Source organism: Bradyrhizobium sp. WBOS07 (genome assembly GCF_024585165.1).
Classification (GTDB): Bacteria; Pseudomonadota; Alphaproteobacteria; order Rhizobiales; family Xanthobacteraceae; genus Bradyrhizobium; species Bradyrhizobium japonicum_B.
Genome location: NZ_CP029008.1, coordinates 2,931,014 through 3,042,344, shown reverse-complemented (window position 1 = coordinate 3,042,344; position 111,331 = coordinate 2,931,014). Strand labels below are relative to the sequence as shown.

Below are 111,331 nucleotides of genomic sequence, written 5' to 3'. Positions count from 1 at the left end.
CGGTCGAGCTCCGCCATGCCTGAGGACAGGCGCGGCGCATCCGGGCTCTTGCCGGAAAGGCTCTCCAGCGCGAACGTTCGCCCCTTGCGCCTGGAGCGGATCGAGACCGGCACGCTGCCGCTGGTGTCTTCCTCCGCGAGCGTATTCCATTCGCCGCAGGACTCGCACTTGCCCTGCCAGCGGTTATAGGCCGCGCCGCAGTTCTGGCAGACGAAGGAAAGCGTGTTCTTGGCCATGGCACCGGTTGAGTCGAGGTTTCGGCTTGCTGATAGCACGGAATGGCGGGGTGATCGCCGGCGCTTCGATGATCTCGGCCCGGCACGCCAGTTATACTTTCATTAGCCCTGTACCGCTGTGACTGGGTGGATTTTGCGAAGTGTTAGCGGACGCGGGTCCAATTTCGGAACCATCGGGGGGCGGCGACGAGACAATGACGAGATTTCTGCGAATATTGCTCGCTGCGGGCATGGCCTGTGGCGTTTTCGCCTCCGCCAGCCCCAGCCTTGCCAAGCCGCTCGAGATCGTCTTCGTCAATCCCGGCAAGTCCGGCGAGGTGTTCTGGGACATGGTCGGGCAGAGCATGCAGGCTGCCGGGCGCAAGCTCGACGCCCATGTCGAGGTGCTGACCAGCGAACGCAATTATCGCACCATGCAGGAGCTCGGACTCGGCGTGCTGGCACGTCGCGACAAGCCCGATTTCCTCATCCTGTCAAACGAGGAATCCGCCGCCGTTCCAATCCTGGAGGCGGCCGAAGCTGCGGGCGTCAAGACGCTGCTGCTCTCGAACACGCTGATCGGCGAGGATGCGGCGCGCCTTGGGCCGCCGCGGCAGAAGCTCAAGACTTGGCTCGGCGACATCACGACCGATCTCCAGACCGCGGGCGCGCGGATGGCGGGCGCCCTGATCGCGGCGGCGCGTGCCGAGAAATGGCAGAGCGCGGACGGCAAGATCCATATTCTCGGCATCGGCGGCGACGAGATCACGCCCGCCTCGATCGCGCGCAACACAGGTCTCAAGCTGGCGGTGGATGCCGCTCCCGACGTCGTGGTGGACCGGCTGCTGTTCGCCAACTGGACGCAGTCGGAGGCCGAGCGGGTCACCGCGAATTATCTGGGCTGGGCCGCGCGCAAGGAGATCCGCCCCGCCGGCATCTGGGCCGGAAACGATCCGATGGCGCTCGGCGCGCTGCGCGCGGTGGTCGCCGCCGGCCTCGTGCCCGGCCGCGACATCCAGCTGGTTGGCCTCAACTGGTCGGAGGATGCGCTGCGCGAGATCAGGGCGGGCCGCCTGCTGCTGAGCGACGGCGGGCATTTCCTGCTCGGCGGCTGGTCGATCGTCCTGCTGCGCGACTATGCCGACGACTGCGATTTCGCAGGCGTCTCGCCCCGGGTCGAGGTCAAGACGTCGGCGATCACCCGGCAGAATCTCGGCTCGGTCGGCGACCTCATCAAGACACGTGCGTTCGACCGGATCGACTTCGCGCGCTTCCGGGCGAAGCCGGGACGATGCGGTCATTACGACTTCTCCCTCGATGCGCTGATTTCGTCCCTGCCGCTTCCCGAAGGCGCCGCCGACTGATGCGCAAGGATGAGGCGATGACCGGTCCCGAACGCAGCGACCAGGCCGCACCGCGCTTGCGCTCGGTCGTTCGCGCCATGATCTGGGCCACCGTGCCCGTGCTGCTGCTGGTGCAATTGCTCGCCTCCGCCGGCGTCGAGGCTTCGAGCTTCTGGTCGCAGGTCAGGCAACTCGACGCCCGCATGGCCCGCCTCGCCGAGAGCCGGGCCGAGCTGATCGCCGAGCCGCTCTGGAAGATGCGCTACGATCAGGTCACGGCCGTGCTGAACGAGATCATGCTCGACGAGACCATCGCGGCGGCGGCCGTCTATGACGATACGGGCGCGGCGATTGCCCGCGTGGCGGCGCGCCCCGAACGCCAGGCGGTCGCGGAGGTCTCGCGTCCGATCCATTACAGCAACGGCAACATGGCCGCCGAAGCCGGCCGCATCGCGATCGCCTATTCCAATGCGGCGCTTTACGCGGACGCCGGCAGCCGGCTGGTGCTGCTGCTTATCGTGGGCTTGCTCGCGACCTTTGCGACGCTGATCGCCATGCGGATCTCCGCCAACATCTTCATCGGCAGGCCGCTCGTCGCCATGATGTCGGCGATCCAGCGCAGCAAGCAGGATGGCCGGGCCTATCCGGCGGACGTCACATCCTCGAACGAATTCGGCCAGCTCGCGCGTGCCTTCAACGCCATGCAACATACGACGTCAGGCGCGCTCGACCGGCTCGGACACATGGCCGCGCACGATCCGCTCACCGGGCTGCCCAACCGGCGCTCCCTGACCGAGCGCCTGGCCGTCGCGAGCCGCCATCGCGGCAGGGCGGACGCGCTGGTCGCGTTCTGCTTCATCGATCTCGACGACTTCAAGGGCATCAACGACACTTTCGGCCATGAGGCCGGCGACAGGCTCCTGGTTCAGATTTCCGAGCGTCTTCGGAGCGCGGTCGAAGCGGAGGATTGGGTCGCCCGGCTCGGCGGCGACGAATTCGTCGTCATCCGCCCCGAGGTGAGCGACGAGGCATCGGCGCACGCATTCGCACAGCAGGTGCTGGCCGCCATCTCCGAGCCGATCCGGCTCCACGACAAGCAGGTGGTGCCGCGCGCCAGCATCGGCCTCGCCGTGCGCCGCGCCGACGATCCGGAGCTGTCGCATCTGCCGACGCTGGCCGACATCGCGCTCTATCATGCCAAGAGCAAGGCGCCGGGTACGGTCGCCGTGCTGGACGAAGCGCTTCAGCGCGACTACCGCCGCCGCAGGGATCTCGAGCTCGCCATTCCCGCCGGCTTTGCCGAGGGACAGTTCGAGGTCTGGTACCAGAGCCAGGTCGACCTCGAAACCCACGAGGTCGTCGGCCTGGAAGCCCTGATCCGCTGGCGTCATCCCGACCATGGCGTGATCGGTCCGGCCGAATTCCTGCCGCTGATCGAGCGCAGCGGCAACAATGGGCGGCTGACCCGCTACGTGCTGACGGATGCCTGCTGGGCACTGCAACGGCTGGCCGCCGCCGGCAGGCCCCAGATCCGGATCGCGATCAATCTGCCGCCGTCCGAGCTCGCCGACCATTCGCTCGCCGCCGCGCTGCGCGCGACCTGCGCACGCTTCGATGTTGCGCCCTCGCTGCTGGAGCTCGAGATCACCGAGGGCTCGCTGATCAACAACATCGCCAGCGCGGCCGAGACGCTGCATCGGCTGCGCCGCTTGGGTGCCGCCATCGCGCTCGACGATTTCGGCACCGGCTACAGCTCGCTCGCGCATCTCAGGCGCTTCCCGCTCGACAGGGTCAAGATCGACAAGGCCTTCATCAGCGAGATTCCCGATAGCGCCGAAGACAAGGCCATCGTCGGCGTGATCGCATCGCTTGCCGGCACCCTGGGGCTCACGCTGGTCGCCGAGGGCATCGAGCGCGCCGAGCAGGCCGCGGCCATGCGCGAGATGGGGGTGAGGTTCGGGCAGGGCTATTTCTATCAGCGGCCGCAGCCGCTCGACGCCGTGCTGCGATGGCTCCAGACGCAGCCGGCGGTCGAGAGCCGCGTCCTCGCCCACAGCCCCTCGATCGCGCCCGAATTCGCCGCCTGAGCGCAGCTGGCTAGGTCTGCGTCGCGTTCCACAGCATGGAGAGCCCGGCCGCGATCATGATCGCGTCCATCAGCAGGCGGAACATGTCCGGCTTTAGGTGCAGCACGAAGCGCTTGGCGAGAAAGGCGCCCGACATCAGCGAGGCGCCCGCGATCAGGCCCTTCATGAAGACCTCGCCGGTCAGCGCGCCGAAACGTTCGAAGGTCACCGACTTCGCGAAATAGAGGCCGAGCGAGGCAGCGGCTTCGGTGGCGAGGAAGGCGCCTTTGGACAGGCCATAGAACAGGAACAGCGGCACGCTGAGCGGGCCGGTCGAGACCACGATGCCGGTGAGATAGCCGATGATCGCGCCGCCGAGCGCCAGATGCCAGAGATTGGCCTTGAGGTCGTGCCGCGCCAGAAAGTGCCGCACCGGCACCATCGCGATCAGGAACACGCCGATGGCGAGATCGACGGCGTGCGAGGGCAGCGCCAGCAGCGTCCGCGCGCCGAGCGCCGCGGCCGGAATGCCCGTGACCGAATAGGCCGCGCAGGCCCGCCAATCGACCTCGCGCCACCAGGCCAGGATGCGCGAGAAGTTCGCCATCACGGACGCCACCGCCATGATCGGCACGGCCTCCTTCGGCCCATAGGCATAGACCAGCACCGGCATCAGCATGATCGACGAGCCGGTGCCGACGATGCCCGAGATGGTGCCGGCGACGAGCCCGACGGCGAGGACGAAGAGAAAGGCCAAGGGGAGCGCTCCGGGAATCGGAGCAGTCTAGCCGGACGGGCCGGCGGGCGCGATGCCGGGCGCGGCTTGGTGTGCTCCGGCAGGCGGAACCCTAAAGCGCGATGCGATCAGGATGGATCGTCAGCGCGCTTCAGGTTGTTGTTTAAGCATGATCTTTTCGGAAGACCGCTGCGCACTTTTCCGGATCATGCTTTAGCCGGGCAGCGGCGCTTCCACGACGTCGAGCAGGGCCCCGAGACCTTGCCGCAGGCGCCGCGTTGCCGCGCTCTCGGTGGCGAGGCCGAAGACGACGAGCGACCGTCCCGTCACGGCGTAAGCGTGGCCGAACTCGAACGCAGGCATCTGGGCCTCGGGCTGGTTGGTGTCGATCAACCCCAGCCAGCGGCTTCCGTCGGTGACCGGCGGAAGTGTGAAGTTCACGACGTCGTAGTGAGCGTTGTAGACCAGAAGCATGGTCGCGTCCGAGCCGCGGCGCTTGACGCCCGTCTCCTGGGCGCGTCCATCGAGCAGCATGCCGAAGCACTTGGCGTTGCCGTCCTCCCATTGCTCGCTGGTCATCTCGTCGCCGGAGGGCGACAGCCAGGTCACGTCCTTGACGTCGAGCTCTTCATTGTGGGAGCCGACCAGGAACCGGCTGCGATAGAGGATCGGGAAGGCCTTACGCGTCGCGATCAGCTTGCGGGCGAATTCACGCAGGCTGCGGCCGTTTGCCGTGATGCCCATCCAGTCGAGCCAGGAGGTCTCGTTGTCCTGGGCATAGGCATTGTTGTTGCCGTTCTGAGTGTGCCCGAATTCGTCACCCGCCAGCAGCATCGGCGTGCCGTGGGACAGCAGCATGGTCGCAAGCAGATTCCGCTTCTGGCGTTCGCGCAACGCGATGATCTCGGCATCGTCGGTCGGCCCCTCGGCGCCGCAATTCCAGGAATGATTGTTGCTGTGACCGTCGCGATTGTCCTCGCCATTCGCCTCGTTGTGCTTGTCGTTGTACGAGACGAGATCGTTGAGGTTGAAGCCGTCATGGGCCGTGACGAAGTTGACGCTGGCCCAGGGCCGGCGGCCGCGCTTGTTGAAGAGATCGCCGGATCCCGACACGCGCTTGGCGAAGTCCGCGATCGATCCCTCGTCGCCCTTCCAGAAGGCGCGCACGGTGTCCCTGAACTTGTCGTTCCACTCGGCCCATCCCGGCGGGAATTGGCCGACCTGATAACCGCCCGGGCCGATGTCCCATGGCTCCGCGATCAGCTTGACGCTGGAGAGCACCGGATCCTGGCGGCAGGCGTCGAGGAAGCCGCCGCCTTCGTCGAAGCCATAGGGCTCGCGCGCCAGAATGGTGGCGAGGTCGAAGCGGAAGCCGTCGACCCGCATCTCATTTGCCCAATAGCGCAAGGAATCCGCAACCAGCTGAAGCACGCGCGGATGCGACAGATTCACCGTGTTGCCGGTCCCGGTATCGTTGATGTAGTAGCGCTTCTGGTCCGGCAGCAGGCGGTAATAGCTGGCGTTGTCGATGCCCTTGAACGACAGCGTCGGACCGAGTTCGTTGCCTTCCGCGGTGTGATTGTAGACGACGTCCAGGATGATCTCGATGCCATGGGCGTGGAACTGGTTGACCATTTCCTTGAACTCGTTGGCGAACGGCGTCTTCAGGTACCGCGGCTCCGGCGCGAAGAAGGCGATGGAATTGTAGCCCCAGTAATTGCGCAGGCCCTTGTCGACCAGGTAGCTGTCGTCGACGAAGGCGTGGATCGGCAGCAGCTCCGCGCTGGTGATCCCGAGCGAGCGCAGATAAGCGGGGATTTCCCCATGCGCGAGCCCTGAGAACGTGCCGCGGTCTGCTTCTGGCACCAGCGGATGCCGCTGCGTGAAGCCCTTGACGTGCATCTCGTAGACGATCGTCCGCTCCCAGGGCACTTCGGGCTTGCGCGCCGCGCCCCAGGTGAAGGCGGGGTCGATGACGCGGCACTTCTGCATCAAGGGCGCGCTGTCGCGCTCGTCGAACGAGAGGTCCTTGTCGGCGTGGTCGAGCTGGTAGCCGAACAGTTCGGGTCCCCAGCGCAATTGTCCGATCAGTTGCTTGGCGTAGGGATCGAGCAGGAGCTTGTTGGGATTGAAGCGGTGGCCGGCATCAGGCTCGTACGGCCCGTGGACGCGATAGCCGTACACGGTACCGGGACGGGCCGAGGGCAAATAGCCGTGCCAGACTTCGTCGGTGTATTCGGGAAGCTCGACCCGCTCCAGCTCGGTTTCACCGTCGTCGTCGAACAGGCAGAGCTCGACCTTGGTGGCATGGGCCGAGAACAGCGCGAAGTTGACGCCGAGGCCGTCCCAGGTGGCGCCGAGCGGAAACGGTTTGCCCTCGGTGACCCGCGATCGGCGCAGGCTCGACGCCGCCCGCGTCAGGGCGTCGTCTGATTGCGTTTTTTGGTCCATGTCTGCCCCCCGATGACGATCCGGTCAGGACGTCGGCGTTGTTGCTGGTAGTTCAGTCGCCGCCTGTTCGGCAGCCGTTGCCGAGGCGATCACGGCCGCCGGCGGCACGTCGGCAGGCTTGGGCAGGACGCTGGCGCGCTGCTGGGCGGCCTCCTTGCTGATCGCTGTGATTGAATTGCCGATCCGCCCGACGATCGCGGTCAACTCGGCATCGGACAGGCCCAACCGTTTTCGCACGAGGCGCATCTGTGCGCGGTCGGTCAGATCAAGCTTGTTGCGGATCGGCTTTGATGTCGGGCGGCGCATGGCGGGCAACTCCTGTGTGTGATCGTAACCGTTACCCGATGATTCCGTTCCAGTTGCCCGGCGAGCGGCGCGCTGACCGAGGGATCGAGAGGCAAGGCCGCCTCATGGCGGGCTCACGTCCATGGCGAGGAACGAAAGAGTGCACGCCTGCTTTTCATTCGCGGGCATCCTTGAAGCGACCGGAACGTCTCGCTCGAACCGCATTTCGCCAATGCATGCCTGCGATCATGTGAGCGCGAAAGGCGGACAGATTGGTTCAGACATTGGGAATAGCCGGACAGGCCCGGCGCCACGGCGCTCAAATCGTCGATGATGGGGTCAGCTTCAACCTCTGGGCGCCGACCGCCCGATCGGTGGAGTTGCTGGAGACCGGCCGGCCGCCGCGGCGGATGTCGCGCGATGACGACGGCTGGTATCAGATGCTCAGCCCGACCGCCCATGCCGGCACGCGCTACCAGTTCAGGATCAACGAGGATCTGATCGTCCCGGACCCTGCCTCGTTATTCCAGCCGGATGACGTCGGCGCGGCAAGCAAGGTGGTCGATACGGCGGCGCTGCGGGATCCCATCCCTTATCCGGGCCGCCCATGGGCGGAGGCCGTCATCTACGAGCTGCATGTCGGCACCTTCAGCGAAGAGGGGACCTATGCGGGGGTCGAGAAGCGACTGCCTTATCTGCGCGATCTCGGCATTACTGCCGTCGAGCTGATGCCGATCAACGATGTCCCCGGGCGGCACAATTGGGGCTATGACGGCGTGCTGCTGAACGCGCCCAATGCCCGCTACGGCAGTCCGCACGATCTCAAGCGGCTGTTGCGGGCCGCCCACGCGCTCGACATCATGGTCTATCTCGATGTGGTCTATAACCACTTTGGCCCGCAGTTGAACTACCTGCACAGCTACGCCGAGAATTTCTTCAACAAGCGTCACACCACCGGTTGGGGACCTGCGGTCAACCTGGAGGGCCGCGACGGCGCGTTCGTGCGGGAGTTCCTGGTCGAGAATGCCTTGATGTGGTTGCGAGACTACGGCTTCGACGGGCTGCGTTTCGATGCCGTCCACGCCCTGAAGGACGATTCCGAGCGGCATTTCCTCATTGAGCTTGCCGAGAGCGTCAGGCACGAATTGCCGGGCCGGCGCGTGCATCTGATGCTGGAGAATGAAGCCAATCAGGCGCACCTGCTCGATCGCGTGGCAGGACGCCCGAAATATTACGACGCCCAATGGGGCGACGATTTCCACAATGCGCTTCATGTCCTGCTGACGGGAGAAGACGAGGGATATTACCGCGCGTTTGCGGACAAGCCGCTCGAGCACCTGGCGCGATCGCTCACCGAGGGTTTTGCCTATCAGGGTGAAGTCTTCGCCCTTCACAACGAGCGACGCGGCGAGCCAAGTGCGCATCTGCCGCCGGAAGCCACGATCTTCTTCGCGCAGAACCATGACCAGATTGGCAACCGGGCTCTGGGTGAGCGACTGTCACGATTGGTCGACCCGGACAAGCTCGGCCAGGCGATGGCGCTGGTCCTGCTCAATCCGCACATTCCCATGCTGTTCATGGGTGAGGAAGCCGCCGTCGAAACGCCGTTCCTGTTCTTCGCAGACTGGACCGGAGAAGCTGCCGAGTTGACGCGGGAAGGGCGGCGCAAGGAGTTTTCGCACTTCAAGGCATTTTCGACCCCCGAGATGCGCGCCAGGATTCCGGACCCGTGCGACGAGGGGACCTTTCAGGCCTCGAAGCTCGACTGGAGCAGCATCGATCATTCTCCCGGCTGCGCGGGCTTTCGGGCCTTGACGACGCGATTGCTGACGATCCGACGCGAGAGGATCGTGCCGCTCATCGCGCAAGGTTTCGTTTCGGCGCAGCGCGAGCTGATCGGCGGCGATCCTCGTCAGGGCGCGATTGATGTGCGCTGGCTGACGAGGAGGGGAGAGACCTTGCAGATCGTCGCCAACTTCGCCGACCATCCGCTTCCGATGCCGGCTTTGGTCGCAGGCGAATGCCTGTGGCGCGGCGGGCCGGCGGACGAACGATCGCTGCGGCCTGGCGACATCATCGTACGACTTGGTCAGGCATGACCGGCGCAATCCCGGCCTGATGGCGGTACGATCTTGCGGCGCCCGCTGCCGGTTGCAATCATCCGTGCAAACCGCGATCATGATGCAGTGACCGTCTCGTCTCTCAGAAGCAAAGTCCGCCGCCTGTACGAGGGCGCAACGCCGAGCGGCGTGCGCTTCCGCTATGCGCTGCTCGTGTTCGATATCGTGACGGTGTTGTTCATCATTGCCACCTCGTTCCTGCATCCCAGCGAGATCATCGAAACGCTCGACGTTGTGTTCGGCATGCTGCTGCTGGCCGACTTCTCGGCGCGGCTCCTCGTCGGCCGGCATCCGTTTCGGAGGTTCCGTCAGCTCGCGACCTGGGCCGACATGGTTGCGATCGTATCCTTCCTGGCACCGCTTGCCGGCGAGGCGGGCGGGTTTCTCCGGATCCTGCGAACGCTGGGGATGCTGCGCGACTACCAGATGCTGGTGCGGCTGCGCATCGATTCTCCGTTCTTTCGTCGCAACGAAGAGGTCATCTTCGCCGTCACCAACCTCGCCGTTTTCATCTTCGTCATGACCGGGATCGTTTACGAGACCCAGAAGTTTCGCAACGATCAGATCCACAATTATGCCGATGCGCTGTATTTCACGGTCACGGCGCTTACGACGACCGGCTTCGGAGACATCACCCTGCCGGGTACGGTCGGTCGTCTCATCACCGTCGTGATCATGATCTTCGGGGTGACCCTGTTCTTCAATCTTGCCCGCGCGCTGCTCAGTCCTAACAAGGTGCGGTTTTCGTGTCCGGCCTGCGGGCTCCAGCGGCACGATGCCGACGCCGTGCATTGCAAGGCTTGCGGCAAGCTTCTCAATATTCCGGACGAAGGCGCGGTGTGAGGCGCGTCTCGGGGCATGATGCCGTTGGACCCCATGATGAGCCGAAATCGGGGGCGCTAACCCATTGAATCGACTGGGGCCGGCTACTGTGCATGGGGTTGTTTTTCATCTTTTGGGCATGGGCCGTTACCGCAGCACCACCCATGCCGGCGCGTGGTCGCTGGCGCCTTCCTCGCCGCGCACCTTCTTGTCCACGCCAGCCTTCGCCAGCCGTGAGGCCAGGGCGGGGCTGAGCAGGAGATGATCGAGCCGCAGGCCCGCATCGCGCGGCCACCGGTTCCGCTTGTAGTCCCAGAATGTGTAGATGCGTTTTTCCGGATGCAATTCGCGGATCGCATCGCACCAGCCCTGCGACACCAGCGAGGCATAGGCCGCGCGGCTCTTGGGCTGGACCAGCGCATCCTTGTCCCATGAGCGCGTGGGATAGATGTCGATCTCGGTGGGCGCGACGTTGTAGTCGCCGGCGAGCACGACGGGCAGATCCTGCTGGATGAAAGTGTTGGCGTGACGCTTGAGGCGCGCGAACCAGTCGAGCTTGTAGTCGAATTTCGGTCCCGGTTGCGGATTGCCGTTGGGCAGATAGATGCTGGTGACGATGATGCCGCGCACGGCGGCCTCGATGTAGCGGGCTTCGTGATCCCCGGGTCTTCCGGGCAAGCGGTCGCGGGTCAGGATTGGCGCGGTCTTGCGGGCGAGGATGGCGACGCCATTCCAGGTCTTCTGTCCGCGCCACACCGCGCCATAACCGGCTTTTTCGATCGCGGCCGCCGGAAATTCGCCATCACTTGCCTTCAATTCCTGAAGCGCAACGACATCGGGCTTTGCCGCGCGCAGCCATGCCAACAGATTGGGCAGGCGGCGGTTGATGTTGTTGATGTTGAATGTCGCGATCTTCATGTAGAGCTGCCGGCTCCTGCCTTTCGTACCCGGAGACACAATGTCCAAGTTGAACTTTGCCGCTATCGTCGCAGCTGTCGCGCTCTCCGGGCTCGCGTCGGCACAATCGTCCGACCCGCGCGGCGCGTGCAAGGCAGATTACGACAAATTCTGCGCCGGCATCGCGCCCGGTGGCGGCCGCGTCGTCGCCTGCCTCACCGACAAGCGCGATCAGCTCAGCGCAACCTGCAAAGAGGCGCTGGACAACAGGAAGAAGAAGTAAGCGTTCCGTGTCCCGGACGCGCGCAGCGCGAGCCGGGATCCAGAAGGCCACACGGTTAGAATGTAGAGAGATGGGCCCCGGCTCTGCAGCGCACCGCTGAAGGAGCGCTGCGCTGCGTCCGGGGCACGAGAACTTAGCCCGGCGGGGCCGCGGGCTGCTCGATTGGCGGCGGCTCGGCTCCGCTCACGGCAGCCGGCTTCACCAGCGGCTCCTCCGCATTGCCGCCCTTGTAGATGCGGGCATAGCGGTGGCCGAGGCTGGTCAGCACCTCATAGCCGATCGTGCCGAAATGATGCGCGAGCTCGTCGACGGTGATGCCCTCGCCGAGCAGCGTCACCATATGGCCGCGCCGCGCCGCGTTCGGCGGCAGATCGGTGATGTCGATCGCGATGAGGTCCATGGAGATGCGCCCCGCCACCGGGCAGCGTTTGCCGGCGACGATGACCTCGGCGCCGCGGGTGCCGTCATTGGAGCTGGCCGCGCGGAAATAGCCGTCGGCATAGCCGACTGCGATGATCGCAAGCTTGGTCGGCCGCCGCGCGGTCCAGGTGCCGCCATAGCCGACGGTCTCGCCGCGCTCGATGCTGCGGGTCTGCACGATGCGCGCCTTGAGGTCGACCACCTGCTGCATCGGATTGTCGGCCTCCGGCGTCGGGTTGACGCCGTAGAGCGCAGCGCCCGGCCGCACCAGGTCGAACTGGAACGGCGCGCCCAGGAAGATGCCGGAGGAATTGGCGAGCGCGGCCGGCACGCCGGCGAACTCGCTGGCGATGCTGCGGAAGGCGGCGAGCTGCCGGGCGTTCACCGGGCTGTTGAGCTGCTCGGCCGAAACCAGATGGCTCATCACCAGCGTGATGCCGTGATCGCCGGCGTTGATGCGGGGAATGATGGCCTGCGCTTCGGTCAACGTCAGGCCGAGCCGGTTCATGCCGGTGTCGATGTGGATCGCAGCCCCTCCGTTCCAGCCGGTGCGGCGGCAGAACACGTCCCATTCGGCGAGCTCGTTGAGGTCGCCGATCACCGGGCGGCAATTGATCTTGGCGTAGTGCTCGCCGGTGTTCTGGAAATAGCCGCCAAGCACGTAGATGGTGGGCTCGGGAACGGCGGCGCGCACCTTGCGCGCTTCCTCGATGGTGGCGACGAAGAAGGTCTTGCAGCCGGCCTTGCTCAGCGCACGCGCGACCTCGGCGGCGCCGCAGCCATAGGCATCGGCCTTGATCACCGCCGAGCATTCGGCCGGCACCGCCGTCTTCTCGAGCTTGCGCCAATTGGCGATGATGGCGTCGAGATCGACGGTCAGGACGCCGCCATAGGCGGCGAGCGCGGCGGCCTGGTTGGCCTCGGCAGAGAGAAGGCCGGATTGCGAGAGGGTTTTCGGGTCGGACGCCATTGTCATGGCGCCGTTTTACGCAAGAGACCCGCGCGGTTCAACCCAAGGAGCCTAGTAGTCGCTACTGCGGTCCGGCAGCTGGCCGTCATGCGCGAGGTCGCCGAAGCGGGTGACCGAGGCGTCGAAGTGCAGCTCGACCGTGCCGGTCGGACCGTGACGCTGCTTGCCGATGATGACTTCGGCGCGGCCCACCGTGCGCTCCATGTCGGCCTGCCATTTGGCGTGCTCCTCGGTGCCGGGGCGGGGCTCCTTCATGGCGAGGTAATATTCCTCGCGGAACACGAACAGCACGACGTCGGCGTCCTGCTCGATCGAGCCGGATTCACGCAGGTCCGACAGCTGCGGCCGCTTGTCGTCGCGCGATTCGACCTGACGCGAGAGCTGCGACAGCGCGATGACGGGGACGTTGAGCTCCTTGGCCAGCGCCTTCAGGCTGGTCGTGATCTCCGTGATCTCCTGCACGCGATTGTCGCTCCGCTTGCCTGAACCCGAGAGCAGCTGGATGTAGTCGATCACGAGCAGATCGAGGCCCTTCTGGCGCTTCAGCCGGCGCGCGCGCGCCATCAGCTGTGCGATCGACAGGCCGCCGGTGGCGTCGACGTAGAAGGGCAGCGATTGCAGCTCGATCGAGACTTGGCGGATCTTCTCGAAATCGGCTTCCGTGATGCCGCCGCGGCGGATGTGGGACGAGGGGATGCCGGTGCGCTCGGCGACGATACGCGTCGCGAGCTGGTCGGCCGACATTTCGCACGAGAAGAACCCGATCACGCCGCCGTTGGCGGCCTTCATGGTGCCGTCGGCCTGAAGCTCCGGCACATAGGCCTTGGCGACGTTGTAGGCGATGTTGGTGGCCAGCGACGTCTTGCCCATGCCGGGACGCCCCGCCACGATGATGAGGTCGGAGTGCTGCAGGCCGCCCATCTTGGTGTCGAGGTCGCGCAGGCCCGTGGAGATGCCCGACAGCTTGCCGTCGCGCTGGAACGCCTTGGCGGCGAGATCGACCGCGACCGTCAAGGCCTGCGAGAATTTCTGGAAGCCGCCGTCATAGCGGCCGGATTCGGCAAGTTCGTAAAGCTTGCGCTCGGCGTCCTCGATCTGCGCCCGCGGTTGGAAATCGACCGGCGCGTCATAGGCGACATTGACCATGTCCTCGCCGATGCCGATCAGGTCGCGCCGGAGCGACAGGTCGTAGACGGTGCGGCCGTAATCCTGGGCGTTGATGATGGTGGTGGCTTCGGCGGCAAGCCGCGCAAGATATTGCCCGATGGTCATGCCGCCGACATCGGTGTCCGCGGGCAGGAAGGTCTTCAGCGTGACCGGGGTTGCGATCTTGCCCATCCGGATCAGGCTGCCGGCGGTCTCGAAGATGGTCTGGTGCAGCGGCTCGAAGAAATGCTTCGCCTCCAGGAAGTCGGAGACGCGGTAGAAGGCATCGTTGTTGACCAGGATCGCGCCCAGAAGGCTCTGTTCCGCCTCGATATTGTGCGGTGCGCTCCGATAGGCGGGAGTTCCGGCATCGGGCGCGAGTTTGAGAACGTTCGAATCAGTCAGGGCCATGGTCGGACGTGCTTAGCAATTTTCTTGGGCGGATGCGGGGCCGGGATAAAGCGCCGCCGGAGGTCAAAGCGGAAGCGAAAGCTGGCCGCTATCAACCGCTCAGTGAAAGTGGTGGATGACTGGCAGCCCCAGCGCGCGCCGCGCTTGACGGAATTCTGCGGAACCGGCCCCCCGGCCTGAAGTGGCCGCGACCGCGCCATGGAAAAATCCTGAAACCGTGAACTTTATGGATTGGCGCGCAGACGTAACCAAGAGGCGTGCGACCTGCGCACGCTGGCCGCTTTCGGCTCGGCTTCAGACCAGCAGGAGGTAGACCAGCGCGACCAGAGCCGCCCCGACGCCGGTGGCGATCAGGGCGTAATCGGTGCGGAGGTCGTCCTGCACGTCGAGCGAGGTTTGGGTCTCTTTGCTCATGGCGACGATCTAGGCCAAGCCCGACCAGACTTATGTGAAGTGGATCACATCTGCCCGGATATTTTCGGGGGTAGGACCGGAACAGGCGGACGGGACCGGAATTGTCTCCCACGGTCCGTCACAGGGAACGAGGCAAGCGATGCGGCCAGAACGGCAGCTCCAGACTTGGCAGCAGACTCGGCAGCCCCAGACCTGGCGGAGCGAGGCGGGTAGCCGGCTTTGGCTGTCGGGGCTGATTGCGGCTATGGAGCACGCTGAACGGCCCGACGTGCGTCGCCAGCCGGTCGCACCCGAAATCCTCTTGGAACTGCGGGCGCAACTGGCGTTAACGGCCCTTGTCCGGTTTCCCCGGATTTCGACCCTGCGTCACTAGGATCTATTCACCGGCGAGTTTGAGCTTCGGTCCAGCCACGCCTTCGCGGGCGCGCAGCCGGGCTTCTTCGCGCGGCAAGTAGTCACGGGTCATCGGCACCACGCCCTGGCGGCGCGTGAGCTGGATCTGGAAATTCATCATGGCTTGCTTGCGGAACGTCATCTCGCAAGCCGCCAGATAGAATTCCCACATCAGCGCGAAGCGCTCGTCGTAGAGCTGCACGGCCTCCTCACGCCGCGCCATGAAACGTTCCCGCCAGGCTTTCAGCGTTTCCGCGTAGTGCAGGCGCAGGATCTCGATATCGCAGACCAAGAGGCCGGCGCGCTCGATCGCCGGCAGCACTTCCGACAAGGCCGGGATGTAGCCGCCGGGGAAGATGTATTTGGCGATCCAGGGGTTGGTCGAATCCGGGCCCTGCGAGCGGCCGATCGAATGCAGCAGCATGATGCCGTTCTCGCTGAGCAGCTCGGCGCAGCGCTGAAAATAGGTATCGTAGAAGCCGGCGCCGACATGCTCGAACATGCCGACCGAGACGATGCGGTCGAACGGGCCTTCGGCGTCGCGATAGTCCTGGAGCAGGAATCGGGCCGAGCCGGACAGGCCCTTTTCCGCGGCGCGCGCATTGGCGATCTGCAATTGCTCGGTCGACAGCGTTACGCCGGTGACATCGGCGCCGGTGGTCTCGGCGAGATAAAGCCCGAGCCCGCCCCAGCCGGAGCCTATGTCGAGCACGCGCTGTCCGGGCCTGACGAGCAGCTTGGCGGCGATGTGGCGCTTCTTGGCGAGCTGCGCGTCGTCGAGCGTCGTCTCCGGCGTCTCGAAATAGGCGCAGCTGTATTGCTTGTCGGCGTCAAGGAAGAGCGAATACAGCCGGGCGTCGAGATCGTAATGATGCGCGACGTTGCGGCGGGACCGCGAGCGCGGATTGAACTGCTTCAGGTGCCGCGCCAGGTAGCGCAGGTGCCACCACGGTTTTGCCCACTGCGGCAATAGGTCGGGTTGATCGAGCAGGATCGCGAGGGCATCAGCTATGGTGCCGCGTTCGACGACGAACTCGCTGTCCATATAGGCCTCGCCGAGCCCGAGCTCGGGATTGACGAGGATCTTCCGCTCCGCTTCCGCAGTGACGAAGCGCACCGCCACCGGCTCGCCGCTGCCGTCGCCGACGGTGAATGTCGACCCACTGGAGCCGGTCACCGTCATCGACCCGCGGCGGATGAATTGAGACAGGAATTTACGCAACAATCGGTCCATCGCCACCTTCCTCTCGAGCGAACCCCAAGAGAACTGCAAGAGATGCGACTAACCCGGCCTTCACATCGGACGCTCAGGTCCCGCTCTGGTTCCTATGCGTTTGCATCCAAATCTAGGGAGGGCGGCCCGGCTGCGCTATTGCGCTGTGTTCACAGCCGATATTCCAAAACGGCTTAATCACATCCTTGCGCGTGGAGGCTGCTTCCATTCGCGGCTCAATCGGATAAAAGGTGACCCGCCGCCGCCCCGGAGGCCGGCTGCACCTCTCGGAATCAATGGAGATGTTGGGAATGTCGAGCCGAGCGCTCAGCCTCGCGACGGTGCTGCTTCTGATCGGCTTTGGCGCGACCGATACCGTCTTTGCGCAGCCGACGAATCTCGAGGCCGGCAAAACTCCGTCCCAGCTTTTCGCCCAGACCTGCAACGCCTGCCACAAGAGCCCACGCGGGCTTCTGAAGACCGTCGCGCCGGGTTCGCTGCCGGGCTTCCTGCGTCAGCATTACACCACGAGCTCGGACATGGCGGGCGTTCTTGCCTCCTATCTCGTCTCCAACGGTGCCACCGACACCCGCTACCAGGCCAAGGACGGCAAGAAGGACGGCGCCAAGGACAAGGACGCGAGCAGCAATCCCGAGCCTCAGGGCCGTCGCCCGCGCGCCCAGGATGCCAGGCCGGACGGCGAGGCTGCTGCGCCCGCGGCCGAGGGCGCCCGCCAGAAGCGTGCGACACGGCCGGCCGAGGATGGCTCGAAGCCCGAGTCACAGGTTGCGCCCGAGGGGCGCAAAGGCAAGCGCCGCGACAAGCCCGGCACCGAGGAGGCGCCGAAGGCCGACGCCACCGCGCCAGCCCCTGAAGAGAAGAAGAGCGCACCGGAGCCGAAGCCGGCGGCCAAGCCGGACGCGGCCAAGGTCGAGCCCGGCCGCGACGAGGCCAAGCCCGACAGCGCCAAGGTCGAACCCCGCGGCAGCGAGACGCCGGCGGTACGGCCCGATCCTGTCCCGCCGGTAACCCCCGCTGCACCGGCGGCCGCGAAGCCTGCCGAGCCGCCGTCCAAGTCGGCGGAAGAGTCGGCTCCCAGGCCTGCCGCGCCGGCCGCCAGCTCTGAACCGGCGGCCAAGCCGCAGGAACCGGCATCGCCCGCGCCCGCGGCGACCCCGCCTGCCGCGCCCGCCGGGTCCTCCGGCCCGCCAGCGCCGCCGATCTCGCGCTAAGCCAGCTCGTTTTCGCTCGACATGCGGAGGCCGCGTTCGTCGCGGCCTTGGCATCGTATTGACCGCATTAGAGTGCTACTCTAGAGTGATGCTCTAGGAGGGCCGATGACGGCGAGCGTGCGAGACGATTTGTTGGCAGCCGGGCTGGCCGTGTTCGACCGCGTCGGCTTCGAAGCTGCGACGGTGGCCGCGATCCGTGCCCGGGCGCGGGCCTCCAATGGCAGCTTCTTTCACGCCTTCGGCTCGAAGAAGGAGCTTGCCGGTGCGCTGTTCCTGGAGGTCTTGCGGCACTATCACGCCGCGGTGCTGGCCGCGCTCGATCCTGTGCCCGCGGCGGAGCAGGGCATCGATCGGCTGATCCGGGCACATCTTGACTGGGTCGTGACCAGCCGGCGCGAGGCGCGCTACCTGTTCGAGATTTCGCGCAGCGAATGGGGCGAGGACGTCCGCGACGCCCAGCGCGCGCAGAATGCACGCCTTGCCGACGGCATCGAGCGCTGGCGCGCGCCGCTGGTTGCAGGCGGCGAGCTCTTGCCGATGACGCCAGCGATGTTCGTCAGCCAGCTCATCGGTCCGGCGCAGATTTTCTGCCGCGCCTTCCTGTCGGGACGCGACCGCGCCGATCCGCGCGCCGAGGCCGACACGCTGATCGCCTGCGCCATCCGTGCGCTGCGGCCACACGATCGCATCGACAAGCACTAAGGAGAGACCGCATGCGCGCCGAAGCAGATCCGGAATTCGCGGCCGTTGCCGCGCACATTCATGCCAATGTCGGCCGGCAGGGCTTCATGAATTTGGTCGGCGCCGAGCTGTCGGAATTGACGCGCGGCACCTGCACGATTGCCGTGGATCGCCGGCCGGAGCTGCTGCAGCAGCACGGCTTCTTCCACGGCGGCGTCACCGCCTTCCTGGTCGACAACGCCACGACGATCGCAGCCGCCACCTCGCGCGGCCAGCCGGCGCTGACGGCAGAATACAAGCTCAATCTGCTCTCGCCCGCGGTCGGCGAGAAGCTGATCTGCCGGGCCCGCGTGATCAAGCCGGGCCGTCAGGTCTCGGTGGTCGCCGCCGACGTGTTCTGCGTCAGCGAGGGTGTCGAGAAGCACACGGCAACGGCGCTGGCCTCGATCGCGATGCTGAGCGAGGACGTCGCTGCGAAAACGAAAATCCCGGCCGCCTGAGGCAGCCGGGCTTCGCGGTCTCGCGCGAATGCGAGGCTTACTTCTCTTCCGCGGCCGGCGCCGGCGCGACCTCGTCGTGCTCGGCTTCCGGATCGAAGAACTCGCCGGCGGCTGCGATCGCCTCGGCGGCCGCGTCGCGGTCCTCGTTGCGGGTCGAGATGTCCTCGCCGCGGTTGATGCGCTCGGCCTCGTCCTGGCTGCGCGCAACCGTGACGGTGATCTCGACCTCGACCTCGGGGTGCACGGCAACGATGACCGTGTGCTTGCCGATGGTCTTGATCGGCGCGTCGAGCTGCACCTGCGGACGGTCGAGGTGGACGCCGTCGGCCTCGAACGCCATGACGATGTCGCGCACCGTGACCGAGCCGAACAGCTGGCCGGCTTCGGAAGCCTGGCGGATCACGATGATGTTCTTGTCCTTGATCTTCTCGGCGACCTTGGAGGCTTCGCCCTTGGCCTGGAGGTTGCGGGCCTCGAGCTCGGCCTTCATGCCGTCATACTTGGCACGGTTGTCGGCGGTAGCGCGCAGCGCCTTGCCGCGCTTGAGCAGGAAATTGCGGGCGTAGCCGTCGCGAACCTTCACGACTTCGCCCATCTGGCCGAGCTTGTTGACGCGTTCCAGCAAAATGACTTCCATATTCGTTCTCCTATTGAAGTGCTCTGTGGGTTTTCGGTTTTCGGGGTTGAACTCAGGGGGTCGGCAGCGGCGGCGGCTGCTGCCGGCTGCGCAGGAACCGTTCGCGGAAGCCGAACATGGCGTCCGCAAGGCCGAGGATCACCATTGCGATCACGGGCCATCCGAACACGACCACGACGGCATAGGTCGAGCCGAGCCAGAACGTGCGGCTCTTCAGCGCCAGCGTGAGGGTGTGCAGCACGGCGAAGCCGGTCAGCGCGTAGCCAATCATCAGCGCCGCCGCGGTGATCTGAGCGACGATCGCGACGAGCCCGCCGGTGAAGCAGAAGGCGAGCGCGATGCAGAGCGCCACCAGCGTCATCGGCGGCAGCTCCGCCGTCTTCAAGTCCGGCCACGGGCGCCGCAGCCGGCCCGACGTGGCGGTGATCTTGGCGCTGAGCCAGAGGTTCAGGGTCAGCGTCATCATCGCGATGACGGTGGCCCCGGCCGGCGCCATGCGCACCAGCGCGTCGACGAACTGACCGGCTTCGCCGGAGGTTTGCGGGTCGGTGGCGCGGAGGAGGCGCATCAGGCCGCGCCGCAGCGTGCCGAGGATGGTCTCGGCGTCGGTCCCGAGCGTGAGCAGGGCAGCCAACGTGGTCAGCGTGGCAAAGCCGGCGAGCCACAGCAGGATGCGGCCGACCGGATACCATTCGAGTTCAGGTGCGGCGGCGGGTTCCGCGGCAGCCTCCGGCGCGACAGCTCCCACCGGACGGCTGAGCAGGGCGAGATGGCCGAGCCACCAGGCTGGCAGCGCGACGGTGAGTGCGAATGCGATGCCATAGGGCAGGCCGAACAGGGCGCCGAGGCTGATTGCAGCAGCGATGCCGCCGAGGCTGGCGCAAAGCGGTCCCCAGCCGATCGCGGCGACCATCAGCGGCAGTGGAGCGAGATAGAACAGGACGAGCGAGATCAGCGCGCCCGAAATGATCGAGGCGAACATCAGGGCCGACGCAGCGCCGGCGATCAGGCCAATCAGTGCAAAAACCATCATCAGCTGTCCCGCTCCCTTCGAGCGGTTAGAGGCTCGTCTGCCCCAACCATCGGCGACCGGACGACCCGGAAGCCTTATGAGATCGAAAAAGTTGCGGCCGGCGGCTCAAGGCCGCCGGCCGGATTGGTCGTGTTAGCGAATGACGTAGGGCAAGAGGCCCAGGAACCGCGCGCGCTTGATGGCGCGGGCGAGCTCACGTTGCTTCTTCGCGGACACCGCCGTGATGCGGCTCGGCACGATCTTGCCGCGCTCGGAGACGTAACGCATCAGGAGCTTGGAGTCCTTGTAGTCGATCTTCGGGGCATTGGCGCCCGTGAACGGGCAGCTCTTGCGACGACGGAAAAACGGGCGGCGTGCACCAGCTTCAGCCATTGTTCTTACTCCCCATCCGTCGTGGTTTCAGCTTCTTCGCGCGGACGGCGCGGGCCGCGGTCGCCGCGGAAGCCACCGCCGTCGCGATCGCCACCACGGAAACCGCCCTCGCGGTCGCCACGGAAGCCGCCTTCACGCTCGCCGCGGAAGCCGCCACCACGGTCGTCACGCTCGCGGTCACGGTCGGCCTTGCGCATCATCGCAGACGGGCCTTCCTCGAGCTCATCGACGCGGACGCTGAGATAGCGGATCACGTCTTCGCTGATGCGCTCCTGGCGCTCGATCTCGGCGATCGCCGCGGACGGCGCGTCGATGTTGAGCAGCACGAAGTGCGCCTTGCGGTTCTTGTTCATGCGGTAGGTGAGGGAGCGCACGCCCCAATTCTCGGTCTTGGTGACCTTGCCGCCGAGACCCTCGACGATCCCGGTCATCTGCGCAGTCAGCTCTTCGACCTGCTGCGTGCTCGCGTCCTGACGCGCGAGAAAAACATGCTCATAAAGAGCCATGGTGGTCCTTTCCTCATGTTGGCGCATCGCCCGGCGTCAAGCCCTTAAGAGGCCTTCGGAAAGGACTCTGGGATTAAGCTCAGAAGGCGGAAACACGGGACGACGGGCCGACTGGCCCTGCCACACCAAAATCACGAAGGATTTGCTGAGACCGTCCGTTCAGCTCCCGGCCGGGGTCTGCGGATGCGCGCCTTATACGGATTTTGGCTGACTTGGCAAGGTTCGAGCGTCGAGCTTTCGCCAATCCACCCTCCCATACCAGCTTGACCTATTTGTTTGTATGTCATACAAAGAATGGATCGGGAGGACTTGATGGCGGGAGAATCGATCGAGGCTCCGTTCGAGGCGTCGGCGGGCGATCCGAAGCACGCTGCGCGCGCGACACGGTCGGCCGGCCGCAAGATGCGCTCGCTGCTGCTGGATGCGGCCAGTCCGCTGTTTCGGGAGCGGGGACTGTCGGGCACGGCGATCACCGACATCGCGGCCGCGGCAAACGCATTTCCCAGCCAGATCACCTATTACTTCCGCACCAAGGAGGCGCTGTTCGTCGAATGCGCCTGCCGCGAGCTCTTGTATCTGGCGCGTGCGACCGAGCAGGCGGCGCTGACGGCGCGGACGCCGCGGGACTACACCCACGCCCTGGCGCAGACCGTGACGGCGAGCGATTCCGTCGCCTTCTTCGCCGAAGCGCTGACATTGACGCGGCGCCGCCAGGATCTCGCCCCGCTCGTCGAGCGCACCATCGAGCGCCTGCACGGCGAAGGCGCGCGCGCCTATGCGAGCCAGGTGGCACGGCACGGCTGGCGTTCGCTGCGTGCGCCCGACGAAAGCTCGCGGCGGTTCTGGGCCGTCGCCATCGGCGTCATTCTCGAAGGCTATGCGATGGGCCGCTCGCCCGAGGAGCTCTGCGCCGAGATGCTGCGGGTGCTCGGCGAGCAGGCGAAATCCACCGACGCGGCGCGCCTGCGCCTTGTCGAGGCGCGTGACGCAACGACCACGCCGGACGAGGAGAGCTAGGCCATGACCGCGCTTCGCATGCGTGCCCGTGATTTCCTGACCGACGACCAACTTGCCGACGTGCGCCGGCGCGTGACCTGGAAAGGCGTTGCGCTGATCGCGCACGCCTGGGCGCTGATCGTTGGCGCGATTGCCTTGGTCGCGTGGTGGCCCAATCCGGTCACCTATGTCCTCGCCGTCGCGATCATCGGCTCGCGCCAGCTGGGCCTCGCGATCCTGATGCATGACGGCGCCCATGGCTGCCTGTCCGCCGACGAGAAGACCAATCTGGCCCTGAGCCAATGGTTGTGTGCCTATCCGCTGTTTGCGGAGACGCGCAGTTACCGGCGTTACCACCTGCAGCACCATGCGCGCACGCAGCAGGAGGACGATCCCGATCTCGTGCTGTCGGCGCCGTTTCCGATCACGAAGCTGAGCTATCGCCGCAAGTTCATTCGCGACATCACCGGACGGACCGGCTACCAGCAGCGCAAGGCGCAGCTGCTCAACGCGCTCGGCGCGAGGGACTGGCCGTGGCGCCAACGCCTCACTCATTTCTGGGACAAGCTCGGTCCGCAATGCATCGTCAATGCGCTGATGTTCGCCGCGTGCGCGGCGGCCGGCGTGTGGTGGGCCTACCCGCTGTTATGGCTGGTGCCGCTCCTGACCTGGATGATGGTCATCACCCGCATCCGCAACATCGCCGAGCACGCCGTCGTCCCCGACAGCAGCGATCCCTTGCGCAACACCCGCACCACGCATGCCGGTTTTCTCGAGCGGCTGTTCATCGCGCCGTACTACGTGAACTATCACCTCGAGCATCACCTGCTGTTCTACGTGCCCTGCTACAATCTGCCGAAGGTGCATCGGCTGCTGAGCGCGAGCCGCTATGCCGGCCGCATGGAGGTGCAGCCGGGCTATGCCGCGGTGCTGCGGCTGGCGACGGCGAGGCCCGATCGGGATGACCGGCGAGGTGAGTTGGTGAACAGCGCGCGCCGTGCGCAGGCGGGGGCGAAGGTCGACGCCAACCAGACTGCCGGCGGGTTTTGAGCCTGCGTGTCCCCAGTTGAATGCCGGCCGGGGTTCCCATCGCGGCTTGACAGTCCGGCCCCTGACAGTGTCTACGGCCCCCTTTGGAGCGTGATCCGGAACCATGGCCCAAGGAACCACCACCCAAGGCCGCGCGTAATCGGCTGCCGGTTCTCGAGGGATCGTGCCCGACAAGCAGGGAGCGCCGATGACGGCAGCATTCACATTTCCGGGGCAGGGGTCCCAGGCGGTCGGCATGGGCAAGGCCCTGGCCGACGCCTTTCCGGTGGCGCGCGCCGTGTTCGACGAGGTCGATGCCGCGCTGTCCGAGAAGCTGACGGCCATCATCTGGGATGGTCCGGCCGAAACGCTCCAGCTCACCGAAAACGCCCAGCCGGCGCTAATGGCGGTGTCCATCGCCACCCTGCGCGTGCTGGAGGCCGAGGCCGGATTTTCCGTGGGACGAGACGCGGCCTTCGTCGCCGGACATTCGCTCGGTGAATATTCGGCGCTCGCTGCGGCCGGCAGCCTGACGGTGTCGGATACCGCCCGTCTGCTTCGCACTCGCGGTCTCGCAATGCAAAAGGCCGTCCCGGTCGGCGCCGGCGCAATGGCCGCGCTGCTCGGCCTCGACTACGAGGCCGCCATGGAGGTGGCCAACGAGGCGGCGCAGGGGCAGGTCTGCCAGGCCGCCAACGACAATGGCGGCGGGCAGGTGGTGGTCTCGGGCGACAAGGCTGCGGTCGATCGCGCCGTCGAGATCGCAAAGGCCAAGGGCGCCAAGCGTGCGATGCTGCTGCCGGTGTCCGCCCCGTTCCATTGCAGGCTGATGCAGCCCGCCGCCGACGCCATGGCGGAGGCGCTGTCGAAGGTCACGATCAAGGCGCCGGCCGCGCCGCTGGTGTCGAACGTGCTGGCGAGCGCCATCACCGATCCCGACGAGATCCGCCGTCGCCTGGTCGAGCAGGTCACCGGAACGGTGCGCTGGCGCGAGTCGGTGGCCTATATGGCAGGGCAGGGCGTCACCCGATTCTTCGAGATCGGCGCCGGCAAGGTGCTGACCGGTCTCGTCAAGCGCATCGCGGACGGTGCCGTCGGCGTTGCGGTCGGCGGTCCCAATGACATCGCCGCCGCCAAGGATGCACTGGCCGCTGCGAAGCAGGCCTAGAGGAGTTGTCTTCGATGTTCGATCTGACTGGCAAGAAGGCGCTCGTCACCGGCGCCACCGGGGGCATCGGCGGCGCGATCGCGCAGGCGCTGCACGCGCAGGGCGCGACCGTCGCGATCTCGGGAACGCGCAAGGAAGTGCTGGACGAGCTTGCCGGCAAGCTCGGCGAGCGCGTCTTTGTGTTGCCCTGCAATCTCTCCAAGGCCGACGAGGTCGAGGCGCTGGTGCCCGCCGCGGAAGCCGCGATGGGCCAGGTCGACATCCTCATCGCCAATGCCGGCATCACCCGCGACAATCTCTTCGTGCAGCTGCGTGACGAGGATTGGGAGGAGGTCATCAACGTCAATCTGACCGCGACCTTCCGCCTCGCGCGTGCCGCCACCAAGCTGATGATGCGCAAGCGCTTCGGCCGCATCATCGCCATCACCTCGGTGGTCGGCGTCACCGGCAATCCCGGGCAGGGCAACTACACCGCCTCGAAGGCGGGCCTGATCGGCATGATCAAGACGCTGGGCGCCGAATACGCCAGGCGCGGCGTGACCGCGAACTGCATCGCGCCGGGCTTCATCAAGACGCCGATGACCGACGCGCTCAACGACAAGCAGCGCGAAATGATTCTGACCAAGGTTCCGGCTGCCCGTCTGGGGACGCCCGAGGACATCGCCGCGGCGGCCGTGTACCTGAGCTCGAACGAAGCAGCCTACGTCACCGGCCAGACCATCCACGTCAACGGCGGCATGGCCATGATCTGAGGTCTTCGTTCCGCGCTGCCCACATGGTCGGCGTGGAATGCGGCAAACGGCCGTTTCCGGAGTGAAATGAGGCTTGTAGTCAAGGCAATTGAAGTGTGATAACCGGACCTTCAACGGATGGGCAAAGAACGCCATTGCAGGTTTTTGAAACCCTGTATATTGGCGATGCGGAGCCTTGGCCGTCGTTCGCCGGGCCCTGTATCGGTTAGGATGGGGCCAAATCAAAGTTCGTAAGCGAAGGCAAGTAACACGACCACGACGGCTCGTATCGTCCCGGGGGGTCGGGTCTACAGGGAACAACACGAGGTTAAGCAATGAGTGACATTGGCGAGCGGGTTAAGAAGATCGTGGTCGAACACCTTGGTGTTGAACCCGAGAAGGTTGTCGACAACGCGAGCTTCATCGACGACCTCGGCGCCGACAGTCTGGACACCGTCGAGCTGGTGATGGCGTTCGAAGAGGAATTCGGTTGCGAGATTCCGGACGACGCCGCGGAGACGATTCTCACCGTCGGCGATGCCACGAAGTTTCTCGAGAAGAACGCGAAGAGCTGACGCTCTTCATTTCGCGGGGACAACATTGAAACCGGACGGGCCGCTTCGCAGCGGTCAGCCGGTTTCTTGTTATTGGCCGTGAATCTTTCGATGCGGAGTTTTCGGACATGAGGCGGGTTGTCGTCACTGGTCTCGGCATGGTGTCGCCGCTCGGCTGCGGCGTCGAACCGACCTGGAAACGCATCCTCAACGGCGAAAGCGGCGCGCGCGCGATCGAGAGCTTCGATGTCTCCGATCTTCAGACGAAATACGCCTGCACCGTCGTGCGCGGCGACGGCAGCAACGGCACTTTCAATCCCGACAAGTGGATGGAGCCGAAGGACCAGCGCAAGGTCGACGACTTCATCATCTTCGGCATGGCCGCGGCCGGCCAGGCGCTCGACGACGCCAACTGGCACCCCGAATCCGAAGAGGACAAGTGCGCGACCGGAAGCATGATCGGATCCGGCATCGGCGGCCTCAGCGGCATCGCCGAAACCGCGATCCTGTTGAAGGAGCGCGGACCACGCCGGGTGTCGCCGTTCTTCATTCCGGGCCGGCTGATCAATCTCGCCTCCGGCTACGTCTCGATCGCGCACGGGCTGAAAGGGCCGAACCATGCCGTCGTCACGGCCTGCTCGACCGGCGCGCACGCGGTCGGCGATGCCGCCCGTCTGATCGCGCTGGGTGATGCCGACGTGATGGTCGCAGGCGGCGCCGAGTCGCCGATCAGCCGCATCGGTATCGCCGGCTTCAATGCCGCGCGCGCGCTTTCGACCGGCTTCAATGAGACCCCCGAGAAGGCCTCGCGTCCCTACGACAAGGACCGCGACGGCTTCGTGATGGGCGAGGGCGCCGGCGTCCTGGTGCTGGAGGAGCTCGAGCACGCCAGGCGCCGCGGCGCGAGGATCTATGCCGAGGTGATCGGCTACGGTCTGTCGGGTGATGCCTATCACATTACCTCGCCGTCGCCCGACGGCGATGGCGGCTTCCGCAGCATGTCGGCCGCGCTCAAGCGCGCCGGCCTGACCGCGTCCGATCTCGACTACATCAACGCCCACGGCACCTCGACACCGCTCGGCGACGAGATCGAGCTCGGTGCCGTCGAGCGTTTGCTCGGCAATGCCGCCTCCAAGGTCGCGATGTCCTCGACGAAATCGTCGACCGGTCATCTGCTCGGCGCGGCCGGTGCGATCGAGGCGATCTTCGCCATCCTCGCGATTCGCGATAATGTCGTGCCGCCGACGATCAACCTCGACAATCCGTCGGTGGAGACCGCGATCGACCTCGTGCCGCACGTTGCGAAGAAGCGTGAGGTCAATGTTGCCTTGTCGAACTCGTTTGGTTTTGGCGGTACCAATGCGTCGGTGATCGTCCGACGTTTGGCCGATTAGTTTGCGTTTGAGACGAATCCACCGTTTTGCCGTATTCGGCGATAGTCATGGAAGTGGGCGTGCATTTGGCTCGGCAAGCGATGGTCGGGCCGCTATTGAACCGGCAGGATTCAGGTTGCTTCTATGAGTGAAAGGCCGCCCATCTCGCCCCGGAGTCCGCGGGCAGCGCTCGAGCCCGAGCAGCTCCCGCCGCCGCCGAAGCGTTCGGACCGCGCGCGCAATCCTTTCGTGGTCGTCGGCAATGCCATCATCACCCTTCTGCTGATCGCCATGCTCGGCGCCGGCGGCGTCTATTATTACGGCCGCCAGGTGCTCGAGGCGCCCGGGCCGCTGAAAGACGACAAGATCGTCAACATCCCGCAGCGCGCCGGCAAGCGCGACATCGCCGAGACGCTGAACCGGGAAGGCGTCACCGACATCAATCCCTGGGTGTTCATCGCCAGCGTTGCCGCGTTGAAGGCGAGCTCGGACCTCAAGCCGGGTGAATATTCGTTCCAGAAGAACGCCTCGCTCCGCGACGTCATCGCCACCATCGTCGAGGGCAAGGTGGTGCAGCATGCCGTCACGATTCCGGAGGGGCTGACCTCCGAGCAGATCGTGGCGCGCCTGTCCGACAACGACATCTTCACCGGCAGCGTGCGCGAGCTGCCGCGCGAGGGCACGTTGTTGCCGGAGACCTACAAGTTCCCGCGCGGCACGCCGCGCGAGCAGGTGGTCCAGCGCATGCAGCAGGCGCACAAGCGCGTGCTCGCCGAGATCTGGGAGCGTCGCAATCAGGACATTCCGGTCAAGACGCCGGAGCAACTGGTGACGCTGGCCTCGATCGTGGAGAAGGAGACCGGCAGGGCCGACGAGCGCAGCCGCGTCGCCGCGGTGTTCGTCAATCGCCTGAAGCAGCGGATCAAGCTGCAGTCCGATCCGACCATCATCTACGGGCTGGTCGGCGGCAAGGGCACGCTGGGGCGCCCGATCAAGCGCAGCGAGATCACGCAGCCTTCGCCCTACAACACCTATGTGATCGAAGGCCTGCCGCCGGGCCCGATCTCCAATCCCGGCCGCGCCTCGCTGGAGGCCGCCGCCAATCCGGCCCGCACCCGCGACCTCTATTTCGTCGCCGACGGCAGCGGCGGGCATGCCTTTACCGAAACCTACGACGCGCACCAGAAGAACGTGGCCAAGCTGCGCGCGATGGAGAAGCAGATCCAGAACGACACGGTCGAGCCGCCCGAGGAAGCGCCGCCGCCCGCCGCCGCTGCCCCCGGAGCCGCCGATACGCCGACGGCGACCACGCCGGCGCGGCCCAATCAGCAGAAGAAGCCGCCGGCGGCACGCCCGCCGGCTCCGGCACCGGCGCGGCAGGGCGCGGTGCAGCCGTCGCCGCCGGTGGTCCAGCGCTAGATCCGTCGCAATCGCTGCTGCGGACTTTGCGGATTCCACTTTCCTGCAAAATAGTCTTAAGATTCGCGTGGCTTGATGCCTCGCGAATCCCGTGTTTCTGGAGAATTTGACCTGATGGCGTTGTCGTCCATGACCGGCTTTGCGAGATGCCACGGCGCAAGCGGGCCGTACACGTTCGAGTGGGAATTGAAGTCCGTCAACGCCAAGGGCTTCGACCTCAGGGTGCGGCTGCCGCAGGGCTTCGACGAGCTCGAGGCCTACGCCAAGAAGCGCGCCGGCGAGCTTCTGTCGCGCGGCACCGTCTACGCCAATCTCAACGTCAAGCGCGCCAACTCCGCCGCGACGGTTCGCGTCAACGAGGACGTGCTCAACGCGGTCCTGAAGGCGGCCGCCATGATCGCCGGCAAGGTCGACGCGGTGGCGCCGAGCATCGACGGCCTGCTCGCCATCAAGGGCGTCGTCGAGGTCGCCGAGCCCGAGGGGGACGAGGAGGAGGACAAGGCCGCGCGTGCCGCTGCCGCCGAGGCCTTCGACAAGGCGCTCGCCGAGCTCGTCGCGATGCGTAAGCGCGAGGGCACTTCGCTCGGCCAGATCCTGACCCAGCGCGTGGACGAGATCGAGCAATTGGCGAAGAAGGCGGAAGCTTCGCCCGGTCGCAGGCCGGAGGCGATCAAGGCAAGGCTCACCGAGCAGATCGCTGCGCTGCTCGACACCTCCGACCGGTTCGATTCCGACCGTCTGATGCAGGAGGCAATCCTGATCGCCACCAAGGCCGACATCCGCGAGGAGCTCGACCGCATCGCATCCCACATCGCGCAGGCGCGCGAGCTGATCGGCAAGGGCGGCCCGATCGGCCGCAAGCTCGACTTCCTGGCGCAGGAGTTTCACCGCGAGGTCAACACCTGCTGCTCGAAGTCGAACGACATCGAGCTGACCAATACGGGGCTGGCCATGAAGAACGTGGTCGAGCAGTTCCGTGAGCAGGTCCAGAATCTGGAGTGATCGATGACGACGGGCGATCACGGAACTGACGGTGTGGAGCGGCGCGGCTTGATGTTCGTGCTGTCCTCGCCCTCGGGCGCGGGCAAGACCACGCTGTCGCGGATGTTGCTCGACCGAGAGCCCGGCCTGAAGATGTCAGTGTCGGCGACCACGCGTGCGAAGCGACCCGGGGAGGTCGAGGGTCGTGACTACTTTTTCGTCGACAAGCCGCGCTTCGAAGCGATGGTGAAGGGCGACGAGTTGCTCGAATGGGCCACTGTGTTCGACAATCTCTACGGCACGCCGCGTGCTCCGGTGGAGGCGGCACTGTCTGCCGGAAAGGACGTGCTGTTCGACATCGACTGGCAGGGCACGCAGCAACTGCATCAGAAAGCCAGCGTCGACGTCGTCCGCGTCTTCATCCTGCCACCCTCGGCGGCCGACCTCGAAAAGCGCCTGCATTCGCGCGCGCAGGATTCCGACGAGGTGATCCGCAAGCGCATGAGCCGCGCCAGCCACGAGATGAGCCACTGGGCCGAGTACGACTACATCGTCATCAACCACGACGTCGATGAGGCCTTCGCCGAGGTGCAGTCGATCCTGAAGGCCGAGCGCCTCAAGCGCGAGCGGCGGATTGGCCTCGTTGGTTTCGTGCGAGGTTTGCAAGGCCAGCTGCAGGGCTAGGCTCTGGCAGCCGCGGCCCCTGCTTCGCCAGCCGTTCCAGCATCGCGGTGATCACGTCGACGTCGACGCTATCCTCGCTCTTCACATCGTCATTGCGATCGGCCTCGTCGCGGGCAGCGGGCTCCCTGTCGTCGGTCGCCTTGGCCGCGAGCCGGGGCGCGGCTTCGATCGCGAACGCGCCGTTGAAGATGTCGGCCTTGTCGAGCTCGCCAGCCTTGCTGCGGACGGAGGCGGATTGGGCCGCGATCACGGAGATCTCCCTGGTGAATGCTGCGAGCTGCGCGGTCTGCGGTCGTACTTCATCGAAGTCGACCGGGCCGCCTTGCGCGTGCGGCTGGGCCGCTGAATTCGCACCTAGCCATGGCGCGCGGCTTCCGTCGTGATCCTGCGGCGCCCAATCGTCCCAATGCCCGCGGCGGTCGGAAGCAGCTTGAACGCGCACGCGCCTGCGGGCGAAACGGTAGATCACGCTGGCGAGGATGCCCGCGAGTGCCAGCGCGCCGCCGATCACCAGCAGCAGCATCTGCACCGAGCCGCCGGGTTTGTCGGTCATGCCGTCTGCTGCGGCAGGCGGGGGCGGGGCAGGAGATTTTGACGGCTTTGTCTTCGGCTGCGCAGTTGCTGTGACCACGGTCGTTGCCGGCTGCGGCTCTGGAGCGGTGGACGCTGCCGGGACATCAGGCCATGGCGAGGCGGGCGCTTGCTGCGCGTTGCTCTCAGCCGTTTGGTTCGCCGGTTGTTGAGCCGGTGGCGGGCTGGCCGGTGCGACCTGCGTCACCGCGTTCGGCGCCTTGGGAGTCGCGCCGTTCCGCGGAGTCACATATTCGGCGCGCGCGTCCTGCACCGCCTGCTGCGGCGCTGCTGATGATTCCGATGGTGTGTCGGCCGCGGCCTGCGCGGTCTGCACAGCTTTCGCACCGTCCTTGTCGCCGGCCGCGCGCAGATACCAGCATTTCTGCTTGGTCGTGCGATCGAGGCGGTAGTACCAGTGCTGGCCCTGCGATGCTGCGCCCTTGGGCGAAGCGAGGCAGTCGGCAGCCGGGTTGGCCGTGCTCGGTGGGGTCGGCGCGTTCTGCGACACGGCGGCCAGTGGCAAGCCGGCAATCATGCTGCCGACCAGCGCGGATACGAATTTTGCGGTGCGGTTGCCCATCCTGGTCTCCCGGTTACGCATGACGCAACTCTTGACCTGCCCTTTGTCATCAAAGACTTGGGTGGCAATGAGCCGCAAATCCGGAGAGGATGTGGCTTGAATCGGGCCTGCGGGGCGTTCGTTCCGCAGGAACTAGCGTCTTCCCAGGCGCTACTGTTTCGCAGAGCTCCAGGTTCCGCCGCAGCCGTCGGAGCGGCGCCAGCTTCCGGAACCGCTGCGCGCGCCGAGGCGCCCCGAGCCGGTGAAGGTCACGCCATCGCCTTGACCGAACGTCCTGACTGCGCCGCTCGGGCTGACCGTGCCGCTGACGCCCTGGCCGATGACCTTGCCTGAGGAGACGACGACCGCGCCGGACGTGGAGCCGCCGCAGCCGACGCTGGTCACCACCCAGGCGCCGTCAAAGCCGCCGCTGCCACCTCCGCCACCTCCGCCTCCGCCGCCGCTGCGCCGCGACGACGAGCGCGGCTCCTCGGCCGCCGGCTTGCTTCGCCGCGCCGAGGGCGCGGGCTCGGCGGAGCGGTCCGAACGCGAACCCGACAGCGACTTCTCGTCATTGCCGATCGATCCCCCGGCGCTGCCGGATTGCGCGAAGGCGGAAGGCGAGGCGAGGGCGGCGGCGAGGAGGACGACGAGGGCTGTCGGACCTGAAATGGAATTGAGCATGAGCAAAAAATCCAAAATGAAAGAGTATCAGCGGCCGGAGCCGTCGGCACAGACGGATCCGATAATGCGGCAAGCTTTGCCAGCCTTGCCGCATTCGTCAAGCGCAGCGTCCCGGGCGCGCTGCACGCCCTCGCGCTGGACCAGCGACCAGGACTTGTCGGAGATCGCAAAGGCGCCGCAGCTTCTGCCGAAGAACGAAAGCTCGATCGGGCATTTGGCGCCGGCGCAATTGCCGCGGGCATCCGCCACCGCTGCGCGCCGCGAGGCGTGATTCCACGAGATGCCCCATTTGCTGCTGTCGGGCCCGTAGACGATCGAGCCCCACGGCTTGAGATCCTCCATCTTCCGCAATCGCAGCAGCAGGCCCTCGGTGGCTTCGCCTGTCGGGGCCATGGCGATGCGCTGTTGCAGCTTCGTGATGGCGCGCGTCAGGCCGTCAGGCGTGTCAGGATCGAAATTGAGCTCGTAGAGTCGTTCGCTGAGCTCACTGAGCAGCGCCGCATCGCGCAAGGGGACGCGGTCGGGATCGGCGCGCAAACGTTCGGCAGGCGAATGATCGGGTTGCATCGCCGCGACCGGTGGCGGTGCAGCTTGCGTGGGCGGCACGAAGTAGAACGTGCCGTCGATCGGCGAGGACGACACCCAGGGCTGCTGCGCCCCCGCGGTGGCGCGCTTCACGGCGAGGCCGACCTGGTTGAAGGTCTGGAATACGTCGAGGCCCGCGACGCGGATCGTGGTCGCCAGCGCTTTCGTATAGGGGCTGTGACCGTCGCTGCCGTCCTGCGCGACGTTGCCGGGCTGGGTCGCATAGGAGATCAGCGTGCCCTCGGGCGCGCGCATCTGCGCCAGCCCGCCATCCGATGATCGCAGGCCGCGCGAGCCGAACGGGTTGTTGCGGCAGGCGTCCAGGATCACGAGGTTGAGGCGGGTGCCGGAGCCCTGCATCTGGCGCAGCACGAGGTTGACGTCGGTCATCTGGAAATCGACGTCGGCCTCGCGGGTCGGATTGGCGCCGACCGGCACGAGATAGTTGGAGCCGGCCACCTGCACGCCGTGGCCGGCATAGTAGAACAGCGCGACGTCGGCGCCCTGGACCTGCCGGCCGAAATTCTGCACCGCGATGTCCATCGCGCCCTTGTCGAGATCGAGCTGGGCGCGGCCGCCGACCAGCGTGAAGCCGAGCGTACCGAGCGTCTCCGCCATCAGGCTCGCATCCTTGGACGGGTTGTCGAGCGGCGTGATGTTCCTGTAGGCGGAGTTGCCGACCACCAGCGCGATGCGCTTCTCGGCCGACGCGGGCCCCGCGACGACGACGAGCAGCGCCAGCGCGGCCAGCCCCGGGACGCGATTGAAAATCCTCGCGCGCATCAAAATTCCTCAAAGTAATGGCGCCAGTCTAGCAGCCCGGTGCGCGGGCGAAAAGCGGGGTGAGGCGGAGACGCAACCTTCCCTCGTGTCCCGGACAAGCCGCAACGCGCATGCGTTGCGGCGCAGAGCCGGGACCCAGCACGCGCCGGACTCCGCTGCGGCATGGGCCCCGGCTCTGCAGCGCGCCGTTCCCGACGATGCTCCGCATCGCGGGGGACGCTGCGCTGCGTCCGGGGCACGAGAGGAGATAGGACCATTCTCTCTCCGCCGTCATTGCGAGCGCAGCGAAGCAATGACGGAGTATGAGGTGACAGTTCGCTTCTCCGAGTGACGCTGTCATTCCCCGCGGAAGCGGGGAATCCAGTACGCCGCGGCTTCTCGGTTCGATCTCGAGTTTTTCTGGAATACTGGATCGCCCGCCTTCGCGGGCGATGTCAGCGAGTGGGTGGTTGCAGACGCGCCTTCGCATTCCCGCGGCTTCTTTCGCCCGAGCTTTGCTGTTCGTTCGCCCCTCGAAAGACCAGAGGGCGCAGGGAAGGCCGGGCGCCGGCGGCACCCGCAGATCCGTGCACAACGAAAAATGCACACGGGGTGGATCACAGGTGTGCCGGTCGCCCGGCCTTCCCTGCGCGGATGGTTTTAACGGTGTCCTTCGTGCTCTCCTCGGGGAGCGTTGCACTATTGCCCCCGTCGCCTCGCCGCCGATCGATGCGCGTGCCGGTCGGCCGCCACATCACCGCGAGGTTTGACGCCAGAACCCCGGGCGTCGGGACCACACGACTTCTCCGTCCGCGGACGTCCCTGCCTCAGCATCCGGGGCCCGATGTGCGCGCCCCCGACCATCAACAAGACCGCTGTGACCGCGCCGTGTCGTAGCGCGCCGCGCATGACTCAACGGTCACCCGTCCCTGTCACCGCCTCTCGCGCCGGCGCTACCGCGTCCACCGCACCCCGACCCGCATCTCGTGACGATCGCGAAGCGCCCCTCTGGGAGGGCCGGGATGAGTGTTCTATGCCACAAATCCGAAATTCTGGAAAGTAGAATATTTTCGGGCCGAGGGCTTGACCAGGGTGTTTTGCCCGACGCCTCGCGAGCGGTTGCCTCAGCCTCCGCTCGTCATTTCGCGGCGCCCTGAAAGGCCGAGCCCGGAATTCATCGTGCGGTGGAGCCTGCGGCCCGATGGATTCCGGGCCTGCGTGCTCGCGCACGCATCCCCGGAATGACGGTGGATAAGGTGAGAGCAGTTCATTGAAGCTCAGCCGCCGGCGTTTTGCCACGGAGCGCAGAACGCCGCCAAGCTGTTTTCACCTTGGGAAACTTCTCGCCTCCGCCGCGGTTGAATCGAGGCTGAGGAGACGCCATGCCGATCAAGGATCAGGTCAAGAATTTCGCCAGGAAGCTGGTGGAGGATCGTCCCGATGCCGCGGCGCTGCGGGCGCTGGTGCGGGCGCGAAAGCCGGCCGCGCTGCATTTTCGCGACGACGGCATCGTGCCGAACAATCCGAAATTTCCGGCGTTGCTCTATCGCGGGGCGGTGAAGCTGACGAGCCGGCGCTTTCCCCCTGACGTCATCATCGACACGATGTTCGATGCGAATGGCTGGGGCCGGTCATGGCGCGATACGGTGTATGACTTCGTCCATTATCATTCGCAGATCCACGAGGTGATGGGCGTGGCACGCGGCACGGCCAGGATCGAGTGCGGCGGCATCAAGGGCCGGATCTTGCGCGTCAAGGCCGGAGACGTTCTGGTGCTTCCCGCGGGCACCGGACACCGGCTCATCGAATCCAGTCGGGACTTTCTGGTGGTCGGCGCCTATCCGCAGGACGGGACCTACGACGAGTGCACCGACACGCGCGAGCGTCCCGACGCCATCAAGCGCATCGCCAAGGTCCGCAAGCCGAAGGCCGATCCGGTCCTCGGACCCGGCGGCCCACTGCTGCGCTCGTGGCGGAAAGAGCGGTCGCGATCGCGATCCGGCGGGTAGCTGTCACGTCCGCCGCTCAGGTCAGATAGTCGGGCGTGAAATCCGCAAGCTTGCGCAGCTCCCCGGGTTGCAGCAGCTCGATCTCGCTGCCCTCCCAGGCGATCAACCTGCGCTGCCTCAGCTCCTGGATGGTGCGATTAACGTGGACGATCGAGAGGCCGCAGGCATCTGCAACGTGGCGCTGCGTCATCGGCATCTGGAAGCAGCCGTCCGTGACGAGGCCGACCATCTCCAGCCGTGCGGCGAGCTCGCAGATGAGGTGCGCGACCCTGGCCAGGGCCGCCTGCGCTCCGAGGCGGGCGATCCATTGCCGCGAGATCGCCGCATCGATCAACGTCTCGCGCCAGAACGCGCGAGTCAAATGCATCGAGCCGTCGAGAAGCTGCTTGAGCTGGCTGTGCGCGACGGTGCCGACGATGGTCGGTCCGAGGCCGACGAGGTCGGCATCCATCGGCGCGACCAGCAGCGTGTGCAGGCAGGGCATGTCGCCGGGAACGTGAAAGGCGAGGATCTGGCTGCGGTCGCCGACGATGCGGGCCTGGTAGAGGAAGCCGTGCACGACGAAGACGCAGCGAGAGACGGGCTCGCCCTGGCGCAGCACGATCTCTCCGTCGGCGACCTGGCGCAGCGTGGAGGGAAGGGCGGCGATCTGTCGGCGTTCGTCCTCGGACAGGTCTTCGATGGCCTGCAGACGCGCGATGAACTTCGGATGCGGCATGAGCCTCGCGTGCCGGTTCAATCGTCGTGCGGGCAGGATGCCTCGACGAATCGCCGCGACAGCTTTGCGAGGGTCCAGTCGGAGACGGGCGCAGAGCGGAACTCGCGAATGGCGCGGGCAAGCTCCTGATCGGACATCGGCCGGACCGGCTGCTTCAGCGCGCCCTGGACGAAGGCATTCTTGATGCTGTCGAGGGGCTCGCTGGTATCCGCCGTGAACAGGCTGCGGATACGTTCCAGGATCGGCGTAGGGCTCATGAAGGGACGGCTCGGCTCGTCGTCGAGGTGACGGGGTGGATACGACCTGTACGGCCGCAGATCGATTAGCAACCTCTGCTTCCGAAACGCGTTCTAGTCCGCTGAACCCGAGCCGGACGTATCATTTGATAGAACCGGTGCGATTTTTGGCGGCGCCATGGAAAAAGCCCACGACGTGATGATCCGGAACCTGTCCGAGCACACCGCGCTCGCAGAGGAGGATCTAAAGGAGATTCGCGCGCTCACCTTCACGCTGCGCGATCTCGAGTCGAACGAGGATTTCATCCGCCAGGGCGACCAACCCGAACATTCGGTGCTGGTCGTCTCGGGCATGGTCGCGCGCTACCATCTGCTCGGCAGCGGCGGGCGACAATATCTCGCCTTCCACCTCACCGGCGACCTGCCGGACGCGCAAGGCCTGTTCATCGACCAGATGGACCACGGATTGAGCGCGCTCGGGCCGGCCACGGTTGCCTTCATCCCGCACCGCGAATTGTTCACCGCGTTCCGGCGGCGGCCGACCTTTGCGCTGGCCGTCTGGCGCGAGACGCTGCTCGATGCCGCGATCTTTCGCGAGGCCATCACCAACAACAGCGCCCGGCCGATGCAGGCGCGCATGGCTCACCTGTTCTGCGAGCTGTTCTACCGCGCCCGCGCCGCGCAGCTCGTCCGCGGCAATCGCTGCCCCTTTCCGATCAGCCTGGCGCAACTCGGCGAGACGCTGGGCATGGCGATCGCGACCGTGAACCGGACGCTGGCCGAGCTCCGGCGCAGCGGCGCCATGGATCTGCGTGAGGGCGAGCTGATCGTGCTGAAATGGCGCGACTTGCAGCGGCTCGGCGATTTCAGCCCGATCTATCTGCACCAGAAGCGGCAGTCGCCGCGGCATGGCTGAGACCGCGGCTAGCCATCGGCCGATGCCGCGCCGAGCACCTCGTCACAATGCTTGTTCACCCAATCGTTGCAGCAGCAGGCCCTGGCGTCGAGCGCCGCGGCGTCAAGGATCAGGATGGCGCCGCGCCGGGTGGCGAGGATGCGCCGGGCCTTGAACATCTGGATGACGCGGCTGGCATAGCTGCGGGAGACGCCGAGCATGCCGGCGAGCTGCTCATGGGTGAGGGGGATCTCGGCCCGGCCGATCCGCGTTTGCGTGGAGATGATCCACTTGGCGGCGCGCTGCTCGATCGGATGCGCGGCGTTGCAGGCCGCGTTCTGCAGCAATTGCGCGAACTGGCAATCGGCATAGCGCGAGAACGCCTCTTGCAGCGCGGCCGACCGTTGCTGCGCCTGCTCGAGCGCGCGCAGCGGCAGCCGAACGAGCGTGCCGCCGAGCTTCACGACGATGCGGGAATAGGCGAGCGAAGCATTGCGGCCGGCGGCAACGCCCACCGCTCCCTCGCGTCCCACCAGCAGGCTTTCGACCTCGCGGTCATCCTCGACCGGAACGGCGAACGACACCAGCGTGGGACCACAGGGGAAATGAACCGCCGCCACGGCGTCGCCGGCATGATGCAGGATGTGGCCCGCCTCGAGGTCGACCGGCTGGAGATGAGGTGCAAGAAGCTCGAAATCTCGGGGGGCGAGCTGCCGGAGCAGATCGTTCGGGGGCCGACCGGTCACAGTTTCTTCTCTTGGCTGGCCGGGAATCGGCGCCGGTCGCAACCCTACGTTTCCGTAGCGGAACCAACGGTTCCAAAGTGCACACAAGGGGCGGCTCAGGGGCCGAAAAGTTGGCGCGCCGGCCTTAGCCGCGGAGACCGCAGGGGGCGATGAAGATCACCCCACCCGTGCTTCGCGGTCTGCCGTAGATCGGCGCTCGGCCGCGTGCGCGCGATAGGCGTCGATCGCCCTGTTGGCGAGCATCAGCTGCCGGCGTTCGCCGGTCCTGAGCTGGGCTTCGATGGCGTCGAGGAGGAAGTTCGCGCTCTCGTCCGGCGGGCCGAGCTCGCCGCTCTGCTCGAGGCAGCTCCAGGCGATGAAGAATGCGCTTTCGACGGTGCAGCGAATGGACATGCGCTGCCAACGCGGCGAGACCGAAGGCGTTCCGTGCTGCGGGCCCGACTTGCGTCGGGCCCGCAGCCAGCGATCGGTCAGTTCTTCAGCACGATGCGGCCGACGACCTTGCCGGCACGAAGCTCGTCGATCCATTTCTGGACGTCGCCCATCGGCTCCTCGCGCATCGGCGTCGGCTTGATCTTGCCGGCGCGCGCCAGCGCCATCAGCTCATGGGCCTCGGCGAGCGTGCCGACCATGAAGCCCTCGATGGTCATGCGCTTGTAGACCCATTGCACCATCGGCAACGTGAACTGGCCGCCCATCAGGCCGGAGACCACGATCTTGCCGCCGCGCGCGGCGACCGCGACCGCAAAGGCCATCGACTTCTCGTTGCCGGCGAAATCGACGATCTCGTCGAAGCCGCCTTCGGTCTCCTTCAGGATGCGCTTGATCACGTCGGGCTCGGACGGGTCGTAGGCGACCGCGGCGCCGTTCTTCAGCGCGGTGTCGCGCGCGGCCGGCGAGAGGTCGGCGACCGTGATCGGCTGCTTGAACATGGCTTGCGCAAACGACAATCCCATCATGCCGACGCCGCCGAGGCCGATCAGCAACAGGTTGCGCTGGCGCGGACGGTCGACCAGGCGCTTGAGCGCGCCATAGGCGGTGACGCCGGAGCACATCAAGGTCGCGGCCTGGTTGACGGGCAGGGGATCGTAGTCGAGCAGATATTTCGCGTCGGGCACCAGCACGTGGGTGGCAAAGCCGCCGTCGATGGAGACGCCGAGGAAGCGCTGCTTCACGCAGAGATTCTCGTCGCCATTGGCGCAATCGCGGCACTGGCCGCAGCCGATCCAGGGGAAGACGGCCTTCCTCGCGCCGACGAGACTGGCCGGCACGTCCGGGCCGACCTCGTCGACGACGCCGGCGATCTCATGGCCGAGGGTGAACGGCAGCGTCATGCCGCGCGTGGTGTCGAGCTTCTTGCCGCCGCCGAGATCGGCATAGCCGTCCTGGATATGCAGGTCGGAATGGCAGAGGCCGCAGCGCTCGATGCGCACCAGAACCTCGGCGCCTTTCGGCTTCGGCGTGTCGACGATGGTCTCGCACAAGGGCGCGTCGAACTTGACCAGGGACTGCCTGCGCATCAGCGCCATTTTCTTTCCTCCGGAATTCTTGGTTACTCGGTTTCGCTGCGTATATCCGCCAATTCGCGCGCCATGGCAACAAAGCCGGAGATGGGAATGGTCTCTGCGCGCCGGGTCGCATCGACGCCGGCGGCCTGCGCGAGCCGCGCCGGATCCGCTTGAAGCGACTTCAGGCTCTGCCGCAGCATCTTGCGGCGCTGGCCGAAAGCGGCGGCGGCGACCTGTTCGAGCAGCTTGCGATCGCAGGCAAGCGGCTCTGCGCGCGGCTTGAGGCGCACCACGGAGGAGGTGACCTTGGGCGGCGGCACGAAGGCGGACGGCGCGATGTCGAACAGGATCTTGGTCTCGCAGCGCCAGTTGGCGAGCACGCCGAGCCGGCCATAGGCCTCCTCGTCCTCGTGCGCCACGATGCGCTCGGCGACCTCGCGCTGGAACATCAGCACCATCATGTCGTACCAGGGCGGCCAGGGCTCGCTCGTCAGCCAGTTGATCAGGAGCTGGGTCGCGATGTTGTAGGGCAGGTTGGCGACGATCCTGGCTCGCTCGCCGTCGAGCAACGGGCGGGGATCGAATGTCATGGCGTCGCCATGCACGATCTCGAGCCTGCCGGGATAGCGCGCGGAAATATCCTGCAAGGCCGGGATCGCGCGCTCGTCGTGCTCGATGGCGATGACCCGCCGCGCGCCGAGCGCCAGCAGTGCGCGCGTCAGCCCACCCGGGCCGGGGCCGATCTCGACGATGGTGGATTCTTCGAGCGGCGCCGCGGCGCGCGCGATGCGCGCGGTGAGATTGAGATCGAGCAGAAAGTTCTGGCCGAGCGATTTGCGCGCCGACAGCGCGTGCCGGCGAATGACCTCGCGCAGCGGCGGGAGGTCGTCGATCGCGCTCATCAGCTTGGTGAGCTTGCTGAAGCCGCCATGCGGCTGGCGAGCCTCAAGGCTGCGATCAGACTCGCCGGATTGGCCTTGGCCGTGCCGGCGATGTCGAAGGCGGTGCCGTGATCGGGCGAGGTGCGGACGAAGGGCAGGCCGAGCGTGACATTGACCGCGTTGTCGAACGCGACCGTCTTGATCGGGATCAGCGCCTGGTCGTGATACATGCAGATGGCGCAGTCATAGGTGCTGCGGGCGGCCTCGTGGAACATGGTGTCGGCGGGCAGTGGGCCCCTGGTCTCGATGCCGTCATTGCGCAGGACCTTTAGCGCCGGGGCGATGATGGTCTGCTCCTCGTGCCCGAGCGAGCCGTCCTCGCCGGCATGCGGATTGAGGCCGGAGACCGCGATGCGCGGCCGCGCGATGCCAAAGCGGGATTTCAGCTCGGTTGCGACGATGCGCACGGTCGCGACGATCAGCTCGCTGGTGAGCTGGGCCAGGGCATCGCGGATCGAGAGGTGAATGGTCACCGGCACCACGGCGAGCTGCGGCGACCATAGCATCATCACCGGCTGCGGCACGCGGCCGCTCTCTGCGGCGAGCTCGGCGAGGAATTCGGTGTGGCCGGGATGACGGAAGCCGGCGCGGTAGAGCACGCTCTTGGCGATCGGATTGGTGACGACGGCGCTGGCGCGGCCCTCGCGCACATCGCTGACCGCCTGCCGGATCGAGGCGAGCGCGGCCGGCGCGCTCGATGCGTCGGGCTTGCCGGGCTCGGCGGTCGCGCGCTCGCCGGTGGCGACCACGGGCAGGGCATCGGTGAAGGCGGAAGCCGCCTCACCGGGGCTCACCGCCGCGGTCCTGACGCCGGCCCCCAGCGACGGGGCGAGCGCCTTGGCGCGGCGCGCGATCAGCGCCTCGTCACCGAGCAGATAGAAGGCGGGCAGGTTCAGCTCGCGGCGCCGCAGCCAGGCTGCGATCGTGATGTCGGGGCCGATGCCGGCCGGCTCTCCCAGGGTCAGGGCAAGAGGAAGGGCAGGCGGCTTTGCTGCGCGATCGGCCATCAGCGGTTGCGATATTCGATCATCGCCGCCTTGCGGAGCTCGTCGAGATAGGCCTTCTGGGTCTTCTCGTATTTCTCCTGATACATCTTCTCGCGGACCTCGCGCTTCTTCGGCGTGTCGATCATGGTCGGCTTGCGCGAGCACAGCACCACCATCTCGATGCCGTTCTTGGTCAGCTCGGGCGCGGTCAGATGGCCGATCGGGGTATCGTCGAGCACCTTGCGCAGCGCCTCCGGCAGTTCGGCGCTGGTCTTGGTGACGGTGTCGCGAATGGTGGCGTTCGGCGTCGAGCGGAACAGCGAATTGGCTTCCTCGCAGCTGCCGACCCGCGCGCGATAGCTCTCGGCTTCCTTCTTCCGGGTCTCCATGAACGCCGGGGACGAGCCGCGCGGCACGATCAGCACGATCGGCTGCATCTTGTACTCGGTGCCTTCGACCTGCAGCTTGTCGCCGGTCTGGGCCTGCACGGCCTGCGCGACGTCGCGCTCGCCGACGAGCAGCTTCTCCTTGAAGCGGCCGCGCACGAGGCTGCCCCAGACCATCTCGGCCCTCATGCGGCTCTTCAGCGTTTCGGGGCGGAGGCCTTTGGATTCGAGCGACTTGGCGAGCTGGTCCGACGTGATGCGCATGCGCTGCGCCATACCCTCGAAGGACTGGTTGATGTCGGAGGCGCTGGGATCGACCCCGTACTTCTTGCCCTCCTTGATCTTCACCTTGTCGTCGATCAGCTGGTTGATGACGTCCTGCCGGCTCGGGGTCTTCTGCGTCGTCAGCTGGTCGAGCTTGGAGCGCTGCTCGATGTCGAAATCGGTGATCGGATCGCCGTTGACCATGACGACGATGTTCTGCGCGCGCGACGGCGAGGGCAATCCGGTCAGGATCAGCCCGGCACCGATGGCAAGCAGGAGGCGGAAGACGGGCAATGGGGTCGTCATGATTGTCGCTCGCATGTCAGCCGCGTCGAGCCTGTGAGGGGGGGCAAGCGCGGCCGGCACTTCAAACCGTTCACTGGAGGCCGGCGGAACTGCTGCTCGCCGACGAGGTCGCCAGCGTGCGCAGACCGATCTGGAACATGAACGCGTGGCTCAGCGTGGGCGGCGCGGTTCCCGCGGCATAACTATACGAAGTTACATAGTTCGCCGCCAGCACGAAGCAATCGTCGACATAGCCGGCACCGAGCACATATTGGTTGATCTTGTTGGCCTCGAGATCCCAGCGCGCCGAGCCCGACACCACCCAGTTGGTCGCCACCTTCAGCGAGCCCGTGGTCAGGATGCCCTCACGGCGGGCGAGATAGCCGAGCTCCGGCTGGGCTGCGTAATTGCCGTAGATCACGCTGACCGCCCAGCGATTGAAGTTGGCGCGGCCTTCCGCCTCGAAGCGTTGCACGTTCCAGGTCTGCTCGTCCATGCGGGAGCGGACGCTGAACGTGTAAGTGCTGTTGGGCGAGTAGCTCGTGCTTGCGACGTAATCGGAACGCGGCTTGTCCAGGCCGGAATTGAGGCCGGTGTTCATGGCGTCGTTGACCGCGAAGGAGTTCAAGCCGAACAGCTGGTAGGACTGGCCGAACAGCACCTTGACCGCGCCGCCCCGGTCGAACTGCGTGGTGGACTGCACGCCGACATTGGCGCGGCCGCCGCCCTCGACGCGGTCGTAGCCGGAGAACTTGTCGACGCTGAACAGGTTCGAGGCGTCGAACACCAGGCTCTGGGCGTCCTCGTTCGGGAGCCTGCCGGCATAGGTCTCGTTCGGCCGGATGATGATCTGCGCGATCGGCTCGACCGTGGTCGATCCCCAGGGCTGAATGTTGATGAAGGGGTAGCGGTATTCGAGGCCCACGGTCGGCATCAGGCGGAACGCCTGGGTGTCGCCGACCGGAAGATAGTTCGACACGCCCGGCTGGTTGGAGACCGAGGAGTTGATCGCGTCGGCGCGCAGGCTCGCGAACGGCGTCCAGATCTGGCCGAACGGGTCGGTGAAGGACTTGCGCCACTGCGCTTCCGCCGTGAGGCGGGTGTAGGTGCCGGCGAAGCCGCGCAGCAGGCACTGCGAGGGCATGCGGGCGAGCGGATCGGCCGACGCCGTCGTGCACAGGCTGCTGGTATTGGCGGTCGTCGTGATCGGATCGAACACCGCCTGGTCACGCGACAGGTTGACGAAATTGGTCTTGTAGCTGACCTCGCCGCCGAAGACCGGATAGTTGAGCACGTTGGAATAGTCGATCACCGGATAGACGATCGGCACCTGGCTCTGGTTGCCCGAATAGCTCAGCCAGTACATCGTCCGCGCATCGAAGAAGCTGCGGTTGCCGACGCCGGTCAGATAGAGCTGCGACAGCGCCTCCGTCGGCAGCAGCAGGAACGAGCCGAGCGGATCGCGGTACTGATAGAGGCGGTAGTCCGAGAAGAAATAATAGTCGGACATCAGGACGCCGTCCCAGCCCCAGACCCATTTGTCGTTCAGCGCGAACTGACCCTTGGTGTCGACGGCGCCGCGGAAGTCGCGGTCGCCGGGCTGGCCGGAGAACGCGCCGGGATCGAGCTGGTTGATGCCGTAAGCGCGGATCTGGTAGGCGCCGTCGATCAAGCGCTGACGGAATTCGCCCTGCAGCATCACGCCCTGCCGCGTCATGAAGCGGGGGGTGAAAGTCGCGTCCATGTCGGGCGCGATCGCCCAGTAATACGGAACCTCCGCGCCGAATCCCGTGTTCGCCGTGCCCGGGAAATAGCCCGGCATCAGGAAGCCGCTCTTGCGCTTCACGGTCGGGTCGGGCGTCGAGAAATAGGGCATATAGGCGAGCGGCACGCCGAAGAACTCGATCTGTGCCGTCTCGAAATACAGCATCTTCTCCTGCTGGTCGTGGATGATGCGCGCACCCTTGACCTGCCACAGCGGCGGCTTCTTCGGATCGTCCCGACACGGCGCGCAGGCCGTGTAGACGCCGTTCTCGAACACCGTGTAATTGCCGCTGGAGCGGTCGGCGCGGCTGGCGGCCATGCGGGTCTGGTCGGCGGTGTCCGCGCGCAGCGAATCGACGAAGCCGTCGCGGTAATCGTCGGAGAGATCCATGATCTCGGCATAGGTGATCTTGCCGTCGGCATCCGTCATGCGGATGTTGCCTTCGGCATGCAGCCGCTTGGTCTTCTGGTCGTAGATGACCCTGTCGGCCTCGACGCTGGTGCCGTTGTAGAACAGCTGGACGTTGCCGACCGCGGAGACGCGCGAGTTATTGTAGTCGTAGTCGACCTCGGTCGCCTGAACCAGCATCTGGTTGTCGTTGGGGGCCTTGGGCGGCTTCGGACGCGGCGGCAGCGGATTGTAGGTATATTGGGCGGAGGCCGGCGTCACGGCGGCAACGTCGATCAGCCCGCCGAGCGAGGCCGCGGTCACGACGGCGAGCAGCAGCCTGGACAAGCCGCGCCCGTCCGCGCGCACCAAGATGCGCCGCGTCAACCGAGACACGAGCCCTCGTTGGACGGCACTCACTAACCGTCCTCCTGGTAGAGCAAGGCCAAAAAGCCGGTGAGGCCGCCCACTACAACGGGCAACCACGCCGCAGCGATCGGATGCATCAACTCAGCCTTGCTCAGATCCTCAGTTACTTTCGACAGAACGTAGAGCAGAAAGCCTGCGCCCACGCCACTCAAAACCATCTTCTGCACGCCGCCCATCCGGAAGAAGCGCAACGACACGGAGGCCGCGAGCATCACCATGGCGGCAAGCAAAAACGGCTGTGCCAGAAGCTTCTGATACTGGAGTCGGTATCCGGCTGTCGCGAAGCCCGAGCTTTCGGACGAGCGGATGTAGCTCGGTAGTTGCCAAAAGGACACAGTCTCGGGGGTGGAAAAGCTGTTGCGGACCTGCGCCTCGGTCAGCGTCGTCGGAATCTCCAGGCTGGCCTGGTCGATCGGCGGGGCGTCCAGCGAGAAGCGGCGGACCCCCTTGAACAGCCAGCGGCCGGCCTCGAGCGTCGCCTCGCGCGCCTCGACCCGTTCCTTGAAGTGCTGGTCCGGGTCGAACCGGAACAGCGTCAGCCCCGTGAGCCGGACGCCCTGCTGCTCGCTACGCGCCGCGTTGATGATGGTCTGGCCGTCGCTGGTCACCTGATTGAGCCAGAAGCCGGAAGCGTCCTGGATCCCGCCGCCGGGCGCCGAGCCGAACAGCTCGGCCTCCATGCGCTTGGAGGCCTCGCGCAGATTCGCCGACATCGGATTGTAGGCGACGGTGGCGATCACGCCGATCAGGAGCGCACTGCCGAGTGCCGGCGCGATGAACTGCCATGCGGAGATGCCGGCGGCGCGCGCGACCACGAGCTCGAGCCGGCGGGAGAGGGCGAGATAGCACGTCATGGCGCCGATCAGCATGCAGAACGGCGTCAGCTTCTCCAGGAGCTGCGGCACCCGGAACAGCGAGGTCTCGGCCACCATGAGCGCCGAGGCGGAGGCAAGGCCAGAGGTCTTGCGCACCATCTCGATGTAGTCGACCAGCACCAGCAGCAGGAAGATGCTCGCGAACACGCCGAGCGCCGCGACCACGAAGCGGCCGGCGAAATAGCGCCCGAGTGTGTTGGTCAGCATGCTCATGCGGTGGCCGGACGTCCGAACAGCCGCGCGATGCGCGCGTTCGACCTGTTGATGGCCTCCATCAGGCCGGGGGGCGGCTCGACCACGACGCCGCTGATGATCATCCACAACCCGACGCCGATGGCGCTGAACACCATCGCGTATTGCACCAGCACCGGGCCCGACGACTTCACCGCCATCACCGAGCACGCAAAGCCCGCCATGCGCAGCCCGAACACCGCGATGATCGACGAGCCGATCGAGAAGTTGCGGCTCTGGCGGGTGGTGCGCGGCGCGCCGAGGAAGGCGAAGGTCAGCACGGCAAAGGCGAAGGGATAGATCGGCGCGAGCAGGCTGTCATGCAGGGCCGAGCGGAATTGCCCGGGAATCTGCTTGTAGACGGGGTCGTCCTCGGACGGCGAGAACAGCTCCCAGAGATAGCGCTCGCGGATGCCGAGGGTGACGTCGCGGCCCTGGTTGGAGAATTTCGACATGTCGAAGCCGTAGCGGCCGAAAGCCACCAGCGCCGGATCGCGCTTGCCCGCCTCGAAGCGCTGCAGATTGCCCGTCTCCAGCACCAGGAACGAGCCGGTGTCGTTCTTCACGATCTCGCCGCGTTCGGCGACGATCGAGACGCGCTCGTTCGGATCGCGGCGGTCGTCGATGAAGATGCCGGCAAGAACGCCGCCGGGCAGGCGTTCGCGAATCCGGATCGTGAGGTTCTTGTCGAGCTGGGCGAAGCGGCCGGGCTGCAGGATGTTGGTGAGCACGTCGGCGGTGATCTCGGCGTCCCACTGCTTGATTCGCCGCATGCCGTCGGGGGCGAGATAGGCCGCGATGAAGGCGACCAGCAGCGCCACCACGCAGGTGGCGTAGAAGAACGGATAGAACAGCCGGAACGGCGAGAAGCCGGCGGCATTCATCACGATGATCTCGGAATCGGTCGCGAGCTTGTTCAGCGTGTGCGAGATCGCGATCATCAGCGCGATCGGCGAGATGATCAGCACCAGGGCCGGGACGACGAGGCTGGTGATGCCGAGGAAGGTGAGGATGGTCTGACCCTGGCTCGTCATCAGGTCGATGCCGCGCAACGCCTGCGTAATCCAGATCACGCCGGTGAGGCTGACCAGGACCAGCGCAAACGACGCCAGCGTCGTGCGGAAGATATACCTATCGATCGACCCCATGCGCTACCGCACGAACCCCACCACGTCCCCAATGTCGGCCGAAATTCCGCTTGCCCAACCAATCCCCGATCAGGGGATCCCCAAGGTTGGCCACAGGGCTCTTCCGCCAGCTCACTCTCTCACTACCATCCCTTTGATCCGTCAACAAAATGGCTGGCCCGTGGCACCCTCAATATATGGTTAATATTTCGCTCGTTGTGGCCTTGAGGCCACGGGGGCGCTTGGCATTGGCCCGGCCGCTGGCCCATAGTGCGCAAGGCTCAGTGAATCGTCGTTCAGGGCTCGCCCCGGCGGATTGCCGCGAATGACAAAAGATCAAGGCTTTTAAAGGAGTTACCCATGTCCGATGCCATCAAGGTCGGCTTCGTCCCGTTGTCATCAGCCGCCCGTGGCATCCTGGTCGTGTTCTGCGACGACAGCCTCAAGGTCGGTCCCGCGACGGCCAAGGCGCTGGGCGGCGCTGTCGATCTCGTGAAGCGCGCGGCGGCTGCCGCCGCCTTCAAAGGGAATAGCGGGGCCGCGCTGGACATCCTGGCGCCGGAAGGGGTGAAGGCCACCCGCCTGCTTGTGATCGGCGCCGGCAAGGCGACCGACCTGAAGACGAACGATTTCCTCAAATTCGGCGGTGTGGCGGCGAGCAAGCTTCCCAGCGGGACTGCCGCCATGACCGTCATGGCGGAACTGCCGGCGGGAGCAATGACGAGCGAGCAGGCGGTTGCGGTCGCCTCCGGCCTGCGCCTACGCGCCTACAAGTTCGACCGTTACAAGACCAAGAAGAAGGACGGCGAGGAGGGCGGCTCGCGCGCCGACATCTCGCTGGCGGTCGGCGATGCCGCTGCCGCGAAGAAGGCGTTCGTCGCGGCCGGCCATGTCATCGACGGCGTGATGATCGCGCGCGACCTCGTCAACGAGCCGCCGAACGTGCTCTTCCCCGAGGAGTTCGCGCGCCGCGCCAGTCAGCTCCGCAAGCTCGGCGTCAAGGTCGAGGTGCTCGACGTCAAGGCGATGCAGAAGCTCGGCATGGGCGCGCTGCTCGGTGTCGGCCAGGGCTCGGCGCGGCCGAGCCGGACCGTGATCATGCGCTGGGACGGTGGCAGGAAGGGCGAGGCGCCGGTCGCCTTCGTCGGCAAGGGCGTCTGCTTCGACACCGGCGGCATCTCGATCAAGCCGGCTGGCAGCATGGAGGACATGAAGGGCGACATGGGCGGCGCGGCCTGCGTGGTCGGCCTGATGCACGCGCTGGCGGCGCGCAAGGCCAAGGCCAACGTGGTCGGCGCCATCGGCCTCGTCGAGAACATGCCCGACGGCAATGCGCAGCGGCCGGGCGACATCGTCACCTCGATGTCGGGCCAGACCATCGAGATCATCAACACCGACGCCGAGGGCCGTCTCGTGCTGGCCGACGTGCTCTGGTACGTCGCCAAGAAGGTGAAGCCGAAATTCATGGTCGATCTGGCGACCCTGACCGGCGCGATCGTGGTCGCGCTCGGCACCCACCATGCCGGCATGTTCTCCAACAACGACGAGCTTGCCGAACGCCTGCTGACGGCCGGCATCGAAACTGGGGACAAGGTCTGGCGCATGCCGCTCGGTCCCGAATACGACAAGCTGATCGACTCCCAGTTCGCCGACATGAAGAACACCGGCGGCCGTCATGGCGGCTCGATCACCGCGGCGCAGTTCCTGCAGCGCTTCGTCGACGGCACGCCCTGGGCCCATCTCGACATCGCCGGCACCGCCATGGGCGCGCCCAAGACCGACATCAACCAGAGCTGGGGCAGCGGCTATGGCGTCCGTCTGCTCGACCGCCTGGTCGCCGACCATTACGAACGCAAATGACCCGAGATGACTGAAGTCCTGTTCTATCATCTGCAAAACATGACGGTGGAGAACGTGTTGCCGCCGCTTCTCGAGAAATCGCTCGAGCGCGGCTGGCGCGTCGTGGTGCAGTCGACCTCGGAGGAACGCGCCGATGCGCTCGACGCGCATTTATGGACCTATCGCGACGATTCGTTCCTGCCGCACGCGACATGGCGCGTGAGCGACGCCGCCGACCAGCCGATCGTGCTGGCGATCGAGGAGGGCAATCCGAACGGCGCCCATGTCCGCTTCCTGGTCGACAATGCCGCCCTCCCGGAGGATGCGCAGGGCTATGCGCGCATGGTGCTGCTGTTCAACGGCGACGACCCGGATGCGCTGGCGCTCGCCCGCAGCGCCTGGACGGATTGCAAGGCGCGGGGATTTGATGTCACCTATTGGCAGGCCGACGAGCGGGGCCGGTGGCAGAAGCGGAATTAGGGCCTTCCGCAATTAATGATAATTTGCACTTTTCGGGCGATGCTGGCTTTGGTCACCTTCGTGCCGCAAAGTGATGTTGGGACAATCGCTTAGGGCTGGTCCTTCACGCGGGGAATTTGGTTTATCGTGCGACATCAAAAGCTTCCCAAGTCGCTCCTGTTTGCGTTGGCTGCAATAGCACCGCTGGTCGCGGGCTGTTCGGGCGGGAGCGATCTGTTGTCGAAGGATGCGGAATGGTTCCGGAAACCGGGCCGTCTCTTCATCAAGAACATCTCGATCGAATCGCCGCCGCTGACCCCCGACAAACCGGTCGGAGCTGAGGATCTCGTCAGCGCCGACGGTGGCTGTCCCGGCATGGCGCCGCCGCCCGGGCCGGCCGATGCCAACGCATCGACGACGCCGGCGCCGATGGGCGGCACGGTCGCGCTCGGCCACACTGAATGCGACGTGGTGCGCGGCATCGGCGCGCCCTCGAGCGTCAACCTCTCCAACGATGCCGCCGGCCGCCGCGTTGCGGTGGTGACGTGGGCCACCGGACCGCGCGCCGGCATCTACACCTTCACGGCCGGACGGCTGTCCTCGATCGAGGGCAATCCGGAACCGCAGCCGGTGCCAAGGGCGGCCAAGCCGAAGAAGAAGCAGGCGTAGGCGGGATCGGCTCCGCTGCAATGAAACGAAGAGTCTTCGCTCCAAGACATCAGCGGGGCAGACCCGATTGATGGCCGCGTCAGCGGCGCCTTCAGAGGATCGGCTTGGTGCTGAAGCGATCAGGCTGGCGAACGCGGAACCGGCCCTTCATCTTGAAGCCGTCACGCATGTTGAGACCGAGCAAAACGATGTTCGTTGCTCCGGCGACCAGTTCGAGGGCCTGCACGGCGTAGAACGTGGTGTCGAATTCCGCGGCCTTCGCCTTGGAGGCGAGGAACACCGCGGCGGGAATCAGAACCAGGATGCCGTTGCCGGCAATGAACGGCATGCGCTTGATCTTCGCACCGATCAGGCCGGCGCGCCGCTCCTTTGCCAGGACGAATCCCGAGCCTCCCGTCGCCGCAAGCATCGGAATGAGCAGCAGGAAGCCCCACGGTATGGCGGTCTTCACCATGGCGATGGTCTCGTGTGACGCAAATAGCTCGGTGAGAGCCGTGGAAAGCCAGAAGGTCGCAATCGTCGTCAGTGCGACTGCTCCTGCGAGTGGATGGATGATCCTGGTCATCGGGTCTGCCGTTGTCGAAGCGAGCTACACGACGCAAATGCCTGATACCGCGACCTTCTGGAACAGGTGCGGGGAGGCGACCGCGGATGCAGGGTAAGCCGAGATCTTCGACCTGAACTCCGGGTGCGTGAACGCAGCCCGGAAGTCGGCGGTCGACTGCCAAACCGCATAGTTCAAATAAGCGGGATTTTCGCCAATCGCGCGGTGAAGCTGGGTGGAGATGAAGCCCGGCTGCCGTTTCATGAAGACGGCATCGTCCTGCCAGACCTGGAGAAAGCTTTGTTCGTCGGCTTTGTCGAGCGTGAACAGATTCACCAGCATCACGGGGCCGGTGTCGATGCCGAGCTGGCGCTCGATGGGAAAGTCCGGGTCCAGTGGGCGTAAGCGTGCCATGACGAACTCCGTCGAGATGGTTTTATGGTGCCAATATGGCACTATGGGAAATCTAATAATTTGACATCATAGTGTCAATATCAATGTATGGTGACGGATGCGACAATCCCAACGGACGCCGGCCGGCGATGCTCTGACGAACCTCATGCTCGACTTGTTTCGGCTGAACAGCCTGCTCCTGACCGCAGGGGACCGTTTGGTGGCCCCGCTCGGGCTCACCAGCGCCCGCTGGCAGATTCTCGGCGCCATCGTCCAGGCGGAGCGGCCCCAGCCGGTGGCCTGGCTCGCCCGCGATCTGGGCGGCAATCGTCAGAACGTGCAGCGGATCGTCAACGATCTGCACGCGGAAGGCCTGGTTGCCTTCGAGGCCAACCCGCATCACCGCCGAGCCCAGCTCGTGGTCCTGACTGACAAGGGGCGGCGCGCTTTCGATGCCGCCATGGCTTTGCAGATACCATGGGTCAACAGCCTATCCGAAAGGCTTGCGGTCAAGGATCTGCAAACGATTCACCGCGTCGTCGCGGCACTGCGAACCAAGCTCGAGAGCGAGGCCGAGGCGCAGACGTAGCGGTGGGCGAGCGGCAAGGTCGCGCGCAGGTCACACCGAATGCGATGTGGTGCGGGATCGGTGCGCCCTCGAGCGCTGAGATGTTCCTGATCATGTCGCATTCGTGATGGTCTCGCGCCCCAGAATGCGCTTTGATGGCGCAAACAACAATCCGGAGGAAACGATGCGGTTCATTGCCCTGGTGTCGGCGCTGCTCCTGCCGCTCAGTGCGGCTGTCGCGCAGGACTACCCGACCCGGCCGATCACCATGCTGGTGCCGTTCGCCGCCGGCGGGCCGACCGACACCATCGCGCGGCTGACCGCGGCAGGCATGGCCAAATCGCTGGGCCAGCAGGTCATCGTCGAGAACGCGACCGGAGCCGGCGGCACCATCGGCTCGACCCGCGCCGCGCGCGCCCAGCCGGACGGCTACACGCTGCTGATCCATCACGTCGGCATCTCGACCGCGGCGACGCTGTACCGCAACCTCAGCTACGACACCAAGACGGCCTTTGCGCCGATCGGGCTCGTGACCAACGCGCCGATGACCATCATCGCGCGTGCGGATTTCCCGGCCAACACGCTCAAGGAATTGGTCGCCTACGCCCAGCAGCAGGGCGACAAGCTGACCTACGCCAACGCCGGCCTGGGTGCGGCATCGCATCTCTGCGGCATGCTGTTCATGACGGCGATCCAGAAGCAGCTCACCACGGTGCCGTACAAGGGCAACGGCCCTATCATGAACGATCTGCTCGGCAAGCAGATCGATCTCACCTGCGATCAGGCCACCAACACCACCGGTCCGATCACGGCCAAGCAGGTCAAGGCCTACGCGATCACCACCAAGGAGCGGCTGAAGAGCCTTCCCGACCTGCCGACGGCGGACGAGGCCGGCCTCAAGGGGTTCGAGCTCGGCGTCTGGCACGGCATCTATGCGCCCAAGGGCACACCGCCGGCGGTGATTCAGAAGCTGACGGCCGCGCTTCAGGCCGCGCTGAAGGATCCCGCCTTGGTCGCGCGCTTCAACGACATCAACACCGAGCCGGTGTCGCAGGACAAGGCAACGCCGGAGGCGCTGGGCGCGATGCTGACGAGCGAGATCGACCGCTGGGCGCCGATCATCAAGGCCGCCGGGCAGTACGCGGACTGAGCCGGGGTCCAGGAGCCGCGTGCCGCGCTGACGCATGGGTCCCGGCTCTGCGTCGCGTCATTTCATGCCGCGCCGCGTCCGGGACACGAGAGCTCGCTTACCCCGCCGCCTCGTCGAACTGCGTGCTCGCCTCCAGCCATTGCTCCTCCGCCCGCGCCAGCGCGTCGGCCGCGTTGGCACGCGCCTTCGACAGCTGCGCGGCCTGCTTGGGATCGCGCGTGAAGATGTCGGGCAGGGCCAGCGCGGTGTCGATCTTGGCGATGATCTCGCTGACGCGGGCGATCTCGGCTTCGGCCTCCGCGATGCGCTTCTTCAGCGAGCCGCGATTGTCCGACCTTGCGCGCTGCGGCTTTTCGCTTGGCGCGTTGCGCTCGCGCGGGGCGGGCTCGCCGTTGCGGGTCGAGAGCACCAGGCGGCGATATTCGTCGAGGTCGCCGTCGTAATTGGTGACGGTGCGATCGGCGACGATCCAGAGCCGGTCGGCGCAGGCCTCGATCAGATAGCGGTCGTGCGAGACCATGATCACCGCGCCGGGAAACTCGTTGATGGCTTCGGCCAGAGCGCCGCGGCTGTCGATGTCGAGATGGTTGGTCGGCTCGTCCAGGATGATCATGTTGGGGCCGAAGAAGGTGGCAAGGCCCAGCAGCAGCCGCGCCTTCTCGCCGCCCGACAATTTGCCGGCCTTGGTGTCGGCCGCCTTGCCGGAGAAGCCGATCGCGCCGGCGCGCGCCCGTACTTTCGCTTCGGGCGCATCGCCCATCAGCTTGCGGACATGGTCGTAGGCCGAGGCGTCCTCGTTGAGCTCGTCAAGCTGGTGCTGCGCGAAATAGGCGATCGACAGCTTGTCCGCGCGCGTCACCTTGCCGGAGAACGGCGCGAGCCGTCCGGCCAGCAGCTTGACCAGCGTCGACTTGCCATTGCCGTTGGCCCCGAGCAGCGCGATGCGGTCGTCGTTGTCGATGCGCAAGGTGACGCGATTGAGCACGGGCGCGGCCGGATCGTAGCCGACCGAGGCGTTGTCGACCGCGATGATCGGCGGCGAGAGGATCTTCTCCGGCGCGGGAAAGCTGATCTCGCGCACGTCCTCGGTGACCAGCGCGGTGATCGGCTTCAGCCGCTCCAGCATCTTGACGCGCGACTGCGCCTGCCGGGCCTTCGAGGCCTTGGCCTTGAAGCGGTCGACGAAGGCCTGCAGGCGCGCGCGTTCGGCCTCCTGGCGCTTGACAGCCTTGGCATCGAGCAACTCGCGCGCGGCGCGCTGCTCCTCGAACGAGGAATAGCTGCCCTTGTAGAGCGTGAGCTTGCCGCGCTCCAGATGCAGGATCTGGTCGACCGAGCTTTCGAGCAGGTCGCGGTCGTGGCTGATCACGATCACCGTGCGCGGATAATGCGCAAGGTGATCCTCCAGCCACAGCGTGCCTTCGAGATCGAGATAGTTGGTGGGCTCGTCGAGCAGCAACAGATCGGGCGCCGCGAACAGCGTGGCGGCAAGCGCGACGCGCATGCGCCAGCCGCCGGAGAATTCGGCGCAGGGACGGAGCTGATCGGCGGCGGAGAAGCCGAGGCCGGAGAGAATCGCGGCGGCGCGGCTCGGCGCCGAATGCGCATCGATGTCGACGAGGCGGGTCTGGATCTCCGCGATCCGATGCGGATCGGTCGCGCTCTCGGCTTCAGTGAGCAACGCGTCGCGTTCGAGGTCGGCCTTGAGCACCACGGAGATCAGGCTTTCCGGTCCGTTCGGGGCTTCCTGGGCCAGGCTGCCGATCCGCCAGCGCGGCGGCAAGGTTACCGAGCCATGCTCGGCGGCCAGCTCGCCGCGGATCACCTTGAACAGCGTCGACTTGCCGGTGCCGTTGCGTCCGACCAGGCCGACGCGCGAGCCCGGCGTGATCTGCACGGAGCTCTGGTCAATCAGAAGACGTCCGGCGAGGCGGATGGAGAGGTCGGTAATGGACAGCATGCGGCCTTGTCACCGCAGCCGCCGTCAAACGCAACCCGTTTCTGCAAACGGCTTTGACCGCCGCTCAATGCGCGTCGCGGTCGCGGCGCTCCAGCTCGTCGAGGAGCTGCTCCAGATGTGTCGGGAGCCGGGGCTCGGGACGCAGGCTCTGCTGGAGCCGTTCGCCCACGGCATCGCAAATCGATCGGCTGGTGCGCCGGTCGATCTGCTCGCTGTCATTGGGAAAGGGCCCAACCATCACCAGGTTCCGTGTTCTCAAAGTAAAGACACGGTACCAAGTCATTGACCCCCAAAATGGTTTCGCCAATCCTTGGGGATCGCTGCCATTCTCGTCAAAATTGCATGAACCCCGTCACATCCGCCCAAAATGCGGAGCCCCGGCGGGGGGATCGCCGGGGCTCCTCTTGGAAGGTACCTGTGGGGGCGCAGATACCTCAGGGTTTTAGGAAGGTGCTATCGGGCTCAGTAGCAGCGGTTGATCAGCCGCCAGCGGGGTCCCCAGGGGGTCGGGACCAGCCGGCGCACATAGCAGCCGCCATAACCGTAGGAGACGGGGGCATAGAAGCGCGGTCCGCCCCAGCGATGGCCGCCGTGCCAGCCGCCACCGCCATGCCAGCCCGGACCGCCGCCATGCCAGTGCGCGGAGGCCGAGGTCGGCGCCAGCGCGGCTCCGAGCGCAACCGCAGCGACAGCGGCAAGCGAAAGTTTCCTCAACATGGTGATCTCCTCAAAACTGCCGGCGCGGGGGCATCCGCGTCGATGGAAAGGCCGCCGAAACGGTCCGCCTGATGGTCAGGCTTTGGGTTTCGATGGAAGGAGCATAAGCCGGCAGGCCGAACCAAAGCCTGAATGGAGGCTTCAGATTTGGTTCATCTGGGTGAAATCTCGGTAATCCACGTCCGCATCCGGCCGGGCCGCCGGTGGCGCGGTGCCGGCGAGGCCGTCCGGACGCTCGCTTGCCGTCCGGCGAAGGCGCCGATATAAGCCCCCCAATCTGACAACCACCGCTTTTCTTCCCAAGGACAGATCATGGCCCTCGAACGCACTTTCTCGATCATCAAGCCCGACGCGACCGCGCGTAACCTGACCGGCGCCGTCAATGCCGTGATCGAAAAGGCGGGCCTGCGGATCGTCGCGCAGAAGCGCATCCGCATGACCAAGGAGCAGGCCGAGACCTTCTATTCCGTCCACAAGGCGCGCCCGTTCTTCGGCGAGCTCGTCGAGTTCATGACCTCCGGTCCGGTCGTGGTGCAAGTGCTGGAAGGCGAGGGCGCCATCGCCAAGTACCGCGAGGTGATGGGCGCGACCGATCCGGCCAAGGCCGCCGAGGGCACCGTCCGCAAGCTCTACGCCAAGTCGATCGGCGAGAATTCGGTGCACGGCTCGGATGCGCCGGAGACGGCCGCGATCGAGATCGCGCAGTTCTTCTCGGGCAACGAGATCGTCGGCTGATCGATCGGCCGTAAGTCGAATCGGCCGTAAGTTAAAGACTGGGCGAAAGGACTCATTGTGGACTGGCTCTGGCAGATCTTCGATCCCGCGACGATCGGGGCATTCTTCACCCAGTTTCGCAACGAGATGGCTGCGCCGACCTTCTGGCTTGCGGTCGGCAAAATCATCTGGATCAACATCCTGCTCTCCGGCGACAACGCGCTGGTGATTGCGCTGGCGTGCCGCGGCCTCTCGCCGCGCCACCGCCTCTGGGGCATGATCTTCGGTGCCGGCGCGGCGGTGATGCTGCGGATCATCTTCACCGGCATCGTTGCCACGCTGATGGGCCTGCCGTACCTCAAGCTGATCGGCGGTCTTGCGCTGATCGTGATCGCGGCCAAGCTGTTGGTGCCGGAGCACGAGGACGATGATGACGTCGATGCCGCCGCGCATCTGTGGCACGCCATCCAGATCGTCGTGGTCGCCGACATCGTCATGAGTCTCGACAACGTCATCGCGGTGGCCGCCGCTGCCAATGGCAGCGTGCCGCTGCTGATCCTCGGCCTTGCCATCAGCGTGCCGCTGATCGTCGCCGGCGCGGCGCTGATCATGGCGCTGCTCGAAAAGCTGCCGGTGCTGGTCTGGGCCGGCGCGGCGCTGCTCGGCTGGATCGCAGGCGAGGTGATCGCGACCGATCCCGGCGTCGCGCCCGGCCTGCACGCGCTGTTCGATGGTCCGCTCGGTGCCTCGCTCGACGCCATGCTCGGTGCCCTGCGCATCCCGCCGCAATTCGGCCATGGCGGGGCCGGCGGCGAATATTTCTGCGCCGCGCTCGGCGTCCTCGTCGTGCTGGTGGTCGGCACCATCTGGCGCCGGCGCAAGCTGATGGCCGCCGCGCTGGAATCGTCCGAGCGCCACGCCAGGGCGTCGGCCGAGTAGGCCGGCCGCTCAGTCGATGGTGCCGAGCTCCGTCACCGGCGTCGTCCAGTAGACCAGCTTGGTTCCGGCGAACGAAGCCCGCATCCGCTCGACCAGCCGGCCGGCATCTTGCCCTGCCAACACCACCTGCACGACGGTCTGGTCGGCATGGCCCTTCACGCGTTCGGCCGCCGTGTGCAATCGGACCTCAATGCCGTGACCGGCGGCCTCAAGGGCTGTGAATCCTGAAACCAGATCGCCTTGTTCGGCGAGATAGTCGAACACCTCGTCGCGGAGCCGATGCGGCACGATCAGCGTAAGGCAGACGGGCTGGTCGATCATTTCGCCACCTTCGACGTCCCGCCGTAGCGGCGATACAGGATCGGCAGGAGAATCAACGTGAGCAGGGTGGAGGACAGCAATCCTCCAATCACGACGACTGCGAGCGGCCGCTGCACCTCGGATCCCGGCCCGGAAGCGAACAGCAGCGGGATCAGGCCCAGCGCCGTGATGCTCGCGGTCATCAGCACGGGCCGGAGCCTGCGCATGGCGCCTTCGACGACGATGCGGTCCTCGGACAGACCGTGGGCGCGCAGCTGATTGAAGTAGGACACCAAGACGACGCCGTTGAGCACGGCGATGCCGAGCAGCGCGATGAATCCGACCGAGGCTGGCACCGACAGGTATTCGCCCGTCACCACCAGGGCGAAGACGCCGCCGATCAGGGCAAAGGGAATGTTGACGAGCACCAGCAAGGCCTGGCGGATGGCGCCGAACGTGGTGAACAGCAGCACGAAGATCAGGCCGATCGCGACGGGGACCACGATCGACAGGCGCGCGGCGGCGCGCTGCTGGTTCTCGAACTGTCCGCCCCAGGTCAGCCGGTAGCCGCTCGGGAGCGGCAGCTCGGTTGCCACCTTCTGGCGCGCCGCTTCGACGAATCCGACCATGTCGCGGCCGCGCACGTTGGCGCGCACCACGCTCATGCGGGCGCCGTCCTCGCGGTCGATCTTCACCGGGCCGTCGACGCGCTGGATGCGGGCGACCTGCGACAACGCCACATGCTGCCCCGAGGCCAGCGTCAGCGGCAGGCTCGCCAGCAAGGTCGGTGCTTCCCGCGTCGTCTCGCTGCCCCGGATCAGGATCGGCGTGCGGCGTCCCTCCTCGAGCGCGGTCCCGATGGTCCGGCCCTCGATCTGGGTCCGCAGCGAGTTGACGATCGAATCCACGGTCAGGCCGAGGCGGCCCGCCTCCATGCGGTTGACCGCAACCGTGTAATATTGGGCGCCTTCGTTCAGCGTGGTGTAGACGTCCTCGGCCCCGTCGATGCTGGAGAGGATCGCCGACAATCTTGCCGCGGTCTCGTTCAGCCTGGCGATGTCGGGGCCGAAGATCTTGACGGCGACGTCGCCGCGCACGCCGCTGATCATCTCTTGCACGCGCATGTCGATGGGCTGGGTGAAGCTGAGCGAGATGCCGGGAAAGCCGCTCAGCACCTCGCGAAGCTTCTGCAGCAGGTCCTCGCGGTTGTCGCTGGCGCGCTCGGCGGCGGGCTTGAGCACCAGGAACGTGTCGGTCTGGTTCGGTCCCATCGGATCGAGGCCGAGCTCGTCCGACCCGGTGCGGGCGACGATGCCGGCAATATCAGGCACGGCCAGCAGCGCGGTCTGGAGCCTCGCGTTCATCGCAAGCGACTCGTCGAGGTTGACGGAGGGAAGCGTCTCCACGCTGACGATGACGTCGCCTTCGTCCATCGTCGGCATGAAGGTCTTGCCGAGCTTGGTGTAGGCGAAGCCCGCCGCGACCAGGCCGATCAGCGCCGCCGCCATCACCTTGCGCTCGTTGTTCAAGGCCCAGTCCAATGCCGGCGCGTAGACCCGCTGGGCCGCACGCACCAGCAGGGGATCGCGATGCGAGGCAGACTTGAGCACGAAGGAGGTCGCGACCGGGATCAATGTGAGCGCCAGCAGCAGCGAGCCGGCCAGCGCGAAAATGATGGCCAGCGCGACCGGGATGAACAGCTTGCCCTCCAGCCCCTGCAGCGTCAGCAGGGGGACGAACACGATGATGATGATGAGCACGCCCGAGGCGACCGGCTCCAGGACTTCGCAAACCGAGCGGTAGATCAGGTGGATCAAGGGGAGCGTCTTGCCCGGTTCGTGCTTGCCGAGGTTGCCGACGATGTTCTCGACCACGACCACCAGGGCGTCGATCAGCATGCCGATCGCGATCGCGAGTCCGCCGAGGCTCATCAGGTTGGCCGACATTCCCACCACGCGCATGATGATCAACGCGATTACGATGGCGAGCGGCAGGCTGAGCGCGATCACGAGCGAAGCCCGCCAATTGCCGAGGAACAGCAGCAGGAGAACGATGACGAGGGCGGTGGCCTCGCCGAGCGCCCGCACCACGGTGCCGACGGCGCGGTTGACCAGGCGGCTGCGGTCGTAGAACACGTTGATCGAGACGCTCTTGGGCAGCGTGCCTTGCAGCTCCGCGAGCCGGGCGCGCACGTCGCGGATGAGCTGGCCCGCATTGGCGCCGCGCAAGCCGAGGACGAGCCCCTCGACGGTTTCGCCGCGGCCGTCCGCCGTGACGGCGCCATAGCGCGTCAGCGTCCCGACTTTGACGGTCGCGACGTCGTTGACCAGGATCGGCACGCCCTCGCGGGTGTCGACCACGATGGCCTTGATGTCCTCGATCGAACGGATGCTGCCCTCGATCCGGACCAGGGCGCTGTCCTCGCCCTGGTTCACCCGTCCGGCGCCGTCGTTGCGGCTGTTGGCCTCGATGGCGCGGCGAAACAGGTCGTAGGAGATGCCGCGCGCGGCCAGCGCATCGTTGCGCGGCACGATCTCAAAGGCGCGGACATAGCCGCCGAGCGCATTGACGTCGGCAACGCCGGGCACCGTCCGCAGCGCGGGGCGGATCACCCAGTCGAGCAGGGTGCGGCGCTCGGCGAGCGAAAGCTCGGGGCTGTCGATGGTGAACATGAACATCTCGCCGAGCGGGCTCGTGATCGGCGCCAGACCGCCGATCACGCCTTCCGGGAAGTCGCGCGAGATGTTCGACAGGCGCTCCGAGACCTGGTTGCGCGCCCAATAGATGTCGGTGCCGTCCTCGAAATCGACGGTGATGTCGGCCAGCGCGTATTTCGTGGTCGACCGAAGCACCTTCTTGTTCGGCAAGCCGAGCAGCTCCAGCTCGATGGGCACGGTGATGCGCTGCTCGACCTCTTCAGGGGTGAGACCCGGCGCCTTCATGATGATCTTCACCTGAACCGGCGAGACGTCGGGGAAGGCGTCGATCGGCAGGCCGGGCAGGAGGACGGCGCCGGCGCCGATCACCAGCAGCACGCTCAGCATCACGAACAGCCGCTGCGACAATGCGAACGCAACCAGGCGGCGGAGCATCTATTGTCCCAGTCCCGAGAGAATGCCGCGAAGCGCCGAGATGCCGCCGATCGCAATGGCATCGCGGTCCGTGATCGGGCCCGATACGACGACGTGTTCCTGATCCTCCGCGAGCAGCTTGACCGGGACCAGGCGGAAGCCGCCGTCGAAGGCGACGAAGATCGAGGTCTGCTCGCCCCGCCGGATCAGCCCGCTAAAGGGAATCTCAAAGGCGCTTTCGCCGGCGGAGAGAAAGCCGATGCGGGCAACGGTGGTCTGACCGGGATGCAGCTCGCCGTCGTTGGGAACTTCGGCGCGAACCAGAATGGTCTGGGTGGCGTGGTCGATGGTGTCGGAGACCAGCACGACCCTGCCGGGCGTGGAATAGCCCTCGATCTCGACTTTCGCGCCGGTGCGGATCGCCCGAATATTGGCGGCGGGGACTGCGATCTCGGCCCACAGCGGCGACAGCCGCGCCAGCTTGACCAGCGGCGCGGATTGCTCGAGCCGCTGCCCCGGCGACACCGTGATCTCGACCACGGACGCGGTCTGCGGCGCGTTGACCGTGAGCGTGCCGCTGATCGCCGCCTCCTGGGCCAGTCGGGAAATGGCATCGTCCGACATCCCGCTGAGGCGCAGCACCTGGCGCCGCTCGGCGACGACGAGAGCGGCCTGGCGCGCTTCGGCCTGGCTCGCCTCCAGCACGCGTTGCGGCACGGCCTTGCCCTCGAACAGATCGACGTTCCGCTTGAGCTGCTGGCTGGCGAGATGCTCCTGCGCGATCGCGTGCAGATAGTCGCGTTGCTGGGAGACGAAGCTCGGGCTCTCCAGGGTGACCAGCGGCTGGCCGGCAGTGGCGCGATCGCCGCGCCCGACCAGGAGATTGGCGACCATGCCCGCCACCGGTGCGCTGACGACCCACAATTGCGGCGTGGGGATCATGATCTGGACGGGGTAGGGCAGCGTCAGATCGGTCCGGCTGGCAACCGGATGGGTCACGCGGACGCCGAGATTGCGCGCCTGCGCATCGCTCAGCTTCACCTCGTCCTGCGCCATCGATACCGAGCTCGGCAGCCACAATGCAATGGCGAAGAGCGCACGAACGAGCACACCCCCGGAAGAGCTGAGAGGGAGAGTTTTGCGACGTATTCGCATCAGGAATAACCCACGCCCGGAGGCGAACGAAGCGCTGATCGATGGCGGATTTGGATTACTCCGCCGCCGCGTTGATGGGTTGATTTGCCTCAAGCGGGCCAGCCATCGTGGAAGGCTGCTCGCGGTTCGCAGCGCGCTTCGCTTGATCTCGGTTGATTGCTTCATGGCCGTAGAGGTCAAGCTGTCTTCACGCCGTTCGGAAAGGGGGCCATCAGGCCAACCGACCTCGCTCATGACGAACGCTTCCTTCCCGTGATCATCGCCGTCACCAAGCTTTCGCGGTGCTCGAAGCTTGCCAGCAGCACACTAAGCACATGGACGACCACGAGGCCGATCGTGAGGTTGGCGAACGTCTCATGGACCTCCTCCACCCATTTCGCTCCCCAGAAGCTGTCGGTCGTCATCATGTAACCGGTGGTGCAGGTGCCGATCAGCATGACGATCAACGCGACGACCATCATGCCGCCGGCGGGATTGTGGCCGAGATAGCGCGGCGCCCTGAGCAGGGCCACGTCGCGCATATAGGCGAGCACCGCGCGCGGCGAGCGCACGAAGTCGCTGAAGCGCGCATGGCGCGGTCCCACGAACCCCCACACGATCCGGAGCGCGAGCAGCCCGGCAATGGTGTAGCCGGCGGCGATATGGATGTTTTCGATCTCGTCTCCGGTCGCATAAGCGAGCAGAAACAGCCCGGCCAGAGACCAATGGAACACGCGCACGAAAAGGTCCCAGACCTTCACCGTAGCCGGCGGCTTGGCGCCGCCGGCTACGACCGTATCATGCATGGCGGTCATGGTGCGGCCCCTTACAGCCGACCGACGATCTGGCCGCTGGTCGGATCGACGAACAATTCGACCCTGCTGCCGGACTTGTCGATCGTGTAGAGCTCGCCACAGGCATTCTTGAGCTTGGCCTTCTGGACCTTGTAGCCCTGGCCTTCGATCTTGGCCTGCAATTGCTCGATCGACAGCCAGCTGGCCTGCGGCGCCGCGGTGCAGGGGCGTCCGAGGCTGCCGGCGTGAGCGGTCGCAGCGGTTGCGAGCAAGGCGGCGGCGGTGCCGATGATGGTGATCTTGCGCATGGTTCTCTCCGGTTTGTGGCGCCCGGCCGCGTCATGCGGCGAGGCGATGAGCGGACATTGCCCGAACAGCCCTGACGGCCGCCTGTTGATCCACGTCAGCGATTTGTCAGGTTGATTGGGGCATTCTCTGCCAATGCAATCCTCGCGCTTCCTGGAATCTCTCGCGGTGCCGCTGCTGGCAGGATTCCTGCTGGCGCCGTTGCCTGCGGCCGCAGGCGACCACGACAAAGTCGCGCCCGAGGCGGTTCGCCGCGCAGTCGAGGCGGGCGAGATCAAGTCACTCGCCGACATTCTCGCCGCGCTCCGTGGCAAGCTGCCCGGCGAGGTAGCCGGGGTCGAGATAGAGCGTCAGCGCGGCCGCTGGATCTACGAGTTTCGCCTCGTCGACGACAAGGGCCGGCTTTACGAAGCGTACGTCGACGCGCGCAGCGGCGAGATTGAACGCATCAAGGAGAAGTGATGCGCCTACTACTCGTGGAGGACGACCGACGGATCGCGGCCGATGTGGGAAAGGCGCTCCGTGCGGCCGGTTACGTGGTCGAGACTGTCGGCAACGGCGAGGAGGCCTGGTTTCGCGGTGACACCGAGGATTACGGCGCGATCGTGCTCGATCTCGGCCTGCCCGGCATGGACGGTCTGGCGGTGCTCAAGCGCTGGCGCGCGAATGGGCGGTCGATGCCGGTGCTGATCCTGACGGCGCGCGGCAGCTGGGCCGAGCGCGTCGATGGCATCGACGCGGGCGCGGACGACTACCTGCCCAAGCCGTTCCGAATGGAGGAATTGCTGGCGCGGCTGCGCTCGATCGTGCGCCGCTCGGCAGGGCATGCCTCCCCACGGATTACCGCAGGCGAGGTCGAGCTCGACGAGCGTCAGATGAAGGTGACGCTGCGCGGCGCACCCGTCGCGTTGTCGCCGCTGGAATACCGCCTGATCGCCTTTCTCCTGCACCATCGCGGCCGTGTGGTGTCGCAGCAGGAGCTCGAGGAAAACGTCTATGGCCACAACGAAGACCACGAGTCGAATGCGCTCGAAGTGCTGATCGGCCGCGTGCGCAAGAAGCTCGGAGCCGACCTGATCGAGACCCGGCGCGGCTTCGGCTACCTGGTACCGGAGACGACGCCATGAGCTGGGGTTCGCTGCGGCTGCGACTGGTCGCGGGCGGACTCGTCGCCATCCTGATCGCGCTGACGATTGCCGGCGCCGGGCTGACGTTGCTGTTCGAACGCCATGTCGCGCGCACCATCGGTGACGACCTCGACGTCTATCTGAAGCAACTCGTCGCCGGTATCGACGCCGACGCGCAGGGCAGGCTGGTGGTGGGCCGGCCGCCCGCCGATCCTCGTTTTGACGACCCTCTTTCCGGCTTGTACTGGCAGGTATCGGACGATGGCGGACAGGTGCTGCGTTCACGTTCGCTGTGGGACACGGCGTTGGACCTGCCGCGGGACGAGCCGTCGCCTGGCGAATTGCACCGTCACGTCATCCCTGGACCTGCAAACGCACGGCTCCTGGTCAGTGAACGCCGCGTGCTGCTCACGTTGGGCGACCGCCGCGCGCCAGTGCGCGTCGCGGTGGCGGCCGATCTCGCCCGCGTCTCGGCCGCCGCCTCGCATTTCGCCCGGGACCTGACGCTGGCGCTTGGCGTGCTGGGGCTGGTGCTGGCCGTGGCCACCTCGATCCAGGTCGGCCTCGGCCTTCGTCCGCTCGACGCACTTCGCCGCGGCGTCGCAGACGTCCGCTCCGGGCAGCGCAAGCATCTTCCCGTCGAGGTCCCAACGGAGGTGACGCCCTTGGTGGAGGAGGTCAACAGCCTGATCGACGCCCAGGAACGCGAAATCGAACGGTCGCGCCGCCGCGCCGCCGACCTGGCGCACGGACTGAAGACGCCGCTTGCCGCGCTCGCCGCCGATGTCGCGCTGCTGCGTCAGCGCGGTGAGCAGGAGGTCGCACAGGCGATCGAAGCCGTCGGCGACACAATGAGCCGTCACGTCGACCGCGAGCTGGCGCGTGCGCGGGCGAGGGGGACGGCCCGCCTGCGCTGCGGTATTTCCACGCCGCTCAGACCGCTGGTGCAGTCCCTGATCCTGACCTTGGCGCGGACGCCTGCGGCACAACGGCTCGACTTCAAGATCTGCATGACGGGCGAGCCGAGCGTGCCACTCGATCGCACTGATCTGGCGGAAGTGCTGGGCAATCTCTTGGAGAACGCCGCGCGCCACGCCAAGAGCGAGGTGCGCATCGGCGCGGATGCGGCGAAACCGGCGATCACGGTCGAGGATGATGGCCCGGGCATCGCGCCCGCCGAGCGTTCACGCGTGCTCGAACGCGGGGTCAGGCTCGACGAGCGTGGCGAAGGGGCCGGCCTCGGCCTCGCGATCGTTCAGGACGTGCTCAGTGCCTACGGATGGCAGCTTATTCTCGCCGAGTCCGAGCTCGGTGGACTGAAAGCCGTCGTCGCGCCGGAGGATGGCGGCGACCGGATCGCTGTTGCCGATCGAAGAACCCAGCCGCTCGCTTGACGCATTGTTGCGGTTCGTCAGCGCCGCACGATCGAGCCGGTGCGGGCAATGAGGCGGGCGAGCTGGCGGAAGCGGCTGCCGACGCGGTCGGCGACGAGGTCGCCGAGGCGGTGCTCGAACACCAGCATCAATTTACGTCCCTGGCTGCGGAAATGCGTGGCGGGCAAGACACCCGGGCGCGCCGCCGAGATCAGATGCGCGACACGGAACGCAGCGCCCAACAGACGCGCGCGTTCGAGCTGCGCCGGCGTCAGCAGCTCCTGCGTGGTGACCGGCGGCTGATTTTCTTCGCTGAGCCCCGCATAGCGATAGAATACCGACAGGCCGACGAAGGCGCGCTCGGTGTGGGTGATTGCGCCGAAATTGCCGTTGACGACGAGGCTCAGCGTTTGCTCGCCGCGGTGATCCGGATGCACGCGCCAGCCGATGTCGGACAACAGGCAGGCGGTGTGGCGCAGCCGCCGGTCCTCCTCGGTCTCACGGAGCTTGACCACGCGCACGAGGCGATCGGTCCAGGCGATCAGCTCGTGGGCGTGCTTGGCCGAGCGCGACAGCAGCTGGTTCAGCTCCTCCGCGGCGCAGATGAGGCCGTCCTTGTTGCGTTCCGCCTCCGCCAGCTTCTCGTGCAGCAGGCCCTCGCGCACGCCGAAGGTCGAGAACACGATGGTCTTGGGCTTCGCCACCCGGATGATGTGCTCGAGCACCAGTGCCGCATAGGTGAGGAGCGGGCGGCGTGCGTCGGCGACGCTCTCGATGTCGGCGAGCATGTCCGCGGCCGCGAGGCGCCGCAGCCTGCGGGAGAAGTCGAGCGCTTCCGCCGCGGACAGCGAATAGCCATGCATCACCTGGAGCGGATAGCCGCTCTGGATGATGTGAATGCGCGCGAGCGCGCGCCAGGTGCCGCCGACCGCGTAGAAGGTGCGGCCGCGGCCCGCGGTGAGCTGCGGCACCTCGTCGAGCTCCTCGCGCACGATGCGGTCGGCGCGCTTGAGCGATTTGTGCGCGAGATCCTGCAGCGCGAGTCCGCCGAGCGGCAGCGTCACGCCGCTGCGCACGCTGTTCTTGCGCACGTCGATCAATTCGAGCGAGCCGCCGCCGAGGTCGCCCACGATGCCGTCGGGATGATGGATGCCGGAGATCACGCCGAGCGCCGACAGCCGCGCCTCGCGCGGGCCCGACAGGATCTCGATGTCCACGGCGCAGATGCGCTCGGCCTTGGCGATGAAATCGGCGCCGTTGGAGGCGTCGCGGCAGGCTGCGGTCGCGATCGCGAACACGCGCCCGACCTGCATCACGCGGCACAAAGCGCGAAAGCGCTTGAGCGAGGTCAACGCCTTGTCGACGGCGTCGGGGGCGAGCAGGCCGGTGCTCTGCACCTCGCGCCCGAGACCGCACAGCGTCTTCTCGTTGAAGATCGGAATGAGGCTCCGCGCCAGCGCCTCGTAGACGACGAGACGGACCGAGTTGGAGCCGATGTCGATGACCGCGACGCTCGAGCCGCGCTTGCGCGGCCGCTTCACGTCGGAAATCCCCGATCAGGATGGATGGCGTTCGTTCCGGCGCGTGAGACGACGCGGCGAGGATTCCTTGAGCGACTTTCCACGGCCAGACAGACTCGGATTTGTCATGAAGTAGTTGTGGACGTTGAAAGGCTCCTCGCCTTTCGCGGTCTTCATACGCGTTGAGGACCCATCCGGCAACAACTGCCAGCTCTGCTCGTTGTCTTTCAGGTTGGCGACCATGATCTGTTCGAGAACCTGCTGATGCACCGTCGGATTTTGCAGCGGGCACAGCACCTCGACGCGGCGGTCGAGGTTGCGCGGCATCATGTCGGCGGAGGAGATATACACAGCCGCCTTGGCGCTCGGCAGGCCCTGGCCCATGCCGAAGCAGTAGATTCGGCCGTGTTCCAGGAAGCGGCCGATGATCGACTTGACGCGGATGTTCTCGGACAGGCCGGGAATGCCGGGGCGCAGGCAGCAGATGCCGCGCACCACGAGCTCGACCTGCACGCCCGCCTGCGAGGCCTCGTAGAGCGCGTCGATGATGTCGGGGTCGACCAGCGCATTCATCTTCATCCAGACCGCGCCGTGCCGGCCGTGCCGCGCATGCGCGGTCTCGCCCTGGATGTGCTCGATGATGCGCTTGCGCAGGGTGAGCGGCGACACCGCCATCTTTTCCAGATCGCTCGGCGCGGCGTAGCCGGTGATGAAATTGAACACGCGCGCGGCATCGCGGCCGATGGTCGGATCGGAAGTGAAGTAGGAGAGGTCGGTGTAGATGCGCGCGGTGACCGGGTGATAATTGCCGGTGCCGGTATGAACATAGGTGGTGAGGCTGCCGCCCTCGCGGCGCACCACCATCGAGAGCTTCGCGTGCGTCTTCAGCTCGAGGAAGCCGTAGACGACCTGCACGCCGGCGCGTTCGAGGTCGCGGGCCCAGCGGATGTTGGCTTCCTCGTCGAAGCGCGCCTTCAGCTCGATCAGCGCCGTGACGGACTTGCCGGCCTCGGCGGCTTCGGCGAGCGCGCGGACGATCGGCGAGTTGTTGGAGGTGCGGTAAAGCGTCTGCTTGATCGCGACGACGTCGGGGTCGCGTGCGGCCTGCTGCAGGAACTGCACCACGACGTCGAAGGATTCGTAGGGGTGATGGACGACGAGGTCCTTTTGCCGGATCGCGGCAAAAATATCGCCGCCGTGCTCGCGCACGCGCTCGGGGTGGCGCGGCACGTAAGGGGTGAATTCCAGATCGGGGCGGTCGAGGCGGGTGAGCTGCGAGAGCTCGTTCATCGCCTGCACGCCGTCGACCAGGAAGACCTCATCGTCGGCGGCCGAGAGCGCGTGCTGCACGAAGCTGCGCAGCTGCTCCGGCATCTTGGCGTCGATCTCTAGCCGGATCACCGACCCGCGGCGGCGGCGCTTCAGCGCCGTCTCGAACAGGCGGACCAGGTCTTCCGCCTCTTCCTCGATCTCGAGCTCGGAGTCGCGGATGATCCGGAAGGCGCCCTGGCCGTGCAGGTTGTAGCCGGGAAACAGGCGGTTGATGAACAGGGCGGTTGCCTGTTCCAGCGAGATCAGCCGGACGATCTTGCCGTCGGCCGGCAGGCGGATGAAGCGGTCGATCTTGCCGGGCATGCGGATCAGGGCGTTCATCTGCCTGCCGTCGGCGGCGCGCGTGAGCTGGAGCGCGATGGTGAAGCCGAGGCTCGGGATGAACGGGAAGGGGTGCGCCGGGTCGATCGCCAGCGGCGTCAGCAACGGGAACACGTTGTTGAGGAAGTAGTCCTCGATCCAGGTTCGTTCCGCCTTGCTGACATCCTTGCCGTCGACCAGCACGATGCCGACATCGGCCAGCGTTCCGCGCAGGTCGCGCCAGATCGCCTGCTGGTCGGAGGCAAGTTCGGACACGGTGCGGTTGATCAGCGCGAGCTGCTCGGACGGCGTCAGGCCGTCGGGGCTGCGTTCGGCAATGCCCTCGCGGACCTGGGCCTTGATGCCGGCGACGCGGACCATGAAGAATTCGTCGAGGTTATTTGCCGAAATCGACAGGAATCGCACCCGCTCCAGCACGGGGTGGCTGGAATTGACGGATTCCTCCAGGACGCGGCGGTTGAAATGCAGCCAGGAGAGCTCGCGATTGATGAATCGTTCGGGGCTGGCCGCGATCGCCGGCAAGCCTTCGGCCTCCGGAACTTTCTCTTTTATTTCAATGGCTTGCGCAGAGTCCATCAGAAGTCGGTCCATCCTGTCTCGCCTCACTTTGCGATCTATGCGCAAAACCCGCGGGAGCATGTGTTACAGCGATGACGTTTCGATGACATTGATGTTCCGCCGCTTGGCGGCGTCAAGCGGGCTCCGCGGCGCCCGGGCGGGCGAGCGTCAGGCGTCCCGCAGCAGCTCGGCGGCCAGCGCCCTGGTCACGGGACGGCCGAGCCGCAGGGCCTCGCTGTCGAGCAGTTCCACGGCTTGGCGGGCGGCGGCCGAGGACCGCTCCAGGCGGGTGGCGAGATAGCCGACCACGCTCTCGTCCACATTGAGCTGGCGGTCGGCACAGAATTTCAAGATCAGGCCGCGGAAGAGCTGGTCGTCCGGGGGCAGCAGCGTGACAACAGGCACGGCGCGCAGGCGCGAGCGCAGGTCGCGAAGCTCGATCTCGAGCGCGGCCGGTGCCTCGCGCCCGGTGAAGAGCACGTAGGCGCCGTCCTCGCGAGCAAGGTTCATGAGGTGGAAGAGGGCGCGTTCGTCGAAATCTCCCGCCCGGAGATCCTCGACCACCAGGGCGCCGGTGGCGAGCGCGCCCGGAACGCCGGCGGCCGTCAGGACGTTGGCGGCAGCCGAGCGGGCACCTGATATGTCGGCCCAGATCGCGGCGAGGTGGCTCTTGCCGCTGCCTTCGGGGCCGGCGAGCCACATGATCCGGTTCGGCCATTCCGGCCAGCTGTCGATCAGGGCCACGCCGGCCGCGTTGGCGGGGCCCTCAAGGAAATTGTCCCGGCTGAGGCTCTCCGCATGCGGAAGCGTAAACGCCAATTGTCGGGGATGGACGCGGCCTGCCACGCTTGCTTTGCTCCTGCCGGCGCGCCGGCCCGTTCGAAGAGAATGCGACTTGATGGAGCGGAATTGGCCTTTTGCGGGGCCGCTTCCGCTCTCGCCTGGTCCGCTCTCACTTGTCGTCCGCTCTCACTTGGCCTCGATCGTGCTCATGTGCCGCAGCCACCCGACGAGATAGAGCGACACCGACGTGAGCGTGAAGACCGTGACGAGGCCCATCAGGATGATATCATAAGGAGCCGGCTTGAAGCCGAAGGCAAGTGCCGCCAGCACCAGCGCCGCGAACGCCACTTGGGCAACGGTGTTGAGCTTGGACACTTTCGACGGCTTCATCTCGACCGGCCGGTCGAACAGCCAGGATATGATCACGGCGGCGACGATCATGATGTCGCGCGAGACCACCAGGATCACGATCCAGCGCGGGATCGCGCCCCAGATGCCCAGCGCCATGTAGATCGAGACCAGCAGGGCCTTGTCCGCGAGCGGGTCGAGCAGGGCCCCAAGCTCGCTCGTCATGTTGAAACGCTTGGCCAGGAAGCCGTCCACGGCGTCGCTGATACCGGCGATCAGGAAGACGGCGAACGCGACCTCCATTTGGCTCGACACGATGGCCCAGACGATGATCGGGACCAGCATGATGCGGCCCAGCGTAATGATGTTCGGAATACTCACGAAAGCGCTTCCCGGCACCCGGTCTACCTCGAAATCCGGCCCCTCGGGAGGCTGAACCGGTTGATATCTCTACATAGTATATGGCGGTGCGCCACGCGAGCCATTGCGTGTCCCCGGAATTCGACGTAACCAGCCGCAACCCCACTGGAAATCGGGCATGACCGACCGCAAAAACGGCCTCACTTACGCCGATTCAGGCGTCGATATCGATGCGGGCAACCGCCTGGTCGATCTGATCAAGCCGATGGTGCGCGCCACGGCGCGGCCGGGGGCCGATGCCGAGATCGGCGGCTTCGGCGGCCTGTTCGACCTCAAGGCGGCCGGCTTTAAGGATCCCGTCCTCGTGGCCGCGACCGACGGTGTCGGCACCAAGGTCAAGATCGCGATCGAGACCGGGCTGCACGGCGGGATCGGCATCGACCTCGTCGCCATGAGCGTCAACGATCTCGTGGTGCAGGGCGCCGAACCACTGTTCTTCCTGGATTATTTCGCCTGCGGCAAGCTCGACCCCGAGGCCACGGCTTCGATCGTCGCGGGCGTCGCGGAAGGATGCCGCGAATCCGGCTGCGCCTTGATCGGGGGTGAGACCGCCGAGATGCCCGGCCTCTACAAGGACGGCGATTACGATCTCGGCGGCTTTGCCGTCGGCGCGGCGGAGCGGGGCACGCTGCTGCCGCGCAAGGACATCGCGGCGGGCGATGCCGTGATCGGCCTTGCCTCGTCGGGCGTGCATTCCAACGGCTTTTCGCTGGTGCGCAAGATCGTGGAACAATCCGGCCTCGGCTTCGGGGCGCAGGCGCCGTTCGCACCCGTGATGACGCTCGGCGGCGCGCTGCTGACGCCGACCAGGCTCTACGTCAAGTCCTGCCTGCGCGCGATCCGCGAGACCGGCGCGGTGAAGGGCCTTGCCCATATCACCGGCGGCGGCTTCACCGACAACATTCCGCGCGTGCTGCCGCCGCACCTCGGCGTCGGCATCGACCTCGCGCGCCTGCCGGTGCTGCCCGTGTTCAAATGGCTGGCGGCGCAGGCCGGCATTGCCGAGCTGGAGATGTTGCGCACCTTCAATTGCGGCATCGGCATGATCGCGATCGTCGAGCCTGACAAGGTCGATCAGGTGATCGAGGTCTTCACCGATGCCGGCGAGACCGTGGCGCAGCTCGGCACCGTGATCCCGGCCGAGGGCGAGCACCGCGTCGTCTATAACGGCCATCTTGATCTGGCGCTGTGATGAAGCGCCGCGTCGCCATCCTGATCTCCGGCCGCGGCTCCAACATGGCCGCGCTGATCAGGGCCGCGAGCTCGGCGGATTTCCCGGCGGAGATCTCGCTCGTCATTTCGAACAAGGCCGATGCGCCCGGGCTCGAACGGGCCAAGGCGGCCGGCGTGAACACGCTGGTGATCGAGAGCAAGCCGTTCGGCAAGGACCGCGCCGGTTTCGAGAAGGTGCTGCAGGCCGCGCTCGATGAGCACGGCATCGAGCTGATCTGTCTCGGCGGCTTCATGCGCCTTTTCACGGCCGAGTTCACCAAAGCCTGGTACGGGCGGATGCTGAACATCCATCCCTCGCTGCTGCCGTCCTTCCCCGGCCTCGATCCGCACGGCCAGGCCTTGCGCGCCGGCGTCAAGCTGTCGGGCGCGACGGTGCATTTCGTGATCCCCGAGACCGATGCCGGCCCGATCGTGATGCAGGGCGCGGTGCCGGTCAGCGATCACGACACCGGGGATACGCTGTCGGAGCGCATCCTCGAGGTCGAGCACCGCATCTATCCCGAGGCGCTGCGGCTGCTTGCGACCGGCAAGGTCCGGATCGAGGGCGATGTCTGCAAGACTGATGGAAGCGGGCCGTCGGAGAATTTTCTAGTGGCGCCGGTGGTTGGCTGAAGCCCCGCCCCCGCAGCGGTCTTCCCAAACAAAATCCCCCGGCAGAGCCGGGGGGCCACGTCATGGTCTCTCGCGCTTCACGCCGAGAGACATCAGGAGACCTTGAGGTTCTCCGCGGAGGATTTGCCGCGGTTCTCCACGAGGTCGTATTCAACCACCTGGTTTTCGTTGAGGGTCGAGAGTCCAGCGCGCTCGACGGCGGAGATGTGAACGAACACATCCTTGTCGCCACCGTTCGGCTTGATGAACCCATAGCCCTTGGTTGGGTTGAACCATTTGACGGTGCCCTTTTGCGGCATCGCTAGTCTCCTCCACTAGATACAAAAAAGACGCGGCCGCTTTTCGCGTGCCACGCCACAAACGGGCTTCCGAAGTCTGTTCGAGTCTTGAGGCGCAATGTCGCGAAACGCACAGTCGAGCGGCCAATTCCGATTGTGTCCGATATTGCAACATGAAAATCGCGCGTTAGCAAGCAGAGCGCGAATTTCAAGGGCAGGCAGGCCGGACCGATTTGCAATTTCCGACCTGTGGCGGCGGAACCACAATCGAGGCAATAGCCTGCGTGCCGGCATGCTAAGCGGTTGACCCTCCGGTGCAGTTCGGCCCAAATCGCAGCTTGCGTGCACGTTGCATCTTGCGCGTCGCCATTGGCTTTCGGGATTTGTCGTCATGTGCTGCACATCGCAGCCCTCCGGGACACGGCAGACGATCGGACGTGGCCGCGTCGGCAGGGTCGCGGCAGCGATCGCGATGGCGTTTGCGATCGTCGTGATGATGTCGGCCATATCGCCCGTCCTGGCGCAAAGCCCGACGCCCACGCCGACCCCGACACCCACTCCGTCACCGACCCCGATCCCGACGCCGACATCGACCAATTACGACCAGTCGGTCCGCAGCGGCGCGCTCAATCTCGGCTCGGGCTTCCTGGAGCGGCTCGGCAACCAGGCCTCGGGTGGTTACAACCGGGCGTTCCGAACCAATCCCGGCGGCGGCGGCGCATCGGCGAGCACGGAGGATCCGCGCTACCGCACCTGGGTCGAGGGCTACGGCATCTCGGTTCGCACCGACGCACAGGGCGACTTCGTCGGCGACAAGCGCAAGACGGTTGGCGGCGTCGCCGGCTTTGGCGCGCGCGTTGCGCCGGGCGTCAATCTCGGCTTCTCCGTCGACCAGAGCCACACCGACGTCGACGTGCCGCTGGCGCTGCAATCGGCGACGCTCGACCTGACGCAAATCGGTTTCAGCGGCTCGGTCGACAAGGGCCCGTGGACCTGGGCCTTCGCCGTGGTGCACGGCTTCGGCAAGGTCCGCTCCAGCCGCGACACCGGTCTCGGCCTTGCGACCGCGGGTTATCGTGCGGCGATCGACGGCGCGCTGACCGAGATCAGCTATTACTGGACCCAAGACCAGATGCGTGTCGTTCCAAAGGGGGCGCTGGAATATGTGCGTGCCACCAGCGCGGCGTTCCAGGAGACCGGCGGCCTCGATCCGCTCAATGTCGGCTCGACGGCGCTCGCGCGCGCACGCGTCATGATCGGAGCCGAGATCGGCCGCTACTTCATCATCGACCAGAAAATCCTCGACCTGTCCGCCTACGGCAAGTTCGTCGATAATTTTCACCAGGATCTCGGGTCGATCCAGGTCAGCCTGGGAACCCAGAACATCGTCGTTCCCGGCATCGGGGAGAGCCGCTATGGCGCGGATGCCGGCGCCTCGGCTTCGCTCAGCCTGACCAGCGTGGCGCGGCTCTACGTCAATTACGACGGCAAATTCCGCAACGAGCTGACCTCGCACCAGGGCACCGTCGGCTTCGAGTACAAATGGTGAGCTTAGGCTCGCCGGCGCTCAAGCCGGCGTCGTGGCGACATATCCCGTCAGCCCAAATCCCTCGCGCGCGGCCGCCATCATCGGCACCAGCGCGTTCGGATGGATGAACTCGTCGCGGAAGCAGGGATAGGTTTTGGGATCGAAGATCTTCTTCAGCCAGTCGACCACGATCTTGTGGCGCTCGGAGGCGCGGAACTCCTTGTGATAGGTGAGCCAGAGATCGGCGTGGTGGCTGACGCCGAGATCGACGGCGATCAGCGGCGCGCCGAGCGCGATCGAGACCGTCGGCAGGAAGCCGATGCCGGCGCCGCGTTCGACGGCATAGAGCACCCCGACCGAGGAATTGGTCTTGATCCCGACGATGCCCTCCAGCGACTTCAGTCCGAGCACGCGGGCGTAGGCGCCGTCGTCGACCTGCGGTGCACTTTGTTTGATGATGCGGTGGTCCTTCAGCTCTGCGAGGGTCGCCGGCACACCGTAGAGGCTTTCGTACTCCTTGGAGACGAAGGGATAGATGTGCAGGCGGCCGAGCTTGGTGACGATCAGGTCGGGATTGGTGGGCGGCTCGAGCTGGATCGCGATGTCCGATTCAAGCCGGGCGACGTCGGTCTGCTCCATCGCGCAGCGCAGATCGACGGTGATCCTGCGGTAGGTCTTCTGGAAGTCGATCAGTCGCGGCAGGATCCAGAAATTGCCGGGCCCCTCCGTCACCGCGACGCGCACGGTGCCCGAGGTGTCGTTCGACGATCGCGAGGCGCGCCGGAAGACGTTGAAGGCATGACGCTCCATATGCGCAACGTCGGCGATCATTGCTGTGCCTTCATCGCTGAGCGTGAGCCCGCTCTGGTCGCGCAGGAACAGCTTGCAGCCGATGCTCTCTTCGAGCCGGTCGACCCGGCGCATCAGCGTGGTCGAGGTGAGCCCGAGCTCCTCGGCGGCGTTGCGGAAACTTTTATATTTTGCGCATGCTAAAAACAGTTTCAAATCGTCCCAGGACGCATCCAGGGCCTCTTCACGGTGCTGCGTCATCGCAGCACCCCGGTGCAATAACTGGTGCATACTCCTGATCTCCAGCCGCTAAGCTCCTCGGCGTAGCGGGGCACGAAAGCCTCGAACGATAGAGGCGTGATATGGGTATGGAAAGGGGCTCGTTTGCCGCAAGGCATGATTTCGATGCCTTGCCGCTGAGCCCGGATGTGGACGTCCGGTGCGCGCAATCTTCCGAAATAGCCGCGCTGGCGCAGATGGCGCACCGGCTGGTGCCGGGCGTGCGGATCGGAGCGGAAGAGCTTGCGCGATATGCCACGTTCGATCCTCAGAGCATTCTGACGTTCAGCCGAAAGGGCCATCTCGTCGGCGGCATGGCCTTTCTGTTTCTCAATGACCGCGGGCATGATGCGCTGCTGCTCGACGAGATCTGCCTGACCGCGCCGGAGACGCACTATCTCGCTTCCGCGAAGGAAGACGTCGCCGCCATCTACATCTGGGCGATCGCGGCGACGGGGCGGGGCATCGCCGGTCTCGGCAAGGCGGCGGCACATCTGCGACAGCTAAGGTTTCGCGGCGCGGATTGCTATGCGCAGCCGTCAACGGTGGCCGGACGCGACATCATGAGGGCGACCGGCTTTGCACCTGTCCCAAGCTTCCAGCCCGACCTCTGGTGCTACGAGCGGCCCTGGCATCGGCAGCCGATGCGCATGCCGGGCGCGATCATTCAAGCAAGGAGTTTTGCAGATGCACGGTACTAGGATTCCCGTCGCCAAGCCCAGTTCCCGCGCCATCACCATCCGCCTTGCGCGCGATCCAAACGATCTCATGCTGGTCACCGCCATTCGCTCCGCGGTCTATCTCGCCGAGCAGGATTGTCCGTTCGAGGAGGAGTTCGACGGTAACGACATGGTCGCGGCGCACTTCATCGGCTTCGTCGGCAACGAACCTGCGGGCTGCCTGCGGGTGCGCTTCTTCGGCGATTTCGCCAAGGTGGAGCGGCTTGCGGTGCGTCACCAATACCGGCGCTCGCGCGTCTCGTTCAAGCTGGTGCAGGCCAGCGTGGACTACGTGAAGCGCAAGGGATTTCGCAAGATCTACGGGCAGGCGCAGGACAGGCTGGTGGATTTCTGGGCGCATTTCGGCGCCAAGCCGCTCGGCCATAATCGCAAGATCACCTTCTCGGATTTTTCCTACACGGAGATGCTGCTGGAGATCGAGCCGGGCCCGGACGCGATCACGCTGGACAGCGATCCCTATGTGATCATCCGTCCCGAGGGCGATTGGGACCGGCCGGGCGTGCTCGACGCCTCGGCGGGGCGGGCGGTGACCTCACCGCTGCGGGACCTCGCGCTCGCCGACCGCTGAAACTGGTGCAGCTCGGCGCAACACAATGCTGGCTTCCATCCACGACGATCCGCCGATCCTGGTCTGCGCGGATCTGCAGATCGAATATCTGACCCCAGGGCGCCGCCACGTCATCCTCGACGGCGACGGCGCCATGGCGCGCTGCCTGGAACTCCTGACGCTGTGGCGCGGCAATCTGTGGCCGGTGATGCACCTGAAGCGCATCGCGCAGGCCGCCTGGTTCAATCCGGCATCCAGGCTGACCGATTGGATCGCGGAGATGAAGCCGCGGCCGGGGGAACTGACGTTCGAGCACCCGCTGCCGTCTGCCTACAGCTCGTCGCGGTTTGTGGACTACATGTCCAATATCCGCAGTGTGCACTGCATTCTGGTCGGGTTTTCGCTGGACGAGACGATCCTGGCCACCGCCGCCGACGGGTTTCACCGCAGCCATCGCTACCAGGTCGTCGCCGACGCCGTGGCTTGCCGACAGCCGGGCACAGGCGATGCCGCCGCCTACAAGCATGCGGTAGTGAATGTGGTCGGGAATTTTGCTACAATCCAATCCAGCGCCGAACTGATCAGAACCAGCGGCGTCGTTGCGGTGTAGGCGGCCGCGACCGGCGGATGGGGTGAGGGATTGTCACGGGGAGACGAGCTCGAGGAGCTGGCCAGCGACCTGTCGCGTGCCGCCGAGAAGGCGCGCAGGCTTGGTCTGCCGACGACGGTCTATCTGCTGTCGATGGCGCTGGTGGAGGTGAGGGAAGCCGCAGCCGGCGCCGACGACGGGCATGACGACGGCGCGGCGTGAGAGCTGCCGCCCAGCCGTTCTGACATGCGGTCTGTGATGTGCCGTTCCGTGATGTGCCGTTCCGTGATGCGCGGCTTTGTCGTCTGCGGCTTTGTGCAACGCTGCTGAGCGCTTGCTGCCGGCGAATTGGCGTTGCAAGTTCTGCGCTGTCGCAATAGCCAAGGGACTTGATCATCGAGTGATGACGCCGGCTATGCCTGCGACGTGACGCTTTCAAGGATCCTCGCAAATGTCCATGCTGCCCAATTCGCAAGAGGCCCGGGATGTGGCCTATCAGCTCCATCCCTACACCAACGCGCGCACGCATCAGCAGGCCGGTCCCCTGGTGATCGAACGCGGTGATGGTCCTTACGTCTTCGATGCGTCGGGCAAGCGCTATTTCGAGGCGATGGCCGGGCTGTGGAGCGTCGGGCTCGGCTTCAACGAGAAGCGGCTGGTCGAAGCGGCGCACAAGCAGATGCAGGCGCTGCCGTTTTATCACACCTTCTCCGCCAAATCGCACGGGCCCTCGATCGACCTCGCCGAGAAGCTGGTCGCGCTCGCGCCGGTTGCGATGAGCAAGGTGTTCTTCACCAATTCCGGCTCGGAAGCCAACGACACCGTGTTGAAGCTGATCGCCTATCGCTCCAACGCGCTCGGCCAGCCGCAGCGCAAGAAGGTGATCAGCCGGATGCGCGCCTATCACGGCGTCACCATCGCCTCCGCCAGCCTCACCGGCCTGCCGAACAATCACCGCTCGTTCGACCTGCCGCTGCCGAACATTCTGCACACGGGCTCGCCGCATTTCTACAAGGACGGTGCCGCCGGCGAGAGCGAGGAGGCGTTTGCGACGCGCCGCGCGGAGGAGCTCGATGCGCTGATCCAGAAGGAAGGGCCCGATACGATCGCGGCGTTCTTCGGCGAGCCGGTGATGGGGGCGGGCGGCGTCGTCGTGCCGCCGGCGACTTATTGGGACAAGATCCAGGCGGTCCTGAAGAAGTACGACATCCTCCTGGTCGCCGACGAGGTGATCTGCGGCTTCGGCCGCACCGGCAAGATGTTCGGTTGCGAGACCTACGGCATCAAGCCGGATGCGATCGTGGTCTCCAAGCAGATCACGTCGAGCTATTTCCCGCTGTCGGCGATCATCATGAACGAGCGCATGTTCGAGCCGATCGCGGACGAGAGCAACAAGATCGGCGTGCTCGGCCACGGTTTTACCGCCGGCGGCCATCCGGTCGGTTCGGCGATCGCGCTGGAGAACCTCAAGATCATCGAGGAACGCGGCCTGGTCGCGCATGCGGCCGAGCTCGGCGCCTACATGCAGGGCCGCTTGCGCGAGCTCACCAGCCATCCCCTGGTCGGCGAGGTCCGCGGCGTCGGCATGATCGCGGCGATCGAGCTCGTGCTCGACAAGGGCCGCAAGACGGCGGCGGCAACGCCCGGCGCGGTCGGCGGCATCGCCAGCCGCATGCTGCAGGAGCGCGGCGTGATCTCGCGCAACATGCTGGACGCGATCGCCATCTGCCCGCCGCTGATCGTCAATAAATCCCATATCGACGATCTGGTCGCCGCGATCTCGGGCGTGCTGGACGACATGAAGACGGAAGTGGCCAAGCTGACGCCGGCGTAGAGCAGCATTGGAGATGGTGGACCCTCACCCTGAGGAGCGCGCACGTTGCGCGCGTCTCGAAGGGCGAGGCCACCAGCCGGGCCTTCATCCTTCGAGACGCGCGTTCCGCGCTCCTCAGGATGAGGATCTGATTCTGCCGCCGCTGTGACGATCGTGCTGGCCGACTACGCCCGCTGCACCCCGATCACGCGACCCTTTTCGATCGCCAGCGCCAGCTCGCCGCGCTTCAGCTTGAGCGCGGCATCGCCGAACAATTCGCGGCGCCAGCCGCGCAAGGCGGGCACGTCGGCCTCGTCGTCAGCCGCGATCTCCTCGAGGTCGTCGACCGTCGCGATCACCTTGCTGGCGACCGCGTGGCGCTCGGCGGTCATCCGCAGCAGCACCTTCAACAGCTCGACGATAGCGGCGCCGTTGGAATTGTTTCGCGGCTTTTCCAGCTTCGGCAGCGTCGAAAAATCCCGCTTGAGCCCGCGCTCGACCGCGGCGACGATATCCGCGCCCCATTTGGATTTCTCGAACCCTTTCGGCACCGAGCGCAGATGGGCGAGCTTCTCCAGCGTGGTCGGCGCGTGGGTGGCGATGTCGGTGATCGCCTCGTCACGCAGCACGCGGCCGCGCGGCACGTCGCGGCTCTGCGCCTCCTGCTCCCGCCAGGCCGCGACCTCCATCAGCACCGCGAGATCCTTCGGCTTGCGCACGCGCGTCTTCAGCCGCTCCCAGGCCCGCTCGGGATGGAAGTCGTAGGTTCGGGGGGAGGTGAGCACCTCCATCTCGATGGAGACCCACTCGCTGCGGCGGCGCTTTTTGAGGTCGGCGTCGAGCGCGGCGAACACGTCACGCAAGTGGGTGACGTCGGATACCGCGTAATGCATCTGCTCCTTGGTCAGCGGCCGGCGTGACCAGTCGGTGAAGCGGTGGGTCTTGTCCGGACGGTGGCCGGTAACCTTTTCGACCAGGGCGTCGTAGGCGATGCTATCGCCGTAACCGAGCACCATCGCGGCGACCTGGGTATCGAACACCGGGTGCGGGATGATGCCGGCCTGATGCCAGATGATCTCGATGTCCTGACGGGCGGCGTGGAAGACCTTCAGCACGCTCTCGTTGGCCATCAGCTCGAAGAACGGCTTGAGGTCGATGCCGGCAGCCAGGGTGTCGATGACGATGGCTTCCTCGGCGCTGGCCATCTGCACCACGCACAGCAGCGGGTAGTAGGTGGTCTCGCGCAGGAACTCGGTATCGACGGTTATGACGGGGTGCTTGGCCAGCCGGCTGCAGGCAGCCGCGAGGTCAGCGGTGGTGGTAATCAAATCCATGAACGGCCCATGACACTTGATATCAGCCGTTCTGCCGAAAGTGCTGTGATGTCAAGGGGCTCGATGCGAATTCGAGCCTTGCATCGGGGCCGGAATCGCTTTTTCCGACGAAATTTCTATTCGTAACGGACCCGGTGCGAGGATTTTCGGGCGCAGGGCAACGCCACCACGATCACGCACATGACGACCAGCGCCAGCCCCAGGAACTCGAAAACCAACAGATCCACGGCGAAATCTCCAGAAACATTGATAGATTTGTCGGGGGTTTGTTGAGGGTCTGTTAATTCCAATGGTTACCGGCGGTAGGCGCATCCGGATGGTGGACGGGGGGTTAATGAGGGACTTGCCCAAACGAATTCGGCGCCCCGCATGACGGAGCGCCGACGGTCGTTAGCCGATGTCGGCCGCTTTACGGCAGCTTCAGCGACGTCTCCGCGTTGTACGGCTTCAGCGTCTCGTCGGCGGCCTTCTGGGCGGCGGCGAGGGCTTCCTTCGGCTGCTTCTTGCCGTTGAGGACCAGCATCACCTCGTCCTCGAGGTTCTTGCGGACCGGCACGGTCTTGTAGGTCGCAAACCAGGGCTTGGCGACGTCAAGCTGCTCGACGGCGGTCTTGGCGTCGGGGTTCTTGTTCAGGAAGTCGACCATGTCGGGCGTCTTGTACGCCGCCATGTTCGGCGCGAAATAGCCGGTGGCGCGGCTCCACCAGCCGCTCTTCTCGGGCGAGGTCATCCACTTGATCAGCGTCCAGGCGGCCTTCTGCTTGTCGGCTTCGAGACCGGCCGGAACGATCAGCGAGGCGCCGCCAATCGGCACGGCGTTGCGGACGTTACGTGGGATGAAGGCGACCTTGTAATTGAACTTGGCGTTGTCGCGCACGTAAGTGAGCGAGCCCGTCGACAGCATCATCATCGCGGCATTGCCCGAGATGAAGGAGGTGCTGACGGCCGGTCCAGGCGTGGCGCCGGGCGGGTGAACCTTGTGCTTGGCGACGAGGTCGTTCCACCAGGAGAGCGCCCCGAGCATCGAGGGCGTGTCGTAATAGACCTCGCCGCCGAATTCCTCGTTGTAGTAGCGGCCGCCATTGCTCATGGTGAGCGTTTCCATCATCCAGCCGCAATAATCATAGGCGCAGGGGATCGCGATGCCCCATTGGGTCACCTTGTCGCCGTCACGCCTGGTCAGCTTCTTGGCCCAGTCGGTGAGCTCGGCCCAGGTCTGCGGCGGCTTGTTTGGGTCGAGGCCGGCTTCCTTGGCCTTGTCGGCATTGATGTAGAGCAGCGGCGTCGAATTGTGGAACGGCACGCCGTAGACCGAGCGGTTGATCACCGCATTGCCGTGCAACGCGGGGAAGAACTGGCCGAGGAACTGCTCCTTGGTGGTGCCGTCGGCCTTGATCAGCGCATCGAGATTGGTGAGCTCGTTCTCGATCTGCATGTCGAGCAGGAAGTTCGCCGACATGATCACGGCGGACGGCGGCTTGCCGGCCTTGATGGCGGCGCGCGTCTTGATCAGCGTGTCGTCGTAGGAGCCGGTGTAGACCGCGGTCGCCTTGATGTCGCGATGGGTCTCGTTGAACTCCTTGATCAGGGTGCCCATGTCGCGGGCGAGCTTGCCGTCGACGGGGACCGGGAAGAACAGATCGATCTCGGTCGGGCCTTCGGCCATCGCCGGAAAGGCGAGGGCGCCGGCCATGGTGCCTATCATGGCGAGGCCGAGTGCAAGCCTGCGGGAAAACAGCATCGAAGAATCTCCTATTTGATGCCTGAGGTGACGAAAGAGCTGATGAAGCGCTTCTGGAAGACCAGGAAGGTGACGAGCAGCGGGGCGATCACCATCAGCGTGCCGGCGGCGATGGTGCCCCAGGCCTGCGTGCCTTCGGCGGTCTTGGTGAAGACGGAGAGGCCGACCGTGAGCGGCCGCTTGTCCGGCGAATTGATCACCATCAGCGGCCACAGGAAGTCGTTCCAATGGCTGGTCACCGAGATGATGGCGAAGGCCGAGAAGCTCGGCATCGACAGCGGCACGTAGATGTGGCGGATGCGCTGAATGAGGCTGGCGCCATCGATCAGGGCGGCGTCCTCCAGCTCGGTCGGAATCGCCTCGAAGGCCTGGCGCATCAGGAAGGTGCCGAAGGCGGAGGCGAAGAACGGCATCATCACGCCGGTGAGCGTGTCGTAGAGCCCGAGCTGCGCCACCAGCGACAAGTTCGGCACGATCAGAAGCACCGGCACCAGCATCAGCTGCATCAGGAACAGATAAAAAATCAGTGTCTTGCCGGCGAATTTCAGGCGCGCGAAGGCAAAGCCCGCCAGCGTGATGGTGACGAACTGCACCAGCAGGATGCCGGCGCAGATGATTGTCGTGTTGAGCGTGTAGCGCGGGAAATCGCCGATCTCCCAGGCATCCCTGACATTGTCGAGCGTCGGCTTCAGGCTCGGCATCAGCTCGGCCATGGTGTTGATGCCGTCGGAGGGCGGGCGCAGCGTCGCCACGACCATCCACAGGAAGGGGATGAGCCAGACGATCGCGAGCAGCACGGTCAGCAGAAAGCCGAGCTTCGGCGTGATCTCATTGCGGGTGGCGAGCGGGGCATCCCTGGTGAGCCAGTCGATCAGCTTCATGGCTCGCCCTCGCGGCTGGCCATGGTGCGGAACGAGAGCGCGGTCAGGCCCATCAGGGCGGCGAGCGTCAATAGCGTCGCGGCCGAGGCCTTGCCGATGTCGTAGTGCTCGACCGCCTGCTGGTAGATGTAGAACAGCACCAGATTGGTGGAGTTCGAGGGCCCGCCCTGGGTCATGACGAAGACGTGGTCGACCTGCGTCACCGCGTTGAGGATCGCGATGACGGTGACGAACAGGAAGGTGGGCTTGAGCTCCGGCAGGATGATGTGACGCAGGCGCTGATAGGGACCCGCGCCGTCAAGATGGGCGGCCTCCATCACGTCCTCGGGCACCGCCTGGAGGCCGGCGAGGAAGAACAGCATGTAATAGCCGGCATTCTTCCAGATCGTGATGACCATGATCGCGTAGAGCGCGACGTCGGGATCGCCGAGCCAGTTCGGCAGCACCGGAAGCAGCCGGCCGATGTAATAGTCGAGCAGGCCGACATTGGGCAGGAAGATGAACATGAACAGCGCGGAGGCCGCGACCATCGGGATCAGCACCGGCAGGAACAGCGCGGCGCGCAGCGCGCTGCTGACGGCGTGGGTGCGCGACAGCGCCAGCGCGAACAGCAGCGCCAGCGCGATGCTCGGGACCGCCGTGCCGACGGCGTAGATGAGATTGTTGACGACGGCGCCGGTGAAGGCGGGGTCGGCCAGCACCGCGCTGATATTGTCGAGACCGACGAAACGAACCGGCGCCTTCGGCGTCGTGCGCTGATACAGCGCATCGACGAGCACGCGGCCCAAAGCGCCATAGGTGAACAGTGCGAGGAAGACCAGCGAGGGCAGCAGCAGAAGATAGGCGGGCAGCGAGGCTTGAAAGCGGGTGATGAGGCGCCGCAGGATGTCGAGGCGCGGCGCCGCCGAGGTCGCGACCGGGAGAGCCGCGGGTTCAGCGAGGCTCATCTCACCGTGCCGCGAAGTTGAGCGCATAGTCGCGGCCGTCCATTCCCGCGGGCGGCTCGAACGGGAAGCGCAGGCTTTCGTCGAGGAAGTCGTGGCTGTGCACGACGATGTTGTCGTCGTCGATCAGCACCACGCCATAGCCCGGCGGCTCGTGGCTGGCGAGGTGCGGCGCGCTCTGGTCGAGCTCGAACCAGACCTGGTGGTTGGTGCCGCGCAGTGTCGAGAACGGGATCTTGCCAAAACTGCCGAAGATCGGCCGATGCACGTGGCCGAAGAACAGGTGGCGGATGCGCGCGCGGTAGGGCGCGATCACCTCGGCGAATTCCGTGCTCTGCTTCAGCCCGATCTCGTCCATGGCGTGGACGCCGACCGGGAAGGGCGGATGGTGCATGAAGACGACGAATTGTTGGTCGGCGGGCGCGGCCGCCAGCGTGCTCGCCAGCCAGCCCAGGCGCCTCTCGCACATCTCGCCGGCGTGGCTGGTCTCGTCCAGCGTGTCGAGGAAGACGAACAGGCCGTGCTCGGTGGTCTTCGTGCCCTGCACGAAGCCGTTGGCATCGCGCGGCGCGGCCTTCAGGGCGTCGAGGCAGGTGACGCGCTTGTCGTGATTGCCGACCATGGCGATGTACGGGATCTTCAGCGCAACCATCGCCTCGGCGAAATTGGCGTAGGAGTCAGCCTCGCCCCAATGGGTGAGATCGCCGGTCACGACCGCGAACGCAGCATCGGACTGATGCGCGTTGATGTCGGCAATCGCCGCATCCAGCCGCGCGCGCGGATCGAGGCCGTAGAGCGTCGAGCCGGGATTGGCGAGATGCGTGTCGGTGAGGTGGATGAATTTGAAGGGCATGGCGCGCTGTCGGGACCGTTGGAGGATGGACGTCTCCGGCAAGACGACCCTGACAGGCGGTTAGAGCGCGTGTGTTTCAGTTTGATGACAGCGGTTCCAGCGTCCACAAGCAGCAAGGTCGTAGGGTGGATTAGCGAAGCGTAATCCACCGCTGTGTGTCCACTCAGAGTTGTGCTACCGATGATCTATGTCCGACTATCGCCGCGCATTCGTCGCCGGAGGATGTTGGTTCTTCACGGTGAACCTGCTCGATCGGCGCAAGGCTCTTTTGACCGACCGGATCGAGCTGCTGCGAGATGCGGTCGCCGCAACGCGACAGAGTCATCCCTTTACGATTGATGCTTTCGTTGTTCTGCCGGATCATCTCCACGCATTCTGGAAGCTGCCATCGGGTGATGCCGATTTTTCGGTGCGCTGGCGGTTGATCAAGACCCGTTTTGCCAAAGCACTTCCGGCGACGGAGCAGCTGAGCGCAGTCCGTTTCGCACGTACTGAACGCGGCATCTGGCAGCGACGCTTCTGGGAGCACTTGATCCGGGACGAGGCCGACTACGCCCGCCACGTCGAGTATTGCTATTACAATCCCGTGAAGCACGGGCACGTTTCGAAGGTGAGCGACTGGCCGTATTCGTCGTTTCACCGCGACGTCCGCGCCGGATTGTTTCCGGAGGATTGGGGCGGAGACGCGAAGGTCGTCGGCGAGTTCGGAGAGCGGGGATGATGATTGCGGCAGCAATAGCCTGTAGGGTGGATTAGCGAAGCGTAATCCACCTCTTTACTGCCCGCGCAGGGAGAGCAGTGGTGGATTACGCCTGCGGCTAATCCACCCTACGCACTGAGTTTGCGGCTACGTCCCGCAGAACGTCTGCAGCACCCGCTGGTCCGGCAGCGGCGGATCGGCATATGCCGCATAGTCCGGCTGGTCCTCGAACGGCCGCGCCAGCACCTTCACCAATTCCTCGAACGGCGCGTAATCGTCGTCGTTCACGGCGGCCTGGATCACGGCTTCGACGCGGTGATTGCGCGGGATGAAGATGGGATTGACGGCGTGCATCGCCGCTTTCCGCTCCGCGGCGCTCTGCGGCTCCAGCGCGATGCGGGCGCGCCAGCGTCCGGCCCATTCGTCGAAAGCGGCGGGCTCCATGAACTGGGCGCGCACGTCGGTGCCATCGTCGGCCGCGGCATCGCCGAGCTTGCGGAAGGTGAGGGTGAAGTCGGCCTGGTTCTTGGCCATGGCATCGAGCAGGTCCTGGATCAGCGCCTCGTCGCCGTCGCGCTCCGTGAACAGGCCGACCTTCCGGCGAAGACCCGCTTGATACGCCGCGCTGAACAGGTCGGAGAACGCGCCGAGAATGTCCTGCGCCTCGGCGACCGCTTTCTCCTGCTCGTCCGCGAACAGCGGCAGCAGGCATTCGGCGAGGCGCGTCAGATTCCACAAGGCGATGCGCGGCTGGTTGGCATAGGCGTAGCGGCCCATCTCGTCGATCGAGGAGAACACCTGGGCGGGGTTGTAGGCGTCCATGAAGGCGCAGGGACCGTAATCGATGGTCTCGCCGGAGATGGAGCTGTTGTCGGTGTTCATCACGCCGTGGATGAAGCCGACCAGCAGCCAGCGCGCGATGAGCTCGGCCTGGCGCGCGACCACGGCCGCGAGCAGCGCGTGATAGGGCCGCTCCACCTCGCGCAGCTCAGGGTAATGTCGCGCAATGACGTGATCGGCGAGGGCGCGGATCGCCTCGGTGTTGCCGCGCGCGGCGGAGAACTGGAAGGTGCCGACGCGGATGTGGCTGGAGGCGATGCGTGTCAGCACCGCGCCGGGCAGCGCGGTCTCGCGGATGACGTGCTCGCCGGTGACGACGGCGGCGAGCGAGCGCGTGGTGGGAATGCCCAAAGCGAACATCGCTTCGCTGACGATGTATTCGCGCAGCACCGGCCCGAGCGCGGCGCGGCCATCACCGCGGCGGGAGAAGGGGGTGGGGCCGCTTCCCTTGAGCTGGATATCGCGACGGATGCCGTCCCGGTCGATGACCTCGCCGAGCAGGATGGCGCGGCCGTCGCCGAGCTGGGGCACGAAATGCCCGAATTGGTGCCCGGCATAGGCCATGGCGATGGGATCCGCTCCGGCGGGAACCGTCTTGCCGGCCAGGATCGCCGCGCCCTCGGGGGTCTCCAGCAGGTCAGGATCGAGCCCGAGTTGGAGCGCCAGCGGCCGGTTCAGCTTGATCAGCCGGGGAGCAGCGACCGGGGTCGGCGCGACGCGGGCGAAGAAGCTGTCCGGCAGCGCCGAATAGGAGTTCTGGAAGGGGAAATGCACCGTCATGGGCTCAAGATAGGGCTGGAACGCCTGATGGCAAAGGCTTGCCCTCTGATAAGCCAAAAATGGGCCCTCCGGGTCCAAAACAGGGCGTTCCCTTGGTTGCCGCCCCGGGCCTCGTCGGGTAAACCCTGCCGCAATCTCGGACCGGCCGTTTCCGGTGGTCCGATTCGATTCCTCAGACATCGATTTTGGGACGACCATGCATCGCTACCGGTCACATACATGCGGCGCGCTCCGCGAGAGCAACATCGGCGAGACGGTCCGGCTTTCGGGCTGGGTCCATCGCGTCCGCGACCATGGCGGCGTGCTGTTCATCGACCTGCGCGACCATTACGGCCTGACCCAGTGCGTGGTCGATCCGGACTCGCCGGCCTTCTCGCTGGCCGAGAAGCTGCGCTCGGAATTCGTGGTGCGGATGGACGGCAAGGCCCGCCGCCGCCCCGACGGCACCGACAATGACGACCTGCCGACCGGCAAGGTCGAGGTCTATATCAGCGAGATCGAGGTGCTCGGTCCGGCCGGCGACCTGCCGCTGCCGGTGTTTGGCGACCAGGAATACCCTGAGGATATCCGCCTCAAGTATCGCTTCCTCGATCTGCGCCGCGAAAAACTGCACCAGAACATCATGACGCGCGTCGCGATCATCAAGTCGATGCGCCGGCGCATGGAGGAGCAGGGCTTCTTCGAGTTCAACACGCCGATCCTGACCGCGTCCTCGCCGGAAGGCGCGCGCGACTTCCTCGTCCCGTCGCGCATCCATCCCGGCAAGTTCTACGCGCTGCCGCAGGCGCCGCAGCAATACAAGCAGCTCTTGATGATGAGCGGCTTCGACCGCTATTTCCAGATCGCGCCGTGCTTCCGCGACGAGGACCCGCGCGCCGACCGTCTGCCCGGCGAGTTCTACCAGCTCGACGTCGAGATGAGCTTCGTCACGCAGGACGACGTGTTCGCGGCGATGGAGCCGGTCATCACCGGCGTGTTCGAGGAGTTCGCAAAGGGCAAGCCGGTGACCAAGGGCTGGCGCCGGATTCCGTTCGCCGAAGCCTTGCGCAAATACGGCAGCGACAAGCCGGATTTGCGCAACCCCATCGAGATGCAGGACGTCTCCGAGCATTTCCGCGGAAGCGGCTTCAAGGTGTTCGCGCGCATGCTCGAGGATCCCAAGAACCAGGTCTGGGCGATCCCGGCGCCGGGCGGCGGCTCCCGCGCGTTCTGCGACCGCATGAACTCGTGGGCGCAGGGCGAGGGTCAGCCCGGCCTCGGCTACATCATGTGGCGCGAGGGCGGCGAGGGCGCGGGTCCCCTTGCGAACAACATCGGCCCCGAGCGCACGGCCGCGATCCGCGCGCAGATCGGCACCAAGGAGGGCGATGCCGCCTTCTTCGTCGCCGGCGATCCCGACAAGTTCTGGAAGTTCTCCGGCCTTGCCCGCAACAAGGTCGGCGAGGAATTGAACCTCACCGACAAGGAGCGGTTCGAGCTCGCCTGGATCGTCGACTTCCCGATGTACGAGTACAACGAGGACGACAAGAAGGTCGACTTCTCGCACAACCCGTTCTCGATGCCGCAGGGCGGCCTCGAGGCGCTGAAGGGCCAGGATCCCCTGACCATCAAGGCGTTCCAGTACGACATCACCTGCAACGGCTACGAGATCGCCTCCGGCGGCATCCGCAACCACGTGCCGGAAGCGATGGTGAAGGCGTTCGAGATCGCCGGCTACGGCGAGCAGGAAGTGGTCGACCGCTTCGGCGGCATGTACCGCGCCTTCCAGTACGGCGCGCCGCCGCATGGCGGCATGGCCGCGGGCGTCGACCGCATCGTGATGCTGCTCTGTGGCACCACGAATCTGCGCGAGATCTCGCTGTTCCCGATGAACCAGCAGGCCATGGACCTCCTGATGGGCGCCCCGTCGGAAGCGACGACTAAGCAGCTCCGTGAGCTGCATGTGCGGGTGAACCTGCCGCAGAAGTAAAATGGTACGTGCCCCGGACGCAGCGCAGCACGTAGTGATGCGCTGCAGTGCCGGGGCCCAGTCTTGGCGAAGTCGCGTGTTGCCTTGTGGGTCCCGGCTCTGCGCAGCGTCACTACGTGCCGCAGCGCGTCCGGGACACGAGACTGTTCGTCCTACAACCCCGTCGATGCCTCGATCCTGAACTGCGCTAGCGCGCTGTCCGGGGCGGTCTGGATCAGCTGCATCAATTGCATCAGCGGCACCTTGGCGCGGGGCGCGAGCTTGAGGCTCAGCGTCTGTCCTGACGTCTCGACGAAGCCGGCGAGCGCATCCACCACGCCCCGGGCGTCGACGCTGGATCCCGCGATCTTCTCGCCCTGCGCGCGGATCATCTCGACGATGGCGCTGCGCGCGGTGTCGCGGCTGACATTCTGCATGCGCGCGAACTGCGCCACGACCAGATCGACCACGCCGCTGTCGCGCAGCGAGAGCTCGAACGCACCGGTCTCGACCTGCGCCGCCTGGCCCATCGCCTGCACCGGGTCGGTGGTGAACAGGCCGCGCGGCACGTTGGCGAGCGCGAGGCGGGCCTGTGCCTTGGCGAGATTGCCGAGATCGATGGTGGCGGGCGCAAGCGCAAATGCGCCCGACGATTCGGTCCAGGCCGCGCCGAGATCGAGGTCGATCGCGAGCTTGTCCACGCCCGCCATGATCAGCGGCTGCAGCGCCGGATTGGCCGGATCTGTCGGCGTGACCATCTTGACGACCAGATTGGCCCGGCTCGGGATCGACCCGACCAGCTGGCCCCAATTCAGGCTGATCGTGTCGATGGTGAAGAGCTGCCCCGTATTCTTGTAAGGCGACACCACCCCCTTGACCTCGGCACCTTCGAGCACGCGGAACAGGCCGAGCATTTGATCCGGCGAGGGCGCCTGCCCGGACGTTTGGAGGCTCGCCGCCCAGCGCATCAGATTCGCCGCGCTGAAGGACTTCAGCGCGAAGCGCTCGATCTTGAGCTGCCCCTGCGGCAGCGGCATGTCGAGGCCTTCCAGCGCGACCTTGTCCGGATCGTATTTGACGGCGCTGAGCCGCCACGTTCCTTGCGGCATCTCGACCGTCTGCTTGCCGATTTCGACCTTGCCGATCTGAAAGCCTTCGAAGAAGTCAGCCACTCTCGCGATCATGTCGCGCGATTGCGCCGGCGTCGGGATCGCGCCGTCAGCCGGCACCAGCGCGATGATTTCGGCCGGCCGGAATTTCGAGGGCCGGATGGCAATGTCGTCGAAAGTGAAGCCGTCCACCTGCATGCGCATGCCGGGCGCCGCCGTCACGACATAGGAGTTGACCGAGATGCGCCGATAGATCCTGTGAAAATTGTCGTCGTTCGATCCTTGCTGATCGAGCGCGGCTCTCACAGCGGTTGCGTCGAAATCGTAGATCGCCAGACCGGACAATTCGCCGGTCATCTTCGCGGACTTGCCCGGCTGGGCCAGGTCGATCGCATAGGTGACGCGGTCCATCTTCGCCGTTTCGATCTTGCCCCGGTTGACGTTCTGGACCGATAGACCTGAATAGACATAATCACCGCTGCCGGCATTCCTGCCCGCATCGACGTTGACCGCGAGGGTCGGCACCGCGATCTCCGACGCCGAGATGGTCGCGTATTGCGCGAGGATGAAGCGGTACATGTCGATGATCGAGCCGGACAGCGGCGTGCCGTCTGCGCGGGTCGAGCCGGAAAAATCTCGCGCGCTGATCTGGGGGATCTTGTAGTTCGCCTTCACGGTCATCCGCTCGGTGGATGTGAAGCCGACCTCGACCCCTGACGCCTCGATGCTGTCGGCCGAGAAACGGGCCTCGTCCGGCTGGCGCACACCGACGGCCGTGATCTTGGCGATCTTGAAGGTGGCGACCTGCGGCTGCGCAGGCTCGACATTGATGTCCTCGATCGTCAGCGTTCGGGTCGCCAGCGCGAACGTGATCTTGCCGTGGCTGGCTTTGCTGCCGCCAGCGCGAAGCCGCTCGAAGGCCGCCTCGACCTCGCTGGTCGCCCGGTGCTGGACGTAGAGATTGAAGCCGAACCACCCGCCCGCGCCGAGCGCGGCTGCCACGATCAGGCCGATCAGGACTCGCTTCATACCGTGGCTCCAGTTGCTCTTTTGCGCCGCGCAACCTGCCATATTCGGGAAACAGCGCGCGGTCCAGGGAAAGCTTTGGTTTTCAAATATTTGAGCGCGCGCCTTGTTGATGGTCGGGCAATCGGATGTTGCCACCGGGGCACCCGGCGTGCTTCATCCCGTGTCCATGACCCGGAGATCCGGTCCGCTTGGATGGCGGCCCCGGATCATACATTTTGAGGCCGGTAACGCGAGGCGAGACAACGCATGTCGTCCTATTCTGATGATCTCCACCAGGCGGCGCTCGCCTACCATCGTCTGCCGCGCCCCGGCAAGCTCGAGATCCAGGCGACCAAGCCGCTTGCCAACCAGCGCGACCTCGCGCTGGCCTATTCGCCGGGCGTCGCCGCGGCCTGCACCGAGATCGCCAAGAATCCGGCCGAGGCCGCCAGCCTGACCACCCGCGCCAATCTGGTTGCCGTGGTCTCGAACGGTACCGCCGTGCTCGGCCTCGGCAATATCGGGCCGCTGGCCTCCAAGCCCGTCATGGAAGGCAAGGCGGTCCTGTTCAAGAAGTTCGCCGGCATCGACGTGTTCGATATCGAGATTGCCGCCGACACCATCGACCGCGTGGTCGAGACCGTGGCGGCGCTCGAGCCGACCTTCGGCGGCATCAATCTGGAGGACATCCGGGGACCCGAGTGCTTCGAGATCGAGACGCGCTTGAAGGAGCGCATGAAGATCCCGGTCTTCCATGACGACCAGCACGGCACCGCCATCATCGTCGCCGCTGCCATCACCAACGGCCTCAGGCTGAACGGCAAGAAGCTGTCCGACGTCAAGATCGTCGCGTCCGGGGCGGGGGCCGCGGCGCTCGCGACGCTCAATCTCCTGGTGTCGATGGGCGCGCAGCGCAAGAATATCTGGGTCTGCGACATCGACGGGCTCGTGCACGAGGGCCGCAATACGTCGATGGACCGCTGGAAGGCAGTCTATGCGCAGAAGACCGACAAGCGCACGCTCGGCGACGTCATCGGCGGCGCTGACATCTTCATCGGTCTCTCGGCACCGGGCGTGCTCAAGCCGGAAATGGCCAAGGCGATGGCGGACAAGCCGTTGATCATGGCGCTCGCCAATCCCACCCCGGAGATCATGCCGGAGGAGGCGCGGAAGGCGCGGCCCGACGCCATGATCTGCACCGGGCGCTCGGATTATCCGAACCAGGTCAACAACGTTCTCTGCTTTCCCTTCATCTTCCGCGGCGCGCTCGACGTCGGCGCCACCGCGATCAACGAGGAGATGAAGCACGCCGCGGTCGAGGCCATCGCACAGCTCGCACGCGAGGCGCCCTCGGATGCGGTGGCGTTGGGGGTCGAGACCAACGAAATGGGCGGTTTCGGTCCGGGCTCGCTGATCCCGAGCCCGTTCGATCCGCGGCTGATCCTGCGGGTGGCGCCGGCGGTTGCGAAGGCGGCGATGGAATCGGGTGTCGCGACGCGTCCCATCACCAATTTCGACGAATATGCCGCGCAGCTCATGCGCTTCGCGTTCCGCTCCGGCCTCGTCATGAAGCCGATGTTCGCCAAGGCCAAGACCCAGCCGGTGCGCGTGATCTACGCCGAAGGCGAGGACGAGCGCGTGCTGCGCGCCACGCAGGTGGTGCTGGAGGAGAACCTGGCGCGGCCGATCCTGGTCGGCCGTCCCTCGGTGGTGGAGGCGCGCATCAAGCGCTTCGGCCTCTCGATCCGCGCCGGCAAGGATTTCGACCTCGTCAATCCCGAGGACGATCCGCGCTACCGCTCCTACGTGCAGTCCTATGTCGAGGTCGCCGGCCGCCGCGGCGTGACGCCGGATGCGGCCCGCACCGTGGTGCGCACCAACAACACGGTGATCGCCGCGCTCGCCGTCACGCGCGGCGAGGCGGACGCCATGCTGTGCGGTGTCGAGGGCCGCTATATGAGCCATTTGCGCCATGTTCGCGAGATCGTCGGCTTCTGTCCCGGCATCAGCGACTACGCGGCGCTGGCGCTGCTGATCACGACTAAGGGCGCCTTCTTCATCGCCGACACGCAAGTCCGGCCCAATCCGAGCGCGGAGGAGCTGGCCGAGATCGCATCGCTCGCCGCGGTCCACGTCCAACGCTTCAACATCAAGCCGAAGATCGCCTTCGTCTCGCATTCGGATTTCGGCAGCTACGATACCGATTCCTCGCGCAAGATGCGGTTGGCGACCCAGCTGTTGAAGGACAAGCATCCCGAGATCGAGGCCGACGGCGAGATGCAGGGCGACACCGCGCTATCCGTTGCCGCGCGAAAAATGGTGCTGCCGCATTCCAAGCTGGAGGGCGAGGCCAACATCCTGATCATGCCGACGCTGGACACCGCCAACGTCGCCTATCAGATGATCAAGTCGCTGGCAGACGCGCTGCCCGTCGGCCCGATCCTGGTCGGCCCGGCGCGCCCCGCACACATCCTCACGCCGTCGGTGACCGCGCGCGGCATCCTCAACATGACAGCCGTGGCCGTGGTGGAAGCGCAGGAGCGCGCCGCAAGGCAGCAGCCGACGTTGTTTACGTAACTGCGGAGCGCGCTGCTCTTCCCCTCTCCCCTTGCGGGAGAGGGTGGCTCGCCGCGGAGCGGCGAGACGGGTGAGGGGTGTCTGTCCGCGAGTCCTTCTCTGAATTGCGCTTGCGGACAGATGCCCCTCATCCGGCGCTTCGCGCCACCTTCTCCCACAAGGGGAGAAGGTGCACCGCGCGTGTGACATGTTTTGAATTCCTTTCAGTTCTCCATTTCCCCGTTTGTAAACCGGCGCACGACTCTTCATAATCCTGCCGAGCATTCCCGCGCTTTGAGCTTGCCAAGAGGCCGATCATGCCAGCGTTCGTGACTTTCGGGCGAATTCTGTTCGCCGTTCTGTTCATCTACACGGGCGCGACCAAGCTCTTTGCCATCCAGGCGACGGCTGACTTCATCGCCACCAAGGTCGTGGTGCCCGACGTCGTCGCGCCCTATGCCAGCCAGATCGAGACCGCCACCGCCATGACCACGCCGCAGCTGCTGGCGATCGCGATCGGCGGGCTCGAGATCGTCGCAGGCCTGATGATCGCGCTGAATTTCGGCGCCAGGTTCTTCGCGCTGCTGATGATCGTCTACGTCGCGGTTTCGACCGTGCTGTTCTATGACTTCTGGAACCAGGCGGCGCCCGACAATGCGAAAGTGGTGGTCGACGCGCTGAAGAACCTCTCGATTATCGGCGCATTGTTCATGCTGATGGGCTACGGCCGCACAACGCGTCCGGCCGAGGCGGCCTACGGCGACGTGTAGCGATCAATCTGCACGTGGAGGCGCGATCTCGCGCATCCACTGCGAAATCGTCGCGTTGCAGGTTCCGTCCGTGCTCCGCTGCACACCGAGCAAGGCGGCCTCGCGCGCGGCGCGTGGCGTGATGCCATAGGCCGCCTTGAAAGAGCGTGTGAAATGCGCGTCGGTGCCGAGCTGCCAGCGCCGCGCGACTTCGCTGATCCGTAGGGTTCTCGCATCTGAACTGGCGAGGTCGAAGAAGGCGCGGTGCAGCCGCCGGCTGCGGATGTAGTCGGCGATGCCGCCGACCGGCGCGAACAGCCGGTACAGCGAAGCCCGCGACAGTCCGAAGTGCGCCGCGATCGACCCGGCCGACAGCTCGTCGCTGGCAAGGCCGGCTTCGATATATTGGCGAATCCGCATCACGGACGGACCCGCCGTGACGGCATGGTCGGTGTCGGGATCGCCGCGCTCGAGCTCGTTGCGCAGGCACGCCGCCAGCAGCGAGACTGTGCCCTCGACCACCGATTGGCATTCGTCGAGGCTCATGCGCGGGGCAAATTCGAACAGCGCGGTGAGATGCCCCGCAAGCAGCCTCGCGACGACGCTGCTGCCCGGCAGGACGAGACCATGCAAATCGTCGACCCGCAGCAGATGCGTGCCGAACATCGGGCGTGGAACCACCAGCGTGACATTCTCGAAGGCCGTCGCCTTGGTCTCCAGCGTCTGCGCCAGGTCGAACAGGCAGATGTCGCCGGCGCACACACGGATCGGACGTTCGCCTGCGATGCCGTCAAAGCCGCCCTTGAGATAGAGCTGGAGGATGATGTGGTCGACGCCGCTGCGCGCGATCGTCTCGGCGGTGCGACGAAAGCGCTGGCCGCTGGCCCGGCTCAATCCGATCAGCACCGGTCCCATCGCGTAGGAGCTGATGTCGGCGCGGAACGGACCCGGTTCGTCGGCGGCGAGCTCGTCGACGTCGAATAGCGTTGCGACGGCCTCCCGCCACGCCACGACGTTGGCACTGGCCTCCATCTGATCGGCGCGGAAGCCGAATGCCGGGAGCAAGGCTGAAATCGGCGCTGCATCAGCGGCCAGTCCGGAGGCGTCAGTCGACCCCGTCGTCGTAATAGCGTCGTCGCTCATGGTGGTGATGGTCGCGTTTTGATCGTCAGTGAAGGAGGGGGGAGCCGCAGCGCCGGGACAATCATGCCCGGCTGGAGGTTGATATCCGGCGAAGGGAAAGGGTTCGTTTGCGTGGAAGCCCTGCCGCCTGCGCGGCGGCAGCCGCGAGCCGAAGCCGTCCAGTCTTGCGCTTTTGTCTCAGTCTATTGATGCGGTGTTTCGGAATGGTCGGCCCGTATTGACGCAGCGCCACAGAGGTTGGCTATAGCGCCATCACCGCCGTCGGGGCCGATTATGGGTTCTCGGCAGATTTGCTAGCCGGCTTTGCGCTGGCCGGCGGCGGGACCAATTTCGGCATGATATGGACGAGATACGTAAAGGTGTCATGATGCCGGTGCTGTGCATGGGGTTGTTTTCCCGATTTTGATGCGGGCTAGCCCGGCCGCCACGGCGTCACGGTCACCTCGTGCGCCGCGTCGAGCAAATACGGCGCGCCCGGCTTCAGTCCGTGCGAAGCCAGCACCTCGTGCGGCGTCCGCTGGGGTACGCCGACGAAGCAGCCTTCGCCGCCGGGCAGGCGCACATGCGGGGCTTCGGACAGCCAGAACGTGTCGTAGCGGTCCATGAACAGGTCGAACACGACGGGGCCGCCGATCACGGCGACAATGCCGGCGGCGATGTCGGCAAAGGCGCAGGCCTCCTCGAAGCTCGCATGTTCCGGATTCCACAGCGTCGCGTTCGGCAGTTCCGGATCGACGGTGAGCGCCCTGATCTTGCGGGTCAGGATCAGCCGCTTGCGATGCGGCGAGTTCGGCTGCTGCTCATGCGAGTTGCGGCCATGCACGATCAGCGCGGCGCGATCGAGCGCCTGCTCGAAAAACAGCTTGTCGCCCTCGAACTTCAGGCTGTCGGGCATGACGCGACCGGCGTCGGCAAGCATGCCGTCCGCCGAGACGATGACGTAGCCTTCGATCCGGAAAGACAATGGCCCTTCTATTCGGAAACGGTCGTCACCACGGAATTGACCGGGCGCTGGCTCACCGTTGGCAGCTTGAGGTCCTTGATCAGCTCCTGGTCGTATTCCGGCAGCGTCGAGGCCGGGAACTTGGCGCGCATCGCCACCACCTTGTAGCCGCCGGCCTTCAGCCGCTTGAGCAGCTCGGGCAGGGCCTCTGCAGTGTGCTTCTGGAAGTCGTGCATCAGGATGATGCCCTTGCCCTTGGTGTCGAGCTTCTTCATCACGGTGTCGACGATCTTCTCGGGCTTGGAGGCCTTGAAGTCGAACGAGTCGATGTCGCAGGAGAAGCTCGCGACATTGCGGTTGCCGAGATAGGTGACCATCTCGGGCGGATGCTGTAGCGCCGGGAAGCGGAAGAACGGTGCGGGCGAGATGCCGCCGAGCGCCCACTTCACCGCTGCAAAGCCCTTCTCGATCTCGTCCTTGCGCTGCGCTTCGTTGAGCTTCTTGTTGTTGAGATTGGCGTGCGACCAGGTGTGGGCACCGACGGTGTGGCCGGCGGCGTAGACCTGCTTGAGGATCTCCGGCTCGTAGGTCGCGTGCTTGCCGATGATGAAGAAGATGCCGGTGGTGCATTCATCGGCCAGCGCCTTCAGCACCGCGGGCGTATTGCGCGGCCATGGACCGTCGTCGAAGGTCAGCACCACCTCCTTGTCGCGCAGGAAGTCGAGCTCCTTGAAGTGCTCGAAGCCGAAGCCCGGACCGCCCGTGGTGTCGATCTCGACGGTGCGGGCAACACCGAGCGCGCCTGGCGTGGTACAGGCCGCGCGCGCCGGCTGCGGTGCCTGCTTGGGCGGCGGTGGATTGACGAAGCCGGCCGGCGCGGCGCCTGCCGCGGGAGCTGCGGGCGGAGCGGCAGCAGCCGCAGCAGTCGGCGTGGCCGGCGGTGCGGCTTGCGCCGCGGCTGCGGGCTTTGCCGGGGTCTGCGACCACGCCGCGCCGGTCATGGCCAGAGATATCGCGCTTGCCAAAATCAGTCCTGCCGCCACGCGCATAATGTTGTCCTTGAGATTGATCCCGTTGTTCCGCCGCGGCTTTTCGCCACCGGCAAAACCATCCTGCCCCAAACCAAACCTAGCCTAGATGGTAGGCCATCGCCATTGCAACGGCTGTTTGGCACCTCGCCACGATTGTGCCCAACCCGATTGGGTGCGGCTCGCGTCAACCGGCGGCCAGCGCCTTGGCAACGGCCGTCTTGATCCGCGTGTCGGCCGGCTCGACCGCCGAGGGAAACACCTCGGCGATATAGCCGTCGCGGCCGATCAGGTATTTGTGGAAGTTCCAGCGCGGAACTTCGCGAGGCCTCGCCTCAGCGGCCCATTTATAGAACGGATGCGCCTTGGCACCGACCACCGCAGCCTTGGCCGTGATCGGAAAGGTCACGCCATATTGGTGGTGCGCGGTCGCCGCGATCTCGCTGGTGCCGCCCGGCTCCTGACCGCCGAAATCGTTGGAGGGCACGCCGATCACGGTGAAGCCGCGTTCGCGAAACTCGTTCCAGAGCTCCTGCAGGCCGGCATATTGTGGGGTGTAGCCACAGAGCGAGGCGGTGTTGACGACCAGCAGCGGCTTACCGGTGAAAGCGGCGAGGCGGATGTCGTCGCCGGACAAGGCGGGGAAAGAAAAGGCATAGGCCGAGATGCGGCTCATGCCGCCATCGGCAAACACACGCGTCGCCGGCGCGAGCACGCCCAGCGCGACGGTGAGCATGGTCCTGCGGTTCAGCATGACGGCATCCCCCGAAATGATCCGGGCCGCATGTTACTCCGCGGCAGCGCCCCGCCTCGTCAACACCGCGTTATCGGACGCCGTGAGACAGGCTAGTACAGGCGAACGATGAAGTCGGTGCCTTCGCCGGTCTCGCCCTGGTTGATGCCCTGGTCGGAGATGATGATGGAGCCGCCCGACGTCAGCATCTCGTTGATCTTCGCCATGGTGTCGGCGGGGATCGAGATGCGGTCGAGGGCCTGGGCCGGGCTGTCGGGTGTCACCACGGGCTTGGCGACGGGCTTGGCGGCGACGGGGATCACGGCAGCGCCCACCTTGCGGCGCGCGAGGCGGCTGTCGTCCTCGCGTGCCGCGGCACGGGCGGACATGGGCAGCGACACCACCGACCAACGCAGCGTATTGGAATCGGTCTTGTCGAGCTCGGCGGTGAAGACATGCGTGCCGAGCGGACGGTCGCTGGTGGCGATCGTGACCGGGACATCGAACAGCGGCGCAAAATTCTGCCGCACGTAGAGCTTGGAATCCTTGCGGCTGATGAAGACGGCGATCTGGCCGGCTCGCTTGGGGGTTTCCGGCTTCGCAGCCGGCGCCGGTTCGGCAACGCGGCTCTCGTCCTTCCTGGCGTCGGGCGAGACGGCGGCCGAAGGTGCCGGTGCATCGGGCGCCTTCGCGGCGTTCGGCTTAGCCGCTTCAGATTTGGCCGGCTCGGCCTGATCGGCGGGCTTGTCCTCATTCGCGGGCTTGGCGGCTTCGTCCGATCGAGGCCTGGCCGCATCGGATGCTTCGGCCGTCCTGACCTCGTCGGCCGCGGCGGCGGCATCTCCGTGGACCGACGCATTGCCCGTGGTCGCATCCGACATCACGGTGTGGCCCACGGAGGCGCGCAGCTGGAGCGCGGCATCGACGCTGGCGGTCTTAGTTTCGGTCGGCTTGGTTTCGGTCGGCTTGGCTTCGGCGGCCTTGGTTGGCGCCGCGCCCTTGTCGGCCTTGTCGCTGACATTGGTCTGCGGCTCGATGCTGACAGTGGGCTGCGGCGGCACGCGCACGGAGGCGAGCAGGGAATGGGAGAAGTTCTGCGGCGTCATCTCGCCGGGCGCGACGATGACACGCGCGCCCATTCTGGTCCAATTCCACATCTTCATCGCGAACGACATCGGCATGCGGATGCAGCCATGCGAAGCCGGATAGCCCGGCAATACGCCGGCATGCATGGCGACGCCGGACCAGGTGATCCGCTGCATGTACGGCATCGGCGCGCCGCTATAGAGGTTGGAACGGTGGAACTTGTGCTTCTGGATGACGCTGAACACGCCCATCGGCGTCGAGTGGCCCTTCATGCCCGTCGACACCGGAGATTCCGCGAACACGCCATTTGTGTCGTAGACCGTGACCTTCTGCCGGTCGATCGAGACGACGATGACCAGCGGTCCTTGAGGCTTGGTGCCTGCTTCCTTCTCGCCAATCTGTTTCTTGTCGGTCGCGCCGCGCTTCTGCGGCTTCTGGCGCGGAAGCTCGGGAGGCCGGCTCTGACGGGGGTAATAGGATCCGTCGGAATAATCCGTCCAATAGTAAAATGCTGCGTCTGCCTGGCTGGTCGCGCCGATCACACCCGCCGCCGTCAAGATGGCGAGCTGCCAAAGCCGCGCCGGCTTGGCCGAAAAACCCGACCCGATCACGCTGTTCATCCTCGAATCCATAATCCAAATCAGACGTTAGTCTCGCAAAGGGGATACGCGTTCACCAGCAGGGTGGTTCTGCCGTCGGCTACTTTTGTTCAAGACGTAACAAAAAAGCCTCACAGAGCGGTAAACGGCGGCCAGCTCTGGCTGCGCGTCGTCTTCCTCTCAGGCTGACGCGTTCCTACATTGCGGGGACTTGTTAGCGGAGAACTTCATGTCATCTCGTTTCCCTGGTCTTGCCGGCATCCGCTTGAAAGGCCTCGTCTTATTGCTCCTGGTCCTGGCTGTGCCGGCAGTGCCCGTCCAAGCTGCCGACGAGCCCGATCTGATCTTCCGCCGCTCCACCGTGTTCAAATGGATGAGCCCGAACGACAAGCTCGCGACCTATGGTCTCGACGATCCCGAGGTCGAGGGCGTCGCCTGTCATTTCACGGTGCCGGAGAAGGGCGGCTTCAAGGGCTGGCTGGGCCTTGCCGAGGAGGTCTCGGATATCTCGCTGGCCTGCCGCCAGGTCGGCCCGATCAAGTTCAAGAACAAGATGGAGCAGGGCGACGACATGTTCCGCCGGCGCCGCTCGCTGTTCTTTAAAAAGATGCAGATCGTGCGCGGCTGCGACACCAAGCGCAACGTGCTGGTCTACATGGTCTATTCGGACAGGATCATCGAGGGCTCGCCGAAGAATTCGACCTCGACGGTGCCGATCATGCCGTGGGGACCGGCGGACGCAAACGTTCAGAAGTGCGGCGAGTTCTTCACGGACTGACGCGCTTGGCGAGATGCGAGCCGGTCAGCCGCACGAAGGCTTGCGGCGCGGCCTCGAAGCCGCGGCCGGACTGCAGCGACATCGCGCCGGCCGAGGCGACGCGGCTGGGCCGTTGACTTCCGCCGTCAGTCCGTTGCTCCGCCTCGCGCGGCGTTGCGCGATCTTGCCTCATCATGATGGCCATCCCTCAGCTGAACGCGCCCGGTGATTCCCGGCGTCTCGGTTTCGATGGCTTGGGTCGCAGCCGATGCGCGCTCGGTTCGACGGCCCAGCCTTCGTTGGTCTCTCCTCTTCAGCAGCAAAACGTAAAATGCGTGTGAAGCGCGCAAGGCTGGACCGTGACGACGGCTGCGCAGCGCGCGCTCATGCGCCGGATGCGGAACCTGGCAGGCCGCTTTGAGCTCCGGTGCGACCTGTCTGAAATGATTGGCTGTTTTCGAGAATTGTGTCGTCGCCACGGAGCCGACGAAACAATTCTCAGGCAAAATGAAACCATTTTGCGCTTTTGGCGCATCACGCGCGAAACCGCCCATGGTTATCAACTCCACAACGACGAACGGCGCACCGCCGGCCACGGAATTCGGAGACGACACCATGCGCGCGCTCAGCTTCATCCTTGCTTTCGCTCTCGTGGTTGCCGGCTCCTCGTTCGCAGGCGCGCCGGATGGCAATCTCCCGGGTATCGGCACCTTCCAGTACAGCGGCTCGCCGGTGACCGTTGCGACGTCGCAGCCGATCAGGGTTGCCGCGCGCTTCTGATCGACAATAAGAAAATCAGCCGGTATAGGCCGTCATGCTCGTTCGATTTTGCGCCGCTGCTTTCGTGTCCATTCTGACGATCAGCGCCGCCGAGGCGCAGGTGCGGGCGCCCTCCAGATTACCGGATCCCCGCACTGAGTTCGTGCGCCAATGCGCGCCGCGGATGCTCGGGCGCTGGGCGCATCCCGAGGAAGTCTGCGGCTGCCTGCACGATCACGCCGCGGCGGCCGTCGAGGACCGCGATCTGCGCGAAGCGCTGCTACGCGGCATCAGCGAAACCGGCGTGCCTACCATCGAGACCGACTGGGTGCCGGCTTCCAAGCAAAGCGAGATCGGCCCGACCTTCACCAAGATCGCCAAGCCGACCTTGCAGTGCATGTTCGATCCGGCGAAGCCGTAGCTATTTCATCTTCGGACCGTATCGCGGCACGCAGGTGCTGGTGCGCGCGACGCCCTTGTCGGTCATCCTCGCTCCACGCACTTCCTTGACCTGTCCGGCAGGACAGGTTCCGTCATCCACCTGCACGCGCTGACCCAGCTTGAGATCGACGATGTCCTGCTCGCGTCCAACCGAGCCGGCATGCGCCGTCGCGGCAAGCACGATGGAGATCAGGAACGAGAGGCAGGTCGTCCGTCGTAGCAGCATGGCGAAGGGTCTCGGAGACGATGCGGCAATGTAGGGACTAGCCGGCGATTCTCATAGTGAACCTTCATCACGCGCGCCGAGCGGCTCTGGTTCCCGCGCGCAGGGCTGCACGCGATTCGCGCGCGAGCCGTTCGGCCGACGCTTTGAGCTGCGGAACCGCATGGCCGGAAAATCCCAGCACGAAGCCGGGCAGAGGCCGCGCGCGCGAATAGGTGTCGGCCAACAGCCAGCCTTCCGCGTCGCACGCCTGCTTGGCCCGCGCGGCCACCGACGGGTCGACCGACGGATCGAACCTGGCGACCAGATGCAGGCCTTGTGACGGCACCGGCACCGAGAGCGCGCCATCGGAAGCCGCTTCCAGCGTTTCGGCCAGCACGTCGCGCGCTTCGCGGTAGAGCTTTCGCACCCGCTTGAGGTTGGCGGCGAATGCGCCCGAGTTGAGCATGTCGGCCACCGCGCCTTCCATCAGCGTGCCGGGGAAGCGATCGAGCGCCGCGCGCGCAGCCGTCACGTCGGCGATGAGGCGTTCGGGCAGGGCGCAATAGCCGATGCGCAGGCCCGGAAACAGCGTCTTGGCGAAGGTGCCGAGGTAGATGACGCGCTGGAGACGGTCGATGCCGGCGAGCGACATCAGCGGTGCGCCGTCGTAGCGAAACTCGCTGTCGTAATCGTCTTCCAGCACGAAGGCGCCGGCCTGCCTGGCCCAGTCCAGAAGCTCGAGCCGCCGCGGCATCGACATCTGCACGCCGAGCGGAAACTGATGCGACGGCGTGACGTAGGCCGCGCGCGCAGACGGCGCCGCGGCGCGGCCCTTGGCGATACGCATGCCGTGCTCATCGACGGGAACGGGCACGGCGCGATAGCCGCAATGCGTGAAGGTCTTTCGCACAGCGGGATAGCCGGGGTCTTCGCACCAGATCTGGTCGCCGCCCTTCAGGATCGCGCTCAGCACGATGCGCAGCGCATGCAGGGTGCCTGACGTCAGCATGATCTGATCGGGATCGCAGCGCAGCCCGCGCGCCGACAACAGGTGATCGGCGATGGCGACGCGCAGCTCGCGGCTGCCGCGCGGATCGCCATAATGCAGATGCTCCGACCCGAAGGCGCGCATGCGCCGGCCGACGAAAGCGCGGAAGCGCTGCACGGCACGCGCGTCGATATGGGTGCAGCCGAGCGCGAATGCGCCTTGTCGCGGCGCTTCGACCACGACCTTCGGCTTGCTCGGCGCGGCCGCGCGCGTTGGGATGCGCGCGGCGACGAAAGTCCCGGAGCCGACTTTGGCCTCGGCAAAGCCGTCAGCGATCAGGCGCTCATAGGCGATCACGATGGCGTTGCGCCGGAAGCCCGTCTGCCTGGCCAGCGTGCGCGAGGGCGGCAGCGGCTCGCCAGGCTTGGCGAGGCCGGAAACGATCATCTCGCACAGGGCCTGATAAAGCCGGTGCGCGGCGGAGACCCCGGCCGTGACGTGGGGGCCGGTAAGGTCGAGCGGCAGCTCGGTCTTTGTCGGCAAAGACTTGGCCGGTGACGGCCGGGAATTGGTCGGAATTTTTCGCATGGAATTGGAACTATCGCAGACCAAATGCGCCGCTACAACTCTTCCCGATCTCCCCTAATCCGATCAGGAGCGGCCGTGAGCCAGACCGAGACCTCGAATTCCTATCCGACATCGGCGCGCAACCAGGTGAAGCGCCGGCACGACCGCGGCTTCTACGATCACGCAACGGTCCATCGCATTCTGGATTCTTCGATGCTCTGCCACGTCTCCTACGTGATCGACGGCCAGCCCTATTGCACCCCGACCTTCTTCTGGCGCGATGGCACCAAGCTGTACTGGCACGGTTCGAGCGCCAGCCGGATGTTGCGCAACCAGACCAAGGGCGAGCGCGTGTGCCTCACGGTCGCCCATCTCGACAGCCTCGTGCTGGCGCGTTGCGGCTTCAACCATTCCGCCGACTACCGCGCGGTGATGGCATTCGGCACCGCCTATCTCGTCACCGATCCCGCGGAGAAGGAGCGCGCGGTGATCGCGATGGTCGACCGCTTCTTCCCGGACCGCACCGCGAGCCTTCGCGCCAGCACCGCCCAGGAGGTCAAGGCGACGTCCTTCATCGCGATGGAGATCGAGGAAGCCTCGGCCAAGATACGCGCCAAGGGTGTTGCCGACGACGATGAGGACTACGCGTTGCCGATCTATGCCGAGCGCATCCCGGTTCGAACGGTGCTCGGCGCGCCGGAGCCGTGTCCGCGCCTGCTCGACGGCGTGAAACGCCCTGCGACACTGGACGGCTATGCCGAAGGCCGGCTGCTCGAAGATGCATTGCGGGATGCATATTTTGTGGAGTACCCGAACGGCTGAAATCGGCTAGCTTGCGCACTCCTTGGGACCATTGGAATGCCTGGAGTTGCCTGATGAATGCCGAAACGCAGCAGAGGATCCTCGACGCCGTCGATGCCGGCTTCGAAGCCCAGCTAGCCACCACGCGCGATTTCGTCGCGATCCCTTCGACCCGCGGGGCGGAGGGGCCGTGCCAGGACATGATCGGCGATCTCCTGCGCGAGCGCGGCTACGAGGTCGACGATTGGCACATCGACGTCGACGATCTCAAGGATCTGCGCGGCTTCGGCCCGATCGAGCATGATTTCTCCAAGGCGCGTTCGGTGGTGGGGACCTACCGTCCGCAAACGAACGGCGGCAAATCGCTGATCCTGCAGGGCCATTGCGACGTGGTGCCCGCTGGCCCGCTGGAATTGTGGGACACGCCGCCGTTCTCGCCGGTCATCAAGGACGGCAAGATGTTCGGCCGCGGCGCCTGCGACATGAAGTCAGGCACCATCGGCGCCCTCTATGCGCTGGACGCGATCAAGGCCGCCGGGTTCAAGCCGACGGCGCGGATCCATCTCCAATCCGTGATCGAGGAGGAGAGCACCGGTGTCGGCGCGCTCTCGACGCTGCAGCGCGGCTACCGCGCCGATGCCTGCTTCATTCCGGAGCCGACCGGCGGCAAGATGGTGCGCTCGCAGGTCGGCGTGATCTGGTTTCGCCTGCGCGTGAAGGGGCATCCGACCCATGTCGCCTTCGCCGGCTCCGGCGCCAACGCCATCATGGCGGCCTATCATTTGATCCAGGCGCTGCAGAAGCTTGAGGTCGAGTGGAATGAGCGCGCCAAGGCCGACAGGCACTTCAAGACGCTCAATCATCCCATCAACTTCAACCCCGGCATCATCAAGGGCGGCGACTGGGCCTCCAGCGTGCCGGCCTGGTGCGACGTCGATTGCCGGATCGCGGTGTTGCCGGGCTGGTCGATCGCCGATCACCAGAAGGAGATCATGGCCTGCGTCGCGGCCGCGGCGCGCAACCACCGCTTCCTCGCCAACAATCCGCCCGAGATCGAATGGTCGGGCTTCCTGTCGGAAGGCTATGAGCTGACCGACGCCGCCGCCCCCGAAGCTGCCTTCGCCAAGGCGTTCGGCAAGGTCTATGGCGGCATGCCGGAGGATCTCGTCTTCACCGCGCTCACCGACACCCGCTTCTACGGCCTCAACGAGGGCATCCCGAGCCTCTGCTTCGGCGCCAGCGGCGGCGAAATGCACGGCTTCAACGAATTCGTCGACCTGGACTCGCTGAAGAAGACCACCAAGGCGATGGCGCTGTTCATCGCGGAATGGTGCGGAATCGAGAAGGCGTAGCCGCCGCCTTAAATCGCAGCTGTCGTAGGGTGGGCAAAGGCGCGTTAGCGCCGTGCCTACGAGTTGTCTCGAACATGACAAAAATCGTGGGCACGCTTCCGCCTTCGCTCTTCGAGCTACGGCGGACAAGCCGCTTTGCCCACCCTACGGCACCGTGGTTGACGCGCTTGCTTGCACAATCATCAGCCCTCCAAAATCCTTTAAGCTTAAAATAAGCACTAGGATGCGGCTTTGACCGGTGGCAGACTGACGCCTGATCGCAGAGCCCCGAGTCCGAGGAGTGACCATGCGCGATTGGGATGATGCTTACGCCAATTCGGCCCATATCCCCGGCTCGGACAAGATGCCCGGGCTGTGGGCGGAGCGGGCGGCGGCCTACCGGGCCGGGCTGAAGAATTTTCGCGCTGATATCGCCTATGGCGCCGGTGAGCGCCAGAAGCTCGACCTGGTCCTGCCCGACGCCGACAGCAAGGGCCTCGTCGTCTTCGTGCACGGCGGCTACTGGATGCGCTTCGACAAGTCGACCTGGACCGATCTCGCCGAAGGCGCGCGCCATCACGGCTGGACCGTGGCGCTGCCGAGCTACACGCTGACCCCGGCCGCACGCATCTCCGACATCACTGCCGAAATCACCGCGGCGATCGCCAAAGCGGCGTCGCTCGTCGCAGGACCGATCCGGCTTGCCGGCCATTCCGCCGGCGGCCACCTCGTCACGCGCATGCTGTGCGACGACAGCCGGCTGGAGCCGGCCGTTTTCAACCGCATCGGTGGTACGCTCTCGATCAGCGGCCTGCATGACCTGCGGCCATTGCTGAAGACCAGAATGAATGACACGCTGCGCATGACTTCGGAGGAGGCGACGCTCGAAAGCGCGGCGCTGCATCTGCCGCGCGGGCATTCGCCCGTGACCGCCTGGGTCGGTGGCGGCGAACGGCCCGAATTCATCCGCCAGTCCGATCTGATGGCCAATATCTGGACCGGTTTCGACGTGCCGACCAGTCTCGTCGTGGATCCTGGGCTGAACCATTTTACCGTGATCGACGGACTGAAGGATCCGGCCTCGCCGATCACCGCGCGCCTGATCGGCCTCGACTGAACATGGCCGGGGAAGATCGATCGAAAGGGCCTGCCCATGACGTCCAGCGATTATGATCCCACCAGCGAAGGCGCCGAGACCGATTTTGCCCGGCGCATGTCCTACGGCGACTATCTCGCGCTGGACGCGATCCTCGGTGCGCAACATCCGCTGTCGGAAGCGCATGACGAGATGCTGTTCATCATCCAGCATCAGACCACGGAGCTGTGGATGCGCCTCGCCATCCACGAGCTCAGTGCCGCACGCCGCGCCATTGCCAGGGACGATGTGTCGCCTGCCATGAAGATGCTGGCGCGGATGTCGCGCATCTTCGAGCAGCTCAACAACGCCTGGGACGTGCTGCGCACGATGACGCCAAGCGAGTACACGCGCTTCCGCTCGCAGCTCGGACAATCGTCGGGCTTCCAGTCGCGCCAGTACCGGCTGATCGAATTCCTGCTCGGCAACCGCAACCACGCCATGCTCAAGCCGCACGCGCACGATCCGGAGACGACCAAGCTGCTGGAAGCCGAGCTTGCGACCCCAAGCCTCTATGACGAGGTGCTCAGGCTCGCCGACCGCAACGGATTGAAGATGCCCGCCGCGGTATTGGCGCGCGATGTGCGCGAGACCCACAGCTTCAACGAAGGCGTGCTGCAAGCCTGGCGTATCGTCTACGAGGCGCCGGAGACGCATTGGATGCTTTACGAGCTCGCCGAGAAACTGGTCGATTTCGAGGACTATTTCCGCCGCTGGCGCTTCAACCACGTCACCACGGTCGAGCGCGTCATCGGCTTCAAGCGCGGCACCGGCGGCACCGGCGGGGTCAGTTATCTCAAGCGCATGCTGGAGGTGGAGCTGTTCCCCGAGCTCTGGCGCGTCCGCACCATTCTGTAGAAATGCCCAAAGCAATGTCTATGACCAGATATCGCGTCTATGACGAGACCAAAGTTCTGTTCCATCTGCCTGACGGCGTGATCTATCTCGACGGCAATTCGCTCGGTGCGCTGCCGTCGGGCGTTGCCGAACGGGTCAACCGCGTCATCACGACGGAGTGGGGCAATGAGCTGATCCGCGCCTGGAACACCGCGGGCTGGTACGTCCAGCCGCGCCAACTCGGCGATCGCATCGCCCAGCTGATCGGTGCGGAAGCCGGCTCGGTGATGGTCGGCGACACGCTGTCGCTCAAGGTCTACCAGGCGCTCGCCGCCGCGCTGGACATGAATCCGTCGCGCAAGATCGTCCTGTCGGACACCGGCAATTTCCCGACCGACCTCTACATGGCCGAAGGCCTGATCGCGACGCTCGGGCGGGGCCACCAATTGCGTCTGGTGGCGCCGGAGCAAATCGATGCGTCGTTGTCGGAGGAGATCGCGGTGCTCTACCTCACCGAGGTCGACTATCGCACCGGCCGCCGCCACGATATGGCGGATCTGACCGCGAAGGCGCATGCGCTCGGCATCGTCACGGTCTGGGATCTCGCACATTCCGCCGGCGCGCTGCCGGTCGATCTCGCCGGGACCGGCGCCGATTTCGCTGCGGGGTGCACCTACAAATATCTCAACGCCGGGCCGGGCGCGCCGGCCTTCCTCTACGTCGCGCCGCGGCACGCCGACACCGCGCGCGCCGCGCTGTCGGGGTGGATGGGGCACGCCAAGCCGTTTGCGTTCGAGCTTGCCTATGCAGCCGCCGGCGGTGTCGAGCGCATGCGCGTCGGCACGCCACCGGTGCTGGCGATGGCGGCGCTGGAGGCCTCGCTCGACATCTGGGACCGCGTCGATATCGCCGAAGTACGTGCACGCTCGCTGGCGCTCGGCGACCTGCTGATCGCCGAGGTCGAGCGCCGCTGTCCGTCCCTGAAGCTGGTGACACCGCGCGCGCATGACCACCGCGGCTCGCAGGTCTCCTTCGCCTTCGGCGGCGGTTACGCCGCCATGCAGGCGCTGATCGCCCGCGGCGTCATCGGCGATTTTCGCGCGCCTGACATCATGCGGTTCGGGATCACGCCGCTGTACATTGGCGAGGGCGAGATCATCCGTGCCACCGAAATCATCGAGGAGGTGATCGCAGGCGAGCTGTGGCGGCGGCCGGAATATCAGATCGTGAATGCGGTGACGTGAGTAAGGTCTCGTGCCCCGGACGCAGCGCAGCGCTCTTGGCGGTGCGCTGCAGAGCCGGCCCACGCCGTACCGAAACCGTCGCGAGATGGGTCCCGGCTCAGCGCAGCAACGCCATAGCGCGTCGAAGACGCGCGTGAACGCGCTTGTGGCGTTGCAGCGCGTCCGGGACACCAGAGTATTTGCCGCTTTAGCGCCAGCGGCCATTACTTCGGACGTCATTGCTTTGCCGCGTGAAGCAATTCACGCTGAGACAACAACGAATTGGGAGAAGATCTGATGACGCCGCTCGAGAAACTCAAAGCGATGAAGATGCCGTTCGCCGAGCTCAAGGGCGTCGAGTTCATCGAGGCCGGGAAGGACCGTGTGGTGGCACGGATGATGGTCCGCCCCGATCTCTGCACGCTGCACCACACCATCCATGGCGGGGCGGTGATGGCGCTGGCCGATTCCGTTGGCGCGGCGGCGACTGTGATCAATCTGCCTGACGACGCCAAGGGCACGACCACGCTGGAGAGCAAGACCAATTTCATTGGTGGGGCCAAGGAGGGAACCACGATCCTTGCCACCGCGACCCCGGTCCATCGCGGCCGGCGGACCCAGGTTTGGACCACCCGCCTGGAGACAGAGGACGGCAAACTGGTAGCCGTGGTGACCCAGACCCAGCTGGTCCTGTAAGACTACGGGACTTTGATTTCATTAACGAATTAGTCGTCTCCCGTGCCTTTAACTTAGGCAGGTCCCTGTCTTGCAAAAGATGCTGCGATGCACAATATAGGGGACCTAGGGATTCGAACGCCTCCTCGAGGGTCACCAAGAGGAGTTTTGACGTGGTACTTGAAGAGACCGTCCGCACTGCTCGGGGCTATGTACGGACCCTGATCCAGCAGGAAGAATTGCCGCTCCTGCGTGATCATTTGCTGAGGCTCGATGCCGCAAGCCGGCACGACCGTTTCAATGGCTATCTCGACGACAGCTTCATCGAGCGTTACGCCGCCCGCTGTGCCGAGGACGGCACCGTGATCGTTGCCTATATCGTCGACGGTGTGGTCCGCGGTGCGGCCGAACTGCATCCGCCGGAGGCTGACGCCTTGCCTGAAGTCGCCTTCAGCGTCGAAGCTTCGGCGCGGCGCCAAGGTGTCGGCACTGCGTTGTTCCGCCGCCTGATCGCGGAGGCGCGCTGGAAGGGCTACAAGCAGCTGCGCATCACGACCGGCGCCGACAATCACGCGATGAGGGCGCTCGCCAGAAAGTTCGGCGCGCACCTGGCTTTCCGCCAGGGCGAATCGACTGGCACGATCGATCTTGCCAAGACGCCCGAGGCAGAGCTTGCCGATCTCGCGGCTTCGCCCTTCGCGGCCGGACGCGCTCTGCTCAGCCTCAACTCGACCTGCTGGAAGATCATCTCCAGCATGTACGACAATCGCGCGGCCTGACTTCAAATCGCAGGCTGAATCAAAAAGCGGACCGGCAGGGCCGGTCCGCTCCGTATTTCGCAGGTCGTAAACGAACGCCTCAGGTGCCGGTGCGCTTGTCGTTGCCGAAACGGCGGACGACGCGGCGTTCGACCACGACGGAGCGCTGTGCCCCCTGTTCGCCGGCGATCACGCGCGTCGCAGTGATGCGGCTGTTGGTGCGCGCTTGCTTCTTCACCTCGGCCTGCACGACGTCGAGCGGCATCCCCATCAAGGCTGCGGCGATCTCGGCCTGCTGCCCCTGGTCGTCGGTGATGCCGATGGCGGCGAAGATCGCCTCATCCAGGGTAGGCGGATCGTGGCGCACGCGCCGCGTGCCATATTTGGTATTCCAGTCTGCGCTCATAACGGCCTCGTTTCGATGCCGGGATACCTAGTGCCGCCAATGTTGCATTGCAATATGAAATTGGTGTGGCATCTCAGCTATGCACCGGTCGGGTGTCATGGCGGCGACGCAACAGCGGAATCGACGTCAACCCGCTGCTGTGGCCAGCGTTTCAGGGCGGCGTGTCCGGCCTCGGTGAGCCCGTAGATTCCCCGGTCGGCCCGTTCGAACCAGCCATACACATTGTTAAGCAAGATCTTGCCGGCGTCAGGACAGTGCTCGCGCAATTCGCGCACGCGCCGCGGTCCGTCGGCGAGCGCGGAAGCGCAGGCCAGCGCCTGCTGCCGATAGGCCGTCATGATCGGCGCGCGGGTGCTGCCGCCGAGCGCGGGATCGCCCTGGCGGCGCTGATGCTCGGTGACGAGGCGCGAGCGCAGCTTCGGTTCGCGGCGCGGCGCTGCCGTCGGCGGCTTCACCAGCACCTCGACCTGGCCGCGATCGGTGACACCGAGCATGCCGAAGCCGAGGCGGCGGCAGAGATTGCGATAGCGCGCATCGCTCTCGCGTCCCTTGCCTCGGGCCGACATCTTCGCCGCGATCCAGACCTCGTCGCCGGCCGGCGCGCGGTCGACCGCCTGGAGGATCAGCTCGAGATTGAAGGCGAGCTTGAGCTCGCCGATCACCACGACCGGCGGATCGCCGGCGCTGAGGCCGA

General features: G+C 65.7%; 110 protein-coding genes (2 of these 110 cut by a window edge). 51 read left to right on the top strand and 59 right to left on the bottom strand.

Annotation, left to right across the window (positions count from 1 at the left end):
- A protein-coding gene (gene radA / locus DCM79_RS14375) for a DNA repair protein RadA (protein WP_257180411.1) crosses the window boundary here: on the bottom strand, positions 1-236 show its start. Its footprint begins 1,210 nt before the window's first position; only the first 236 of its 1,446 coding nucleotides appear in the window; it begins with the start codon at positions 234-236; its stop codon lies beyond the left edge, outside the window.
- Between the two features lie 194 nt (positions 237-430).
- Between radA and DCM79_RS14370 the strand changes: the two genes are divergently transcribed.
- A complete protein-coding gene (locus DCM79_RS14370) occupies positions 431-1,579 on the top strand; it encodes an ABC transporter substrate-binding protein (RefSeq protein WP_257180410.1) in 1,149 nt (382 codons plus the stop codon).
- Positions 1,580-1,596: 17 nt separating this feature from the next.
- Entirely contained in the window at positions 1,597-3,645 is a 2,049-nt protein-coding gene (locus DCM79_RS14365; protein WP_373568076.1) for a putative bifunctional diguanylate cyclase/phosphodiesterase, read from the top strand.
- Positions 3,646-3,655: 10 nt separating this feature from the next.
- Here the strand turns inward: DCM79_RS14365 and DCM79_RS14360 are convergent, their stop codons facing one another.
- The 3 genes from DCM79_RS14360 to DCM79_RS14350 all read right to left on the bottom strand — a co-directional run bounded on the left by DCM79_RS14360 (position 3,656) and on the right by DCM79_RS14350 (position 7,117).
- Entirely contained in the window at positions 3,656-4,381 is a 726-nt protein-coding gene (locus tag DCM79_RS14360) for a sulfite exporter TauE/SafE family protein (RefSeq protein WP_257180408.1), read from the bottom strand.
- 192 nt (positions 4,382-4,573) lie between these two features.
- Complete coding sequence (gene glgX, locus DCM79_RS14355; protein ID WP_257180407.1) at positions 4,574-6,811, bottom strand: glycogen debranching protein GlgX; 2,238 nt, start codon at positions 6,809-6,811, stop codon at positions 4,574-4,576.
- A gap of 24 nt (positions 6,812-6,835) precedes the next feature.
- Positions 6,836-7,117, bottom strand: coding sequence for a DUF3606 domain-containing protein (locus DCM79_RS14350; RefSeq protein ID WP_257180763.1), 282 nt, complete (start codon positions 7,115-7,117; stop codon positions 6,836-6,838).
- 251 nt (positions 7,118-7,368) lie between these two features.
- On the opposite strand from DCM79_RS14350, the gene treZ reads away from it, so the two are divergent.
- Both treZ and DCM79_RS14340 read left to right on the top strand, forming a co-directional pair.
- Complete coding sequence (gene treZ / locus DCM79_RS14345) at positions 7,369-9,195, top strand: malto-oligosyltrehalose trehalohydrolase (protein WP_257180406.1); 1,827 nt, start codon at positions 7,369-7,371, stop codon at positions 9,193-9,195.
- Between the two features lie 87 nt (positions 9,196-9,282).
- A complete protein-coding gene (locus DCM79_RS14340; RefSeq protein WP_257180405.1) occupies positions 9,283-10,059 on the top strand; it encodes a potassium channel family protein in 777 nt (258 codons plus the stop codon).
- A 126-nt stretch (positions 10,060-10,185) separates the two neighbouring features.
- Here DCM79_RS14340 and DCM79_RS14335 read toward each other — a convergent pair whose 3' ends face one another.
- Positions 10,186-10,956 (bottom strand): exodeoxyribonuclease III, encoded by a 771-nt coding sequence (locus DCM79_RS14335; RefSeq protein WP_257180404.1) that lies wholly within the window; start codon positions 10,954-10,956, stop codon positions 10,186-10,188.
- Between the two features lie 40 nt (positions 10,957-10,996).
- On the opposite strand from DCM79_RS14335, the gene DCM79_RS14330 reads away from it, so the two are divergent.
- Entirely contained in the window at positions 10,997-11,218 is a 222-nt protein-coding gene (locus tag DCM79_RS14330; protein WP_028136857.1) for a cysteine rich repeat-containing protein, read from the top strand.
- Positions 11,219-11,351: 133 nt separating this feature from the next.
- On the opposite strand, the gene alr is transcribed toward DCM79_RS14330, so the two are convergent.
- From alr to DCM79_RS14315, 3 genes are all read right to left on the bottom strand, one after another.
- On the bottom strand, positions 11,352-12,608 hold the full coding sequence (gene alr, locus DCM79_RS14325) for an alanine racemase (RefSeq protein ID WP_257180762.1): 1,257 nt from the start codon (positions 12,606-12,608) through the stop codon (positions 11,352-11,354).
- A 51-nt stretch (positions 12,609-12,659) separates the two neighbouring features.
- Positions 12,660-14,165 (bottom strand): replicative DNA helicase, encoded by a 1,506-nt coding sequence (locus tag DCM79_RS14320; RefSeq protein WP_028136855.1) that lies wholly within the window; start codon positions 14,163-14,165, stop codon positions 12,660-12,662.
- Between the two features lie 790 nt (positions 14,166-14,955).
- Positions 14,956-16,206, bottom strand: a complete 1,251-nt coding sequence (locus DCM79_RS14315) for a cyclopropane-fatty-acyl-phospholipid synthase family protein (protein ID WP_257180403.1) — start codon at positions 16,204-16,206, stop codon at positions 14,956-14,958.
- Between the two features lie 290 nt (positions 16,207-16,496).
- On the opposite strand from DCM79_RS14315, the gene DCM79_RS14310 reads away from it, so the two are divergent.
- The 3 genes from DCM79_RS14310 to DCM79_RS14300 all read left to right on the top strand — a co-directional run bounded on the left by DCM79_RS14310 (position 16,497) and on the right by DCM79_RS14300 (position 18,598).
- The gene (locus tag DCM79_RS14310) at positions 16,497-17,417 is read left to right on the top strand and encodes a hypothetical protein (RefSeq protein WP_257180402.1); all 921 of its coding nucleotides are present in this window, start codon (positions 16,497-16,499) and stop codon (positions 17,415-17,417) included.
- 105 nt (positions 17,418-17,522) lie between these two features.
- Complete coding sequence (locus DCM79_RS14305; protein ID WP_257180401.1) at positions 17,523-18,119, top strand: TetR/AcrR family transcriptional regulator; 597 nt, start codon at positions 17,523-17,525, stop codon at positions 18,117-18,119.
- Positions 18,120-18,130: 11 nt separating this feature from the next.
- Positions 18,131-18,598 carry a PaaI family thioesterase gene (locus DCM79_RS14300; RefSeq protein ID WP_257180400.1) on the top strand — a complete coding sequence of 156 codons (468 nt, stop codon included), beginning with the start codon at positions 18,131-18,133 and terminating at the stop codon, positions 18,596-18,598.
- Between the two features lie 37 nt (positions 18,599-18,635).
- On the opposite strand, the gene rplI is transcribed toward DCM79_RS14300, so the two are convergent.
- From rplI to rpsF, 4 genes are all read right to left on the bottom strand, one after another.
- Entirely contained in the window at positions 18,636-19,235 is a 600-nt protein-coding gene (gene rplI, locus DCM79_RS14295) for a 50S ribosomal protein L9 (protein ID WP_028136849.1), read from the bottom strand.
- Between the two features lie 52 nt (positions 19,236-19,287).
- Positions 19,288-20,268, bottom strand: coding sequence for a DUF2232 domain-containing protein (locus DCM79_RS14290; RefSeq protein WP_257180398.1), 981 nt, complete (start codon positions 20,266-20,268; stop codon positions 19,288-19,290).
- A gap of 132 nt (positions 20,269-20,400) precedes the next feature.
- Positions 20,401-20,640 (bottom strand): 30S ribosomal protein S18, encoded by a 240-nt coding sequence (gene rpsR / locus DCM79_RS14285; protein WP_007592020.1) that lies wholly within the window; start codon positions 20,638-20,640, stop codon positions 20,401-20,403.
- A 5-nt stretch (positions 20,641-20,645) separates the two neighbouring features.
- Positions 20,646-21,146 carry a 30S ribosomal protein S6 gene (gene rpsF / locus DCM79_RS14280; protein ID WP_028136847.1) on the bottom strand — a complete coding sequence of 167 codons (501 nt, stop codon included), beginning with the start codon at positions 21,144-21,146 and terminating at the stop codon, positions 20,646-20,648.
- Between the two features lie 312 nt (positions 21,147-21,458).
- Here rpsF and DCM79_RS14275 point away from each other — a divergent pair, with 312 nt between their 5' ends.
- The 9 genes from DCM79_RS14275 to gmk all read left to right on the top strand — a co-directional run bounded on the left by DCM79_RS14275 (position 21,459) and on the right by gmk (position 30,081).
- Positions 21,459-22,163: a TetR/AcrR family transcriptional regulator C-terminal domain-containing protein gene (locus DCM79_RS14275; protein WP_257180394.1), complete on the top strand. Its 705-nt coding sequence runs from the start codon at positions 21,459-21,461 to the stop codon at positions 22,161-22,163.
- A 3-nt stretch (positions 22,164-22,166) separates the two neighbouring features.
- Entirely contained in the window at positions 22,167-23,192 is a 1,026-nt protein-coding gene (locus tag DCM79_RS14270; protein ID WP_257180393.1) for a fatty acid desaturase family protein, read from the top strand.
- Between the two features lie 187 nt (positions 23,193-23,379).
- The gene (gene fabD, locus DCM79_RS14265; RefSeq protein ID WP_257180391.1) at positions 23,380-24,339 is read left to right on the top strand and encodes an ACP S-malonyltransferase; all 960 of its coding nucleotides are present in this window, start codon (positions 23,380-23,382) and stop codon (positions 24,337-24,339) included.
- A 14-nt stretch (positions 24,340-24,353) separates the two neighbouring features.
- A complete protein-coding gene (gene fabG / locus DCM79_RS14260) occupies positions 24,354-25,091 on the top strand; it encodes a 3-oxoacyl-[acyl-carrier-protein] reductase (RefSeq protein WP_257180390.1) in 738 nt (245 codons plus the stop codon).
- A gap of 314 nt (positions 25,092-25,405) precedes the next feature.
- Positions 25,406-25,645, top strand: a complete 240-nt coding sequence (locus tag DCM79_RS14255) for an acyl carrier protein (protein WP_008551805.1) — start codon at positions 25,406-25,408, stop codon at positions 25,643-25,645.
- 107 nt (positions 25,646-25,752) lie between these two features.
- Positions 25,753-27,018 carry a beta-ketoacyl-ACP synthase II gene (gene fabF / locus DCM79_RS14250; protein ID WP_257180389.1) on the top strand — a complete coding sequence of 422 codons (1,266 nt, stop codon included), beginning with the start codon at positions 25,753-25,755 and terminating at the stop codon, positions 27,016-27,018.
- Between the two features lie 123 nt (positions 27,019-27,141).
- Positions 27,142-28,416 (top strand): endolytic transglycosylase MltG, encoded by a 1,275-nt coding sequence (gene mltG / locus DCM79_RS14245; protein WP_257180388.1) that lies wholly within the window; start codon positions 27,142-27,144, stop codon positions 28,414-28,416.
- Between the two features lie 114 nt (positions 28,417-28,530).
- Complete coding sequence (locus tag DCM79_RS14240; RefSeq protein WP_257180387.1) at positions 28,531-29,418, top strand: YicC/YloC family endoribonuclease; 888 nt, start codon at positions 28,531-28,533, stop codon at positions 29,416-29,418.
- 3 nt (positions 29,419-29,421) lie between these two features.
- On the top strand, positions 29,422-30,081 hold the full coding sequence (gene gmk, locus DCM79_RS14235; RefSeq protein WP_257180386.1) for a guanylate kinase: 660 nt from the start codon (positions 29,422-29,424) through the stop codon (positions 30,079-30,081).
- On the opposite strand, the gene DCM79_RS14230 is transcribed toward gmk, so the two are convergent.
- The 3 genes from DCM79_RS14230 to DCM79_RS14220 form a co-directional block, all read right to left on the bottom strand.
- On the bottom strand, positions 30,014-31,234 hold the full coding sequence (locus DCM79_RS14230) for a hypothetical protein (RefSeq protein ID WP_257180385.1): 1,221 nt from the start codon (positions 31,232-31,234) through the stop codon (positions 30,014-30,016). The two genes, gmk and DCM79_RS14230, sit on opposite strands and share 68 nt — an antisense overlap.
- Before the next feature lie 150 nt (positions 31,235-31,384).
- Positions 31,385-31,897 carry a hypothetical protein gene (locus tag DCM79_RS14225; RefSeq protein WP_257180384.1) on the bottom strand — a complete coding sequence of 171 codons (513 nt, stop codon included), beginning with the start codon at positions 31,895-31,897 and terminating at the stop codon, positions 31,385-31,387.
- A gap of 27 nt (positions 31,898-31,924) precedes the next feature.
- Complete coding sequence (locus DCM79_RS14220; protein WP_257180382.1) at positions 31,925-33,265, bottom strand: caspase family protein; 1,341 nt, start codon at positions 33,263-33,265, stop codon at positions 31,925-31,927.
- A gap of 1,361 nt (positions 33,266-34,626) precedes the next feature.
- Here DCM79_RS14220 and DCM79_RS14215 point away from each other — a divergent pair.
- A complete protein-coding gene (locus DCM79_RS14215; RefSeq protein ID WP_257180381.1) occupies positions 34,627-35,253 on the top strand; it encodes a cupin in 627 nt (208 codons plus the stop codon).
- A gap of 16 nt (positions 35,254-35,269) precedes the next feature.
- On the opposite strand, the gene DCM79_RS14210 is transcribed toward DCM79_RS14215, so the two are convergent.
- Entirely contained in the window at positions 35,270-35,971 is a 702-nt protein-coding gene (locus tag DCM79_RS14210; RefSeq protein ID WP_257180380.1) for a Crp/Fnr family transcriptional regulator, read from the bottom strand.
- A 17-nt stretch (positions 35,972-35,988) separates the two neighbouring features.
- Positions 35,989-36,228 carry a hypothetical protein gene (locus DCM79_RS14205; RefSeq protein ID WP_257180379.1) on the bottom strand — a complete coding sequence of 80 codons (240 nt, stop codon included), beginning with the start codon at positions 36,226-36,228 and terminating at the stop codon, positions 35,989-35,991.
- Positions 36,229-36,385: 157 nt separating this feature from the next.
- Between DCM79_RS14205 and DCM79_RS14200 the strand changes: the two genes are divergently transcribed.
- Positions 36,386-37,123 carry a Crp/Fnr family transcriptional regulator gene (locus tag DCM79_RS14200; RefSeq protein WP_257180378.1) on the top strand — a complete coding sequence of 246 codons (738 nt, stop codon included), beginning with the start codon at positions 36,386-36,388 and terminating at the stop codon, positions 37,121-37,123.
- Between the two features lie 8 nt (positions 37,124-37,131).
- Here the strand turns inward: DCM79_RS14200 and DCM79_RS14195 are convergent, their stop codons facing one another.
- The 9 genes from DCM79_RS14195 to lptF all read right to left on the bottom strand — a co-directional run bounded on the left by DCM79_RS14195 (position 37,132) and on the right by lptF (position 47,053).
- Positions 37,132-37,848 carry a Crp/Fnr family transcriptional regulator gene (locus tag DCM79_RS14195; RefSeq protein ID WP_257180377.1) on the bottom strand — a complete coding sequence of 239 codons (717 nt, stop codon included), beginning with the start codon at positions 37,846-37,848 and terminating at the stop codon, positions 37,132-37,134.
- A 156-nt stretch (positions 37,849-38,004) separates the two neighbouring features.
- The gene (locus DCM79_RS14190; RefSeq protein WP_257180376.1) at positions 38,005-38,241 is read right to left on the bottom strand and encodes a hypothetical protein; all 237 of its coding nucleotides are present in this window, start codon (positions 38,239-38,241) and stop codon (positions 38,005-38,007) included.
- A gap of 77 nt (positions 38,242-38,318) precedes the next feature.
- Positions 38,319-39,377, bottom strand: a complete 1,059-nt coding sequence (locus DCM79_RS14185) for an alcohol dehydrogenase (RefSeq protein ID WP_257180375.1) — start codon at positions 39,375-39,377, stop codon at positions 38,319-38,321.
- A 23-nt stretch (positions 39,378-39,400) separates the two neighbouring features.
- Positions 39,401-40,258 carry a 16S rRNA (adenine(1518)-N(6)/adenine(1519)-N(6))-dimethyltransferase RsmA gene (rsmA, locus tag DCM79_RS14180; RefSeq protein ID WP_257180374.1) on the bottom strand — a complete coding sequence of 286 codons (858 nt, stop codon included), beginning with the start codon at positions 40,256-40,258 and terminating at the stop codon, positions 39,401-39,403.
- Positions 40,258-41,304, bottom strand: a complete 1,047-nt coding sequence (pdxA, locus tag DCM79_RS14175) for a 4-hydroxythreonine-4-phosphate dehydrogenase PdxA (protein WP_257180373.1) — start codon at positions 41,302-41,304, stop codon at positions 40,258-40,260. The genes rsmA and pdxA overlap by 1 nt, the downstream gene beginning before the upstream one ends.
- On the bottom strand, positions 41,304-42,239 hold the full coding sequence (locus DCM79_RS14170; RefSeq protein ID WP_257180372.1) for a SurA N-terminal domain-containing protein: 936 nt from the start codon (positions 42,237-42,239) through the stop codon (positions 41,304-41,306). The genes pdxA and DCM79_RS14170 overlap by 1 nt, the downstream gene beginning before the upstream one ends.
- Before the next feature lie 70 nt (positions 42,240-42,309).
- Positions 42,310-44,790 (bottom strand): LPS-assembly protein LptD, encoded by a 2,481-nt coding sequence (locus DCM79_RS14165; protein WP_257180371.1) that lies wholly within the window; start codon positions 44,788-44,790, stop codon positions 42,310-42,312.
- Entirely contained in the window at positions 44,790-45,887 is a 1,098-nt protein-coding gene (gene lptG / locus DCM79_RS14160; RefSeq protein ID WP_028136825.1) for an LPS export ABC transporter permease LptG, read from the bottom strand. The genes DCM79_RS14165 and lptG overlap by 1 nt, the downstream gene beginning before the upstream one ends.
- Positions 45,884-47,053, bottom strand: coding sequence for an LPS export ABC transporter permease LptF (gene lptF / locus DCM79_RS14155; protein ID WP_257180369.1), 1,170 nt, complete (start codon positions 47,051-47,053; stop codon positions 45,884-45,886). Before lptF ends, lptG begins: the two co-directional genes overlap by 4 nt.
- 339 nt (positions 47,054-47,392) lie before the next feature.
- On the opposite strand from lptF, the gene DCM79_RS14150 reads away from it, so the two are divergent.
- From DCM79_RS14150 to DCM79_RS14140, 3 genes are all read left to right on the top strand, one after another.
- Positions 47,393-48,892: a leucyl aminopeptidase gene (locus tag DCM79_RS14150; RefSeq protein ID WP_257180368.1), complete on the top strand. Its 1,500-nt coding sequence runs from the start codon at positions 47,393-47,395 to the stop codon at positions 48,890-48,892.
- Positions 48,893-48,898: 6 nt separating this feature from the next.
- A complete protein-coding gene (locus tag DCM79_RS14145) occupies positions 48,899-49,351 on the top strand; it encodes a DNA polymerase III subunit chi (RefSeq protein WP_257180367.1) in 453 nt (150 codons plus the stop codon).
- A gap of 165 nt (positions 49,352-49,516) precedes the next feature.
- Complete coding sequence (locus tag DCM79_RS14140) at positions 49,517-49,999, top strand: hypothetical protein (RefSeq protein ID WP_257180761.1); 483 nt, start codon at positions 49,517-49,519, stop codon at positions 49,997-49,999.
- Between the two features lie 91 nt (positions 50,000-50,090).
- Here the strand turns inward: DCM79_RS14140 and DCM79_RS14135 are convergent, their stop codons facing one another.
- The gene (locus DCM79_RS14135) at positions 50,091-50,564 is read right to left on the bottom strand and encodes a hypothetical protein (RefSeq protein WP_257180366.1); all 474 of its coding nucleotides are present in this window, start codon (positions 50,562-50,564) and stop codon (positions 50,091-50,093) included.
- Between the two features lie 24 nt (positions 50,565-50,588).
- Positions 50,589-50,957: an antibiotic biosynthesis monooxygenase gene (locus tag DCM79_RS14130; RefSeq protein WP_257180365.1), complete on the bottom strand. Its 369-nt coding sequence runs from the start codon at positions 50,955-50,957 to the stop codon at positions 50,589-50,591.
- A gap of 97 nt (positions 50,958-51,054) precedes the next feature.
- Here DCM79_RS14130 and DCM79_RS14125 point away from each other — a divergent pair, with 97 nt between their 5' ends.
- Together DCM79_RS14125 and DCM79_RS14120 are read left to right on the top strand one after the other, a co-directional pair.
- Complete coding sequence (locus DCM79_RS14125; RefSeq protein WP_257180364.1) at positions 51,055-51,525, top strand: MarR family winged helix-turn-helix transcriptional regulator; 471 nt, start codon at positions 51,055-51,057, stop codon at positions 51,523-51,525.
- Between the two features lie 163 nt (positions 51,526-51,688).
- On the top strand, positions 51,689-52,654 hold the full coding sequence (locus tag DCM79_RS14120; RefSeq protein WP_257180363.1) for a tripartite tricarboxylate transporter substrate binding protein BugD: 966 nt from the start codon (positions 51,689-51,691) through the stop codon (positions 52,652-52,654).
- A gap of 97 nt (positions 52,655-52,751) precedes the next feature.
- Here DCM79_RS14120 and DCM79_RS14115 read toward each other — a convergent pair whose 3' ends face one another.
- The 3 genes from DCM79_RS14115 to DCM79_RS14105 form a co-directional block, all read right to left on the bottom strand.
- On the bottom strand, positions 52,752-54,614 hold the full coding sequence (locus tag DCM79_RS14115) for an ABC-F family ATP-binding cassette domain-containing protein (protein WP_257180362.1): 1,863 nt from the start codon (positions 54,612-54,614) through the stop codon (positions 52,752-52,754).
- 64 nt (positions 54,615-54,678) lie between these two features.
- Entirely contained in the window at positions 54,679-54,852 is a 174-nt protein-coding gene (locus DCM79_RS14110) for a hypothetical protein (RefSeq protein ID WP_257180361.1), read from the bottom strand.
- Between the two features lie 224 nt (positions 54,853-55,076).
- Positions 55,077-55,331 (bottom strand): sulfur globule protein precursor, encoded by a 255-nt coding sequence (locus tag DCM79_RS14105; protein ID WP_257180360.1) that lies wholly within the window; start codon positions 55,329-55,331, stop codon positions 55,077-55,079.
- A 312-nt stretch (positions 55,332-55,643) separates the two neighbouring features.
- On the opposite strand from DCM79_RS14105, the gene ndk reads away from it, so the two are divergent.
- Complete coding sequence (gene ndk, locus DCM79_RS14100; RefSeq protein ID WP_028136818.1) at positions 55,644-56,066, top strand: nucleoside-diphosphate kinase; 423 nt, start codon at positions 55,644-55,646, stop codon at positions 56,064-56,066.
- A 57-nt stretch (positions 56,067-56,123) separates the two neighbouring features.
- Positions 56,124-56,984 carry a TerC family protein gene (locus DCM79_RS14095; protein ID WP_257180359.1) on the top strand — a complete coding sequence of 287 codons (861 nt, stop codon included), beginning with the start codon at positions 56,124-56,126 and terminating at the stop codon, positions 56,982-56,984.
- Positions 56,985-56,993: 9 nt separating this feature from the next.
- Here the strand turns inward: DCM79_RS14095 and DCM79_RS14090 are convergent, their stop codons facing one another.
- The 5 genes from DCM79_RS14090 to DCM79_RS14070 form a co-directional block, all read right to left on the bottom strand.
- The gene (locus tag DCM79_RS14090) at positions 56,994-57,305 is read right to left on the bottom strand and encodes a DUF3240 family protein (protein WP_257180358.1); all 312 of its coding nucleotides are present in this window, start codon (positions 57,303-57,305) and stop codon (positions 56,994-56,996) included.
- On the bottom strand, positions 57,302-60,376 hold the full coding sequence (locus DCM79_RS14085) for an efflux RND transporter permease subunit (RefSeq protein WP_257180357.1): 3,075 nt from the start codon (positions 60,374-60,376) through the stop codon (positions 57,302-57,304). The genes DCM79_RS14090 and DCM79_RS14085 overlap by 4 nt, the downstream gene beginning before the upstream one ends.
- Positions 60,377-61,411, bottom strand: coding sequence for an efflux RND transporter periplasmic adaptor subunit (locus tag DCM79_RS14080; RefSeq protein ID WP_257180356.1), 1,035 nt, complete (start codon positions 61,409-61,411; stop codon positions 60,377-60,379). It abuts the gene before it with no gap.
- A gap of 329 nt (positions 61,412-61,740) precedes the next feature.
- Complete coding sequence (locus DCM79_RS14075; RefSeq protein ID WP_257180355.1) at positions 61,741-62,304, bottom strand: cytochrome b/b6 domain-containing protein; 564 nt, start codon at positions 62,302-62,304, stop codon at positions 61,741-61,743.
- A gap of 11 nt (positions 62,305-62,315) precedes the next feature.
- On the bottom strand, positions 62,316-62,591 hold the full coding sequence (locus DCM79_RS14070) for a PepSY domain-containing protein (protein ID WP_257180354.1): 276 nt from the start codon (positions 62,589-62,591) through the stop codon (positions 62,316-62,318).
- A gap of 133 nt (positions 62,592-62,724) precedes the next feature.
- Here DCM79_RS14070 and DCM79_RS14065 point away from each other — a divergent pair, with 133 nt between their 5' ends.
- Genes DCM79_RS14065 through DCM79_RS14055 form a run of 3 tightly spaced genes read left to right on the top strand, consistent with a single transcriptional unit; the run spans position 62,725 to position 65,110 of the window.
- Positions 62,725-63,051, top strand: coding sequence for a PepSY domain-containing protein (locus DCM79_RS14065; RefSeq protein ID WP_257180353.1), 327 nt, complete (start codon positions 62,725-62,727; stop codon positions 63,049-63,051).
- On the top strand, positions 63,051-63,716 hold the full coding sequence (locus DCM79_RS14060; protein WP_257180351.1) for a response regulator transcription factor: 666 nt from the start codon (positions 63,051-63,053) through the stop codon (positions 63,714-63,716). The genes DCM79_RS14065 and DCM79_RS14060 overlap by 1 nt, the downstream gene beginning before the upstream one ends.
- Entirely contained in the window at positions 63,713-65,110 is a 1,398-nt protein-coding gene (locus DCM79_RS14055; RefSeq protein ID WP_257180350.1) for a sensor histidine kinase, read from the top strand. The genes DCM79_RS14060 and DCM79_RS14055 overlap by 4 nt, the downstream gene beginning before the upstream one ends.
- A 17-nt stretch (positions 65,111-65,127) precedes the next feature.
- Here the strand turns inward: DCM79_RS14055 and ppx are convergent, their stop codons facing one another.
- The 4 genes from ppx to DCM79_RS14035 form a co-directional block, all read right to left on the bottom strand.
- On the bottom strand, positions 65,128-66,630 hold the full coding sequence (gene ppx, locus DCM79_RS14050; RefSeq protein ID WP_257180349.1) for an exopolyphosphatase: 1,503 nt from the start codon (positions 66,628-66,630) through the stop codon (positions 65,128-65,130).
- A gap of 15 nt (positions 66,631-66,645) precedes the next feature.
- Positions 66,646-68,838: an RNA degradosome polyphosphate kinase gene (locus DCM79_RS14045; protein WP_257180760.1), complete on the bottom strand. Its 2,193-nt coding sequence runs from the start codon at positions 68,836-68,838 to the stop codon at positions 66,646-66,648.
- A gap of 150 nt (positions 68,839-68,988) precedes the next feature.
- Positions 68,989-69,666, bottom strand: a complete 678-nt coding sequence (locus DCM79_RS14040; protein ID WP_257180348.1) for a DnaA ATPase domain-containing protein — start codon at positions 69,664-69,666, stop codon at positions 68,989-68,991.
- 123 nt (positions 69,667-69,789) lie between these two features.
- Complete coding sequence (locus DCM79_RS14035) at positions 69,790-70,332, bottom strand: CDP-alcohol phosphatidyltransferase family protein (RefSeq protein ID WP_257180347.1); 543 nt, start codon at positions 70,330-70,332, stop codon at positions 69,790-69,792.
- 157 nt (positions 70,333-70,489) lie between these two features.
- On the opposite strand from DCM79_RS14035, the gene purM reads away from it, so the two are divergent.
- Complete coding sequence (gene purM / locus DCM79_RS14030) at positions 70,490-71,563, top strand: phosphoribosylformylglycinamidine cyclo-ligase (protein WP_257180346.1); 1,074 nt, start codon at positions 70,490-70,492, stop codon at positions 71,561-71,563.
- Complete coding sequence (purN, locus tag DCM79_RS14025; protein ID WP_257180345.1) at positions 71,563-72,216, top strand: phosphoribosylglycinamide formyltransferase; 654 nt, start codon at positions 71,563-71,565, stop codon at positions 72,214-72,216. Before purM ends, purN begins: the two co-directional genes overlap by 1 nt.
- A gap of 92 nt (positions 72,217-72,308) precedes the next feature.
- Here the strand turns inward: purN and DCM79_RS14020 are convergent, their stop codons facing one another.
- Positions 72,309-72,515, bottom strand: a complete 207-nt coding sequence (locus DCM79_RS14020; RefSeq protein WP_008551638.1) for a cold-shock protein — start codon at positions 72,513-72,515, stop codon at positions 72,309-72,311.
- Positions 72,516-72,885: 370 nt separating this feature from the next.
- Here DCM79_RS14020 and DCM79_RS14015 point away from each other — a divergent pair, with 370 nt between their 5' ends.
- Positions 72,886-74,043 (top strand): autotransporter outer membrane beta-barrel domain-containing protein, encoded by a 1,158-nt coding sequence (locus DCM79_RS14015; RefSeq protein ID WP_257180343.1) that lies wholly within the window; start codon positions 72,886-72,888, stop codon positions 74,041-74,043.
- A gap of 18 nt (positions 74,044-74,061) precedes the next feature.
- Here the strand turns inward: DCM79_RS14015 and DCM79_RS14010 are convergent, their stop codons facing one another.
- Positions 74,062-75,102 carry a LysR family transcriptional regulator gene (locus DCM79_RS14010; RefSeq protein WP_257180342.1) on the bottom strand — a complete coding sequence of 347 codons (1,041 nt, stop codon included), beginning with the start codon at positions 75,100-75,102 and terminating at the stop codon, positions 74,062-74,064.
- Positions 75,103-75,173: 71 nt separating this feature from the next.
- On the opposite strand from DCM79_RS14010, the gene DCM79_RS14005 reads away from it, so the two are divergent.
- From DCM79_RS14005 to DCM79_RS13985, 5 genes are all read left to right on the top strand, one after another.
- Positions 75,174-75,791 carry a hypothetical protein gene (locus tag DCM79_RS14005; protein ID WP_257180341.1) on the top strand — a complete coding sequence of 206 codons (618 nt, stop codon included), beginning with the start codon at positions 75,174-75,176 and terminating at the stop codon, positions 75,789-75,791.
- Positions 75,778-76,398 (top strand): GNAT family N-acetyltransferase, encoded by a 621-nt coding sequence (locus DCM79_RS14000; RefSeq protein ID WP_028136800.1) that lies wholly within the window; start codon positions 75,778-75,780, stop codon positions 76,396-76,398. Before DCM79_RS14005 ends, DCM79_RS14000 begins: the two co-directional genes overlap by 14 nt.
- A 25-nt stretch (positions 76,399-76,423) precedes the next feature.
- On the top strand, positions 76,424-76,987 hold the full coding sequence (locus tag DCM79_RS13995) for a cysteine hydrolase (protein WP_257180340.1): 564 nt from the start codon (positions 76,424-76,426) through the stop codon (positions 76,985-76,987).
- A 30-nt stretch (positions 76,988-77,017) separates the two neighbouring features.
- The gene (locus tag DCM79_RS13990; protein ID WP_257180339.1) at positions 77,018-77,188 is read left to right on the top strand and encodes a hypothetical protein; all 171 of its coding nucleotides are present in this window, start codon (positions 77,018-77,020) and stop codon (positions 77,186-77,188) included.
- 229 nt (positions 77,189-77,417) lie between these two features.
- Positions 77,418-78,800 (top strand): aspartate aminotransferase family protein, encoded by a 1,383-nt coding sequence (locus tag DCM79_RS13985; protein WP_257180338.1) that lies wholly within the window; start codon positions 77,418-77,420, stop codon positions 78,798-78,800.
- A 164-nt stretch (positions 78,801-78,964) separates the two neighbouring features.
- Here DCM79_RS13985 and rnd read toward each other — a convergent pair whose 3' ends face one another.
- From rnd to DCM79_RS13960, 5 genes are all read right to left on the bottom strand, one after another.
- The gene (gene rnd / locus DCM79_RS13980; RefSeq protein WP_028136797.1) at positions 78,965-80,113 is read right to left on the bottom strand and encodes a ribonuclease D; all 1,149 of its coding nucleotides are present in this window, start codon (positions 80,111-80,113) and stop codon (positions 78,965-78,967) included.
- A 409-nt stretch (positions 80,114-80,522) separates the two neighbouring features.
- Positions 80,523-81,854: an ABC transporter substrate-binding protein gene (locus DCM79_RS13975; protein WP_257180337.1), complete on the bottom strand. Its 1,332-nt coding sequence runs from the start codon at positions 81,852-81,854 to the stop codon at positions 80,523-80,525.
- An 11-nt stretch (positions 81,855-81,865) separates the two neighbouring features.
- The gene (locus DCM79_RS13970; protein ID WP_257180336.1) at positions 81,866-82,735 is read right to left on the bottom strand and encodes a carbohydrate ABC transporter permease; all 870 of its coding nucleotides are present in this window, start codon (positions 82,733-82,735) and stop codon (positions 81,866-81,868) included.
- Positions 82,732-83,682, bottom strand: a complete 951-nt coding sequence (locus tag DCM79_RS13965; RefSeq protein WP_257180334.1) for a carbohydrate ABC transporter permease — start codon at positions 83,680-83,682, stop codon at positions 82,732-82,734. Before DCM79_RS13965 ends, DCM79_RS13970 begins: the two co-directional genes overlap by 4 nt.
- A gap of 1 nt (position 83,683) precedes the next feature.
- The gene (locus DCM79_RS13960) at positions 83,684-84,532 is read right to left on the bottom strand and encodes a phosphodiesterase (RefSeq protein WP_257180333.1); all 849 of its coding nucleotides are present in this window, start codon (positions 84,530-84,532) and stop codon (positions 83,684-83,686) included.
- A 187-nt stretch (positions 84,533-84,719) separates the two neighbouring features.
- Here DCM79_RS13960 and DCM79_RS13955 point away from each other — a divergent pair, with 187 nt between their 5' ends.
- On the top strand, positions 84,720-85,253 hold the full coding sequence (locus DCM79_RS13955; RefSeq protein WP_257180332.1) for a transposase: 534 nt from the start codon (positions 84,720-84,722) through the stop codon (positions 85,251-85,253).
- A gap of 126 nt (positions 85,254-85,379) precedes the next feature.
- Here the strand turns inward: DCM79_RS13955 and DCM79_RS13950 are convergent, their stop codons facing one another.
- Positions 85,380-86,852 (bottom strand): YdiU family protein, encoded by a 1,473-nt coding sequence (locus tag DCM79_RS13950; RefSeq protein WP_257180330.1) that lies wholly within the window; start codon positions 86,850-86,852, stop codon positions 85,380-85,382.
- A gap of 196 nt (positions 86,853-87,048) precedes the next feature.
- Here DCM79_RS13950 and aspS point away from each other — a divergent pair, with 196 nt between their 5' ends.
- Positions 87,049-88,821 (top strand): aspartate--tRNA ligase, encoded by a 1,773-nt coding sequence (gene aspS / locus DCM79_RS13945; RefSeq protein ID WP_257180329.1) that lies wholly within the window; start codon positions 87,049-87,051, stop codon positions 88,819-88,821.
- Positions 88,822-88,973: 152 nt separating this feature from the next.
- On the opposite strand, the gene DCM79_RS13940 is transcribed toward aspS, so the two are convergent.
- On the bottom strand, positions 88,974-90,938 hold the full coding sequence (locus DCM79_RS13940) for a hypothetical protein (RefSeq protein WP_257180327.1): 1,965 nt from the start codon (positions 90,936-90,938) through the stop codon (positions 88,974-88,976).
- Between the two features lie 246 nt (positions 90,939-91,184).
- On the opposite strand from DCM79_RS13940, the gene DCM79_RS13935 reads away from it, so the two are divergent.
- Together DCM79_RS13935 and DCM79_RS13930 are read left to right on the top strand one after the other, a co-directional pair.
- On the top strand, positions 91,185-93,494 hold the full coding sequence (locus DCM79_RS13935) for an NADP-dependent malic enzyme (RefSeq protein ID WP_257180325.1): 2,310 nt from the start codon (positions 91,185-91,187) through the stop codon (positions 93,492-93,494).
- Between the two features lie 296 nt (positions 93,495-93,790).
- Positions 93,791-94,243, top strand: a complete 453-nt coding sequence (locus DCM79_RS13930) for a DoxX family protein (protein WP_257180324.1) — start codon at positions 93,791-93,793, stop codon at positions 94,241-94,243.
- 3 nt (positions 94,244-94,246) lie between these two features.
- Here the strand turns inward: DCM79_RS13930 and DCM79_RS13925 are convergent, their stop codons facing one another.
- From DCM79_RS13925 to DCM79_RS13905, 5 genes are all read right to left on the bottom strand, one after another.
- Positions 94,247-95,365, bottom strand: a complete 1,119-nt coding sequence (locus DCM79_RS13925; RefSeq protein WP_257180323.1) for a helix-turn-helix domain-containing protein — start codon at positions 95,363-95,365, stop codon at positions 94,247-94,249.
- A 412-nt stretch (positions 95,366-95,777) separates the two neighbouring features.
- On the bottom strand, positions 95,778-96,329 hold the full coding sequence (locus tag DCM79_RS13920) for a dihydrofolate reductase (RefSeq protein ID WP_257180322.1): 552 nt from the start codon (positions 96,327-96,329) through the stop codon (positions 95,778-95,780).
- Positions 96,330-96,337: 8 nt separating this feature from the next.
- Positions 96,338-97,357 carry a polysaccharide deacetylase family protein gene (locus DCM79_RS13915; protein ID WP_257180321.1) on the bottom strand — a complete coding sequence of 340 codons (1,020 nt, stop codon included), beginning with the start codon at positions 97,355-97,357 and terminating at the stop codon, positions 96,338-96,340.
- A gap of 166 nt (positions 97,358-97,523) precedes the next feature.
- Positions 97,524-98,090 (bottom strand): glutathione peroxidase, encoded by a 567-nt coding sequence (locus DCM79_RS13910; protein ID WP_257180320.1) that lies wholly within the window; start codon positions 98,088-98,090, stop codon positions 97,524-97,526.
- 92 nt (positions 98,091-98,182) lie between these two features.
- Complete coding sequence (locus tag DCM79_RS13905; RefSeq protein WP_257180319.1) at positions 98,183-99,775, bottom strand: L,D-transpeptidase family protein; 1,593 nt, start codon at positions 99,773-99,775, stop codon at positions 98,183-98,185.
- A gap of 208 nt (positions 99,776-99,983) precedes the next feature.
- Between DCM79_RS13905 and DCM79_RS13900 the strand changes: the two genes are divergently transcribed.
- A complete protein-coding gene (locus tag DCM79_RS13900; RefSeq protein ID WP_257180318.1) occupies positions 99,984-100,532 on the top strand; it encodes a CreA family protein in 549 nt (182 codons plus the stop codon).
- Positions 100,533-100,657: 125 nt separating this feature from the next.
- On the opposite strand, the gene DCM79_RS13895 is transcribed toward DCM79_RS13900, so the two are convergent.
- Positions 100,658-101,146, bottom strand: a complete 489-nt coding sequence (locus tag DCM79_RS13895) for a hypothetical protein (protein WP_257180317.1) — start codon at positions 101,144-101,146, stop codon at positions 100,658-100,660.
- Here DCM79_RS13895 and DCM79_RS13890 point away from each other — a divergent pair.
- Together DCM79_RS13890 and DCM79_RS13885 are read left to right on the top strand one after the other, a co-directional pair.
- Complete coding sequence (locus DCM79_RS13890; protein ID WP_257180316.1) at positions 101,127-101,291, top strand: hypothetical protein; 165 nt, start codon at positions 101,127-101,129, stop codon at positions 101,289-101,291. The two genes, DCM79_RS13895 and DCM79_RS13890, sit on opposite strands and share 20 nt — an antisense overlap.
- Positions 101,292-101,325: 34 nt before the next feature.
- A complete protein-coding gene (locus DCM79_RS13885; RefSeq protein WP_257180315.1) occupies positions 101,326-101,691 on the top strand; it encodes a hypothetical protein in 366 nt (121 codons plus the stop codon).
- On the opposite strand, the gene DCM79_RS13880 is transcribed toward DCM79_RS13885, so the two are convergent.
- Positions 101,692-101,937: a DUF6719 family protein gene (locus DCM79_RS13880; RefSeq protein WP_257180314.1), complete on the bottom strand. Its 246-nt coding sequence runs from the start codon at positions 101,935-101,937 to the stop codon at positions 101,692-101,694.
- A gap of 67 nt (positions 101,938-102,004) precedes the next feature.
- On the bottom strand, positions 102,005-103,492 hold the full coding sequence (locus tag DCM79_RS13875) for a PLP-dependent aminotransferase family protein (RefSeq protein WP_257180313.1): 1,488 nt from the start codon (positions 103,490-103,492) through the stop codon (positions 102,005-102,007).
- 75 nt (positions 103,493-103,567) lie between these two features.
- On the opposite strand from DCM79_RS13875, the gene DCM79_RS13870 reads away from it, so the two are divergent.
- The 7 genes from DCM79_RS13870 (at position 103,568) to DCM79_RS13840 (ending at position 110,252) form a co-directional block, all read left to right on the top strand.
- Positions 103,568-104,293 (top strand): pyridoxamine 5'-phosphate oxidase family protein, encoded by a 726-nt coding sequence (locus DCM79_RS13870; protein WP_257180312.1) that lies wholly within the window; start codon positions 103,568-103,570, stop codon positions 104,291-104,293.
- 53 nt (positions 104,294-104,346) lie between these two features.
- The gene (locus tag DCM79_RS13865) at positions 104,347-105,624 is read left to right on the top strand and encodes an ArgE/DapE family deacylase (protein ID WP_257180310.1); all 1,278 of its coding nucleotides are present in this window, start codon (positions 104,347-104,349) and stop codon (positions 105,622-105,624) included.
- 286 nt (positions 105,625-105,910) lie between these two features.
- On the top strand, positions 105,911-106,720 hold the full coding sequence (locus DCM79_RS13860) for an alpha/beta hydrolase (protein ID WP_257180309.1): 810 nt from the start codon (positions 105,911-105,913) through the stop codon (positions 106,718-106,720).
- A gap of 36 nt (positions 106,721-106,756) precedes the next feature.
- On the top strand, positions 106,757-107,596 hold the full coding sequence (gene kynA, locus DCM79_RS13855; protein ID WP_257180307.1) for a tryptophan 2,3-dioxygenase: 840 nt from the start codon (positions 106,757-106,759) through the stop codon (positions 107,594-107,596).
- 20 nt (positions 107,597-107,616) lie between these two features.
- Positions 107,617-108,819, top strand: coding sequence for a kynureninase (kynU, locus tag DCM79_RS13850; protein ID WP_257180759.1), 1,203 nt, complete (start codon positions 107,617-107,619; stop codon positions 108,817-108,819).
- A 276-nt stretch (positions 108,820-109,095) separates the two neighbouring features.
- Positions 109,096-109,494, top strand: a complete 399-nt coding sequence (locus DCM79_RS13845) for a PaaI family thioesterase (protein ID WP_257180306.1) — start codon at positions 109,096-109,098, stop codon at positions 109,492-109,494.
- Positions 109,495-109,646: 152 nt separating this feature from the next.
- On the top strand, positions 109,647-110,252 hold the full coding sequence (locus tag DCM79_RS13840; protein ID WP_257180305.1) for a GNAT family N-acetyltransferase: 606 nt from the start codon (positions 109,647-109,649) through the stop codon (positions 110,250-110,252).
- Positions 110,253-110,331: 79 nt separating this feature from the next.
- On the opposite strand, the gene DCM79_RS13835 is transcribed toward DCM79_RS13840, so the two are convergent.
- Positions 110,332-110,637 (bottom strand): hypothetical protein, encoded by a 306-nt coding sequence (locus tag DCM79_RS13835; protein WP_028136768.1) that lies wholly within the window; start codon positions 110,635-110,637, stop codon positions 110,332-110,334.
- Between the two features lie 95 nt (positions 110,638-110,732).
- Positions 110,733-111,331, bottom strand: the 3' portion of a protein-coding gene (locus DCM79_RS13830) for a DUF2161 domain-containing phosphodiesterase (RefSeq protein ID WP_257180303.1). The gene runs 88 nt beyond the window's last position; the window shows 599 of its 687 coding nt (coding positions 89-687); its start codon lies beyond the right edge, outside the window; the stop codon is at positions 110,733-110,735.

Excerpts from the sequence above, each read along its gene's own strand:
- DCM79_RS14350 (WP_257180763.1), bottom strand. The coding sequence starts at position 7,117 with ATGCGCCGCCCGACATCAAAGCCGATCCGCAACAAGCTTGATCTGACC.
- DCM79_RS14310 (WP_257180402.1), top strand. The coding sequence starts at position 16,497 with ATGTCGAGCCGAGCGCTCAGCCTCGCGACGGTGCTGCTTCTGATCGGC.
- DCM79_RS14320 (WP_028136855.1), bottom strand. The coding sequence starts at position 14,165 with ATGGCCCTGACTGATTCGAACGTTCTCAAACTCGCGCCCGATGCCGGA.
- rnd (WP_028136797.1), bottom strand. The coding sequence starts at position 80,113 with ATGGATTTGATTACCACCACCGCTGACCTCGCGGCTGCCTGCAGCCGG.
- DCM79_RS14020 (WP_008551638.1), bottom strand. The coding sequence starts at position 72,515 with ATGCCGCAAAAGGGCACCGTCAAATGGTTCAACCCAACCAAGGGCTAT.
- pdxA (WP_257180373.1), bottom strand. The coding sequence starts at position 41,304 with ATGGCCGATCGCGCAGCAAAGCCGCCTGCCCTTCCTCTTGCCCTGACC.
- alr (WP_257180762.1), bottom strand. The coding sequence starts at position 12,608 with ATGGCGTCCGACCCGAAAACCCTCTCGCAATCCGGCCTTCTCTCTGCC.
- DCM79_RS14255 (WP_008551805.1), top strand. The coding sequence starts at position 25,406 with ATGAGTGACATTGGCGAGCGGGTTAAGAAGATCGTGGTCGAACACCTT.
- DCM79_RS14115 (WP_257180362.1), bottom strand. The coding sequence starts at position 54,614 with ATGCTGTCCATTACCGACCTCTCCATCCGCCTCGCCGGACGTCTTCTG.
- ndk (WP_028136818.1), top strand. The coding sequence starts at position 55,644 with ATGGCCCTCGAACGCACTTTCTCGATCATCAAGCCCGACGCGACCGCG.
- DCM79_RS14215 (WP_257180381.1), top strand. The coding sequence starts at position 34,627 with ATGCCGATCAAGGATCAGGTCAAGAATTTCGCCAGGAAGCTGGTGGAG.
- rplI (WP_028136849.1), bottom strand. The coding sequence starts at position 19,235 with ATGGAAGTCATTTTGCTGGAACGCGTCAACAAGCTCGGCCAGATGGGC.
- DCM79_RS13965 (WP_257180334.1), bottom strand. The coding sequence starts at position 83,682 with ATGAGCCTCGCTGAACCCGCGGCTCTCCCGGTCGCGACCTCGGCGGCG.
- DCM79_RS14005 (WP_257180341.1), top strand. The coding sequence starts at position 75,174 with ATGGGTATGGAAAGGGGCTCGTTTGCCGCAAGGCATGATTTCGATGCC.
- DCM79_RS13865 (WP_257180310.1), top strand. The coding sequence starts at position 104,347 with ATGAATGCCGAAACGCAGCAGAGGATCCTCGACGCCGTCGATGCCGGC.
- DCM79_RS14330 (WP_028136857.1), top strand. The coding sequence starts at position 10,997 with ATGTCCAAGTTGAACTTTGCCGCTATCGTCGCAGCTGTCGCGCTCTCC.
- DCM79_RS13890 (WP_257180316.1), top strand. The coding sequence starts at position 101,127 with ATGCGCGCGCTCAGCTTCATCCTTGCTTTCGCTCTCGTGGTTGCCGGC.
- DCM79_RS13940 (WP_257180327.1), bottom strand. The coding sequence starts at position 90,938 with ATGAAGCGAGTCCTGATCGGCCTGATCGTGGCAGCCGCGCTCGGCGCG.
- lptG (WP_028136825.1), bottom strand. The coding sequence starts at position 45,887 with ATGAGCATGCTGACCAACACACTCGGGCGCTATTTCGCCGGCCGCTTC.
- DCM79_RS13935 (WP_257180325.1), top strand. The coding sequence starts at position 91,185 with ATGTCGTCCTATTCTGATGATCTCCACCAGGCGGCGCTCGCCTACCAT.
- fabF (WP_257180389.1), top strand. The coding sequence starts at position 25,753 with ATGAGGCGGGTTGTCGTCACTGGTCTCGGCATGGTGTCGCCGCTCGGC.
- DCM79_RS13860 (WP_257180309.1), top strand. The coding sequence starts at position 105,911 with ATGCGCGATTGGGATGATGCTTACGCCAATTCGGCCCATATCCCCGGC.
- DCM79_RS14130 (WP_257180365.1), bottom strand. The coding sequence starts at position 50,957 with ATGGCACGCTTACGCCCACTGGACCCGGACTTTCCCATCGAGCGCCAG.
- DCM79_RS13835 (WP_028136768.1), bottom strand. The coding sequence starts at position 110,637 with ATGAGCGCAGACTGGAATACCAAATATGGCACGCGGCGCGTGCGCCAC.
- DCM79_RS14170 (WP_257180372.1), bottom strand. The coding sequence starts at position 42,239 with ATGACGACCCCATTGCCCGTCTTCCGCCTCCTGCTTGCCATCGGTGCC.
- DCM79_RS14220 (WP_257180382.1), bottom strand. The coding sequence starts at position 33,265 with ATGCGCGCGAGGATTTTCAATCGCGTCCCGGGGCTGGCCGCGCTGGCG.
- DCM79_RS14270 (WP_257180393.1), top strand. The coding sequence starts at position 22,167 with ATGACCGCGCTTCGCATGCGTGCCCGTGATTTCCTGACCGACGACCAA.
- fabD (WP_257180391.1), top strand. The coding sequence starts at position 23,380 with ATGACGGCAGCATTCACATTTCCGGGGCAGGGGTCCCAGGCGGTCGGC.
- DCM79_RS13910 (WP_257180320.1), bottom strand. The coding sequence starts at position 98,090 with ATGCTGAACCGCAGGACCATGCTCACCGTCGCGCTGGGCGTGCTCGCG.
- DCM79_RS14065 (WP_257180353.1), top strand. The coding sequence starts at position 62,725 with ATGCAATCCTCGCGCTTCCTGGAATCTCTCGCGGTGCCGCTGCTGGCA.
- gmk (WP_257180386.1), top strand. The coding sequence starts at position 29,422 with ATGACGACGGGCGATCACGGAACTGACGGTGTGGAGCGGCGCGGCTTG.
- DCM79_RS14120 (WP_257180363.1), top strand. The coding sequence starts at position 51,689 with ATGCGGTTCATTGCCCTGGTGTCGGCGCTGCTCCTGCCGCTCAGTGCG.
- DCM79_RS13880 (WP_257180314.1), bottom strand. The coding sequence starts at position 101,937 with ATGCTGCTACGACGGACGACCTGCCTCTCGTTCCTGATCTCCATCGTG.
- DCM79_RS14240 (WP_257180387.1), top strand. The coding sequence starts at position 28,531 with ATGGCGTTGTCGTCCATGACCGGCTTTGCGAGATGCCACGGCGCAAGC.
- rpsR (WP_007592020.1), bottom strand. The coding sequence starts at position 20,640 with ATGGCTGAAGCTGGTGCACGCCGCCCGTTTTTCCGTCGTCGCAAGAGC.
- DCM79_RS14290 (WP_257180398.1), bottom strand. The coding sequence starts at position 20,268 with ATGATGGTTTTTGCACTGATTGGCCTGATCGCCGGCGCTGCGTCGGCC.
- DCM79_RS13925 (WP_257180323.1), bottom strand. The coding sequence starts at position 95,365 with ATGAGCGACGACGCTATTACGACGACGGGGTCGACTGACGCCTCCGGA.
- DCM79_RS13900 (WP_257180318.1), top strand. The coding sequence starts at position 99,984 with ATGTCATCTCGTTTCCCTGGTCTTGCCGGCATCCGCTTGAAAGGCCTC.
- DCM79_RS14070 (WP_257180354.1), bottom strand. The coding sequence starts at position 62,591 with ATGCGCAAGATCACCATCATCGGCACCGCCGCCGCCTTGCTCGCAACC.
- DCM79_RS14055 (WP_257180350.1), top strand. The coding sequence starts at position 63,713 with ATGAGCTGGGGTTCGCTGCGGCTGCGACTGGTCGCGGGCGGACTCGTC.
- DCM79_RS14090 (WP_257180358.1), bottom strand. The coding sequence starts at position 57,305 with ATGATCGACCAGCCCGTCTGCCTTACGCTGATCGTGCCGCATCGGCTC.
- DCM79_RS13960 (WP_257180333.1), bottom strand. The coding sequence starts at position 84,532 with ATGCCCTTCAAATTCATCCACCTCACCGACACGCATCTCGCCAATCCC.
- DCM79_RS14105 (WP_257180360.1), bottom strand. The coding sequence starts at position 55,331 with ATGTTGAGGAAACTTTCGCTTGCCGCTGTCGCTGCGGTTGCGCTCGGA.
- DCM79_RS14085 (WP_257180357.1), bottom strand. The coding sequence starts at position 60,376 with ATGCTCCGCCGCCTGGTTGCGTTCGCATTGTCGCAGCGGCTGTTCGTG.
- DCM79_RS14370 (WP_257180410.1), top strand. The coding sequence starts at position 431 with ATGACGAGATTTCTGCGAATATTGCTCGCTGCGGGCATGGCCTGTGGC.
- kynU (WP_257180759.1), top strand. The coding sequence starts at position 107,617 with ATGACCAGATATCGCGTCTATGACGAGACCAAAGTTCTGTTCCATCTG.
- DCM79_RS14315 (WP_257180403.1), bottom strand. The coding sequence starts at position 16,206 with ATGGACCGATTGTTGCGTAAATTCCTGTCTCAATTCATCCGCCGCGGG.
- DCM79_RS13975 (WP_257180337.1), bottom strand. The coding sequence starts at position 81,854 with ATGCTGTTTTCCCGCAGGCTTGCACTCGGCCTCGCCATGATAGGCACC.
- DCM79_RS14210 (WP_257180380.1), bottom strand. The coding sequence starts at position 35,971 with ATGCCGCATCCGAAGTTCATCGCGCGTCTGCAGGCCATCGAAGACCTG.
- purN (WP_257180345.1), top strand. The coding sequence starts at position 71,563 with ATGAAGCGCCGCGTCGCCATCCTGATCTCCGGCCGCGGCTCCAACATG.
- DCM79_RS14000 (WP_028136800.1), top strand. The coding sequence starts at position 75,778 with ATGCACGGTACTAGGATTCCCGTCGCCAAGCCCAGTTCCCGCGCCATC.
- DCM79_RS14060 (WP_257180351.1), top strand. The coding sequence starts at position 63,051 with ATGCGCCTACTACTCGTGGAGGACGACCGACGGATCGCGGCCGATGTG.
- DCM79_RS13845 (WP_257180306.1), top strand. The coding sequence starts at position 109,096 with ATGACGCCGCTCGAGAAACTCAAAGCGATGAAGATGCCGTTCGCCGAG.
- glgX (WP_257180407.1), bottom strand. The coding sequence starts at position 6,811 with ATGGACCAAAAAACGCAATCAGACGACGCCCTGACGCGGGCGGCGTCG.
- DCM79_RS14335 (WP_257180404.1), bottom strand. The coding sequence starts at position 10,956 with ATGAAGATCGCGACATTCAACATCAACAACATCAACCGCCGCCTGCCC.
- lptF (WP_257180369.1), bottom strand. The coding sequence starts at position 47,053 with ATGGGGTCGATCGATAGGTATATCTTCCGCACGACGCTGGCGTCGTTT.
- rpsF (WP_028136847.1), bottom strand. The coding sequence starts at position 21,146 with ATGGCTCTTTATGAGCATGTTTTTCTCGCGCGTCAGGACGCGAGCACG.
- DCM79_RS14015 (WP_257180343.1), top strand. The coding sequence starts at position 72,886 with ATGTGCTGCACATCGCAGCCCTCCGGGACACGGCAGACGATCGGACGT.
- DCM79_RS14045 (WP_257180760.1), bottom strand. The coding sequence starts at position 68,838 with ATGGACTCTGCGCAAGCCATTGAAATAAAAGAGAAAGTTCCGGAGGCC.
- DCM79_RS13905 (WP_257180319.1), bottom strand. The coding sequence starts at position 99,775 with ATGAACAGCGTGATCGGGTCGGGTTTTTCGGCCAAGCCGGCGCGGCTT.
- DCM79_RS14150 (WP_257180368.1), top strand. The coding sequence starts at position 47,393 with ATGTCCGATGCCATCAAGGTCGGCTTCGTCCCGTTGTCATCAGCCGCC.
- DCM79_RS14145 (WP_257180367.1), top strand. The coding sequence starts at position 48,899 with ATGACTGAAGTCCTGTTCTATCATCTGCAAAACATGACGGTGGAGAAC.
- DCM79_RS14230 (WP_257180385.1), bottom strand. The coding sequence starts at position 31,234 with ATGGGCAACCGCACCGCAAAATTCGTATCCGCGCTGGTCGGCAGCATG.
- DCM79_RS14225 (WP_257180384.1), bottom strand. The coding sequence starts at position 31,897 with ATGCTCAATTCCATTTCAGGTCCGACAGCCCTCGTCGTCCTCCTCGCC.
- DCM79_RS14075 (WP_257180355.1), bottom strand. The coding sequence starts at position 62,304 with ATGACCGCCATGCATGATACGGTCGTAGCCGGCGGCGCCAAGCCGCCG.
- DCM79_RS14190 (WP_257180376.1), bottom strand. The coding sequence starts at position 38,241 with ATGTCCATTCGCTGCACCGTCGAAAGCGCATTCTTCATCGCCTGGAGC.
- DCM79_RS14110 (WP_257180361.1), bottom strand. The coding sequence starts at position 54,852 with ATGGTTGGGCCCTTTCCCAATGACAGCGAGCAGATCGACCGGCGCACC.
- mltG (WP_257180388.1), top strand. The coding sequence starts at position 27,142 with ATGAGTGAAAGGCCGCCCATCTCGCCCCGGAGTCCGCGGGCAGCGCTC.
- rsmA (WP_257180374.1), bottom strand. The coding sequence starts at position 40,258 with ATGAGCGCGATCGACGACCTCCCGCCGCTGCGCGAGGTCATTCGCCGG.
- DCM79_RS14305 (WP_257180401.1), top strand. The coding sequence starts at position 17,523 with ATGACGGCGAGCGTGCGAGACGATTTGTTGGCAGCCGGGCTGGCCGTG.
- DCM79_RS13995 (WP_257180340.1), top strand. The coding sequence starts at position 76,424 with ATGCTGGCTTCCATCCACGACGATCCGCCGATCCTGGTCTGCGCGGAT.
- fabG (WP_257180390.1), top strand. The coding sequence starts at position 24,354 with ATGTTCGATCTGACTGGCAAGAAGGCGCTCGTCACCGGCGCCACCGGG.
- DCM79_RS14135 (WP_257180366.1), bottom strand. The coding sequence starts at position 50,564 with ATGACCAGGATCATCCATCCACTCGCAGGAGCAGTCGCACTGACGACG.
- DCM79_RS13985 (WP_257180338.1), top strand. The coding sequence starts at position 77,418 with ATGTCCATGCTGCCCAATTCGCAAGAGGCCCGGGATGTGGCCTATCAG.
- DCM79_RS14205 (WP_257180379.1), bottom strand. The coding sequence starts at position 36,228 with ATGAGCCCTACGCCGATCCTGGAACGTATCCGCAGCCTGTTCACGGCG.
- DCM79_RS14200 (WP_257180378.1), top strand. The coding sequence starts at position 36,386 with ATGGAAAAAGCCCACGACGTGATGATCCGGAACCTGTCCGAGCACACC.
- DCM79_RS13915 (WP_257180321.1), bottom strand. The coding sequence starts at position 97,357 with ATGCGCGTGGCGGCAGGACTGATTTTGGCAAGCGCGATATCTCTGGCC.
- DCM79_RS13955 (WP_257180332.1), top strand. The coding sequence starts at position 84,720 with ATGTCCGACTATCGCCGCGCATTCGTCGCCGGAGGATGTTGGTTCTTC.
- DCM79_RS13930 (WP_257180324.1), top strand. The coding sequence starts at position 93,791 with ATGCCAGCGTTCGTGACTTTCGGGCGAATTCTGTTCGCCGTTCTGTTC.
- DCM79_RS13895 (WP_257180317.1), bottom strand. The coding sequence starts at position 101,146 with ATGAAGCTGAGCGCGCGCATGGTGTCGTCTCCGAATTCCGTGGCCGGC.
- DCM79_RS13950 (WP_257180330.1), bottom strand. The coding sequence starts at position 86,852 with ATGACGGTGCATTTCCCCTTCCAGAACTCCTATTCGGCGCTGCCGGAC.
- kynA (WP_257180307.1), top strand. The coding sequence starts at position 106,757 with ATGACGTCCAGCGATTATGATCCCACCAGCGAAGGCGCCGAGACCGAT.
- DCM79_RS14365 (WP_373568076.1), top strand. The coding sequence starts at position 1,597 with ATGACCGGTCCCGAACGCAGCGACCAGGCCGCACCGCGCTTGCGCTCG.
- DCM79_RS14080 (WP_257180356.1), bottom strand. The coding sequence starts at position 61,411 with ATGGCGCAGGACGAGGTGAAGCTGAGCGATGCGCAGGCGCGCAATCTC.
- DCM79_RS14300 (WP_257180400.1), top strand. The coding sequence starts at position 18,131 with ATGCGCGCCGAAGCAGATCCGGAATTCGCGGCCGTTGCCGCGCACATT.
- aspS (WP_257180329.1), top strand. The coding sequence starts at position 87,049 with ATGCATCGCTACCGGTCACATACATGCGGCGCGCTCCGCGAGAGCAAC.
- DCM79_RS14275 (WP_257180394.1), top strand. The coding sequence starts at position 21,459 with ATGGCGGGAGAATCGATCGAGGCTCCGTTCGAGGCGTCGGCGGGCGAT.
- purM (WP_257180346.1), top strand. The coding sequence starts at position 70,490 with ATGACCGACCGCAAAAACGGCCTCACTTACGCCGATTCAGGCGTCGAT.
- DCM79_RS14010 (WP_257180342.1), bottom strand. The coding sequence starts at position 75,102 with ATGCACCAGTTATTGCACCGGGGTGCTGCGATGACGCAGCACCGTGAA.
- DCM79_RS13885 (WP_257180315.1), top strand. The coding sequence starts at position 101,326 with ATGCTCGTTCGATTTTGCGCCGCTGCTTTCGTGTCCATTCTGACGATC.
- DCM79_RS14125 (WP_257180364.1), top strand. The coding sequence starts at position 51,055 with ATGCGACAATCCCAACGGACGCCGGCCGGCGATGCTCTGACGAACCTC.
- DCM79_RS14185 (WP_257180375.1), bottom strand. The coding sequence starts at position 39,377 with ATGGCGCTGATGCGCAGGCAGTCCCTGGTCAAGTTCGACGCGCCCTTG.
- DCM79_RS13875 (WP_257180313.1), bottom strand. The coding sequence starts at position 103,492 with ATGCGAAAAATTCCGACCAATTCCCGGCCGTCACCGGCCAAGTCTTTG.
- DCM79_RS13970 (WP_257180336.1), bottom strand. The coding sequence starts at position 82,735 with ATGAAGCTGATCGACTGGCTCACCAGGGATGCCCCGCTCGCCACCCGC.